Below are 115,343 nucleotides of genomic sequence, written 5' to 3' on the forward strand. Positions count from 1 at the left end.
GCCGTGCAGACTTACAACGATCAGCAGATCGTCAACACAAAAACGCTCATTACCTACCTGGCGACACGGCTGCCTGACGGAACGATCAATTATGTGCCGTCGACGACCGACGCCCAGTTCGGATTTAACCAGACAGGCCGTTATAACCGCAGGGTGACCGCCGAATTCGGCATCGACTACAAAAAGAGCTTCGGAAAACACAGCCTCACCGCGCTGGCACTTTATAATCAGCAAAAAACCTTCGATCCCACACTCGCATTCCTGGTTCCGAAAGGTTACCAGAGCTTTGTAGGCCGGGTTACCTATGATTACGGAGGCCGGTATCTGGCAGAAGTGAATATCGGTTATAACGGAACGGAAAACTTTGCACCCGGAAAGCGGTTCGGCTTTTTTCCAGCCTACTCCTTGGGATGGGTAGCCAGCCAGGAATCGTTTTTTCCAAAAAACGAAGTAGTTACCTTCTTGAAAATCAGGGGCTCGTATGGAGAGGTGGGTAATGATAATATCGGGGGCACACGCTTTTTGTACCGGCCGACCAGCTATTCCAGTGTGCAGAACATGTACTATTTCGGTAATGTCGGATCAACTTACACAGGTTTTACCGGAATACGGGAGGATGCTACCGGCAATCCGGATGTAACCTGGGAGCGTGCCGTGAAGCAGAATGTAGGAATCGAGGCTTTTTTCTGGAAGGACCGCATCAAATTCACCGCCGATCTTTTCAGCGAGGAGCGCAGCGATATCCTGGCAGCCCGCCAATCGATCTCGTCCATTTCGGGGTTGTCGCAGCCAGCCAGCAATTTGGGTAAAATGGAGAACAAGGGCTTTGAAGCGGATATTAATTATTCGGGCAATATTGGCCAGCTTGGTTACCGCATCGGCGCCAATTACAGTTTCGCCCGCAACAAAGTGCTTTTCAGGGACGAGGTGCCCAATGTTTACGCCTATCAAAACCGCACAGGGCAACGGCTCGGGCAGAATTTCGGCCTGATCGCCCAGGGACTTTACAATACCTGGGATGAGGTCAATGACCCTTCTCGTCCAATCTATTCCTATTCCAATAACAAAATCCAGCCCGGTGATATTAAATACCAGGATTACAATGGCGACGGCATCGTCAACGATTTCGACGCAGTTCCGATCGGGTATTCCAACCTGCCTGAAAAGACATTCGGCGCGTCGCTGGGCTTGAATTACAAAGGGTTTGATTTCTCAGTCCTATTTCAGGGTGTTGGCAATGTGTCGCATTACTACACCCGGTTCCAGCGCGGAACAGGTTACGGAGAAGCTCCACCGGAAGGCTCGGCAAGCTATATGAATGAAAGCTGGACGGCGGAACGATATGCTTCCGGGTTACCGATCAAATTTCCACGTTTTTCCGTTAATGGTGGTCCGAACAACGTAGGGTCGTCCTACTGGCTGGCGGACGTAAGCTACGTGCGGATCAAGAATGCCGAAGTAGGCTACCGGTTCGAAGAAGGTATTTTGAAGAGGCTCGGAATCAGCTCCTGCCGGATCTATGTAAACGCGAATAACCTTTTCACCTGGAAAAAAATGTATCCTGGTATCGACCCTGAGAACACCTCCACGGGTGACACCAACACCGAACCCTACCCTTTGGTGAGGACTGTTAATGTGGGCCTTAACCTCAACTTCTGACATCATGATGAAAAAACTATATCAGATCTTCGCGATTTTCTGCTGTTTTTGCGGCATATCATGCCAAAATGAGTTCCTCGACAAAGCGCCAGGTGTGGATCTTACCGAGGAGAATGCATTCCGCGACAAGGCCAGTCTTGAAATCTTCATGGCCACCATTTACAAATATGGCGTCCATTCCAATTTTCGCTATCGGCTGCAAGGCGAAGCGGTAGTTGCAGGGCAGCCGAATGCCTACACTCCATTCTCGCAGGTGAATGGCACGGATGTAATCCACCCAAGTTCCAGCATCAGCGATGAAGGGGATGCCTCCGAAGCCTCCTTTGTCCACTCCAACCGCTGGAATGAGGGAATGATTTTGCCCAGCAACATTGTCAACCTGGAAGACTACCGCTATTTTATCCGATGGATCGCATTGCGGCAAATCAATCTGGTTATCAAGCGCGCCAACGAGGTGCCCGACGCCGATGAGACATATAAGAAGCAAGTGATCGCGGAGGTGAAGTTTATGCGGGCTCTGAACTACATGGAAATGCTCAAACGGTACGGAGGCGTACCGATCGTTGACCAGGTTTTTTTACCGGGGGTAAAGATCGAGCTGCCCAGAGCGTCCTTCGAGGAGTGTGTTAACTTTATCCTGAAAGACATCAATGAGGCCTATCCCGACCTGCCTGCTTCGTATTCTGCCTCGCAGACGGGCCGTGTAACGTCGGTGGCAGCACTAGCACTGAAATCCGAAGTGCTGCTTTATGCGGCGAGTCCGCAGTTTAACACAGCTACTCCTGTGCTGGACATGGGCAATGCAGCCGATAATAAGCTGATCTGCTACGGTAATTACGACGCCAACCGCTGGAAACTGGCAGCGGATGCGGCCAAACAGGCATTAGACCTCGCGCTGGCAAATGGTTACGGACTAATTGACGAAACTGCAAACAGGAATCCCGCCGACCAGGACAACGGAACGCCGGGACCACTGGGTAACTACCGCGCATCCTGGGAAACGACCAACAACAAGGAACTGATCCTCATGTACCAGGGCGGTGCGGCCGGTGCCGGGGGCATTACCAACATGGGAAATGCGCCGATGACATTCTGGAATCCGGCTTGCTATGGATCGTTTTGGAGTGGTATTTCAGTTCCGCTGAATTTTATCAAAAAATATGAAAAAATCGATGGCACACCTCAAACCTGGGATGCCGCCGGGGGTACTGACCTCATTGCCAAATATGCCGAGCTGGACCCGCGCTTTAAGCAAACCATGTCTTACACCAATGGGTATTATACGGCAAGAGATCCGATCGCACAGATTTACAGCGGCGGAAAGGATTATGTGAACTGTAAAGGGGGGGTATGGCTTCGCAAATACATTCCCAGAAACGCGACCAGCGGCAACTTTGTGATGAACGATGTCCTGTTCAGGGTGAATGAATTATATCTCAATTATGCCGAGGCATTGAATGAATCATCGGGTCCGGTTCAGGAGGCCTATGCAGCGGTGAATGCGATCCGAAACCGTTCGGGGATGCCCAACCTGCCTGCGGGGCTCACCAAGGATCAATTCCGCGAACGTGTGCGAAACGAAATTGCCATTGAGCTGGTCAACGACGACCACCGGTTGTGGGACGTCAAACGATGGTTGATCGCCGAGCAGGAAGGGGTTATGACCGGAGCCTTCCAAGGTCTGCAAATCACGCGGTCCGGTGAGGCGGGCAACTACAAATACGCCTGGAAGCCTTACACGTTTGAGACGCGTACTTTTCAGAAAAAGATGTACCTGCATCCGTTCCCACAGGCAGAGGTCATGAAGGGGAGTCTAATCCAGAACCCGGGCTGGTGAGCCGGAGCGGCGAGCATGATCAGTTACCCTAACCAGCAACGAGCGCAATTATGAAAATATCATTTATACTTAAAACCTACATCGTCTTACTCCCGCAGTTATTGGCCTTGCCGCTGTGGGCACAGCGGGCTGAGCAGACCGACACGGTGCAGGTCGTGCCGATACCGGCTGTCGTCAACATTGGTTTTGGCAGCCAACCCGCACGCCAGGTGACCAGCGCCATTTCGACGGTGCATGGGGCAGAACTTGAAAAGAACTTTACATTGAACCTGGGCAATACGCTTTACGGCAGGTTGCCGGGATTAACCGTAAGTCAGGGAGGTTCGGAACCGGGCGCTTCCACGCCCAGCCTTTTCGTAAGGGGAGTGAACACGATTGGCGGGGCCGGAACAGCGCCCTTGTACGTGATCGATGGTTTCATCAGCAACGGAACAGGCCCTTCCAACGCATTCATGCAGCTGATGCCGGAAGAAATCGAATCTATTTCAGTCCTGAAAGATGCTTCGGCAACGGCCATCTACGGTGCGCGGGCTGCCAATGGTGTGATTTTAATCACGACAAAGTCGGGTCAGAATGGTCCGTTGAAAGTGTCTTTTACGACCAAGCAAGGGTTTAATCAGGCGCAATACCTTCCAAAATTCCTAAACTCTTACCAATATGCATCGCTGTATAATGAGGCCCTGCGCAATGACGGCCTTGCGGAACGGTACAGCCAGGCGGACCTGGACGCTTACCGGCAAGGCTCCGATCCCTACTTTCATCCGGATGTGAACTGGTATGACCAGGTTTTGCGAAAAACGGCTCCTGTCTCAGCCTATAACCTGAATTTCAGTGGCGGGGACAATTATGTTAGGTATTTTGTGATGCTCAATGCATTGAATAGCCAGGGCCTGTTCAAGAAGTTTGGCGATCAGAATGATGAGAGTTCTAATTCTAAATATTCCAAATACAATTTCCGCACCAACCTGGACATCAACCTGACCTCACGGCTATCCGCGGAGTTCAAAATAGCCGGATCGCTGGAACAGAGCACGAATCCTAACAATTATACGACCGGCGGTACATTCAATTTGCTGGCCTCTTTGCCTCCCAATGCATTTCCTGTGTATAATCCGGACGGAAGTTTCGGAGGAAACCAGCTTTATGCCAACCCGGTAGGTAATATGCTTGCGACGGGTTTTTACAAGAACAATTCCCGGACGATCCTCTCCTCGCTCCGGCTTACCGAGCAGCTGGATATGCTGACCAAGGGCCTTAGCGTCTCCGCAGCGGTTTCGATCAATAACTATTTCGAATCCGGCTCGCAGAAAAGCAAGCAGTATCCGCGGTTTGCCATTTCGAAGAACGAGGTCGGCGAAACGGTTTACGGACCGGCCATCGGCCAGCTCACTTCCCTCGCCGGCAGTGAATTGACGCTGGATCAATATCGTAACCTCATTTTCCAGGGATCGCTCGACTACAAAAGGGCGTTTGGGAAGAGTGATTTTTCGGGTATGCTGATGCTAAGCTCGGATAATGTCACGCTCTTTGGTTCCAGTGCCGAACCAGGCGTGCCTTCGGCCAATTCCACAGACCCTTACAAACACAATGCGGCCTTGGGAAGGCTGACCTATGTTTACAACAACAAATATATCGTCGGGTTTTCGGCTTCGTACATGGGCAGCGAAAGCTTTCCTCCCGGAAAACGCTATGGATTTTTCCCGGCGGCGACACTGGGCTGGATTGCGTCCAGTGAAGGATTCATGAAACATGTCACGGCTATCGATTTTCTGAAATTACGCGGATCTTACGGTCTAACAGGCAATGACATTATCGCAGGCCTTGGCTTGTCGGGCAGGTATGCTTACACGCCTACTTTTGGTGGCGCGGGCTATTTCTTCGGTACCGGAAACAATGGCGTAGCCGGCTTTGCCGAGACTAACATCGCTAACCCGAACCTTACCTGGGAAAAGGAAAAAATGCTCAACCTGGGTGCAGATGTTACCGTTTTCAAGCGGTTGGATATTTCATTCGATTATTTCAAAAGAGATCGTTACGACATCCTTGTCGCATCCAACAGCACCATGCCGCAGTTTACCGGCATCCCCACACCCAATCTGAACCAGGGTAAGACCCAGTCCAGTGGATTTGAACTCGCCCTGCGCCTGAATAGCAAAAAGGCGGCTGCATTCCATTACTTTCTGGAAGGCAACGTTTCTTATTTCAAAAGCAAGATCGTCTTCAATGCGGAAGCTTTGCAGTTTAACAGGGAATTGTATGCGACCGGAAGACAGATCGGTCAGCCATTGGGTTTGAAAGCGATTGGTTTTTACAGTCAGCAGGATATTGAAAAGCGGCTTGTCGACCCTAAAAGCGTTCCGGCTGTGCTGACTGAATCGATCCGCCCGGGAGATATCAAGTACCAGGACATGGGTGGGCCGGATGGCAAGCCCGATGGTATTATCGACGGCAACGACAGAGTAGCCATCGGCAATCCCGGACTTCCCAACTTTACAGCCGGGCTGCATGGTGGGGTGAGCTACAAAGGTTTTGACCTGGACCTGGTGTTTCAGGGTGTCAGCGGAAACACGGTGTATCTTGGCGGCAACTACTTCCACGCTTTCCAGGCAAACGGGCAGGTTGCCCCTATTGCGGAGGGACGCTGGACCGAGCAGACGGCCGAATCGGCTTCCTATCCGAGATTATCGTCAAAGGACAACCTGAACAATTACCAGTTTTCCTCGTTCTGGCAACGCAATGGCAGCTTCGTGAAACTGCGAAGTGCTGAAATCGGCTATACGCTCCCCACACCGGTCTCGGACAAAGTCCGGCTGCAAACTATCCGTTTCTTCGTAAATGGCACCAATCTGTTTTCCTGGGATAAAATACCCTATGGCGATCCTGAGTCCTTAGCGGGTTACCCGGTAACGAGGACCGTCACGGCAGGTTTTAGAATCCAGTTGTAAGCTTTTTAATCAGACAACGCATGAAAAGATATATTCAAATACTAACGGCGGTATTGTTGGTCTTGACGACCGCCTGCCAGGACCTGGACAGGGAATTTGTTACCTCTATCGGCAAAGCCGAGATCGAGCAGTCCTTTACCAATGTCCAGAATTTGCTCAGTTCGATTTACGCCGAGGTTCCCGACGGAACGGTGTATATCGGGGGTGCGGCAATGATGGCATCTGCGTCGGACGAATCCGAGTTTACAGTTGAAAGCAATGCGGTACAGGCTTTCAACAGCGGAAGCTGGAATGCAATCAGCAACCCCGATCCTGTATGGGGCACTTACTATCGCGGTATAAGAAAAGCAAACCAGTTTCTTTTATCAACAGGCGACATTAACCTCGATCCCTGGAAGCTAGACCCGTCCCCATCCGCTCAGGCGGTTTATAAAACCAACCTTGCAGCCATTACCAGATGGAAATACGAGGCCCGGTTTCTGCGTGCATTCTTTTATTTCGAGCTCATCAAACGCTACGGCGGTGTGCCTATCCTGGATAAAGTGTTCACGCTGGAAGATGATTACACGAAAGTCAGCCGGAATTCGCTGGATGAATGCATCCGGTTTATCACCTCGGAATGCGATTCGGCGGCCAGCCAGTTGCCACTGAATGGTTCAACAGCCCCTTATATAGCAGGGACAGATCTGGGCAGGGTTACCAAATTGGCAGCACTGGCTTTAAAAAGCAGGGTGCTGCTCTACGCAGCCAGCGAACTGTTCAACAACCCGTCATGGGCAGGTGGATTTTCAAAGCCGGAGCTGATCGCACTTCCGGCAGGCGACCGGAAGGCTCGCTGGAAGGCGGCCTCCGACGCTGCCAAAGCCGTGATCGATGCCGATGGGCTGCCGAATCTGGGCAATTATAAATCGCTTTTTAACACGTTTAATAACAGCGAGATCATCTTCACCAGACGCAACGGGGCCAGTAACCAGTTTGAAAAAAACAATTCCCCGATCGGTTTTAATCTTGGTTTGAGCGGTAACACGCCATCGCAGGATCTGGTCGACGCCTATGAAGTCAAAGTGAATGCAACCACAGCGGTTCCATTCAACTGGAATGACCCGGTAATGGCGGCCAATCCGTATGCTAACCGCGACCCGCGCCTGGCCATGTCCATTGTGACCAACAACAGTGCATTCGGCACCCCACAGCGGAAAGTCCAGCTGTGGACGGGCGGTCTGGATGCCAAGCCGATCATCAATGCTTCCAAAACGGGTTACTACCTGCGCAAATACCAGATCGAAAGCCTCAATCTGCTCAATGGCAACACGGGCGTGCATAGCTGGATCATCATCAGATATCCCGAAATCTACCTGAACTATGCCGAAGCGCTCAACGAATGGGACCCGGGCAATGCGGATATCAGAAAGTACGTGAATCTGGTCCGGGCCAGAACGGGTGTTGCCATGCCGCCACTTCCCGACAAGCTATCGCAGGCCGAGGTCCGCGAGCGCATCCGTAAAGAGCGCCGCGTCGAGTTTGCATTCGAGGACCACCGTTTCTGGGACGTCAGGCGCTGGATGATCGCGGAAAATGTGCTGGCAGCGCCGTTGCGTGGTGTGACGGTGGCCAGGGTAAATGACAGCACCTTTACCTATCGGGCCGAAAAAGTGGAAGACCGGGTCTTTACGCCTAAAATGTACCTTTATCCTATCCCACAGGGCGAAATCAGTATAGCTAATGCATTGATACAGAATCCAATGTGGTAATTTATGTCTGGATTAACAAAGATATATGCTCTTTAAAAATACGATCATACTGTGTGGCCTTGCCGCTTTCATGCAAGTAAATGCACAGCAGGCGCCATCTGTAACATTGAAAGAAGCCGCTGCTTTTCCGGTCGGATTCGCGATCGATCCCGTGCGTGTCAAAAACAGCGAGCCATTTCGCCGGACGGTTCTTGAACAAGCCGATGGCATCACTGCAACCAATTGCATGAAGCCGAGCCGCATCGCGCGGCAGAAAGGCGTTTACGATTTTGATCAGGCAGATCAGCTCATTGACTTTGCGATAGCAAACGGCAAACGCGTACATGGTCACACGTTCGTTTGGTACATCGATTCTGCACCCGGATGGATGAAGCAGATCCGCGATTCGACAGAACTTGAAAACGCATTGAAAAACTACATCCAGGCGGTCGGGACGCACTTTAAAGGTAAGGTTGCTTCCTGGGATGTCGTTAATGAGGCATTTGATAACAAGACGGGCGCTGTGAGGCAGGACAGCGTTGATCAGGACGGGAAAACGTTGCTGAACGTGGGCGGCATTTTAGGGAAAGATTATGTGGCCAGGATGTTTCAGTACGCGCATCAGGCGGATCCCGGGGCTCTTCTGTTTTACAATGAATATGATCAGGAAAAAAATGCGGGCAAGCTGAACGCGGTATTGGGCATGGTGGCTGATTTCAAAAAACGGGGAATCCCGATTCATGGCTTGGGTTTACAGATGCACATTAATGTCAATACGCCGGATGCCGGCATCGAAAATGCCTTGAAAAAATTGGCGGAGACCGGCCTGCTGATACACATTTCGGAACTGGACATTTCAATGAACACGGCTAGAACAAAACCGTTTCAACCCACAGCCGAGCAATTGGAAAAACAATACCGCAAGTACAAGTTTGTGGCGGATGCATATAAACGCCTGGTTCCTGAAAAGCAGCAATTCGGCATTACCACCTGGGGCATTGGTGACGCCGACAGCTGGATTCCCGGTTTCTGCAAATGCGAGGATTATCCCTTGCCATTTGACAAAGAATACCGTGCTAAAAAGGCATTTGCGGGTTTTGCAGAAGGCCTTCAATCCAAATAATCTTTCACACAAGAAGCTTATATCTATAATGAAATTTACAATACTCGGTCTGCTTGCCATGCTTCTTTTTGGCGAATCGCGGGCTACTAATTACTATGTGTCGCCGAACGGGAACGACAGCAACAGCGGCAAATCCGTGGCAAAAGCATTTCACAGTGTCCAAAAAGGAGCGGACGCAGCCGGGCCAGGCGATACCGTTTTTGTGCTGAATGGCACTTATAATACGACTTCGGGCACGTTACTCAACATGCAGAGATCCGGCAAACCGGGTGCCTACATTACGATCAAAGCGCTACGCGGGCACAAGCCCAGGTTTACCGCCTCCGGCAATGTGTGGAACACCGTTTCAATCAACGGCTCGTACGTTGTCCTGGACGGTATCGAGCTGGAAGGGAACAATGCCAACCTCACTTACGAGGGCGCGATGGCGTCTTATAACCATCATCTCGGCGGCGGCAAAAACTATTCGGATTATGCAGCATTTAATACCAATGCGATTACGATCGGCGGGCCAAAATTGGAATCGAAATTTCCGCATCATGTTGTCGTCCGCAACTGCCGGGTGCATGACTTTCCGGGCGGAGGAATTAGCGCCATTCAGGCGGATTATCTCACCATTGAAAACAACGTTGTCTTCAATAACGCCTGGTACATGATGTACGCAGGCAGCGGGATCAGCATTCTGACACCTTTCAACAGCGACAAAGAAACCGGTTATAAGAACTTTATCCGCAACAACGTGGTGAGCGGCAACAAAACTACAATCCCCTGGATCCAGTTAAAAAAGCTCAGCGACGGAAACGGAATCATCATCGACGTGAATCAGCACGCCTACAATAATCAGGATTCGCCTGCCACCACTAAGGATGAGGCGTATACCGGCCGGACGTTAGTTGAGAACAATGTCAGCTTCAACAACGGCGGTTCGGGCATCCATTCTTTCAAGGCCGACCATGTGGATATCATCAATAACACCGCCTACCACAATGGCACGGTGGTGAACTATCCGGATATTTTTACCAACCAGTGCCACGATGTCAACATCATCAACAACATTATGTATGCCCGCGCTGGCGGTTTGTGTAATTCCGCGCCGAAAAACGCGACGGAAATCTATGCATTCAATGTCTATTTTAATGGACAGGTTGGCCATAAAGGCGAGAGCGACGTCGAAGCTGATCCACTGTTCGTTAATGCTTCTACGGATCACGCCTCAGCCAATTTCAAGCTGAAAGCCGGCAGCCCGGCTATCAATCACGGTAGCAGCAAAGCGGGCAGTTTTAGTGCGAGCGATATTGTTGGAACGGTAAGGCCCAAAGGGTCCGCACCGGACCGGGGTGCGTATGAGTGTGTTGACTGCCGTTAGAAAAATCCATTTATGAAAATCCTCATTGTCTGTCTTTCATCGTTGTTCATGCTTTGCGCAAATGCCTGTGCACAGCATTATAACATTTTAGATTTTGGTGCTAAAACCGACACTACTTTTCTGAATACACGGGCAATCCAGGCCGCAATCGATCAGTGTTATGCCAAAGGTGGCGGGGAGGTGATCGTGCCTGCCGGTCGTTATTTCACCGGAACGGTCTTTCTCAAATCCAATGTTTACCTGAACCTGATGCCGGGCGCAGTTTTGCAGGGAAGCTATGATCCAAAAGATTACCCTGACCATGATATCCTGCAAGCCAAAAAGTTTGGCACCATCACCCACAATGGGCTGTATGTGAAAAGCATGAAAGCCATTGTGATCGCCGACCAGGCGACGCATACCGGCATTACGGGTGCAGGCGCCGTGCGTGGGGCAGGGGATGGACAGGCATTTCAGCTCGGAATCAATAAAGACGGGCGGCCCAAAAACCTGTTTTTTATTGGATGTACCGATGTACTGCTCAAAGGCATTCAGGTGCTTAACTCCGCACAGATCACGATTTCTATTTCCGGTTGCGAGCGGGTGAATGTCGACGGTATTTACCTGCGAAGTATGTCCAACTGGAATTGCGATGGCCTGGACCTGGACGCGCGCGACGCTACGGTTGCCAATTGTGTGATCGATGCGGAAGATGATGCGCTCTGTTTTAAAAGCGAGTACCAGGACAAATTGTGCGAGAATATCACCGTTACCAATTGCGTACTCTCCTCGCTGTGTAATGGAATTAAATTCGGGACAGGGTCAAGGGGCGGATTTCGTAACATCGCGGTCAGTAATTGCGTGATCAAGAAAGCTTCTTTCAACGGTTACCGCCACTGGGATATGCCCACCGACCTCGTTTTCAAGCCGGAAGTGCAAAGTGTGAACACCGGCATCGTGATCTTAGGAGTAGACGGCGGCATTGTCGAAAACATTATGATATCCGACATTGTCATGACCGATGTGCTCAGTCCGATTTTCATACGGGTAGGAGCGCGTTTTCTTAATCCGCAAGGCAAACCCTCGATCATGCGGCATATTGATATCCGCAATATCAGGGCTGAAAGCAGAAGCGTCATTCCGTCGATCATCGCCGGACTGGGAGAGAGTCCGGTCGAGGATGTGCGTCTTTCCGGCATTCACATTACCGTTCCCATCGCCGTTAATGCCGCGCTGGCCAGGACATTCCCGGTATCGCCCGAGGAAAAAACAAAAGGCTATCCTGAAAACCGGCTGACTTTCGGTACCAGACTGCCCGCGAGTGGCTTTTACATCAGGCATGCCAAAGGGATTACTTTGTCAGATGTTTCGATTCGTTTTTCTGCGGAAGAGGCAAGGCCGGCATTTGTGATCGACGATGCGGAAGGTGTCGAATTAAAGGAGGTCAAGGTCAATGGCCAGCTGCTGCGGAACGAGAAGGAAATGGTGATGACAATTGGTAGCAAACAGGTTTCGGTAAAATAAGAGTGTTCAGTATGCATTTTAAAATTTTGATTATTGTGCTGGCTACCCAGTTTCTGACAGCCGGACACCTCATTGCCCAGGATAAAATAGCTCCTAATCCAGCTGAAAAATACTACCAGCTGATCGAAGCGCCCGGCGCACCGGAAAAATGGGACAGTTGGCGAAACCAGATACGGCAATTGCGGGATTCGGTACGCCGGCATCCGGGGTATACGGACGATAATTATCAAAAAAGCGAATTCAAATGGGCATCAAACGCATATTCGACGTTCTTTTTGATGGCCAACGAAAAAACGCTTTACGACCGGAATGGCAATCCGGATATCAAAACTTGCATTGAAAAGTATGAGCGAAATTATGGTGGCATTGACGTAGTAGTGCTTTGGCCTACTTATCCTCAGCTGGGTTTTGATAACCGGACGCAGTTTGATTTTTATCGCAATCTGCCGGGCGGGATACAGGGGTTGAAAAAGCTTACCGCCGAGTTGCACGCAATGGGCAAGAAGCTGATGATCGCCTACAATCCCTGGGATAATATTGCCAGAACAAAGGGAGTCAAAGATGAAGACGAGCTATTGAAAATGGTTGCGGAAATCCAGGCGGATGGTGTCTACCTGGATACGATTTCGATTGTCGATGGGTTTTTCGATAATCTGCAAAAGGCCAGAAAGGGCGCAATATTTCAATCCGAAATTCCCATCAATGCTCAGGCGCTCAATCAGGTACACCAGTCATGGCTGGAAGTGGGGTGGAACGAGAAACACAAACACCTCGAATTTGGAGAGATGCCGCATCTGGTCCGTAACCGATGGCTGCAACAGAAGCATATGATCTACCGGCTGTCCAGGTTCAGCCACGAGCAATCGACGCTGTTGCAAAACGCCTGGGTGAACGGATGCGGACTGGTGATCTGGGAGAATGTTTTTGGAACGGTCAATCCGCTCAATGCGCGAGACAGGTTCTACTACAAGGCAATGCTGCCGGTGCTCAGGCGATACAGTACGTTTTTTACGGAAGGTGAGTGGACGCCCTTGTTCCCGGTTAAACTGAACCGTGTATACGCATCCGAATGGAGATTGGGGAACAAGACGATCTGGACGGTTATCAACAGGCAACAACAGCGCGCGGTAGGAAGGCTTTTTGAAATCAGACACGAAAAAGGAATGCGCTATTTCGACTTGATCACCGGAGCAGAGATGAAAACCGTTCTGGAAGATGGAAAGGCGGGCATTTACGCAGACTATCAACCCAAAGCTATTTCAGGGATTCTTGCTGTCCCGGAAAATGAGTGCACGCCGGAGTTCTTTGCATTTATGAAAACACAGGCGGAAGCTTTTCAAAAGGCAGACTTTGGTACCACCGCTGTTCTTCCGGAGCATTTACTTAAAATGGTGGAGCCTACTAAAAGGTACAATGCCAAGACCTTGCCCAAAAACATGGTCCGCGTTGGTGTTCCTTCGGATTCGGCCACCATGACGTTCGCTTTCCGCCAGCGCGAATGCGGTTTTTATCCGATCGGCAATTATGTAGATTACTCTTACAGCCAGACAAGAAATGAGATCACGACGGCAAAGATCGTTGTGAAGCTAGCCCCATTTGCGATGGACAGGACGCTGGTTAGCAATGCAGAATTTGCCGCATTTTTAAAGTCGTCGGGCTATCAGCCCCTTCATAAACAAAACTTTTTGAAACACTGGACCAACGGTCGGCCACCTAAGGGTTTGGAAGATCACCCCGTGGTTTACGTTGATCTCGGCGATGCGCGCGCATACGCCAAATGGGCCGGCAAAAGGCTTCCGACGGAAGCAGAGTGGCAATGGGCCGCGCAAAACGGGGCCGAAGCGACAGTCTATCCTTGGGGTGATAAGCTGGATTCGACGGTTGTCAATACCGGACAATGGTCTGGGACGACGCCCGTCGAAAAGTTGGCGAAAGGAAGGACCAGCGCCGGGCTTTACGATATGAGTGGAAATGTATGGCAGATGACGGAGAGCGAGCGTACCGACGGGTACAATAACTACTGCATTTTGCGTGGCGGCGCGTGGTACATCAACCGGGCCTCGGAATGGTATGCCGACCAGGGTGCGCAGAAGACCAGTTTCGGTGCCAAATATTTGATGACCTGGCCGGGGCTCGACCGGTGTGCCACGGTGGGTTTCAGGTGCGTGGCAGATATTGACTAATTACTTAAATAGCGAAAATGAAAAGAGCATTGTCTTTGATTTTAATGTGTTTTCTGGCTGTTGTCAGCGCAGTCGCACAGCAGGTCTGGCCACATCCGGTTCCTGAGGAATTTGCATCAGATTACTTTGAGGTGAAGGTTAATGGAAAACTGGTTCCCGTTTTTCATGCCGGGCTTAACGTATATTTTGCTGGTTTCGATTTTACAGGCAGTGCAAATGTTGAAGTCTCTTCTAAATCGGGAGAAGATAAATACGCCGGACAAACCTCCAATAAGGAAGTAGTAAGTGATGGCAAGTTGGGCTACTGGCGGGGAAGCGTGCAGGTCAGACCCTTATCGCGAAATATCGCTACCAAACTGGAAGGAAAAACTGTCCGCTTTAAATTGGACAGTGCCGGGCAGTATTCCGTGGAACGAAAAGGCACAGCACATTTTAAGGACGATGTCATTTTTATTTTCGCCAACCGGCCCGAGGTTAATCCTCCCGTGTTGACAAATACGGATGTGATCCATTTGAAACCGGGTATCCACCAGCAGCATATCGACCTCAAAAGCGGACAAACGCTTTATTTAGAGGCTGGTGCCGTCCTTTTTGGCAGTATTAATGTCTGGGACGCAGAAAACGTCAAAATAACGGGCAGTGGTACCGTGGTTTATTACGGGCCGCAATCGGAGGATCATGACGACGGGTGGAAACACCAAAAGAACTGGCATCCTATGACCACCCACAATGTAAAAGGGCTGACCGTGAGCGGAATCACTTTTGTCGGGCGCAGCAGGACCTGGTCGATCCAGACGCACACGACTTCTGACGCGGTTTTTGACAACATTAAAATCCTTGCCGTCAATCCGCAAAATATCAATGGCGACGGCATCGACTGGTATGGCGGCGGCAGGGCCCGGGTTAGCAATAGCCTGATCCGTTCCATGGATGATTGCTTTGCTTTTTTCACCGAAGACAGTTCCAAGGACATGTGGGGCGAAAGCAAAACGACGAGCGGAGAAGTGAAAGACATCAAAATTGAAAATTGCGTTCTATGGACCACGCTGGCCAATATATTCAGAATTGGTTTTAATGGTCAGGAGCTTACAACGGACAATATCGTTCTGAAAAATGTCGATATTATCCATGTCAGCAAAGGCCAGTGGTATGCCCCATGGTCGTTGTTTTGCATGGTGAGTCCTAACAGCAAGGGCAAAGCCAGACATACTAACTATCACGCAGAGAAGCTAAGGTTTGAGGAACCCATCGCGTTGTTTGGTCTTCAAAACCCGGAGGCCGTTTTCAGTAAGATCGTTTTGAAAGACATCAGTGTAAATGGAGATGCGGTGCCCTCTGTTGTGAATGGTCAGATCTCTGATTTGGAGTTTGATAACGTGACCTCTGCTGGTCGGCCGATTTTGCGTCAAACCGATGTTCCGCTTCGAGCGGGAAGTAAACCTTTGCAAAATACCACGTTCAGTATCGCCAAATAAGTGGCACAACTGCCCTCGGCCAAAAGAAAGGATGCGTCATGGTTCACATTTCTGAAAACCCCCGCTTTTTCTCATCGTATGCTGTGCATTGAATCAGTGCTGACTTGTGGAATCAAAGGGCAAAATAATCCAGGTTTATAGTAAAATCGTTCAGCTATATTTTCATGGAATAGGTGAGTTTTGCATTGTTAAAATACAAACTATTCCAATGACCAACCCGCGTATAATGCGTGCGAAAATCGCCACAGTCGTTTTGTTTTTCTCTGCCATCTTTTCGATAAATGTCCTGGCCCAGGATGATAATTATGCGAAATGGGACGACCGGGAGCTTTCATTGACCAATGGACTTGTCAGCAGGACCATCCATTTGCCGGGATCGGCCGGGTCGTTTTATACTACATCTTATAAGCCTGTCCAGGGCGATTTCAAATATTTTGAGAAGAAAAGTCAGGAATTTCAATTCGAGATTAATAACAAGGCATATTCAGGAGACGGTCTGTGGAGTTTGAAAAATATTCGGAAAGCGACCGATGAGCGGGCCGGGCAGGGTGTTTCAGTAACGCTTCTGAGCGGTGATCAACTAGTCGAAGTCACGCTTACCTATTTGCTTTACCCTTCACTGCCTGTTATCCGCAAGAATCTGACCGTCAAAAATCTTTCCGCAAAACCTGTTCAGCTCGAATCCGTAGACGTTGAAAAGCTGACGGTCACACCCTATTACGCCACCACTTTCAGCTGGATTTGTCACGATTACGGGCGCAGGCGTTCGATTGGGCCTTATGACGGCAATATGCAGGATGCGCTCGTGACGGTTCACAACAGTGACTGGCAGCAGGGCATTGTAATTGGAAATGAGGCCTCGGGTGTTGTCAAGCATACTTCTGTATTTTGGGATGAACGGGTAATCCTGAGCGGATTGACCCATAAAGATGCGCGTTATCCATTTCGAAAACACATTGCGCCGGGCGCTTCATTTACGACCCCGCAGGTTTTTACAATGGTTTATAATAACCATAAAGACCCCGACGAAATTCTGAACACAGCCGTTGCCGACTTTGTGCGGAAACATATGGGTATCAGGCTTTCTGAACTCAAACAAAAACCCACCTTCGTCTATAATACCTGGGTTCCGTTCCGTAAGGAAATCAACGAAAAGCTGGTTATGGAACTGGCCAAAGCCGCTGCCGATGCCGGAATGAAGGAATTCGTGATCGACGATGGCTGGGCGGATAATTACGGAGATTGGATTATCGACAAAAAGAAGTTTCCCAATGGCCTTAAACCCGTTTTCGATTACATTAAATCGCTGGGTATGAAACCGGGCCTTTGGGTGAGTGTGGGCAGTGCTTCACCGGAAAGCAAGGTTTATAAGGCGCATCCCGAATGGTTTGTGCTCGATGAAAAGCAGCAGCCGGCCAACCTGCATGAAGACGATAAAAATATGCGTACTGCCTGCTTTGGGACGCCCTGGCGCGGTTATATCAAAGATGTATTGCTCAAACTTGCGCTCGAATACGGACTCGAATATTTAAAACTCGATTTCACTGTCGTTACCAGCACCTACCGGTTTGGCAACAAGGTCACTGGTTGTTATGCGACCGGCCATAAAGGTCATAAGGACCATCATGAATCGCTCTATGCCAATTACGAAGAGGTTTGGGCGCTGTTTGACGAGCTCCACGCGGCAAAACCATCGCTTTTCATCGATTGTACTTTTGAGACTATGGGAGGGTTACAGCTGATCGACTATGCCATGTTGAAGCATGCCGAGGGGGATTGGCTGTCCAATTTTTACGGGCCGGGTACTCAGGTGGACCTCAGGGTGCGAAACATGGCCTGGTGGCGCTCACCAGCCATACCAGCCACGGCCCTGGTAATTGGTAATCCTGAAATGCAGGATGAGGGGTGGGCCTTGCATGTCAAGTCGTTGGTGGGTGCATTGCCGATCATGTTGGGTGATCCCAGAAAACTTTCGGGCAAAACCCTTGAAGAATACCGCGGATATGCCGATTGGCTGCAACGGATGGAAAACAGCCATCAGATCATGACTTACCGGCAGGATCTGGCTGGTTTCGGCGAGCCTAAGGAAGGGACCTGGGACGGTTTTCAGCGGATCAATACCGAAACCGGATCAGGCGGCACGGTCGGCGTCTTCCGGCAGGGTGGCACCGATAATGAGCGCCAGGTAACCATTCAGTACCTGGACCGTGAAAAAATATACACCGTCAAAGAGATTTTTGCAAGCGAGCCCATCATCTCAGCTACCGGCAGAGAACTGTCTGCCACCGGATTTAAGGTCCGGATCGAGAAAGCGTACGATGGAAAACTATTGGAAGTCAAAGCGGAATAAAACGTTTGATTTAAAGGCAAACATTCGGCCAATCCTGGGTGTAGCGAAGCTTTGTTTGCTTCTGCCGCTGGTATTAAAGTAACTGTCTGAAAGTCGCTGTTACGGCGGCCAAATCCTTTTTATGCGCTTCAACGACGTTCATCGTATGGGGCGAGCCTGGCTCTAAACATTGCTCAATCACCAGATGCGGACGGATTTTCATGGCTGAAAGCTGACTTACCAATCGTGCATAATCCACATCGCCTTCCGCCGAAAACGTTTCCGACCATATCCCGCCATTCGACTGACGAATGTGCAGTTCGACGATGCGGTTACCGTATAATTTTAAAATGTCGAAGACGGCCGCCTGTGAGTTTTCCGATCCCCGGTAGACCCAGTGAACATCAAAGCAAAAGGACACATTTTTGGGTGTAGTATTCAACAGAATGTGATGGAACTCGCGGGCGGCGGCTTTCAATTCAATATTATGGGTATGGTAGGCCAACTTCATCCCTTGCTGCCGCAGCTTATTGCCAAGCTTCTCCATCGCCAGTGCCTGCATGCTTAGTTGTGCATCGCTTTTAAGTTGGTCGGTCCCCCATTTAATCGGGTTGGGGTTCGTAACGATGATTTTTGTGCCGTAGCTTTTTGCTATACGGGCGATGGCCATAATCCGGGTAATGGAATTTTCAATGCCTTCGGGCTCATGCAGGTTGCTGCCCACGTAGATAGAAGGCATGGCGATCTCATATTTCCGAAGCGCCGTGATGTAGCTTTCAGCCATTGCGGGATCGGCGATGTTGGGCTCGAATGCCTTGATCCCTGTTTGTGCCAGTTCGGCGATGTTCTGATCCAGGGCGGTGCCTCCCCAGGTTTTACCCTCGCGCTTATAGAAGGTAATCCAGTTGTAGTCATTGCAGGCAATGGGAAACTGATTAATAGGGGAACTATCCGCAGCCGCCAAGGGAATAGCTGGTAACAGGGAAAGGAAATTGCGTCTGGTTAATTGGGGAGATTTCATAGCAGGATTGTTAAAAGTGTATGGAGAATCAATCCTTTAAATCTTCTATTTCCAGGATTTCTCCGGTTTGCTTTTGTTTTAAAATGAGCTTTTTATCCCCATTAGGAAGAATCTCCTCTTTGATCAACCAATGGTCCGCATCATAATCTTTGAATACAGACGGCTTGGTAAGCCCCGTTTGTCCACGCCATACCGGCAGCTGAACAGCTTCCCATTGTTTGCTCCTGGCCGACCGGTAGGCCGCATCGATGATGGAGTTGACCACGTAGCCGTCGTAAAATGTTTCACTGGGTTGTTTTGCTTGTTCGAATGCATTAAACATGTCGATAAACATGTTGGTATATCCCAGCTCATGTGCTTCGTCTCCCACGGGAAACTGCCATCCGCTTGAAGATTCGGCCTTTTCCACGACATATCCTCCATCGCCCGCCCCGGAAGTAAACATCTCAAAGCCCGTCCGCAGCCAGGAATTGATCCAGATCGTTCCTTCGGTACCCATTACTTCATCCCTGAGGTCCATGCCGCCGCGGAATGTCCAGCTTACTTCAAATTGGCCTATGGCCCCGTTTTCGTACTTCACCAGCCCGATCGCGTGATCCTCGGCATCAATAGGCTTGACCTGGGTATCGGCCCAACACATTACTTCCACGGGCTTGATGTCTTTCCCGATAAAGCTCCTGGAAATCTCAATGCAATGGCAGCCCATATCCAGGATTGCCCCGCCGCCGGCAAGGTTAGCATCCCAAAACCAGTCCGAGTGCGGGCCGGGGTGGGTTTCCCTTGATTTAGCCCATAAGATTCTGCCTATGGCCCCGGTTTGTATGCTGGTGAGCGATTTCAAAAACTTGGGCGTGTAGCACAGATCTTCCAGATAGCCCGCGAAAATACCCGCTTCTTCGCAGGCGGTCATCATGCGAAGTGCTTCTTCGGCATTCCGGCCCAGTGGCTTGGTACATAAAACTGCCTTTTTATGCTTTACACACAGGTTAACCGCTTCTTCATGTTGGTAATTGGGCAATGCGATGACAATCACCTCAGCTTCGGCATGTCTGACAGCCTCCTCCATATCGGTAAAATAGTAAGGGACATTGTAGTCCTTCGCAAACCGGGAAGCCGATTCCTGGCGTCGGGAGAAAACAACTTCTACGGTGTCTTTGCCGCGCCTTCCACTTAATGACTCCGCATAGAACCGGCCGATGAAGCCGCCTCCGAGAATTCCAATTTTAGCCATTATCTGATTGAATTTTGAATTACGATTTGCCTTGTGCAGGCTTTGAAAAACTAAAAATCCGTCTCGGATTTTCGATAAAAATTTTGTCGAAAAAGGGGCTTAACCCTCTCTGGGCTAGTTCTTGCCTAAATGTTGTCAGCAGGTAAGCAAGGCCGGGGCTTCCACCGTAGGAAGTCCAGTAGCTGCTCCGGGCAGCGTCCATTCCTACGGTAATCTGGTCGGGGAAATCATCGAGTAATTTCTCCAGTAGCGAATAAGTCTGGTTCTCTTCGCCCTTTTTCCAGCGGAATGCGCTGTCGTATTCCACACTCACGCCTGTTTGCAGTAATTCCCGGTGATAACCTGCGTCCCCAATCCGGTCGACGTGGGACAGGACGACGTGATCCAGGTCAGCGCCAAGCTTGTCGAAAAGCAGTGCCTGTTCAAGCGCCTGTTTGCCGTGATTGGTATGGGTCAGGATGGGCGCACCCGTCTCTTTATGCGCACGGACGACAGCCTCAAAAACTTTCAGCTGATGGTTTGTGAATGGCTCGTCGTTCGTAGCCAATTTCAGAAGCCCGGACTTATAACCGGTGCGCTGGATGACAGGCCCGCTATAATCAAATACATCCACTCCTTCTTCGATATCAGCTATAAACAGACGGGTCAGTTGGTCTTCGCTGTACTGATAGCGCCAGTGGCGTGGCGGATAATACATTTCCTGATGCAGGCCGGTGCAGCCGATGAGGTGAACACCGGTCTGCCGGGATACGAGCGCAGATTTCTCGATGTTTCTGCCTGCGTTGGCCGGCATCGTGTCCACCATCAGCGAGCAGCCCAGCTTTTTTAGCTCCGTCAGCTCTTGGCTTATTTTGTCGGTATCGTTTAACAGGAAGTCGGGGTAGCTGTCGGTCGCATAGCTTTCGTCGATCATCACATGTTCGTGTGAAAACGTAATACCGATCGATTCGGTGGGTATATCCCCCAAGATGGTCCTAATGAACGCCATGATACGGTTTGTTTAATTTCCAGTCGCTTTGCCCTGTCCTTGCAATTTGTGTAGGCTCTTCCAGGATACTTCCCTGACTATGAAGCTGCTCCCTTAATACGCGCACTTCCATTTCATTGGCGGCCGCTGAGGTGCGAATTGACTGCACGGCAGCAAGGCCGGCAGCAGTTCCCATAGCCATGGTCTGTGCCATCGACCGGCAGGAGGCATGCGCATCGTGTGTTGCGGAAAAACAGCGGCCCGCCACCCACACGGTTTGACTGGTTTTAGGCACGATCGTGCCGTAAGGAACGCCGTAAATACCGCTTTGAGGAATGTATTCCCAGTGGGTCTCGCTGGCGCCGTCCTTACCCTCCCGGTGATCTTCAATTGGCGCGCCACAGAGCAGAATGCTGTCATGCGGAATGCTGGCGGCCATGCATTCGTCTTTGGTGAGCCGGTGTTCGCCATACACCCGGCGCGTTTCGCGAACGCCGATTTGATGCGACAGGCCGATAACTTTGGCATCGGCATAGCCGGGCACTTCTTTGCGGAAAAATGTTTCAAACAGAAATGCCTGCCGTCGGCCTTCCATTTCCGCCTGGGTTAACTCATTTATATTTAGGGCATTCAGGCCGGCGACCTTCACTGCGACTGTCGATATGCATTTGGGAATGTTCATCGCATGTGCCGAGCCTTCCTTGCGCGGTAACGGAAGTGACGTGTCCGCCATGCGCTGCGCCAGCATTTTCTTTCCGCCCGATTTCTCGAACTGGTCCAATTCTACATTCGCCATTCGGAATGTGGTCGTCATACTTTGCGCGGGCTCTTTTTGTCCGGCTATTTCGTAGTCAAAACCGGCCAGGTGGCAAAAGTCCGCGTCGCCCGAGGCGTCGATAACGCGTTGGGGGATGACATTCAGAAAGCCGGATTTGTTCCAGAAAATACATTCATAGCGCCCGTCCGGAAGCACATTTACATCAATTAGTGCCGTATGCAGCAGTACTTTGACCCCCGCTTCCAACAGCATCTTGTCCCATATGGCTTTAAGGCGCTCGGGATGATAATTGACCCCGGTCCCGGCTCCGTAGGTATTGGGCCTTAGGAATACCTCGCCCACATTATCCAGCTCATTCACAACCAGGTCGGGCAGGCCGCCCACGATCTTTTTGGGTGTCTCACCAGGTGTAAAAAAGCCATAAAAGGTGTCCAGCATCTGCGTGGAGGTTCCCCCGAAAAACCCGTAGCGTTCCACCAGCAGTACATTGTTCGAAGAAGCCCGGGCCGCTGCTATGGCTGCCATACAACCGGCCGACCCGGCGCCGATAACGAGAATGTCAATGCCGTGAATCGAATGCGTTGTTGCCGACATAGTTTTTCAGTTTTGGTCGGAAACGTAGCTGGCAATGCCTACTTTTTTATACAATCGTGATACGCGGTGCGCGTGTTCATCATAGGCCGCCTGAAACAATTCGGCTGCCCTGTCAGCGCCCACCAAAGCGGAGGCCGTCAGCACTTTGGGAGGCGCACCGGCCAGTACGAGCAGATTGGCCAGCTCCGCCTTAATGCAGTTGATAAGCATGCACGAGCCGACCGTTGAGCCGGGTGCAACGGGCGTATCCAGTCCCTCAATGCTGACCATGGCATCCCCTGCGGGCGCGCCCGAATCGAGTACAATGTCACAGAAGTCTTGGAGTTTGAGCCCGTCCTGACGTTTGCTCGTACTGACCTGGGAGTGTTCCATGGAGATGATACCAACGGTCTTAATGCCTTGCTGCTGAAATAGTTCGGCCAATTCGATCGGGACGACATTGCAGCCCGATGACGAAATGATAATGGCTGAATCCTGGTCTGACAAATCGAAATTGCGCAGGATTTGTTTGGCAAACCCGCTCACGTTTTCTAAAAACATGGCCTGGCGCTGCCCGTTTGCCCCGACAACCAGGTTATGGAAGGTAAGCGAAAGTTCAACGATGGGATTGAATCCCGGAAAAGAGCCATAGCGCGGCCACATTTCTTCCACCATAATGCGGCTATGGCCGCTGCCGAAGATATGGACCATTCGCCCGGCCAGAATAGAAGAAGCGAAAAGCTTTGCAACGGCCTGAATTTTTTCCTCCTGCTGTGAAACGGCCGCTATCAGGCCCTGGCATTTGCCTAAAAAATCTTGGGTATAACTCATTTTACAAAAGTTTGATGATCCCGCCGCAGCCATAAGCTACCTGACGATTTCCTGGTTAATGGGCTCGCACTTGACCGGCAAGCCAGTGTTTTTTGTTTTTAAGAAGGCAAAAGTGGCCGCGCCGACGGCTCCCGCCCAATCGCTGTATTTGGCTTCTCTGACCTGAGTTTGCTTTTCTTTGGGTCTGAATTCATACACATTCATAAAAGCGTTGAGGGGGGTAAACAGCGCTTCGCCGGCTTTGGTAACGCCTCCTGCCAGCCCGATCACTTCCGGGGAGACGATATTGGCGATGGAGGAAAGGGCCAGGCCTAGTTTACGGACCGAGTCCAGCCAGAGCCAGGAAGCAAAGGGCTCATTTTTCAGGTAACCGGCGACCAGTTCATGCGTAGAAGCGAAACGACCGGCCGAACGGCGGTGAACGGAATAGTTGCCGATCGCATATTCCAGACTTCCCGGCATACCCAAAAGGCTTAATTCATCGTCATGCGGATTCAATGTCATATGACCGAAATGGCCGGCCATTTGCCCAAGACCCTGGTGTAATTCGCCATTAATCAGCAAACCGCCGCCAACACCGGTGCCCAGCGTGAGTAAAACCGCATTTTTACAGTCCTTAATGGTGCCGAATGTCGCTTCTGCAAGCAGCGCTGCATGCGCGTCATTCAACACATAGGTGGGCGTGTTCAGGTAAGTTTCCCAATGAAAGTTTTCCACACCGGCAAGCCTTCCGGGCATGTAGGCAATGTGACTATTTGCCTGATTGGCAAAACCCGGACATGAAAGGCCGATCAGGTCGATCGGGCCTGGAAATGCCTGTTTCAAATGGCCGACCAGGAAAAAAATCGTCTCCCTCCACTTTCCGGCAGAATCGTCATCAGTGGGCACGGTGTGCTGATGCAAAATTTCGCCGCGGGCATTCAAAACGACTCCTTTGATGTTGGTGCCTCCGACATCGATACCGATAGCTGCTTTCATATCGGGTCGGTTTGATACTGGCCCTCGGAAACTTCCCAGCCGCCGTCCACATAAAGGGTTTGCGCGGTTGTGAAAGCCGAGCCGTCGGACATAAAATAAACCGCGGCCGCGTCCAGGTCCTGCGGGCGGCCATTTCGTCCGCCGTCGAGGGGCTGCTTGGTTTTGACGAAATTTAATATTGTTTCGTCCTTGCTTGCCCGTTCCGACATCGGTGTCTCCACCAGGGCAGGCGCCAGGATATTCACACGGATATTATCAGCTGCGTAGTAGGCGGCAATGGATTTGGTAAAGCCTGTTACTGCCGATTTGGCCGCTGCGTAAGCATGGGTAACGAAGTACCGCGGGGAAGGAGAAAAACCAAGTACTGAGCTCATATTCAGAATGCTGCCGCCTCTGCCCAACCGCCTGAATGCCTGGACTGCTGCCTGATTGGAAAGCATCAGCCCCGTGAGATTCAGGGCAAGCGTATGCTCCCATCCTTCCAGGGTCAATTCGTGTAAAGGGCCGTCACCTGCTTTCCTCCCGCTGCCGCCTGCCACGTGATAAAGGCCGTCAAATCCCCCAAACTCGTCGAGGCACAACTCAATAGCGTGCTGCGCGGTTGCAGCATGGACCGCATCGCCCGGCAACACGCGTGCAGCCTCGCCCAGGAGCGTTTTTGCTGTCTGGCAGCTTTCTGTATTTCTTCCTACCAGCGTCACCTTTGCTCCCTGTCCGACAAATGCCTTCGCCGCAGACAGGCCAATGCCGGTTGTGCCACCAATGATGACTATTTTCTTGTCTTGCAGCATAGATAAGTCATTATAATACCGTACTTGATATTCGCAACTGAATTATACCACAAAACAATTGGGATTTTCCTTATCTTTCCACTGCTAATCAATTATTACCGATACTATTTTGACCAAATTAAATCAGGGAAAAACCGCGCTTTTTCAAAAGTTGCCGCTTCCGGCGGATAACTCCTTTATTATAAGCCGGTACGAGTCGCCCCACTTTGAGACGCCCTGGCATTTCCATGAAGAGTATGAATTGGTTTACTGCGAAAGGGGTTTTGGCAGCAAGTTTATCGGCAATAATTTCTCTGCCTATCAAGAGGGGGAAATCGCCTTTATTGGAAAAAATGTACCGCACCTTTTCAAAGCTGATGACTCTTTTTATCAGATGGGGGCAGACATCAAACCAAGCTCGATTGTCTTGCAGTTTTTAGAAGGTTGTTTAGGCCGGGATTTTTTTAGCATCCCCGAAATGACCGAGGTGAGGAATTTGTTTGCTTATGCGCAGAATGGATTAATGGTGCTGGGTGAGACCCGCGCAACAATCAAGTCGATTCTTTTCGAAATGCTCGAATCGGGTAAAGTCGGACGGCTGAAAGGATTGATCGAGATATTGGGCATATTATCCGAATCGAAAGAATTACAGCCACTTTCGGTCCATCAGATCAGTGGGATCAACAGCAAGGACAGTATGAAGATGAACAGGGTCCTTGAATATGCCTTACAGCACTATAAAGATGACATTTCGATTGGCATCGCTGCCGATCTGGCCAACCTTTCCGAATCTGCCTTTTGTCGTTATTTTAAGTCACGTACCCAGAAATCTTTCCTGGGCTTCATCATAGAAATGCGTCTGAACGAAGGGCGCAGGCTCTTAAAAGAAACCAACCTCTCTGTTTTAGAAATATGCTATGAATCCGGCTTCAAAAACCTGTCGAATTTCAACCGGCTTTTCCGCAAACAATTCAACGAAAGTCCTTTGGAATACAGGCGGGGTTTGCAATGATCCAAGATCGCAAACGACTCTACTCACTTCCGGTGTCCGAAACGACCTGGCCTTTTTGAAGCTGGGTATGCCGTTTTCTGTATTTGAGAGGTGACATCCGCACTTGCTTGACAAAATGAGCACTGAAGTTTGACCAGTTCTGAAACCCGCTCTCGTAACATATTTCTGTGACGGACATATCCGTTGTCGCCAGCAACTTACAGGCATGCGCGATCCGGATCTCTGTTAAAAAATTGACATAGCTTTTTTTGGTGCTCTTCTTAAAATAATGGCAGAAGGCAGACACGCTTTTGTTGGTCAGTGCCGCCACCTCTTCCACGCGCACCTTCCTTTGGAAATGCTGCATGGAATATTCAAAAACCAGGTGGATGTGGTTCTGGTCCTGCTTCGTGAGGTTAACGATAGGGAAATTAGTTAAATGCCTAACTTCTTCCGAAACACTTATTTGGTGAAGGCAGTCCAGCAGTGCCCCCATTTGCGGGAAGCCTGCCAGGGACTCAATTTTTTTTAAATAGTCTCCGATCATCTCTTTCAGACTGCCCGTCAGCAAGACGCCCTGGGAAGCATTCTGCAATAGCGTACCGATGAGCTGCATTTCAGGCAGCAGTAAAAAGTTTCCCTGAAACAGCTCTTCCCTGAACTGGACGACTATTGCGCTGCTCATCATGGCTGGATCATTTTTACGAAACCAGTGCGGTAAATTCCGGCCCAGCAGAAACACATCGCCCATCTGGTACTCGCCAATATAGTCGCCGATAAAGGCCGTTCCCGAACCGCAACTTTGAAGTACAAGCTCATATTCTACGTGCTGATGCCAGGGCGTTTCAAAATTCGGGGTGGTATAAGTCCTGGCTACAAACGACGAGCTCTCATCGACAGGGAGTTTTTGAATTAATGGTTTCATCTGGTATGTTCCGGCCTTTTAGGGATAAAATTTCAATGTAATTCAAAATACCAGATAAAATTAAGAAAATATCGATGGAAACTGCCTGTGTAGCTGCCTTTCTTTGCATTATACTATTTCATGAAATATTTGTCCTCATCCCAGTTTACGGGCGTTGTACAGCCGTGAGATTCCCTTGGCTGTTTTCTTATTAAAATTTAACCGGATTATGAATAGATCTACCCTGATCAAAAAAGCATGTTTGCTGATTGTCGGCACTTCGTTGTTTTGCTGGAAAATGATTTCTCCGGCCGTTCCGCCGGCCAAAACGGCATCTGAAAAACCGGACGAAAACCGGTTTTCAAAAGTCATACTTTCCGAGAACCTGAATGAGCCCATGGAATTGGTCGTACTTCCCGACGGCGGGGTGCTGGTAGCCGAGCGAAATGGCGGTTTGCTACTATATGATCCGGCAACGTCAAAAACGGAGAAGATTCAGCAGATCCCGGTTTTCAGCAAGCTCGAAGATGGCCTTCTGGGAATTGCCCTGGATCCGAAATTCAGCGAAAACCGCTGGGTATACCTGTTTTATTCCCCCGTGGGCGACACGCCTCAGCAATATGTGTCCCGGTTTGATTTTGATGGGAAAAAGCTTGATCTGACATCAGAAAAGGTTTTAATTAAAATACCAACCCAGCGCGAGGAATGCTGCCATTCTGGTGGCTCTATTGCTTTTGGCAAGGACGGTAATCTGTTTATTGCCACCGGGGACAACACCAGCCCGTTTGGCTCCAACTACTACGCGCCGCTCGACGAAAGGCCTGGCCGCACGTCCTGGGATGCGCAGCGTTCAGCGGGAAATACCAATGATCTGCGGGGGAAGATTCTCCGGATCCATCCCGAGGCCGATGGTACGTACAGCATCCCGAACGGCAATTTGTTTGATAAAGCCAATCCACTGGCGCGCCCGGAGATCTACGTGATGGGCTGCCGAAATCCGATACGTATTTCAGCTGACCCGAAAAACGGCTATTTGTACTGGGGCGATGTGGGGCAGAATGGCGAGAAAGATAGTGAACGTGGGCCGAGGAGCTGGGACGAATGGAACCAGGCAAAGCAGGTAGGAAACTTTGGCTGGCCCTATTTCGCGGGTGATAACAAGCCCTATGCAGAATACGATTTCGCCCGGGAGAAGGCTGGTAAATTTTTTGATCCGCTTCGCCCGGTTAACCATTCGGTTAATAATACGGGGTTGAAAGAGCTTCCTCCTGCTCAGCCCGCATTCATCTGGTATAACTATGTGGAGTCGGACCTGTTTCCGCACCTTGGGACAGGGGGTAAAAGTCCGATGGTAGGCCCGGTGTTTTATTCAGATCAATACAAAAAATCGGATCGCTCCTTTCCGGACTACTACAATGGTAAGCTGTTTATATTTGAATGGATGCGTGACTGGATCAATGTCGTCACCATGAAACCGGACGGCAGCTATGAAAGCATTGAGCCCTTCATGCCCAAAACACAGTTCGACCACCCGATCGACATGGAGTTTGGCCCGGACGGCGCGATGTACCTTCTCGAATATGGTACTTACTGGTTTGCACAAAACGCCAATTCCAGATTGGTCAGGATTGATTACTCGGAAGGAAACAGGCCCCCGCTGGCGAAAATAAACGCCAGTACCAAAGTAGGATCGGCCCCGCTGACTGTGCGCTTTTCGGCCAGGGGAACCACCGATTACGATCCTGGGGACAAGTTGACCTATGAATGGAGCTTTGGGGATGTGCGCGGTGCCCAGCCGGCAAAATCCAGCTCGGAAGAGCCCGTATTTACCTTCAAAAAACCGGGCATTTATCAGGTGAAACTGACAGTTACGGATCAGGGCCGGAAATCCTCTTCCAAAACGATGGAAATCAAAGTAGGTAACGAGCCGCCAAAGATTGCAGTCGAGTGGCCTTCCAACCGTTCCTTTTACTGGCCCGATCAAACGATCGCATACAAAACAAAGATCACGGACAAGGAGGATCAGCTCAAAGGCGGTATCGATCCAGGCCGGGCGGTCGTCACATTTGAACACATTCCATTTGGAGAAGACATTACGCTGGCAGCACAGAACTATGAGTCGGCCGTGGGTACCACCAGACTGAGTGCGGGCGAGAAACTGATTAGTGAAAGTGACTGTAAAGCATGCCACGGACTAGACAAGAAATCTATCGGACCAGCCTATACGGAGATTGCCAAACGCTATAAGGGCGATGCCAAAGCAGTCGAAAAGCTGGCGGCGAAAGTGCTCAGCGGCGGTAACGGAAACTGGGGAGAAAATGCCATGTCGGCACATCCGCAACTGACTTTGGCGCAGACTTCCGAGATGGTAAGCTACATCCTTTCCCTGGCGCAGCCGGCCGCAAAAATCAAGTCGCTGCCGCTGTCGGGAACGGTGGTTACTAAATCCACGCAAACGGAAGAAGGAGCAGGAAAATACTTATTGACTGTCTCTTATGCGGACAAAGGTGCAAATGGCATTCCCTCGCTTACGACCCGCAAGGAAATCCTGCTTCGCCCGCCTGTTCTGGAAGCAATTTCTTGCGATACTTCCTCGAAAGCGGCTTTGAACAGCGGTAGTCAGAAAGAACCAGGCAAGGTGCGTTTCACAGAAAATAACGCCTATATCGCATTTAAGGACGTTGACCTTACGACCATCAAAACGGTTTCCCTTCAAATGCTTTCCTCGGGGGTGGATGGAACCGTGACCCTGCGCGAGGGCTCCCCGGATGGCCAGGTAGTAGCGAAATTTCCGATTAAACGATCCAATACGCCTGCTGCAATCGATTCTGAAATCCAGAAAACGAACGGAATCAAAACGCTCTACTTTGTTTACAATGATGCGAAAAACGAGACAGGTATGTTCAATGGGCCGCTCGTCAAGGCGATTGTTTTCCAAAAGTAGGCGCAGGGCATTTGCCAAAAATTGACCGCTTCCCCATTTTCCATCTTAAATCAAATCCTATGAGCTGATCACCAAATAAGAAGGGTTGATGATGTTTGGAGCATCACCAACCCATTGATTAATGTACCCTGCGACTACATCCGCTGCGAACGGATGCAGGGTTCGTTTTGCCCTATTTTTCAATTTAAACAAAACTCTTGTGAAGTTATGAAGAAATTGTTTCCTAACTATAATCCATGGCAGGGCAATAGAAGGTTGGCTTTCAGTCAACTGATATCATGCTGTCTGTTTACCGTTTTTGTAGCCGCTCATAGTGCTGATGCTGGCAATATAAAGTTCGAAAGGACCGACCGGCCTGTTTCAGGTGAGAACGGATTGCCTGACCGGGTGATCTCGGGTGTTATCACAGATAAAAATGGATCCCCGATTCCGGGGGCGTCTGTGGTTATCAAGGGCACTCAGCGAGGAACCAGTGCAGATGCAGACGGTAAATACAGGATCGATGGCCCGGATGGCCCATTTACACTTACGTTTAGTTTCGTTGGATTCACTCCAAAAGAAGTCGGTTTAACACCCGACCAGACTACCCTGAATGTGCAACTTTCCCAGGATGAGAAGCTGCTCAATGAGGTGGTCGTTGTCGGTTATGGTACGGCTAAGAAAAAAGACCTGACCGGGGCGGTGTCTGTCGTCAAGGTCAGTGAATTGACCGAGCAGCCGAATTCCAATTTAAGTAACCAGCTTCAGGGACGCGCTTCCGGAGTGACCGTGCTTACATCCGGTCAGCCCGGTCAGGCTCCGCAGATCCGGATCCGTGGTATCAATTCTTTCGGAAACAACACGCCATTATTTGTGGTGGATGGTGTGCCTACCCAGGATATTAACAACCTCAATCCTAATGATGTAGCCACGATGCAGGTCCTGAAAGACGCCGGATCGGCATCTATTTATGGTTCCAGGGCATCAAATGGTGTGGTAATCATTACAACGAAGCGGGGATCGGGCAAGGTGAGGGTTAACTACGATACCTATTACGGAACGCAAACTGTGAAAAAAGGAAATGTTTACAATTTACTTGGACCACAGGAGACTGCCGATCTGAAATTCCTGGCGCTCAAAAATTCCGGGGCAACGATCAAGGACCCGCACTATGGCGATGGCCCGACGGCGGTTTTGCCGGACTACATCGTGCCAACCGGTGCGAAGGAAGGAGAAATTGATTTGTCTAAGTACTACGTGAATCCCAATTATACGGACAAGGCAGATATGGATTCATTTTACAGAATCGTGAAAGCCAACAAGCAGGGGACTGACTGGTTTCATGAGGTTTTTAAAAATGCGCCGATTCAAAGTCACAACCTGGCCGTAAGCGGTGGCGGGACACAGGGGAATTACCTGTTTTCTCTGAACTACTTCAACCAGCAGGGCAATCTGAAAAATACCTATTTGAAACGCTATACAGTCCGGGCAAACAGCCAGTATAATGTCGGCAAGCACATCCGGATTGGCGAGAACATAGCCCTTTCTCTCGTGGACAACCCAAGGAGCATTATCCTGAACGAAGATGGGGCAATCGGGATGTCCTTTCGCGCCCAGCCGATTGTGCCCGTCTACGACGTGAATGGCAATTACGCGGGCTCATATAATGGGTTTGGCAACACGAAGAATCCGGTTGCCCTGCGCGACCGCGCCAGAAACGACAAAGGTTCAAGCAACGGGATTCTGGGAAACATGTATGTTGAATTTGACTTCCTGAAAGATTTTACGGCCCGTTCAAGCTTTGGAGGTACACTGTATTCTTCGGCGGGAAATACATTTACCTATCCCGAATGGGAGAATTCGGAGAATAATCCCACAAACTCTTATTCTGAATATGCCAACAGAGGCTACAACTGGACGTGGACTAATACGCTCACTTACGAAAAGACTTTCAAGGAACTACATTCTTTCAAAGTGCTTGTCGGGACGGAGGCTTTCAGTTCATCGGGCGGCGAAGTTGGGGGCGTAACACAGGGTTATTTTTCGTTCGACCCAAATTTTGCCAGCCTTTCAACAGGCTCGGGCACTCCGACCAATTATAGCAACAGGTTTGCGGAAGCGTTGTTTTCCTACATCGGCCGGATTGATTACAGCTTCAAGGACCGCTACTTGTTAAGCGCCACGGTGCGTCGCGATGGTTCATCCAAGTTTGTCTCACAATACGGCGTATTTCCCGCTGTTAGTGCCGGGTGGCGTATTAAGGAGGAGGAATTCGCTAAAAATGTAAGCTGGTTAACGGATTTGAAAATCCGCGGCGGATATGGGATTATGGGAAACCAGTTCAATATTGCTACCGCCAACGCATTTACGACGTATGGCCAGAACCGTAGCCATTCTTTCTATGACATTAAGGGGACAGGCAATAGTACCGTGCTCGGATTTCAGAGGACCCGTGTAGGCAACCCGTCGGCAAAATGGGAGAAGAATATCAACTCCAACATTGGTATCGATGCACAGTTCCTGGGCGGTGCCATCGATCTGACGATTGACTATTATCAGAAAAACATCAAGGACCTCTTGTTCTCTCCGGAACTTGCGGGGACTGTTGGCCAGGGCACGGCTCCGGCGGTCAATATCGGGGCTATGAAAAATCATGGTATCGATATGTCCGTTTACGCGGAGAAAGCCATCAATAAAGACCTGAAAATAAACGCCACAGCCACCCTGACCACTTACAACAACGAGATTGTTAAGATTACCGATGGTGTTACTTATTTCGATCAGGAAGGTCGCCGCTTTAACGGAAGCACCATTATCCGCAATGCGGTGGATCACTCGATTGGCCAGTTTTACGGTTATAAGGTTGATGGCTTTTGGGATTCGCAGCAAGAAATTGATCAGGCAAATGCGAAGGCGAGGGAAATTTCCGGGAATGCTGCCGTTGTTTATCAAAGTGAAGTCAAAGTCGGGCGCTTCCGTTATGCGGATACAAACGGTGACGGCATTATTACAGCCGACGACCGCGCGTTCCTTGGTAACCCGAGTCCTAAGTTCAGCTATGGACTGAACGTGGGGGCGACTTACAAGGGCTTTGACTTCGGTATCTTCTTTTATGGTGTCCAGGGCAATCAGATCTGGAATAACCTGAAATGGTGGAACGACTTCTACGCCAACTTTCAGGGGGCGAAAAGTAAGACTGCCTTGTATGATTCGTGGACGCCGGATCGCATGAATGCAAAAGCACCAATTCAGGAAAATACGGGTTCGTTCAGCACGACCAACGTGCCGAACTCCTACTATGTCGAAAACGGCTCGTACCTGCGCGCCAAGAATGCACAAATCGGATACACCTTGCCAGCAAGCCTGGTTAGTAAACTGCGCATCGAAAAAGCGAGGATTTACATCCAGTCCGCTAACCTTTTTACGATCACCAAATACTCCGGGCCCGATCCGGAAGTGGGACAAAGCCAGGTTACAGGATCAACGGCTTTTGGTTTGGATGAAGGTGTTTATCCGAATACCCGCCAGTTTCTGGTTGGCTTAAATCTGACATTCTAATAATCCTAATATTGAAAGAAGATGAAAACAATTCAGTTTTGTAAAATAACATTCATTGTCGCGCTGGGTTTGATTTCTTTCGCCTGCCAGGACGACTTTTTAGATAAACCGGCGCTGGGTTCTCTCAGCGACGCTCAGCTCAATACAAAGCCTGGTCTCAAAAACTTGTTGATCGGGGCTTACGCAGCACTCGACGGACATGGAGTAGGTGCCGCCAATGCGTGGGACGCGTCAGCGGATAACTGGATTTATGGCAGTATCGCTGGCGGGGATGCTAAAAAAGGAAGCGACGGTGCCGATCAGCCTGGAATCAATTCGATTATGATTTATAGCGCAGGCCCAAGCAACGGTTTTTTCAATAGCAAGTGGAAAGCCGTCTACGAAGGCGTCAATCGTGCCAATACGGTTTTGAAATTCATCCCGCTTGTTACAACGGGGATTTCCGATTCGGAGAAAAAGGTTTTTGAGGCCGAAGCCAGGTTTCTGCGTGGACATTATTATTCAGAATTAAAGAAAATGTTCAATATGGTGCCATGGATTGATGAAAAAACGGTTGATCCAAGCACGGTCACCAATGAGGCCGACATCTGGCCAAACATCGAAGCGGATTTCAAGTTCGCCATGGATAATTTGCCTGCGGTTCAAAGCGAGGTGGGGCGTGCCAACAAGTGGGCAGCTGCCGCTTATCTTGCCAAGACTTATTTGTATGAGAAAAAGTTTGCCGAGGCAAAAACTGTCTTCGACCTGGTTATTGAGCAAGGTGTTACCGCTGGCGGCGTTAAATATGCATTGATGCCGCGGTTTCAGGATAATTTCGACGCTGCTAAAAAGAATATGTCAGAGTCGGTATTTGCCGTGCAAATGGCGGCCAATGATGGTACAAACACGATCGATAACGCAAATACCGGGGGAATGCTCAACTTTCCCTACAATTCGCCGCTTCGCTGCTGCGGTTTTTTTCAGCCAAGTTTGGACCTTGCCAATTCATTCCAGACCGATGCCAATGGTTTGCCTCTGGTAGATACTTACAATGCGACTCCTCTCAAGAACGACATGGGCATCGCATCGACTGCGGCATTTACACCGGATGCTTCCAGGCCGCTGGATCCGCGTATCGACTGGACTATCGGACGCCGCGGCATCCCGTACCTGGACTGGGGCAATCACCCGGGACAAGCCTGGATTCGTGATCAGAGTTATGCGGGTCCTTATTCGCCCAAGAAAAACGTTTACTGGCAGGCCACGCAGGACAAGTACTCTGACCAACATTCATGGGCGCCTGGCACCGCCATCAACATCCAGCTCATCCGGTTTGCTGATGTGCTGCTAATGGCCGCAGAGGCAGAAGCGCAACTGAATAACCTGGCAAAAGCTCAGGAGTACGTAAACCAGGTGCGTGCGCGTGCCGCTAAGCCTGAAAGTATGGTGTACTTGTATAAAGATGCCGGCAAACCCATGGCCGGTTTCACTACCACACCTGCCGCAAACTATAAGATAGCCGTGTATCCTGCTGGTGCTTTCGCTGCGAAGGGTAAGGAAGGTGCATTGAAGGCAATCTATTTTGAAAGAAAACTGGAATTTGCCATGGAGGGTCACCGCTTTTTTGATTTGTCACGGTGGGGTATCGCCGACCAGGTATTGAATGCTTACATAGCCAGCGAAAGTAAGGTGACCCCGGACGTAAACGGAGGAAATTTTGTGAAGGGAGTAAATGAATATTTCCCGATCCCGCAACGCCAGATTGACCTAAGCACTAAAAACGGAAAATCATCACTGAAACAGAATCCGGGCTATAATTAATCTTTTTTGACACGCCATTGATCTGAGAGGTAGCCTAAAAAACTACCTCTCTTTGCTTTAAGTTAACCTATACTTTTTGCCAAAGGCATTATATCGCACCCCTATCTTACTTTTACCTGCGTAGACCAACCCGCATCCTGTATATGAACCCATCACCATATCCTGGTCATTCTGACAGGGTGCTCTGGCAGCACCTGAAAGATGGTAGTGAATTGGCGTTGGGCACTTTGATCCGTCAGTATTTTAATCCGCTATTGAATTACGGTCTGAAGTTCGTTCGGGACGAGGCGTTTGTAAAGGATTGCGTGCAGGAAGTTTTTATCGAAATCTGGAATCGACGGGAGCGCGTCACGGTTCCCGAAAGTGTTCGGGCCTACCTCCTGAGTTCGGTCCGCAAACGGGTGCTCAGGGAAGCATACAGGCAACAAATACTGCGCGATGAGCAACCGGCCGACCTTGAAAACGACGGTAATTTCGTCGAATTTTCCCCGGAATGGACATTGATCGAAAACGAAAGCCTTGCGCAGACGAAGGAGCGGATCGAGCATGCGCTTGCCAAGATACCCAAAAGGCAGAGGGAGGTCATTTACCTGCGCTACTACCAGAACCTTGAACGCGATGAAATTGCACAGATCATGAATGTCAATCCCCAGTCCGTGTCGAACCTTTTGCAGACAGCATACACGTCCATGCGCGAATATTGGCCGATGATATTGCTGTTGAAAGGCGATTGGGGTCTGCTTACTTTTTAAATTATCGTGAACAAGCAGTATCTGGCAGGCTATTTTGCCATCTACTTTATAGAATGAACTTACGACGCTATGCAAACCGATTACAGGGCATTAACGATTGACGAACTCTCCCGTGACGGGCTTTTCAGGCAATGGGTAATCCTGCGCGATCCGACAGCTGAGCAATTTTGGGAAAACTGGGTGGCTGCCAATCCGGATAAACGGGAAAAGATACAGGTAGCGCGTGCATTCCTGGAAGCGCTTGAAGAGCAGGATTCGGCCGTTTCCGGCGAAACATTGCAGGGGATTGTGGATCATGTTGTCCGGCAGCGGCCAGCCCGGACTGTGAGCCTATGGCGCAAAACCACATTTCGGGTTGCCGCTTCGATATTGCTCCTGGTGAGTTTTGCATATTTTGGTGTCCGCTTTTTTAAGAATTCCGACCAGCAGGTGATCTCCCGGCTACGGCAGATCAATCCGGCACTCGTCGACAATGCGCAGAAGATGACCAATACTTCCGCAACGCCGCAAAGGATCACATTGGAGGATGGCAGCATCGTGGATTTATATCCGAACAGTACAATCCGGTATCCGGCACATTTTCAGGGTGATAGCAGAGAGATTTATCTTCAGGGTAAGGCTTTTTTTACTATTGCAAGAAATCCTAAAAAACCATTCTGGGTTTATACCAGCACCGTTTCGACGCAGGTGCTGGGCACCAGTTTTATGGTCAGCGCAATTGAAGGCGCCTCCCAGGCCAAAGTGGAGGTGAAATCGGGACGTGTTTCCGTTTATCGACTGACTGATGTCGAGACAGCCCGCAAGAGCAAACAAAAGGAGCGTCCGGGTGTCATTCTCACAGCTAATCAGCAGGTTTCTTACGCAACCCTGGAAGGTCATTTAGTCAAAAGCGTTGTAGCGCAGCCCACCGCGCTGACCATGGTAGAGCCGAATGCATTTAAATTTGAAAACACACCCATCGCGGAAGTGTTTACGCAGCTGGAAGCGACTTACGGTTTAAATGTAGTCTTCGATCGCCTGACAATGGATAACTGTTACATGACAGCCGACCTTTCGGGTGAATCGCTCTTTTCTCAGTTGAAACTAATCTGTACCGTTACCAGATCCTCTTATGAAATCGTCGACGGTCAGATCGTAATTCATAGCGTCGGCTGCCAATAAGCTGATAATCAAGATTATCAGACGATAGGTATATTTTTTCTTAAAATATTACTGAAAAAAACAGTATCTATCGGAAGTGCACGCCATCCATGAGAAAAACCTTATGGATTATGCGATTTTATTACAATCAACACCGGCTAGTTCGTGCGCTTATGCGATTCTCGGTTTCCCAGCTGCTGCTGACCATCCTGATGGTCGGCGTTACCTATGCGCACGACGCAATAGGGCAGGAAATACTTGACCAGCGAGTAACCTTAAATTCTCAGACCATCATTTTAAAAGACGCGCTTCACCGGCTGGAACAAACGGCCGGAGTACGGTTTGTCTTTAACCCTAATGAAATTCCGCTCAATCAGCGGGTCAAGCTGGAAGCGCGTTCCGCCAGTCTTAAAGTGGTATTAGAGGAGCTTTTTCATCCGCTACACATTCGTTTCGAGGTAACCGGCAAGCAGATTGCGCTATTGAAGGACAATAGCACAGGACAAAGCATGCGAGAGGAAGCCACTGGCACGGCGCTTGCCGACCAGATTGTTACGGGAACCGTCAAGGATGAGTCCGGAAGCGGCCTGCCGGGCGTCAGTGTGGTAGTGAAAGGCACGCAACGCGGCACAACGACAGACCCTGGCGGCGTGTACCGGCTGGAAGTGCCCGGCGACAACAATGTAGTGCTGATCTTCTCTTTTGTAGGTTACCAGTCCCAGGAAGTCGCCCTCGGTAATCGGTCTGTTGTGGATATCAATATGGTATCCGACGATAAATCATTGAATGAAGTGGTAGTGGTAGGCTACGGAACTGTCAAGAAGTCGGATGTGACCGGTGCGGTAGCCAAAGTCGGAGAAACAGACATTAAAGCTACACCGATCGTTTCGTTTGACCGCGCATTGCAGGGACGGGCCACCGGCGTGCAGGTAGTACAAAACTCCGCCAGGCCAGGGGGAGAAGCCACCATCCGGATCCGGGGTTCAGGCTCTGTCAATGCGAGCAATGATCCCTTGTATGTCATCGACGGGTTTCCGACAACGGGTTTGAATTCCATTAACCCGAATGACATCGAGTCGATCGAGATACTGAAAGATGCCAGTGCGACAGCGATTTACGGTTCCCGTGGGTCGAATGGGGTCGTGTTGGTGACTACCAAGAGAGGTAAAGCGGGTCAGACGGTCATAACTTACGACATGTATTACGGCAGCCAGTCGGTTCGGCGCAAGATACCGCTGCTTAATGCACGCCAATTCGCTGAATTTGTCAATGAAGCACAGACTAACAATGGAGGAAAACCCTATTTCGACGGAAGCAGTGCTGACCGGCCCCTTCCCGCTACATTGGGAGCTGGCACCGACTGGCAGGACGAAGTGCTTCAAAATGCCCCGATTCAAAACCATCAGCTGGGTGTTTCGGGCGGTTCGGAAAAGACGCGGTATGCGGTTTCCTTTGGTTATTACGATCAGAAGGGCATTGTGTTGAACTCTTATTTCAAACGGTACACCCTGCGGGCGAATCTGGACAATGATATTTCATCAAGAGTCCGCGTGGGAGTGAGCCTGCTTGGCGCCTATACGAAAGGGAACAATGCAAGAACCGAGGTAGACGGAAATGCAGGAGGAGGTGTGACTAGTGCCTCGCTGAGCTATGCACCTACCTTTCCAGTCTTCAACAATGACGGGACTTATTACAAAAACCTGGGCACGCTCAATGGGTATTCGGTAGACAACCCTGTGGCAATTGCCAATGAAATTACGGCGCAAAATGCTCTTTTTCGCATTCTGGCAAACTCGTATGTAGACTACAAGATTGTAGAGGGGCTCAATTTGCGTGTAAGTTTCGGAGCAGATCTACAAGCATCGAAGGGCAATAATTACAGCACGAGGTTGTCATTGGCTGGCGCTAGCACGGGGGGGACCGCCTCTGTGAGCGCTACTCAAAGCGTAGGATGGCTCAACGAAAATACGCTTAACTATTCCCGAAAATTATCGGAACGCCATTCGTTTAATGCGTTGCTCGGTTACACTACTCAGGGGCTTACAACCGAGAATGTAACGGCCAGTGCCAACACATTCCCAAATGATTTTTCATCTTTTAATAACCTGTCTGCCGGATCTTCGCTTGTTGCGCCACGATCGGGGGCCAGCGAATGGCGACTGCTGTCGTATCTGGCAAGGGTGAACTATGGTTTCGACGACCGGTTTTTATTCACGCTAACCGGGCGGCGGGACGGTTCCTCTCGTTTTGGGACCAGCAACAAATTTGGTTTCTTTCCTTCGGGGGCGATCGCCTGGAAAGTAGCGAATGAAAAGTGGATGAAGAGCCAAACACTGTTTTCCGACACCAAGCTGCGCGTCAGCTATGGTTTATCAGGAAATCAGGAAATCGGTAATTACCGGTTCCTGGCCAACATCACAAACTACCCATATGTGCTGGGCGGCGTGCTGAATTCCGGAGCCACTACGGCCGGCATCGCTAATCCCGACCTCCGCTGGGAACGCAACGCGCAATTTGATGTGGGTGTTGACGTCGGTATGCTTAATAACCGCATTCAACTTACAGCCGACTATTATATCAAGAAAACCTCCGACCTTCTTTTTGATGTGACTGTTCCTACTTCCTCGGGTTTTACCTCGACATTGAAAAACATCGGGAGTGTTCAGAATAAAGGGATTGAGCTTTCTTTGACTACCATCAATATCAGCAAGGCTGGGCAGGCGGGTTTCCGATGGACGTCGGACTTTAACCTGACTTTTAATCAAAACAAAATCCTTACCCTTGATGGTCGGCAGGAATTTACCGCGGGGACTGATGCGTTGATTTTTGCGACCGCGGTAAACCCGATTCTATTGCGTGTTGGCAGCCCGCTGGGTAACTTCTATGGCCGGGTGACCGATGGTATTTTTCAATCCCAGGCTGAGGTGGATGCGTCTGCGCAGAAAAATGCCAAGCCAGGCGATTTGCGTTACAAGGACCTTAATGGAGACGGGATCGTTAACGATGTCGACCGTGCTGTGATTGGCAACGCTAATCCGAAGCTGTTCGGCGGGCTTAACAACACATTTTCCTTCAAAGGGTTTGACCTTAATATCTTCCTGCAAGGTGTCTCGGGTAACAGCATTCTTAATTACGGCACGTTTGACCTGGTTAACCTGACGGGAGGTAACAACCAATCCGCACGCGCGCTCGACCGGTGGACACCGGATAACCCCAGCACGACCATTCCGCGTGCCAATGCGGGAGGTGGCGCACGCATTCTTTCTGACTTTCAAGTTGAGGATGGGGCATATTTGCGGGTAAAGAATATCTCGCTGGGGTACAACCTGCCTAAAAGCATGCTGGACCGCTTGTCGATTGGATCGGCAAAGATTTATGTGACAGCTCAAAACCTGTTCACTTTTACAAACTACACCGGTTATGATCCTGAGGTCAACAGATTTGGATCTTCCTCGCTGAGCCAGGGACTGGATTACGGTGCTTATCCTACGGCAAAAACCCTGCTTGTCGGTCTTAATCTTCGATTTTAATAGCAAAACTATATGAAAAAGTACCTCATTGCAGTCCTTTCTTTGCTGACTCTGTCTTGCGAAGAGCAGCTCGACCTGGGTCCGGTTGCGAACCTGACCGATGTGACCTTCTTTAAAACCGCCGAAGATGCCGAAGCGGCCTTGGGTGCGGCTTATGCAGTGATGAACGCACCGATCGATCAAAGTCTTGATATGACCTCGACCGATGACGCCATTCCATTTTTGACCGGGGCGGCTGACAGGCCCTTGTTGTGGCGCTATAACCTGGTGTCCACCAACACGATCATTAGTTCATTTGCGCCTGCTTATATCGCTATTAACCGGTCCAATATTGTGATAAACCGCTTGAAGGACATCCCTATGGACGAGGGATTGAAAAGCCGTTATATCGCTGAGGCGAAGGTTTTGCGGGCATTACACTATTTCAACCTCGTGCGACTATACGGAGATGTTCCTCTGGTCACCAGCGAAACCGTTTCTCTTGACGGACTTAATGTAGAACGGGATCCCATGGAGAAGGTTTACGAGCAAATAGAAGCTGACTTAAAAGAAGCGGAGGCTGTGCTGCCAAAGACCTATCCTGTGTCCGAATCGGGGAGGATGACGCAAGGGGCTGCCAAGGGAATGCTGGCAAAGGTGTACCTGACCCGCGCCGGATCGACCAATGGTTCTCCTTATTGGGCGCAAGCAGTTGCAAAAGCAAAAGAAGTAATCGACTCAGGTGTATATGATTTGTATGAAAATTTTAGTGATGCTTTTGCTTTAACCGCACGTGGCGGAAAGGAAAATATCATCGAAATACAATATCTCACCGATATAAGAGGGCACAACCTAGGCAGGGGATTTGGTGTGCGGTCGGCACCCATTTACCCGGGCGGTGGGGCTGGTATTGCGCGGCCCACGGCCAGCCTTTTCAACGCCTATTCTGCCGCAGACAAGCGCAAAGCCGTCACTTTCCTTACATCGTTTGTATTCAATGGAGCGACGACAAACCTCTCGATTGATAACCCAGACCCCACAAAGGCTGTTGCTTTTCAAAAATTGTGGGACAAAACAGCGAAGACCAATCCGGGAGAGGGTACCAGTGTCCCTATTCTCCGTTATGCGGACGTGTTACTGATGTATGCAGAAGCCCTCAATGAAGTCAGTAGTGCCCCGACACCCGAGGCATATGCGGCATTAAACAAAGTGAGACAGCGCGCAGGGCTGGATAAGTTGACCGGCCTGACCTACCAGGCATTCAAAGAAGCGGTGTGGCTCGAACGCAGATTAGAACTGGTTTTTGAAGGCAGCCGGCGATTTGATCTGGTGCGTACCGGACGGCTGCTGGACGCCGTTAAAGCTGAAACCAGCTTTGGCCGCAATCCTACGATCCAGCCATTCCATGTATTGTTGCCGATTCCCCAAAGTGATCGGGATTCCAATCCAAAACTGACCCAAAATCCGGGATACTGAAATCATTAATTATACGAACTGAAAGAGCTCAACGGACGATGGCTGCTGGCAGCCATCTCCTTAAAATACAAGAAATTCATATGAATCGCAGACATTTTATCAATCAGGCCGGTTTGCTTGCAGCTGGCTCAATGCTTACTCCATTGCTTGCCAAGGCCGCCCGGAAAGCCAATCCAACTATTTTGCTGGTATCAGGCTGGCAGGATGTGAACATCGGTGATATTGGTCATACGCCAGGGCTGCTGCATGTATTGGAGACTTATATGCCGCAGTCAACGATTATACTTTGGAAAAGAAGCAATGGAGCAGAAGTCAAGAAACTGCTTAACGACAATTTTCCAAAGGTGAAAATCATTTATGGTGGCGTCACAAAGGAAAAAGATGTGGAGAACCCCGAAATTACCGAGGCATTTGCGAAGGCAGACGTGATGATCCACGGCTCGGGCCCGCTGCTGGTGGGGGCCGATAACCTGGCGAGCTGGATGAAGCATACCAGCAAGCCTTTCGGTATTTATGGGGCCACGCTCGAAAATCCGAGCCCTTACCATCAGGAAATTTTAAAGAAAGCCTCCTTCATCTTTACACGGGAAACCAAGTCTATCGACCATTTGAAAAAGGTAGGAATTGAAGGCGAACACGTGAAGTTTGCCCCGGATGCGACGTTTTTTATCCATATCCGGAATGACCAGAAAGCTGCTGCTTTCTTAAAGGAAAATGGATTGGAGGACAGAAAGTTTATCTGCGCCGTGCCGCGCCTGCGTTATACGCCATATCATAAGTTCAATGCGAACAACAATGGGTGGAGCGCCGAAAAGATTAAGCAGGTAGAAGAGACCAACGAAAAGTACAAGGAAATAGATCATGCCAAGCTTCGGCAAGCCATGATTGCCTGGGTGCGTGAGACGGGCAATAAGGTGCTGGTCTGTCCTGAAATGACCTACGAGGTAGAAATTATGGATGAGCTGCTCATCGACCCGCTGCCTGCTGACGTCAAGCCGTTTGTGGTGAAACGTGGATACTGGCTACCTGATGAGGCAGCATCGGTTTATGCCAAAGCGCATACCGTGCTGAGCCTGGAATGCCATTCACCGATTATTGCCGCCGCAAATGGTACACCATGCTTTTACCTGCGTCAACCCGAAGACACGATCAAGGGCCAGATGTATTATGATCTGGGCTTTGATGACTGGGTTTTTGAAATAGACGACACCACAGCAGAGCAGGTGACCCAGCGATTGCGGGGAGTTTGGAAGGACTATGGCAAGGCAAAAGCCCAACTCAAAAAAAATATGGATAAGGTTGCAGGTATTTATCAGGACCGCACCAGGCTTGTAGCAAAAGTGACGGGATGATGCCTAAAACGAATTTACAACACCTTTTCAGCGTGCCGGTTATCGTGGCTGCGCTGGGTTATTTTGTCGATATTTATGATCTATTACTTTTTGGTATTGTAAGGATTCCGAGTCTGAACGACCTTGGGTTAAGTAAATCCGAGGTCTCAGAGGTAGGGGCAGCAATCCTGAACTGGCAGATGACGGGCCTGCTGCTCGGAGGCATTCTTTGGGGAGTCTTGGGTGATAAAAAAGGCCGCCTGACCGTGCTGTTTGGTTCTATCCTGACTTACTCGCTGGCCAATATCGCATGCGGATTTGTCCAGGGCCCTGTTGCGTATAAACTCCTGCGTTTTATTGCCGGTATTGGCCTGGCAGGAGAACTAGGCGCGGGCATTACGCTGGTTTCGGAAATTCTACCCAGCAAACTGCGCGCCATTGGCACATCACTGGTAGCAGGCATTGGCTTGCTTGGAGCTGTATTTGCCTACTTTACGGCCGAATGGTTTGATTGGCGCACGGCGTACCTGGTTGGAGGCGGGATGGGTATTGGCCTGCTACTTTTACGGGTAGGTGTATTTGAATCAGGTGTTTTTCAGAATCTGAAAGAACATCAGCATATCCGGAAAGGCAATTTTTTCTCCTTGTTTACCAATGCGGATCGGCTTGGACGCTATCTGCGATGTATTGGAATAGGACTGCCTACCTGGTTTGTGATAGGCATTCTGGCCACTTTCAGCAATGAATTTGGTGACGCTCTTGGCATTCAGCCAGCCATCCAGCCCGGACTTTCGATCATGTGGTGCTACGTTGGTCTGTCGGCCGGCGATATTGCGAGCGGGTTCATCAGCCAGTGGCTCGGTTCGCGGCGAAAGGCCGTATTGCTACTGATGCTGTTGACCCTTTTTGCGAGTGCATTTTATTTATTCGGTGGCTTGCAAACTGTTAACATGCATTACGGAACGATGTTGCTTCTGGGTTTTGGAATTGGCTATTGGGCCATGTTTGTAACCATCGGGGCCGAGCAGTTCGGTACTAACCTGAGAGCGACCGCGGCTACGACGATCCCCAACATGGTCAGGGGAATGGTTGTTCTGATGACCACTTCCTTTGGATTCTTTAAAGGCCTTTTTTCCGTAACGGGAGCAGGCGCAGCGGTGGGCGTAATCTGTTTTGTCATCGGGATATATTCTGTGCTCAGCAGTCGCGAGACGCATGGAAAAGACCTGGATTTTTTTGAATACTAGCATTGGGCGTTGAGGTGAAAGTCACGTCTCTATCCGTCAATCATGTCATCTTCTTTTACGCATGGCCGGCTTAGTGTAAGCCGGCCTGCGGTGTTTGCGTCCCCGGCTGATTTGCCGGTAATTTCCAACTGCAGCTGTTAGATCACCTGGCGGGCAGGTGCTGATCATGGACGTTTAAAAAATATCAACGCAGCAGACGGGAAAAATGCCTGAATGGCCCGTTTAAGGGGAAAAATGCAATAATACATCCGCCGTGCTCTGGCCAAGCACGAACAATTTGAAAGGGACATAAGTGTTTTGCCTTCGCCAAACGTCTCTGTTTAAAGCACTCAAAAAGTCTCTTATCAACTTCTCACTGCACAGGTATGGGTCAGGTTAAACAGTTGTATTTTCAACCGGGAGGCGAGCCGCCTGCCGGGCCGGTGGCCATGGATGATGACAGCAAGAAAGAGCTTGCTTCCAGGAACTCGGATCCGGAACTATTGATCAGGCGCGCGTTTGCCGGCGACCAGGCCCTTGGTATGTCGATTCTGTTTCAGCAATATTATCAGCCCCTTTGCAGCCACGCCGTCAGGTTTGTTTCATCAAAGCAAATCGCCGAAGATATCGTTTCAGACCTTTTCTACGAATTTCACTCCCGACAACTGTTTCAGACTATCGAAGTTTCGTATCGCGCATTTCTGTACACTGCCGTACGCAACCGGGCTTTTGATTACGTACGACAGGAAATGGGACGAAGCGCTTCGCTGGACCGCGCGGAATGGCTACCCATGCGTGCCGACCAGCAGCCCGACACGATTGCCCAGTATGAAGAATTGTACCACGATGTAGAGAAGGCGATCCATGCCATGCCGGTCAAACGCAGACAGGTTTATCTGATGCACCGGTTCGAAGGCAAAAGGTATGCGGAGATTGCCGCAGAGCTGAACTTGTCGACCAGGACTGTCGAAGTACACATGTACCGTGCGATTCACCACGTCCGCGAATGGGTGAAAAGAAGGTGGCCGTTATTGGTAATCTTCCTGGCCTGGCAGGCATTGGGTGGCTTCTGACATAAATCAACAAACCATGAAAACACAAATCACACAGGAATTGCTGTTCAGCTATTTTTCCGGACAGGTTTCACCAATTCAACGACAGATCGTCGACCAATGGGCAAAGGACCCCGAGCACCGGGAGCAGTTCTACGAATGGCTGCACGCCTGGGAAAGCTATCAGCCCCAATACCTCACCGATGTGGAACAGGCGATGGCGCGTCACGCCCAGCGTATGTCCGAAGCGATGGCGCCCGGGCGCGGCGTCTTACGCGCAAGAAGCAGCTCGCCGACAAGGATTTTCTCGCAATTACCCTGGAAAGCCGCCGCCGCAATTGTTTTAATGACGCTACTGGCATGGCAGTCGCGAAACAGGATCCTTAACAAAACTTATCACACACATTATGGCGAAACACGGCAGGTTGCCTTGCCGGATGGTAGCTCCGTTACATTAAATGCTAACTCGTCGATTGCAGTCCCGCGGTTTGGGTTTATTGCCGCCCGGCGTGAGGTCATACTGCATGGCGAAGCGGTTTTTTCTGTCAAGCACACCTGGGATCACAAACCCTTTGTGGTCAAGACGGATCAAAACTTTGAGGTGCTTGTGCTCGGGACGGAGTTCGCCGTTTACAACCGGGGCGTCGGTGGAAAAGTGGTCTTGAACCGGGGCAAGGTCCAGCTTCGCTACAAAGAGGGGCCTACCTCCAAAGCAATCATGATGAAGCCTGGTGAACTGGTGAAATTCGACAGCCGCGGTAGCGCCCTGTTACAAAAGGTTCGTAACCCGGAAAGTCTGTCGGCCTGGCGCGACAACCGGTTTGTTTTTGAGAACACCAGCCTTACGGAGATTTCACTGCTTTTTAAGGATACCTACGGACTCGACCTGGTAATCCCTGACCCAGAACTGGGCAAGTGGACCGTATCAGGATCATTTACCGCTCACAATGCGGATGAACTGCTGGAAATCCTCATGGATGCATCATCGCTGACCTATATCCGCTCGGGCAACCGCATTCAGGTTAATTCTCCCACTTACTCCTATTAAACACCAAGTATTATGAAAAGTCGACTACCAATGCTTCTCTTCGCGCTCTTGTCGTGTGTCGTGCCTGCGGCTATGGCCCAGGGCCTTGCGTTTGTCCAGACCACCGCAAAGCAGCCAGACATTTCCAAACCGGCGGAGAAACCGCTCAAAGATTTGATCCAATCCCTCAAAGAACACTATAAAACAGACATCATTTTCCTGGATCAGCTTGTTGAAGGCCGTACCGCACCTGCCCAGGCAGTGGAATGGAGCGCATCGCTGGAAAACAATCTGAACCGGATCCTAAAACCATTTGGCCTGGAACCCAAAAAAACGCGCAATGGCGGCTACATTATTACAAAGAAAAAATTCGTCAAAGAGATCAGCTACCAGGTCCAACGCCTTACTCAGCCCAATGCGTCGGTATCGATAGCCCGGCAGCAGTCGTACGTGTTGAAGCAAGATCCGCTTGCCAGCGTTCAGGTTCGACAGATGATGGTCCGGGGTAGGGTGGCCGATGCCGAAAAGAATGAGTCGCTGCCAGGCGTCAGTGTAGTGATCAAGGGCTCACAGCAGGGAACCATCACCGATACGGAAGGCAACTACGCTCTGGAAGTTCCCTTAGGCACCGAGACACTCGTGTTTAGCTTCGTTGGGTATATCGCGCAAGAAATTGAGATCAACAAACGTACACAGCTGGACGTTAGTTTAAAGGTCGACCAGAAATCGCTCGAAGAAGTGCTGGTGGTTGGTTACGGCACCCAGGAACGGGCCACCATCACGGGTTCTATCGTTTCAGTGAAAGGTTCAGAAATCGTGAAAACGCCCGCTGTCAATGTCAGTAATGCGCTGGTGGGAAGATTACCGGGCGTCACTGCTGTGCAGCGTAGCGGAGAACCAGGCAGGGACGGTTCGGAAATCAGGATACGCGGCACCAATTCGCTCGGAAACAATAACCCGCTGGTCATTGTCGACGGCATACCTGGCCGTTCTCTGGACCGGATTGACCCCAACACCATTGAAAGTCTGACGGTCTTAAAAGACGCCTCGGCAGCGATATATGGATCACAGGCAGCGAATGGCGTGATTTTGATTACTACCAAACGGGGGAAAGTCGGTAAGCCTGAAATCAGTTTCAATTACAGCGATGGATTTAACCAGCCTACAAGACTACCAAAAATGGCCAGTTCGAGTGAGTATGCTACGATGCTCAACGAAATAGACGTTTACAACAACCGTCAGCAGCGGTACAGTGCTGATGAAATCCAGAAATTCAGGGATGGTTCCGACCCGTGGGGACATCCGAATACCGATTGGTTTAAAGCAGTATTAAAACCTCGTTCAAGGCAAAACAACCTCAATGCGACCGTGACAGGAGGCACCGAAAAGATTCGTTATTTCATGAACCTCGGGTCTAAATTTCAGGACGGTTACTATTATAAAAGCTCAACCAAATACAGGCAATTCGATTTTCGAAGTAACATCGACGGCACTATTTCCGATCACATCAGCGTGCGATTTGACGTGTCGGGCCGGATCGAAAACCGAAATTTGCCCACGCAGGGGAGTGGTAATATTTTCTCCGGATTGATGCGCTCTGATCCAGGGAAACATGCTTATTGGCCAGACGGTACACCCGGCCCCGACGTGGAGCAGGGCAATAACCCGGCCGTTACCAGCACCGATGCTACCGGCTATGACAGGGACAAGCAGTATGTTTTTAACAGTAACCTGCGGGTTGACGTCAAGATCCCGTTCGTTACCGGCCTGGCATTCAGCGGGAACGCCAGTTTTGATAAGACCTTCCGCTTTCGCAAAAACTGGCAAACACCCTGGTACTTGTATTCGTGGGATGGAAGTACCTACGATGCTAATGGCAAGCCGCTGCTGGTCAGGGGAAAGAAAGGTTTTGACGACCCGCGGCTGCAACAATGGGCTGAGGATAACCAGAATGTGCTGCTCAACGGTATTTTGACCTATGGAAAAAATATTGGAAAACACGCCATTAAGGTCATGGCGGGGATCGAATCGCGGGAAGGGCAGGGTAACAGCTTCTCTGCATTCAGACGCTATTTTGTCTCTACCAGTCTGGATCAGCTCTTCGCCGGCGGAGATATCAACAAGGATAATACCGGCTCCGCCTACGAGAACGCTCGTCTGAACTATTTCGGAAGAGTTAATTACAACCTTTCCGAAAAGCTGCTGCTGGAATTTGTCTGGCGATACGATGGATCATATATTTTTCCGAAAAGTGGCAGATATGGCTTCTTTCCCGGAATATCAGCAGGTTACCGTCTATCCGAGGAGCCATTCTGGAAAAACAACGTATCGTGGGCTAACGATCTGAAAGTAAGGGCCTCCTGGGGCCAGACCGGCAATGACCGCATAGACGAGTGGCAGTACCTGTCCTCATACGGCTACAATTCCACCACCTACGTGCTTGGCGTCACGCAGGAAAATAAGTTGCTCCGTGAAACCCGGATCCCCAATGAAAACGTCACCTGGGAAGTTGCCAATCAGGCTAATATCGGATTTGAGGCCGGCATGTTCAAAAACAAGCTTTACGTCGAATTTGACTACTTCAATAACAAACGCTCGCAGATCCTGTGGCAGCGCAATGCCTCCGTTCCCTCATCCACCGGCCTGACCTTGCCACGGGAAAACATTGGAAAGGTCAGCAATTCCGGATTTGAGTTCAATGTTGGTTACCGAAGCCAGATTCAGAAATTCAAATACAATGTGTCTTTTAATGGAAGCTATTCCAGAAACAAGATCACTTTTTGGGATGAATCTCCCGGACGGCCCGAGTGGCAGCAGTCCACCGGAAAGCCGATCCCGAGCAATCCTGCTTTCCCCGACAATGACCTTTATTATCAAGCCATCGGCATATTCAAAAATCAGGCAGGAGTGGACGCTTACCCGCACTGGACGGGGGCCAGGCCTGGTGATGTGATTTTCAAAGACGTAAACGATGACGGGGTAATCAACGGCAATGACCGTGTGAGACATGATAAGACTAATATTCCAAGATTTACTGCAGGCACCAACCTGGACCTTTCCTACGGTCCTTTTGACCTGACCATTTTAATCCAGGGCGCCACTGGGGCTATCCGTTATATTGATACTTATTCTGGCGATAGTGGAAACTTTTTACAGGATTTTTACAACAACCGCTGGACTGAGGCCAACCCTGATTCAAAAGAGCCGCGTGCATTTAATCGCTCTCAGGAATACTGGCGTACCCAGGGTAACACGCAATTTATCAGAAACACCGACTATGTGCGGCTTAAAACCGTGCAGCTGGCCTACAATGTCCCGTCCAGGCTGTTGAACAAGGTGCGGATGAGTTCGCTGAGATTTTTCGTCAGCGGCTATAACCTGCTGACTTACTCACCGGATCTGAGAGATTTCGATCCCGAATCGGATAACAGCACAGGTTCCAGCTATCCGGTTCAGCGTGTATTGAATGGTGGTGTTTCCTTCACATTTTAATGGTCCCAGAACATGAAAAAGACTTTATATGCCTTGGCTCTGATAATGACATTGCTCCCTTTCAGCAGCTGTAATGATGATTTTTTGGACAAAAAACCGCTTAATGAATACAGTGGTGATGCAGTCTGGAATGATCTGGCGTTGATGCAGACATTTGTCAACAATATCTACAATAATCTGCCGCACGGCTTCACCGAGCTGATGATGGCCTCCCTTTCCGATGAATCGATCCTGACTTTTGACGGTGGCAGCAGCAACGTGACCAAGTCGCTCATTACGCCCAGTGATTACTCGGTTTTTGATCCCAATTTCGGCCTGAGCGGGGTGCATCCGCGTGCCTGGAAAATGTCATGGGATTGGGTTTACAAGAGTGTCAGGGCCTGTAACTTGTTTTTGCAGGAAGCGGAAAAGCATACGTATGACAATGAGGCGTTGAAAAAAAGGCTCACAGGCGAAGTCCTGTTTCTTCGGGCCTATCATTACCATAATCTGCTGCTGATGTATGGAGGCGTGCCCATCATTACGAAGGCATATGGCCTCAATGAAGATCCGCTTGTGCCGAGAAACTCCTTTGAGGAGAGCATCCGGTTTATAGCCGACGACTGTGATAAGGCAGCCGGACTACTGCCCGATACTCATGCAGGTGCTGATAAAGGCCGTGCGACAAAAGGCGCCGCGCTCGCACTGAAAGCAAGGGTGCTCCTGTATGCGGCCAGCGACCTTTATCACAGTCAGTCCAGCTGGGCAGGCAGCTACGCGCATCCTGAGTTTATCGGCTATGTAGGCGGAAACCGCGCCGAAAGGTGGCAAAAAGCAAAGAATGCTGCCAAAGCTGTTATAGATCTGAATGTATATGATCTTTACAAGAAGGAGCCCGGCGCTTCGGATGATGTCGCGAAGAACTATGAGCAGATTTTCCTTTCGAAAGAAACCAGCGAGGATATTTTCGTGCGGTTCTTTGTTCAAAATTCCGGCGAAGGATACAATCCGGGCCGCTACAACAATCCGAACGGCTACTTTGGCTATGGTGGCAATACGCCGACCAGTCAATTTGTCGACGAATTTCAGATGAAAGACGGCAGCGCCTTCGACTGGAATAACCCGGTCCACAAAGCCGATCCTTATGTGAACAGAGAACCGCGTTTTTATGCCAACATTCTCTTCGAGGGCGCCAAGTGGCAAACCCGCCAGACAGGCGCACAAACGCTCGACCCTGTTGGAGTAATCCAGGTGGGCTATTATCAGCAAGCGGACGGTTCATTTCTTGGCGGGCTTGACACACGCAACAGCTCCTTTGCGGCAAAAGAAGACGGTACCTATACCGGCTATTATTTACGAAAGTTCATTGACCCGACGGTCAATACACAATTTTTGAAGCAGGATCTCCCCTGGCGGTTTATCCGCTATACCGAAGTGCTGCTCAGCTATGCAGAAGCTTGTAGTGAGCTGGGTGAAACCGCGGAAGCTCAGAAATACGTCAATATCGTGCGTCGCCGGGCAGGTTTACCTCCTATCAGCTCCTCAGGTGCGGCGCTACGCGAAGACCTCAGGCACGAGCGGAAGATAGAGTTGATGTATGAAGACCAGCGCTACTTTGACATTCGCCGCTGGATGATCGCTCCGAAGGTATTTTCGACGAATGTGCAGGGCGTAGATATCCGGTACAAAAAAGGGAAAAGCAAACCGGAATATTCTTTTGTCAGCGTCCGGGACCGCGCTTGGAGTGATAGGGCCTATTTTCTTCCCATTAAGCTCGATGAGATCAACAGGAATTCGCTATTAATCCAAAATCCGCTTTATAATTAACTGGTGGGAGGTCAAAACAACAGATTCGTGAAATATTTCAGACTGCAATTTTTATTTCTTCTCGCAAGCGTTGCCGTCCAGGGACAGCCCGTAAAAAGGCTGTACCTGGCCAATGACGACCACACTGACTACATGTGGACGGCCGACGAGGCGACCTATGACAGTGCCTTCGTTCATATGCTGGATTACCATCTGGACCAGATCGATTCAACCCGCAACAACCCGCCAGACTTTCAGGCGCGGTTCAATTGCGATGGCAGTTACTGGATCAGGGCTTATCAGAAATACAGGTCGGCCGCGCAGTTTGGCAGACTCATTGCTGCGATCAGATCGGGTCATATCGGAAGCCCGCTCAACACGCTTGTAAGCACTTACGGTGCCCAACCGACGGAAGCCGTGATCCGGGGTATGTACTACGCCGGTCAACTGGAACGAGCGTTCAAATTACGGTTCACATTGGCCGAAGCCATGGAAAATAATACCATCCCGCTCGGATTGAGCTCCCTTTGGGCGGGATCGGGCGCCAAATACAGCTGGAAAGGGATAGGAGGCTACGGTAGCCAAATGACCTACGAAAGCCGTGAAAACCGCCGGCACCAGCTTTACCATTTCACTGGACCCGATTCAAGCAGCGTGCTTATGAAGTGGTATAACTTTACTGAAAACAATAAAAGGATATCATTTGGCGGCTATGCAGAATGCAGGTTGGCAATCAAGTCTGACGATAAATTGGGTGACCTTAAACGCCTGATCGGTCATTTGGATGCATTGTGTGATACTATTTCTCCTACTTCCAGGTACCCTTACAACGTAGCCGGGGCATTTGGCTACGGGCACGACGACCTGGATAATTTCACCAGCAAGCCCTTCCTGGACGCGGCACGCAGTGAAACCACCGCTAACCGTAAAGTGCGTTTGTCGAATGAAATTGATTTTTTTGAGGATATATCAAAAACGTATCCTAATATCCCGTCAGAGTCGGTCAGTTACGGAAATGAATGGGACCTGTACTGCGCATCGATGAACGAGACGACGGCAAGGGTACGCCGATCGGTTGAAAAATTGCGGGCGGCCGAGGCGCTTTCCTCACTGGTAGCTTTGAACAAACCAGCTCTTTTCGCTGATCTGGAGCCTGCTAAAAACCTCGCCTGGCAATCACTTGGCATGTACTGGGAACATAACTGGACGGCTGATGGGCCTGTCAGGCAGCCCGTGCGCGCCGACTGGCAAATCAAGGTCCAGCAACAGCTTTCGTCGTACACCGACTCCTTGTATAACCGGTCTGTTTCAAATTTGGGCCATCAGATCAAGAAAGGTCGCAATCAGCGGTTTTACGTCTTCAATCCATTGAACTGGACACGGGACGACATCGCTGATTTTGAGTACGCGGGTTCCGAAAAAGTAATAGTTAACGATCTGGCTCTCCGTAAAGAAGTCATTAGCCAGCTAGTGTGGCGGGGAAATAAAAAGTACCTGCGTATCAAGGCGGAGGGCATTCCCTCGGTAGGGTATAAGGTTTATGAAATCAGGCCAGGCACACCAAAGCCGGCGCCGGATGCGGTGAAAGTCAGTGGCGAATACATCAGCAATTCAAGGTACCGCTTGCGCCTGAGCCGGTCGGGGGCTATTACTGAGTTGTATGATAGCCTGGCTGGTGGCAGGCAGCTGGTTCGAAAGACGGACAACCGCTACCTGAACGATTTGGGCAGCTCAGATAAGCGGCAAGGAAACCCATTGATGATTGAAAACGCCGGGCCCGTTTCGGTTACAGTGAAGGCGGTGTCCAATGATCCTGTTCCGCACACCGTTCGGTTGACCCTATTCAAGGACAGTCCGCGTATTGACATACAGGATAGCATTCAGGTCAACTTCAAAGATGTGAAGACTTGGGCGTTTTCATTTGATCTGAATAATCAAACCACCCGCCATGAAGAGCTTGGTGCCGTTTTGACTGCCAAACTCGAAACCAGGCAAGGCCACTATGCATCTCAAAATGCAAGACTGGACTGGCAAACTTTCAACCACTTTGCCGATATGAGCGAAAAGGACTACGGCGTGACGCTTTCCAATGTCGATTGCAGCTTTTTTAAGTTAGGTAAAAGCACCGTCGATTCATTACACGAAACTTCCTCCCAACTCAGCGCACTGGCAGGCGGCAGGGTCGATACCAAGCGGGAAGACAAGGGTGTGCTGGGCATTGCCAACCAGCACGGTGAGCGTGGTTTTTTATACCAATTCGCGTTATCGACCCATCAGGAAGGATTTGATGCATTGCAGGCAATGCGTTTTGCCCTCGAACATCAAAACCCGCTGGTAACAGGCCTGGTGACTGGCGCGACATCACTTTATCCCGAAACGGTTTACAGTCTTCTCCGGACCGATGATCCCGGCTTGCTGCTGTGGAGTATTAAGCCCAGCGAGGAAGGTATTCAGAGCGGGCTTGTGACGCGCTTCTGGAATATAAATCCCATTGCTGCCGAATCCACGATTGCATTTGACAAGCAAATCAGGAGCGCCTGGCAAACCAGCCATATTGAGACAGACCAACAAAAGCTAGATCCTAAAAACGGCAGTTTGCCGACCCGGTTCCGACCCCACCAAATTCAGACATTCCGGGTAACCTTTTAATATCAAACACATTGAAAACAGCTGCAATAGGGATTGACATCGGAGGCACCCGTACCAAAATGGGACTTGTGAACCTTCACACGGGCGAAGTGTTACGGATGCTTGTATTTGATACCAAGAAGAAGTCTGCCAGCGCTTTCGAAACAAGCCTTCATGACAACATCAATATCCTGGCCGGTGAGCTTCCGGCAGGGCTGCAACTTGCCGGTGTCGGCATCGGTGTTTCAGGGTTTGTTTTTGAGAACGGAACAGTGGACTCGACCTACGGGTTTCTCGAATTCATGGAAGATTACCCCCTGGCTGCAATCATAGAAAAAAAGCATCAAATATTTTGCCGTATCGATAACGATGCCCGGTTGGTGGCACTGGGCGAGGCCGTTTATGGAATCGGCAAAGATTATGAGCGCGTGCTGATGCTCACGCTTGGTACAGGTGTGGGAGTGGGGGGGGTCGTCGGGCAGGCGCTCGACGGCAGGTTACCCTTCGCCCATATGGCCGGGCATATGAAAGTCGCCACCAGCGATGTGACCTGCTATTGCGGCAAAACCGGATGCCTGGAAGCGCTTGTTTCCGCCAGTGGCATCACCGCGCTTGCCGCCAGGGTGTATGATCAGCAAAACTTGTCTGAATCGCCTGGGGATTGTGAACAAATATTCAACGCTGCGCTGGCAGGACACAAGCCGGCAGTTGATATCATCAACCAGGTAACCGCCTACCTGCGATCAGGCATTGCCAACTACATCAATATATATGCTCCGGATGTCATCATTCTGGGTGGGGGCGTTGCAAAAGGATTGAAGAACAGGCTGGCCTCCCTGCATGAGCCCGGATTACTTGGCCCCTACAAAGGCTACCATACAAAAATTGTGCTGTCTGAGCTCGAAGAGCAGGCTGGTATACTGGGCGCCGCATTACTTTTCAAACCATGACAGAAAAAAACAATAACTGGATCTTTTATTCCATTGCAGCAGCGCTTTGCTGGGGCGTATGGGGTGTGGTGGCAAAGCTCATTTCCGAAAATGTGAATCCCTACACGAATCATTTTCTGTTCACAGCAGGTATGCTGGCGACCATCCCCGTGATCTTTAGAAAATTGAAAAAGCAGGAAGCAAACCGTAAAGGGATTCTCTGGGGGTTACTTTCGGGCGTGTTTGCGGTGATCGGTAACGTCGCAGTTTTTAAGTCATTCACCAGCGGAGGGCTTGCAGCGATCGTCATTCCGGTGACAAACCTTTACCCGCTGGTAACGATCATGTTTGCACTGATTTTTTTCAAGGAAAAACTCAACTGGGTCAACGCAGCCGGCATTCTGCTGGCGATTCCGGCGGTAGTACTTTTATCGGGCCAGTCGATGCTCTTTGAAAATCCGGCCCTGTTTTTCAGGCAATTCGGGCTGGATCCCTGGATGTTTTATTCAATGGTCGCCTTGTTCTTTTGGGGCATTTTCAGCGCGACACAAAAGATCACGACCAACTACATTTCAGCCGAATGGGCCTATGGTGCCTTTATTGTCAGTTCGGTAGTACTTTCAATGCTCTTTGTTATGGGCGGCCAGGTCGATTTTTCTTTTACCCAACAAACCTTCTGGCTCGGGTCGCTTGCCGGGACCTTGAATGGTCTGGGCGTACTGTGCAGTTTTGCGGCCTACCGGGCCGAAGGTAAAGCTTCGCAGGTGACTACAATCGCTGGTGCTTTGCAACCGGTTTTTACGATTCTTTTAGCCATATTATTCTTAGCCGAATCGGTTTCCTATGTGGAATTCACCGGCATCGGCGTGGCCATAGTGGCCGCCTTACTATTGTCCCATGAAACCAAAGTACAACGCGATGAATCCCATGCTTTCTGAAATTCTGGAAATTCCACAAAAGGCTCTTCAACTCTTGACAAAGCCCGTTGCTGAGATGCCTTTGCATGTCAAATACCTTGGAATGGGCTCATCCTATTTTGCCCCTCTGGCATTCAAATACATGGGCTTCCCCGTTGAACCCGAGATGGCATCGGAGTATTATCATTACCTCTCCGGTGCCCAAAAACAGCCTTTGGCAGTCATTCTCTCACAGTCTGGCAAGAGCAGCGAAGCCCTGTGGTGCAGTCGGCTTTTTGAGCGGTACATCGCCATCACCAACTATGCCGAAAATGCATTGGCGCAGGCAGAAAATGTAGAGCGTGTGGCTGAGATCGGCGCCGGTCCGGAGCAATATTCGTCTTCTAAAACCTATATCAATACCCTGCTGGTCCTTTTCAGGGGACTTGGCCTTGATCCGTCCGCGGCCGTACAGGTGCTGGCGGCTAAAATGGCGCATTATCAACAGCAGGGGAAATCAATGGCCGACGAGATTCATGACAAGCTTACCAGCGGCCATATTCATGGAATCTATATCACCGGCAGCGGCCCGAACATCGCAACGGCGTTTCAGGCTGCGTTGATTTTGAGTGAAAGTACAAAGCTCAATTTCAATGGCCTGCCGATGGCACAATACGATCACGGCCCGAAGGAAACGGCCAAAGACAGCATTGTCATCCAGATTATGGCCAAAGGCAATGCTTATGAAAGGACTGCAAAGCTCAGCGAGACGATCCGCCGGGCAGGCGCTTTCGTGCTGACCGTTGAAGAAGCGGAGACAGAAGAGAATTTTTCTGTGCTGCACAACATTGTGCCCTTCAATTTTGTGGCCTATTACCTGGCAGAGAAGCTGGGCGTTGGCGAGACATTTACAGTTGGCGGCAAGGTTACAGAAGTTCAATAGTTTACCATTTCTCTCCGGACCCGAACATGAAAATCTATTTACTTAGTACCATTATGCTGCTGTTTATTGGTCAGGGTCACGGCCAGCAAGCGCCCAAGCGGCTTTACATCGCCAACGACGATCACACCGACTACATGTGGACAGGGGACGAAGCGCAATACGATTCGGCATTTGTACACATGCTGGATTATTATCTGGACCAGATCCATTCTACTAAAAACGAGGCGCAAGACTATCAGGCGAGGTTTAACTGTGATGGTAGTTTTTGGGTAAAGGCATATCAAAAATACCGCTCGCCATCACAATTTGACCGGCTGGTAAGGGCCATCCGCTCCCGGCATATCAGTGTACCGCTCAACTCCCTGGTTAGCACTTATGGCGCACAGCCGACCGAAGCCGTCATCCGCGGGATGTTCGATGCAGGCAAGATGGAGCGAAGCTTTGGAGTCCGTTTTCCGTTGGCCGTTTGTATGGAAAACCAGACGATGCCACTCGGATTGAGTACTTTGTGGGCAGGCTCGGGGGCGAAATTTAGCTGGAAAGGGATTTGTGGATGCGCCAGCAGAATGTCCAAAAGCAGTTTTACAGGCAGAAAACACCAGCTATACAAATATAACGGCCTGGATGGGAGTGGAGTGATCATGAAATGGTATGATCTGACGGGAAGCAATACTTCGCTGGGCGGATATGCCGAAACCCGGTTAGATCAAAAGCCCAAAAGTGTGGATAATGAGCTGCGGCAGAGCATCAAGCTACTGTCTGCAATGGTTGATTCGGCAGGAAAGAAAAAATACCCGTTCGACGTGGCTGGTGCATTTGGTTATGGCTGGGACGATCTGAGTTCTTTCGTCTCACCCCAGTTTATCAATGCGGCAAAAAGCAGCACAACTGCCCGGATAAAAGTACGGGTTTCCAACGAGGAAGATTTTTTTGAGGACATAGCCAAACATTATCCTAAACTCCCTTCGGAATCGCTGAGCTACGGCAACGAATGGGACACGTATAGCGTTTCGATGAACGAAACGACGGCACGTGTCAGGCGAGCCACCGAGAAATTGCGGACCGCCGAAGCGCTGGCTTCCATTGTTTCATTACGCGACAGAAACTTTGGCCAAAATCTGGATAAGGTCAGAAATGCAGCCTGGGAGGCGTTTGGCCTTTATTGGGAGCATGACTGGACCGCCGACGGCCCGGTTTCGCAAAAGCAGCGGGCCCAGTGGCAGATCAAAATGCAGCAGCGCATTACAGCTTATTCAGACTCTCTTTTTCAACAGGCAAGCGATGCACTCGGCAAGCAGCTAAGGCAAACAGCCAACTCCCGTTTTTATGTGTTTAATCCCCTGAACTGGGCCCGAAATGACGTTGCCGATCTTCAATATGATGGAGCATTCCCCGCTAGGGTTATTGACCTTCAAACGAATGGAGAAGTGCCTAGTCAATTGGTTTTAAAAGGCGGTAGAAAGTATCTGCGCATCCGGGCCGAAAATGTGCCATCTGTTGGTTATAAGGTATTTGAGATCAGACAAGGAGCAGGAAAGCGGTTTCCGGCAGCAGCCACGCTTTCGGGGGATTATCTTGCTAATGCGCATTATCGAATCCGTTTGCGAAAGTCAGGTGTCATTACCGAGTTGATTGACAGTCTTGCGGCCAGCCGACAGTTGGTAAAAGTCATTAACGGGAAATATCTGAACGATCTGGGGACGACGGCTATCGATGAAGGTAATCCACTGGTCATTGAAAACGCAGGGCCGGTTTCAGTAACGTGGAAGGCAGTTTCCGGCAACCCAATCCCTCACACGGTGCGAGTGACTTTGTTCAAAGATAGCCCAAGAATCGAGATTGAAGACAGCATTCAGGCTAATTATAAAGACCTTAAAACCTGGGCTTTTTCCTTTGCTTTGAAGCAGCCCACCACGCGGCATGAAGAGCTGGGGTCGGTATTGACTGCCAAAACGGACAAAAATGGCGGCCACTATGCAAGCCAGAATGCCCGTTACGACTGGCTGACCTTCAATCATTTTGCCGATATGAGCGAAAGCGGCTACGGGGTGAGTTTATCCAATGTAGATTGCAGCTTTTTTAAACTGGGCAACAGTACCCCCGATTCCCTGGATGCGGCCTCTTCGCAGCTTAATGCGCTGGCCGGCGGGCGTACCGATGCGCTCAAAGACACGGCCATGTTGGGCATACCGGATCAGTTCGGACAGAAGGATTTTCTCTACCAATTTGCTTTACAGACGCATCAGCAGGATTTCGATGCACTTGCAGCCATGAAGTTTTCAATGGAGCACCAAAACCCATTAACGGCGGCAGCTGTTACAGGACCGGGTTCGCAAAGTGAGCAAGTCGCCTTTTCACTGCTCTCAAATGATCATCCCGGCTTGCTGCTGTGGAGCATTAAACCGGCAGAAGGAGGCATCACAAATGGGCTGATCACACGGTTTTGGAACATGGAAAACAGACCGGCCAATACCCATATTACGCTTCGGGCGCCGGTAAAAGAGATCTGGCAAACCACGCATATTGAAACCAATGAAAAGAAGCTGTTACCGGCAGGTGGCGGGTTGAAAACACAGTTCAACCAGCATGAATTGAGGACATTCCGGTGGTCGCTGAAATAGGTGATAATATTTCCATAAAAATTGCAGTATCTGTTGGTCTCTTTTGCCATCCATTGAAAAAGTCATGGCTGTCAAGAGCATGAAATAATCCATTTTAATCCCATGTCCATCCCAACAAATCAAACTCGCCGACAATTTATCGCGGCTGCAAGTACCATAGGCGCTGCTGCGCTTTTTCCCGCCAATTTCTTGCATGCCGCGCCGGCATCCCGTCACATTTTGCTGCGGTCTGGCTGGCAGACAGAGAATATCGGTGACATCGCACACACGCCCGGTGTCCTGGTACTTCTGGAAAAATACCTGCCTGATGCCCAGATTACATTTTGGCCGTATTACGAATATCTGCCCGAGCAGGAAGTTTCCATGCTTATGAAACGTTTTCCCAAGCTCCGTATCGTGCAGGGAAAACTTGATCCCGATGGCAAGGCTTCTTCACCCGAACTGGAAGCGGCCATTGCATCGGCTGATTTTATGCTTCACAATTCGGGGCCGTTTATGGTCGCATGGAGTGATGCCGAAGCATTTCATAAACGGACAGGTAAACCATTCGGCGTGTATGGCGTTACCTACGGACATTGGGTATTTGGTACCCGTGAAAAGGAGACGCTCAACAAAGCACGTTTTGTTTACTTCCGCGATTCAGTCTCTTTGGTTAAGGCAAAACAGGATGGCGTCCACGCGCCGATTATGGAATTCTCACCGGATGCGGTTTTCGCACTGGACGTTCAAAATCAGCAGGTGGCCGATGCTTTTTTGAAATCCCATGGCCTTGAACATGGGAAATTTTTGTGCTGCATACCCAAGCAGCGCTTCACACCGACCTGGTTGCATGTGTTAAAGAAGAGGCCTTTCGATGGCGGCAAGCATGCACGGAACGAAGAGATGAAGGAACATGATCATATTCCGCTTCGAGAGGCGATTATCGCCGTCACCAGACAAACGCAGATGAAGGTACTGATATGTCATGAAGACGAAACGGAAATGGGCATTGGCAAAGAATGGCTTTTGGATAAATTACCTGACGACGTCAAGAAAAAAGTAGTATGGCTCGATCATTTGTGGACTCTGGATGAGGCCGTGAGCGTTTACAAGCGCAGCGCGGGGCTGTTCGGCAATGAAATGCACAGCCCAATCATGTGCATTGGAAACGGTATCCCAGCCATTGTCGTGCGATGGGTAGAACAAAGCAGCAAAGGCGTGATGTGGGAAGATATCGGTCTAAAAGAATGGCTATTCAATTTCGACTGCGAGGCCGACGTGCAAAGACTCGTTCCAACGGTACTGGCTATGGCCAAGGATCCGGGGGCAGCGAAAGCCAAAGCCGGAAAAGCGCAGGCATTTACCCACCACCGGCTGCGTCAGACGATGGCCGAAGTACTTAAGGCTAGTACTCCGGTCTGAAAAAGGGCAAGAATCCGGCCCAATTGGTTCGCGTACTGGGCATTAAATAAATCCACTGTATTGCTGCAGACCTGAAAATGTCTGGGCTCCGTAAAAGGTCGTTGCGTTGGCAGGAGTAATAGAATTCCTAACCTCCGCAAAATTCCTAGAAATTATACCCAAAATGCAATCCCGGCTGCCCAAAGAAGAATCTTGACCATCTATCGTCAACCTGTTTAAACGAATCAGGCATTTTTGATTGATAGGGACGATGAGTTATGGCTATTGAAGGTTGTATAAAAAACCTATCCTTGAAAAGTTTAATGTGATAACCAATGGAATACGTGTTAAAAATTTGGAAGCCATTGTCAATCTTATTGTGGTCATTATTTACAAAAGTTTGCCAAGCAGGCATCACGTCAACTTGTGCATAAAGACCCTTCCATAAAAACCTGTAATAAGAAACTGAAACTCCGTATTCGCGAATATAACCTGGAAACCCTTCTCCTTCTGCTTCAAATGATTTTCCAAAAGGAATGCCAATGGGCCAGGCATATTTCCAAGTTTTAAATTCAAGTGAAATTACATCCTTTCCTGTAATGCGGTAACCTAAGTTCAGATAAACCATCTCAGGTGGATTATTATCAGGTATAAGATTGGCGAGCATAAATAAGGTGCTGCCTATAAAATACTTTTTATAAGTACTGTCTTGTTTGGCATATTGAGCTTTAACTTGTAGAGTGCTTGCCATCATTAAAATCAAGGCGAACCATAGAGTTTTCTTTCGCATATCAATACTATCAGTTGTTAAACGACATGCAAAGATAGACTGGCAAGACGCCATAACTCGTTGACTTAAGTTAAGAAATGAACCCTACACCTTATTTTTCTCTATAATCCTTGCTTTTAACCTGCTTAACGATTCGGGTTTGATACCTAAAAAGCTCGCTAATTGATGCTGTGGCACACGTTGAATAAGGTCTGGTCGTGATTGCAATAAGTTCAAGTACCGTTGTTCAGGGGAAGAGGTCTTAAACTTGTCAAAATCGATTTGCTGTTTAGCTAAAAGCTCCTCCGATAAAATTCTGCAAAGTGATTCAAATTTTGGAAATTTATTAAAAACCTCGACTTCCATTTCAGGATTTGAAATGATAATTATTGAGTCTTCAATACAAGATATGTAATATTCGGAAGGCGCTTTACTGATAACACAATGCGGTGTCAATACTTCCATTTCTGTATAGAATGCGGTTGTTTTTTCTACTCCGTCAATAATGTAGTAAGTCCGAATACAACCTTTCAATACAAAGTATGATTCATTAGAATTTTGTCCTTCATTTAAAAGAATTGTACCTTTTTTGATTGTTCGAAAAGTGTTCAAAGAGATGATGATATTCTTTTCATCTTCTGTCAAAGAAACATACTTTGATATAAAGTCAAATAGTAAGTCTTGCATTTTCTGCCTTTCTTTATCTGTATCAGGTGGTGAGATTAACTACAATCCTTCAATATACGAACATTTGTAGTACACTTTGTATAGTCTATCTAACTTCTTAGGGGTGATATCCATAGCAGTCCGTAAAGGCGGTTTTACATTTCATTAACCTTCTTTTACAGGTCATTAGCCGATGATGGGATAGAAACTTCTAGCTTTGCGGCCACCGCAGTGGCGGCCCACCGCTGTGGCGGCCACCGCAGTGGTTGAAATCCTTGAAAACAAAAAACGAAATAAAAGAACCTTTCCGACCAGACCATCCATGAAAAACCAACGCCTCTTTCTGATTCTTTTCCTTCTATTTGTTGTATTTCACGTCCAGGCGGATGATCTGGACGACTTTATCCGGATTCAAATGCAGAAGCGGCGTATTCCCGGTTTGTCCCTGGCTATCATTCAGGACGGAAAAATCTTGAAAGCTCAGTCATATGGATTTATTGATAAGGATGGAAAGGTGCCGGTCACGACGAACACGCTGTTTCAGGCAGGCTCGGTTAGTAAATCGGTTGCGGCTATGGGTGCTCTGTATCTTGTTGAACAGAATAAACTTTCTCTGGATGAGGATGTTAACGTAAAACTTAAAAGTTGGAAAGTTCCAGATAATGAATTTACAAAGGACAAAAAGGTCACTCTGCGCGGGATACTCAGTCATACTACCGGTCTTACCGTGCACGGATTCCCGGGATACGCTGTGGGCGGGAAGATCCCTTCGGTAGTTCAGATTCTGGATGGGACAGCCCCAGCCAATACACCACCGGTTCGCGTAGACTTTGTTCCGGGCTCCCGTTGGAGGTATTCAGGTGGCGGTTATACCGTCATGCAACAACTGATGGTGGATGTGACTGGAACTGCTTTTCCGGAATTCATGAAAAATAATGTGCTTTCGCCACTGGGTATGAAAAATAGTACCTACCAACAACCCTTACCTCCCGAACTGGCAAAAATGACGGCAACCGGTCACTACAACAATCGGAGATTAGTGGAAGGTCGCTGGCACATTTATCCTGAGATGGCAGCAGCGGGATTGTGGACTACGCCGTCCGATCTGGCCCGATTCGCGATCAGTATTCAGAATGCTTATGCTGGAAAATCAGGTAGTGTATTATCCCGGTCCATGACCCGCCAAATGTTGACAGACCAGAAAAACAGGGATGGATTGGGTGTGTTTTTGCAGGGTGACAATACTACGCTCCGCTTCGGTCACAATGGGCGCGACGGGGGTTTTGATGCGTTACTTACCGCTAGTGTGGACAAAGGACAAGGCATTGTGATCATGATCAATGCGAATGACAACTCGCACATGATGGGCAGGATTGTCGATTTTATCGCTGATTATTACCACTGGGATGGATTTCCTGTAAAGACTAAACCGGCTGCGGTAGATGTGGATTCCAAAACGTTAAAGGCTTTCGAAGGTCGATATGAATTATTTAATAATCGAATGGTCACTTTTGAGGCTGATAATCAGCGACTTTTTACCCTGGAAGATGGTTATGTGGATGAAGAATTTGTGCCTGTCGCTAATAATACGTTTACATCGACCGACCGGAATGTTTCTGTAACCTTCACTGCCGACGCTAATGGAAATGTGACCGGCTTCACGCTTAATGACAAGGACCAAGGCTATGAGCGAAAGGTTCCACGTATTGGGCCGCTTGCCGATGCCGATAAAACCAATGCCGATCCTGATCCGTCACGCACACCCAAAGTCATGGCGGCTTTGCAGGCCATGGTAAAAGGCGGTAAAATATTAGAAGAAGCATCCGGCCTCACTTTGGGCGCCAAACGCGATTTTGCAGGAGGAATGCGAGAGCCGGAAACTTTGAAATCATTAACATTTATTCATTCAGAAAACGTCGCAGGCCGGGGAATTCAACGCCATGAAAGCGACGTAAGCGAAATCGTAACTTACCAATTGAAGTCCAATCAGCCGGACACCTATATACTCGTCCATCTGACCTCCGACGGCTTGGTTACCGATTGCGATCTCGTTGAAAAATAATGGCTATTTGAAGCGAAACCTACTTGATGTATCACCCGCCAAGCCGATAAAGATTTCGTTGATTCTGCCAATCACTTATTCTCTCTCTAAATGCGGATTTACTGCACGGAGCGCTTTAAAAGCGAATATCACCAACTGATCAAAAACAATTCCTACAAGTCTCTCACCGAAGCCCTTATTCGGCCTTTCTCCGGGGCACGCCGGATCAGGTATCAAAAAGCGCCTGGCCGGTAGTGGCGGGTACCGCTATCTTAATATATTCTTTTTCGTAGCTGTTCGAAGGCTGCTAACAGAATATTATTGCGAGTCCTATTTAGGTGAGTATTCGGTCGGATCTTGTACTCACCGCGTCACTCACCAAATTGTGGTGGGATGGGGTACTGAACACTTCTAATGAATATGATCAATATGCCAGACAAATAAAGCTTAACGATGCCAATGCCGGAGCTACTACCTATAGTTACAACGCACTCGGAGAATTAACCGGACAACTAAACGGTAAAGGGCAGGCTCACACAATGCTTTATAATTCGCTAGGACAGATTACCTCCCGTGTAGGGCCGGAGGGTACAACTACCTATGAGTATTGCACTACTAATGCCGGGGGATTAACGAAAGCCGTAACCAGGCCCACTCCAACTGGTAGTATCAAGCAGATATTTGGATCGCCCCTAATAGATTTTCTAAGGCGTTTAAATTATATATGACGACCGGCCACGAACTTGTTCATGCCAAGGACTATTATGTTGGAAACATTTATAGATGGTTCAACGCTTATAACGTCAATCATTCAGTTGACGCCAATTCGTTTGCAGCATTCAGATCGGAGGTTGATGCTCATAATTGGTCCTTTTATACAGCAAAGACTATGCATTCCAATGTCGGCCACTATAGAGGAATGGTAGATTATTATAAAAAGCTTCTTCCATTTATTGCCAAATAAAATTCCATATGAAACAACTGCTTATTTGCTGCATCTTATTGTTTTTTACGAGAGCAAGTGCTCAAAATGGGATTTCCTTGTCGATTGATCCAGAGGTATGCTATAAAAAAGGTTATCTGAGTGCTACTTTGGTTTTTACCAACTCGACTTCTGTTAGCGCTTTCTTCAAAAGTGAGACCATAGTTGCGACGGAAAGCATGTTTGGTGATTCTGCTAATTTGGAAGTTTATAAAAAGGGGGCACTGCTCTTCTATTTATATGACAGAAATGAGAAAAGAATTGAATGGTTCGGCCAGCCTCCTATTATATATAAATACAAATTCTCCAAGACGGAGGATTTTGTAGTACCAGCATCAGGAGAGGTTCGTATTCCGGTAGCAATTTGTCTCAAAAAATATGAAAAATGGCTAAATCGTGGGAAGAAGTATTCCTTACGCCTGGTCTTGGTCCAGAATGAAAAGAAATTGTTACCAATTCCAAATTCGGAGCTTTTTTTGGGATCGTTAAGCACAAATAATGTGTTTTTCACGCCCTGACAATAAAACAATATGTTTTCTGCAACAAAGCCAAGTATCGGCGTCGAAAGGCTTTCATTAAACAAATAAAAAAGTTAACAGATATCAATATGAAAGGTTTTCAAAAACAAGGTATTTCTCTTCTATTTTTATTGAGCTGGGCAGCTTACGGTTGCTCCGCTCAACAAGACATAAAAACGGCTTCGACAAGCGAACGCTGCAAATCTTTATGTAGCTGTTGGTTGTTTGGATTGATGGGCGTTAAGAGAAAGTGACTTATCAAATTATGGCTAGCTAAATATTACAAAACTCTCCCGCCAGCGACTCCGGAGCGTTTGGGCGGGCCAGATTAGATTGTGACACAATCTGACATCTGGCCGATTGCGGGTAAGTGGCAATCCCGAAGTTCCCGGATTCGCACTTGGCCGCTGAATGGAGAAGGAAAAGTGATATTCATTCCGTCATGAACGTATTCAAGAAAAGCCCTATATTTAGGAGATACTACTTCACGTAACGAAAGTCTGTGAGCTTAACTACGGTAGACCTAGCCACTGGTCGCTATGAAATTTCAAAGGGCGTGACCGCTAATGAATTGTCTAAATTGGCAGAAGATCTGAAAACTTCGGTAATCCAGCTTTCCAAGCCGATTGATACTAAAACCATTGCCTTACTGGAACAAGTCGTTTTTTCCAAACGTCGAGACATCGCCCTGAGAGTCTATGGGCACTATTCTGAGAGATGTGATCTAAGCTTTATTGAAAAGATACCATCGATAAGAGAGCTCTCGGTAGATTGTCTGATGGAGGTCACTAATATGGATGTAGTTACGAGAATCCAGCACTTAGATGGATTGCATGTAGGCGTTTTTGGACTTGATAGCTTTGAGTTCCTGGATAACATCGATCCTCAATTGAAGCGGCTTTCTCTGTATCAGACTCGATCAAAAAAACCAAGGATTGAGACGATTGGTCGGTTCACTGAACTTAACGAACTGTTCCTAGAAGGACAGAGCAAGGGGATTGAGGCCATTAAGAAGTTGAAAAAACTCGAAAAAATCGTATTACGATCTATATCAACCCAGGATATCGAATATCTAAAGAATCTGGAACGTTTATGGTCCGTTGATATTAAGTTAGGAGGTATAAAGGATTTAAATGCATTAAAATCTTTACCCAATTTGAAATACCTTGAAGTTTGGCAAGTTAGAGGACTTTCAGACCTGTCAGTTCTATCGGACTTAAAATCGTTGCAAAACTTATTTATTCAATCACTACCGCAGCTCGCCGTGTTTCCTGCAATATCTAGCTTGGGAAAACTGAGGCGTATTTACCTTGAAAATCTAAAAGGTCTGATGGACTTGAGTGAATTGAAATCTGCGCCTGCCTTAATTGAATTCATTTACTTAATGGCACAAAACCAAAATCCTGAAAACCTCATCCCTGTACTCGAAAATAAGAGTCTGGAAAGGATCTCTTGTTATTTTGGTAGCGATAGGAAGAATAATGATTTTAAGAAGCTAGCCCAGTCTTTCGGAAAAGATGAGTATGAGTATCAAAAGTTCGTGTATTACTGAGGTTCAAATGAATTTCCGCAATTTCATTAACACAGTTATTTCACCTTCTCTCTCGCGATCCCCTCTCACAAACAGGAGGGTTCGTGAGAGAGAAGGTGCAGCGCTAACCTTCAGTGCCTGATCTTTTGGAAAGCCGCCCTTTCAAAGCGTGCATATCCTCACTAACCTTTGTATCAAGAATCTTCGCATAAATCTGGGTCGTACGAATATTCGTATGCCCAAGCATTTTAGAAACACTTTTAATCGGCACACCATTTTGCAGCGTCACGGTTGTCGCAAACGTATGCCTGGCAACGTGTGGGCCAGATTAGATTGTAACACAATCTGACATCAGGCCGATTGCGACTAAGAGGCAATCCGTTATATGTTTGAATGAGATACTGTAAAATTAGAAAGTGGGAATACTACTATTTCAATCTAGAAAATCTGGTTTGTGAAAACCAGAAAACGGTTTAGACCAGGCATGAAGTAATTCAGTTACCTATGTAGCAAGGTCCTTTCAAATTGCTTGAAAAGTGTATTTCGTAAATGCCTTTTTCTGGTTCTAGACAAATATTGGTTTCCGAATCAAATTGATAACACCCAGAATATCCTGCCGGATCAAGTCTGATACCATTGATTAGTGGCGCGTTATCTCGAATACCTACTTCTCACCTTCTCTCTCGTGATCCCCTCTCACAAATAGGACGGGTCGTGAGAGGGATGGTGCTGCGCTAACCTTCCGTACCAGATCTTTTGGAAAGCCGCCCTTTCAAAGCCTGCATATCTTCACTGACCTTCGTATCCAAGATCTTAGCATAGATCTGCGTAGTACGAATGTTCTTATGCCCGAGCATTTTTGAAACACTTTCAATCGGCACACCATTTTGCAGTGTCACGGTTGTCGCGAACGTATGCCTGGCAACGTGTGAAGTAAGAATCTTGTCGATTCCGCAGATCATGGCAATTTCTTTCAGATAGTCATTCATCTTTTGGTTGCTCGGCACAGGCAACACGAGGCCGCGAGATTCGCAAAGCGGATGGTCTTTATATCTGCCAATAATTTGAAGCGCTTCGGGGAGTAAAGGAATATGCGACTTCACATTCGTTTTAGTCCGCCGGCTGAAAATCCATTGCTCGCCGTCAATTCCTCTGGCTATCTGACCTTTTTCGAGCTTCTAGACATCGGAGTAGGCTAGGCCGGTGAAACAACAAAAAAGAAAAGTATCCCGCACCTGTGTGAGTCGATCACTAGCAAATTCTTTACTGGCCATTAAGTCCAACTCAGCTCTGGTAAGAATGGCTTTGTCAGCCTTTTAAAACTTACCCTTGAAGTTCAAATACGGGTCAAGATTCATCCAGCCGTTACCCAGGCAGATATTGACAATCTTGCGGAACATTTTCATGTGCTTCACTACCGCATTGTTACCCATCTTACGAACCGAGCGTAGGTAGAACTCGTAGTCGGCAATGAAAGCGAAATCAATGCGGCTGATGTCGATATCAGTGGTGTTATAGTTATGCTTCAAAAATACCACTGTATGGCGTTCAAGTACCTTGTAGCGTTTGAATGTGCCGATAGCATATTCTTGCCCGACCAATGCATTCATACGCTCGTTATGATCAGCGATCACTGCCATTAGAAAACGCTGCTTCGGGCCAATGCCTAGAAATTTATTTTTGATCGTTTCCGCTGTTATCAAAGCATTGTCGCGAACCAATGCAGCTTGTGCATCTAACAATTGCTGTTCGAGGTTGCCGAGATAGGCATTAACAGATTTTACGGCCTCTTTCGCGCCAGTTACTCTGCCTGCAACCGCATTCCACCGGCTGGGCTCGCATTCTCTTCCGGTTGTAAATTCAGCTCTCCTACTTTCAACAGTAATCCGCAAGTAAATCGGCACCGGCCCTTTTTGATAGTTTTTCGGCTTCTTCAAATAGAAAAGCAGACTGATCTTTGTTTTCATACCTTTTTCAGGTTAAAAAGTTGAACAAAAGTAGTCTTGCAAGCCGTTACAGCACAAGATGTTTACGTGGTAAACAGGTTGCTATACAATGAGTTGTAGCGATTTTGGTGAGTAAAATTTGCAGATTGTCTAACTCACCGAATTACTCACCAAAAATTTGTAGAAAACTGAACCTTTTGGCATACTCCGGAAAAGAAAAAGCCTGCTAATCTGTTGATTTGCAGGCTTTTGATGCTCTTTGTTATTTCTTCAAGTGATCCCGCTGGAATCGCAAAATATCGACGAAAGTAGTTGATTGTCAGGTATTTTATTCGAACGAATCGAATAGGTGACTGAATTGGGGACCGAATGGAATGGGTCAATTTCGTTCTTACTTCGAATGTCCTCCGATGCAAAGTTACAGCACTTTCCACAGATTATCAATTAGGTGTCTTCCTTTAATCGACGATATACGATTGACGTTGACTTACAAAACTTCGCATTTGCAGGGCAAAGAGCGGTCATACATTGCAGCTGGAGACGTTCTGTGGTCCTCGCAAAACAGACTATAGTTGTTTTCGATATATGACCGCATAATCTAACATAATGAATATCTGAACTCCAGAACAAGGCAGTCGTCCGCCGCAATTACTCAACAAATTCCCTATAGTAAATTCAGCATTCCCTGCTTCCATAGGTGGAGAGTGGTTTTAGCAGTCAGCCCCGTAATTGTCGAAAGGTTAGTTAAATTTTGTAAAACAGGTTCGGCGATTTCTGGTGCGTAAGCCAACGAGAATGTAGCCGCCCAAAGTCTTACATTCTCCTCACTATGGTCCAGCATCTCTGCAAACACGCCGAGTTCATTTGCACCTTTAGCCTGCGCATACAATCCGGTTAGCTTCTTATGGAGCTTATTTGCCTTCTTGTGATCTCCAGTAGAAATTGCCTTCCCATGTTCCAAAGCCTCAACTTCAAACTTTTGTCTAATTTCGTCTCTTTTTATCATGGTTTCCAACCAAAACGTTTTAATAGTTCAATCCCATATTGATACTGCTGCTCAAAGCTAAGTGTTTTCAGATAATCTCTAACCCTCATGCTAGTTCCTGGCAAGATCGAATTGTGGTACCCCGTTACCTTTGCGTGAATTGAGCCAGCTCCATGCTCCAAACGAATTAGGTTCTTGGTATTATGAATTGCCTCTGCTCCGAATTTAGAGATATTGCCTGCGTGTTTCTCGACTATGTGATGCCAGGCATTTCCAGCTCCAGCAGATCCAAAAACACGCTTAAGTGAGGAAAAGGTCTGAGGTTAGAAAGCTACTTAACGTCTCGCCCGGTAAGTTGCTAGCCCTCAGCTAACCGTCAACTCGCATTTGTAAGATTGGGAGGAGTAATCTATTACGACAGGGAAGACATTGAAGCTATGATTCAAAAAGCTAGAACGCCAACATTGATTGGAGAGGCATGAATACCGCATATCAAACTTCCGGTCGAGGATGTGACGTCCCTCCCAGGCCGGTATACGTGGAGATTTACTTTCTTCAATGTAAGAAGAGCAAAGAGGCGGCCTGTGAATTCTATCAGCATTACTCACGCCGGTTTTGGCGCTCTCCGAACGGAGAAGTTATTCAAGACTGGAAGCGCTTGGCATGGCAATGGATTTGGAATAAAGGAAGAGTAGGCACATATTGGTTATCCGCAGATTTTGCTTAATGATGATCGCTGTTGATTTTCAATCAATTCTGGTCATTATCGCAATTTGCTAGACCATTTTGCTGGATCATCAATGGATATTACTTTGTGTCCGTACATAGATTTTATAATTTCGGCATCGGCTCGTGACTAGAGGAGCTGGCCATGTTGTTCCCGAGCACTTTTCACCAGATACTGCAAAGAAATGGCTTAAATCGTATGAGGTGAGAAAATTACTGAACATTTCACCGGGCAAGTTGCTTGCCCTCAGAGCCAGTCGTCAGCTCGCATTTGTGAGATTGGGCGGAATAATTTACTACGACATGAACGACATCGAGACAATGATCCAAAAGGCCAAAATGCCAACCTTGGCCGGAAATATATGAGAAGGTATCAAACTTCCGGACTTGGACGTGATATCCCTCCCGAGCGAGAATACGTGGAAATTTACTTTCTTCAATGCAAGAAGAGTATCGAAGCGGCAAGTGAATTTTTTGCCCATTATTCACGGAGGTATTGGCGCTCTCCGAGTGGAGAAGTTATTCACGATTGGAAGCGCCTGGCCTGGCAATGGATTTGGAATAGAAGAGCAGGTGCGTGTTAGGTAATCCGCAGACTTTGTATACTAGTGATCGCTGTTGATTTTCAATCAATTCCGATCATCATCGCAATTTTGCTAGACCATTTTTGCCGGATTATCAATGAATATTGCTTTGTGTCCGTACGTAGATTTTGTAATTTCGACATCAGCTCGCGACTAGAGACGCTGGCAATGTTGCGCTCGAGCACTTTTACATCTTATGTGCTTCAAAAATTAGCTTCCACGAGAGTTCTTAGGTTGGGGACGTAATTAGTTTGAGTATCGTACAATTTCACCACATATTTTCAATGACAATACCACTTAGAGTATTACAAATCGGCCTTTCCTTAGGTATACTTGCCGCGTGTTCTGGTGAGAAACAGCAGGATGCTGCTACCAGCAATATCAAGGCTGTGTATAAATTGTCTGAACTATCTGGCAAGAAAGAAAAGGAGGTTTCAAAGATCTATGGCACGGGAACAAAAATGGGTATCTGGAAAGATGCGCGAGCAGGGTGTGTAGACTGTCCAAAAATGAGCTATAAGTCAGACAGTGTGGAAGTTATATTCATCAATGGAAAGTCTGATCGCATAACACTAAATCATCTTGAGAACTATGATTTTGATGATGAGGTGATTTTGGGACTTCTAGATTTACCAGTTGCAACTCCGACATTTGACAACAAGAGCGGCACCAAACGCTGGGACCAATATCACGGATACCGTTCGATTTCTGCCTTTGGTAACGAGGGGAAAATCAACTTCATCCTTATTTTGTCGCAGGCGGAGTAATTCTTGTCAAAGGCCTTCCAAGATTACCAAAAGCTCAAACTATCTCTAAATAAGCTACTAGCGGCGACCGCTCGGTAAAAACCTTAATTTTCGTGCGGTTTTACGAGAACGTCTTCATCGATATCAGTAGATTTCCAACTTTTCGCAGTAGATTTTCAAACATTAAACAGTGATGTGCTCAAAATGAAGCTTTCCGTTTTTCTGCTTGCATTGGCCTTTCCAATATCTTGCATAGCGCAGCGTGATATCCAGGAAAAAGTATACTCAACATTTTTGAAGGATACAGTCCGCTATCATGTAACAGTCCCCGAAAACTGGGACAAAAGTCAGACTTGCCCCGTATTGTATACCTTCAAATATGGTATGGTCGATGGCCCTTACATTGCATCACAATTGCGTTATTTTAAAACAGCTAACTATTTTATACCCAATACGATCGTTGTGACCATTCTGGCCGACATGGACAGGATCGGGCTAATTTATGAAACTGGACTTTTGACCAATACAGGAAAAAACTTAACGTCTTGTTTAAGAAACGAGATCATTCCGAACGTTAAGGAAAAATACCATACCTCCTTTTTCAAAACCTATCTTGGGCATTCCTATAGTGCCAGTTACGCCAACTACCTCTTTCAAAATGAACCAGATATTTTTAACGGATATATTCTGCTTGCCGCGGAGAAAACAGGGGCAAATTATAGTGAACCGTCGCCTTTCGTAATTGATAAAAAACTGGTTGGATTTTACTACCATCGGAACACTTTTTATTACGCAGCCGTCGGCGAACATGATTTGCAAAGACGCCACACATATGTAAGGGAAGTAGAAAAGAAGGTAAGCGCACTTGACAGTAATCACTTCTTTTTCAAATACGACAGTATTCCTGGAGGCGATCACGCCAACATTCTGACGCTTGCCATTCAACCAGCTTTGGAACATATTTATCTCCGGTACAATCCCAGCATGACGGCGGGGGGGGCCAAAGATGCTTGGACGAATTTCACAGAAAATCAGAAGTACATTGAAAAAACGTATGGTATACTAGCAGAAAAAGGAAACCGCTGGTATGGTCCGTATGCGCAGATGGCACTTCGGGACAAAGACACAACCGCACTTCTAGAAATTGCGGAATACTTCGGTTCCGAAAAAGCAAGGGCTTCGGATATCCGCAATCTCGGAGACCATCTGGCTTCTGCGGGTCTAAAAGGGAAAGCGATGGAATATTACCAGCGAACAATCAAATCAATCGAAACGTCTACCGGCAAGGCAGACTGGCAGATTTTTGCATTGGGGGATTGTTACCTGAATATAGCTACAAAAATATTTGAGAAGGAGCCTGAGGAAGGCTGGGCTTATCTACTGAAGGGTCTCCAACTAGCCGAAATCAAAGGAGAGTCGGGAGCGCAAAATATCGATGCTTATTTTCATGCTGGGAAATACGCCATCGACAACAATTACAAAATTAAGGATGGTATCGATTTCTTGCTTCATTACGCCAGTCTACGCACTGAAACTATTGACGAGATTCATTGGAGTTACGAGCGGACCTATCTGATCCTCGCCAAGGGGTATTACGCCTTGAAAGATTTTGAAAATGCAAAACTATATCTAAAAAAAGTACTAGTAATCAACGCTGACAATAAAGAAGCGAAGGAAATGTTGGGAAAATATGATTTTAAGGCGGCCGCTCGATGAGATCAGTATACAAGACAATGGGCTATGCGCTTTAAGGAAGCCGAAAAACTGGAAATAAAACCAATAATGTAGGTGAAAGCTGTAAACTTTCGCGCGTTTGTGATGATAACCTGTTTAGGCCTTAGGACGATCCAATGATGCAGCAAATTGACCAACATTAATATTCGCCCGGCTTTTCAGTGAACTCGTATCAATACCCGAACCTACTGTTGATAAAGAGCGCAGTAATCTTAACAGAGAACATGCACTTTCAAAAAATAAAGCCACTGGCGTCTTTACCAGCGGCTTTATCGTTAGGCTACTATGGGCCTAAGCTTCCCCGAATTTGTAAATAGCTTCTGCTTTACCAACGCCATATGGTCACTGATCCGCTGTTTCCTAACTCTGGCGTAGCGTTGAGTCGTGCGGATATTGCGATGCCCAAGCATTTTGCCGACGTCTTCCAGCGGCACGCCATTGTTGAGCATCATGTCCGCAAACGTATGCCGCGCAAGGTGCGTGTTAAGCGGCCTTTTGATTCCGCAGATCACTGCAAGCTCTTTCAGGTAGACATTGTACCGGAAATTGCTGTTGACAGGGATCAATCGGTTGTTGACCTTGCAATAAGGATGGCTTTTGTATTTGTCGATCAGTTCTTGGACAACCGGAAGGATCGGCACCATTTCTGTCACCTCGGTCTTGCCTCTGTCCTTAATAAGCCACTTTTCACCAGTTCGGCCGACTTTCACGATATTATCGGGAGAGAGGTTGTACATATCCTGATAGGCAAAACCCGTAAAGCACTGGAAAATGAACGCGTCGCGCACTTCGCAGATCCGGGCGATATCGATCTGCTTTTTATGGATCGCTTCCACTTCAAATAGCTCTAACGGCATCACTTCCTTATTGCCACCCGAGCAAACAAAACCTTCTAGTGGATTGGAAGCAATGACTTTCTTCTTGACGCTTGTTTTGACGATTTGCCGTGTCCATTTCACCAGCTTTTTGGCAGTGACCTCAGAAAGCGGTTCATCCAGGTGAAGCGTCAGATAGTCGTAAAACTCTTCGGCAAAGCACTGGTCGATCTCAGTCATTTCAATGTCCTTCCGCTGATATCGAAACCGGATGAACGCCTCTACCTTCCGTTTGGTGGACCGCCAGTGCCGGAGAGTTCCTTCTGAGCGGATTCCTTTCTTGGCTTTCTTTTCGAAAATCGCGATGAATTCATCGAAGGCATCCAATAGCGTTTGGCTTGGCCTTACAGCCTTTTCTGGCTCTGCTTTGGAATGAGACAACGGCAAGCCCAGGTAGGCATTTTTCAGCATCACAGGAGTGACGTGATTAAACTGCGATTGCAGCACCAAAAAGTGCTTTTCGATCTCGGCTTGTACCTGAACGATTTTCAGGTTGATCATTTTGGCTTCTGCCGTGGTTACCGTCACCAGCTTGGCATCGCTATTCCAGAAGTCGGGATGGATCTTTTTGCCAAGGGAAATGTCGGTGTCAGTGCCGTCGATGGTAATCCTGACATAGATGGGTGCTTTTCCGTCTTTGGAGGCTTTGCCCCGGTAGAGCCAGAATAGCAATGACAGATTTTGTTTGAACTTCATGCTCGCACATTTTAAGGTTGGTAATTGTGTCCGTGGAGAACCTTAAATCAAAACCGCCTCAATCAAACATCTGATTCGGTCACCTAATTTACCCAATCCAACAGGTGACCGAATGGATTGGTTCATTATGATTCAGACTGACCTGCCTTTTTGTAAAATGTGCTGATTATCAATGCATTTTAAACAAAAAAGGCACACTTTCGTGTGCCTTCTGTGATCCCGCTGGGAACAATTTGAATCTTGAAAACGCTTGTATATCAATTATTTGTAATTCCCTTCAAAATAGGTAACCGAAACGGTAACCGATTCTTTTAGCTTGTTTTGATAGATTTTGATTATCTAACGTCATTATCAAAGTTAAAACTTTATTCCGGGATTTCACTTTAGATTTGATCGCCTGGAGGCGAGGCGTTCATTACACGCAACTGGTTTGGTGATGTTTGTCTCACATAATGGACACGGGTGTTTGACGACAAGATGAAGCTCGAATCCCACAACTGTGCGTTAGCAGTGGACTTCGAACAAATTTTAGTAATTTCGAGTAGCATCAAACCCTTTTTAGGCCCCTTGAAACACGTACTATCTGCCGTATTAGTTCCGCTTCTGGTTGTGAGTATTTCATGTCGAAAACAAGACAACCCAAGCCCTCAGACAATAGCTTACCTAACAAGGCTCGCAGCAGTAGTATGCTCCCAAGCCGATCCTATGCGCAAAAACTTTGTGTTCCTACCGAATGAAAGTGACGACCCGTCTTTCATTACCGAACAGGAAGTCGATAGCGTTGAAAGTAACCTTAAAGATGCAGGGATTGGTGCCTGGGTATTGGTACTTGGGGACCAGGAGTCAGGTACATATACCGTATATACTTGGGCTCTCGGGGATGATAAATTGAGACTCAATGTGACACATTACGATCCAAAAAATCAAATAAGGCGGATATATTATTGGCACTGTGAAAAGTAACGGTAGTTGAGTTTGTCCGATTTGTATTTACCGTCAGTCTCAGATCGATTCGTTAAGGTAGCGCTATCTGCGGATCGTAACCAGCTGCAATGGTACTTACCAAAGAAGGTGGGGTCAATACTTCTACATAGCCAACCAAAAAAAGACTTGTAGTTTCGTAACCAAAGGGTGTCCACAAATGAAGCTTGTCGGCCATTTTCAGATAGGGTTGGCTGCCGTGACTGATGAACACACCGTCCGGCAACTTATCGAACTCTATCTGAAACGTTACTTTGGTTTTACCGTTGATCCTCTCTTGATGCAAGACTTGGTCTATTTGGGCAATAGGTGTTTTGAGGTCAAAACCATGCTGCGGATTTCCTTCCGTCCAATACCGTTTAAACCGGTTGAAATCGTCTCTTCGACACTCGGCGCATGGCCGGTGCCCTGCGGAAAATGCGGTAGCTTCATCCAAGAAGAACAGTTCTGTCCAGCGGTTTGGAGTCATAACGACACGGTGACGCCCCTTAAACTGAAGTAGACAGGTGATCCACGGCCTTACACTAAATGCTCGTATTATTTCTTTGTGGTCATTGTGAATTACGCCGCGATTCCCCGTCCAACGTCCCCGCGCAGCGGTACAGATCAGTTGTCCGTAAGGGTCTACACGGTTTTGAAGCATATTGCAGTCAGTTTTTATGTTTATATAGGGAACTTCGCTGAATCATCATGACGTAGATACCACAAATGTACAAAGCCTCTATCACTCCAATCCTTGTCGGCTTTCATTCGCAGGAGTAGACCGTATGTCTACCTCCTTTTTCTCTGCTTTATAAACTTTAAGGGGAGGTTAACCAATTTGAAACAAGCAGGTTACTAGATGAAATGCATCGCTTTAGCTCATTTGCCAACCCTTCTATCTTCAAATTAAAGAAAATTGGTACCGGTCGCGGTAGCTCCGTTGTCGGCACCGAAACGACTCGAAAGACTCTGCAAATTGTTAGTTCGGTTACAACGATCGAATCTAAATTCGCATCTTAGTCTAAGAAAATCAGGAAACTATGAATAAGGTATTGCTCTTCTTTTTGACTTTGATTGCTTTTGTCCAGTGCAAAAAGGATAGCCCCCTGGCATTGGCCGATATTCAGCCTATTGTCGGCGAGTGGCGATTGACTTCTTACAAGGGGACGGATGGAAGCACGACGGTACCCGATACAACCGGACAAGGTAGATCCCTGTTAATGGTAATACGAGCCGACGGTGTGATCGTCGATGGGTATGGAAGACTTCCATGCTGCCCTCCTTTAAAATATTTCTTTAAAGAAAGAGAATTCGTTCCCCAGCCAACCGCTCCCATCGAGCCTTCAATTTGTCCTTTCGTTCTTTGCGGATCATGCCCGGAAATGAGGATAAATATGTCTGCGCCCGACATTCTGCTCGTGCAAAGTTGTGGGGGAGGAACATCGACGTATGTTCGGGAAAAGTAGATATTGTAAATTTCCCAAACTAAATCAAAGCTCGTGCTGCCAGATCGGAAATTTCTCCGAACAGTTTGTCAAATTTGCCCTGGGTGTTGGTTGAATCCGCTGCTCCTTCGAGGTAGTGCACCGCTCCTTTGACCCCGATCACGGCCTGCTTCACTTTCCCAATCTCGGAAACCGTGCAGATGAGGATTTCGTCGTTGATCGTTTTGTTCTCGACGCTTAGGCGCACAGGTAGCGCGCGTATGGGCATTACTCTTAGGGACTTTTATCACTCTTGTTACCATCGCGTCGGTACTTGCCATACCTCGTTCTTCCTATCTGCTAATTGATTAGCTGCAAAAATATGCCTACAGGCAGAATTGGCGTGGCGGATTTCATATCGGGGATCCTTAGTGCTGTGGTTATAAAGCTCTTAACCGTAGGCTTTCAGGCTATTAAAGTGGCATTGCTTGATCCGTTAAAGAGTTTACGCGGCGGGTAGGTCTATTATTTTGAAAGTGCTTTCCTGATAAGATCCTTCTTCATCCGCGACACAGGAACTTTGGTGCCATCCTGCATCAGCAAATAGCCGCTGTCCTCCTTGATCAGGCTTTTAACATAGGTCTTGTTGACCAGATGCGAGTTATGCGGACGGATAAAACCATAGTCGGCCAGTATTTCGTCGTACTCAAACATGGGCTTGGAAACCAGTATCTGCTCGCCGCTTTGCAGGAAAAAGATGGTGTAATTGTTCTCTGCCTGGCATCGTACAATTTCGCTGGTTTTAACAAACCTCGTTTCTTTGGCAGAGGATAACCCAATCCTGTGCTCGGACTTTTGCTGGGAGTTTAAGAGGAGTTGTACAAGGTTCTGTATTTGCGTATTCTGCTGTCTTTCATTGATTTTATCGGCAGCCCGCGCGACGGCGGTTTGCAGGTCCTGCGGATCGATGGGTTTGAGCAAATAGTCGATCGCCGAAAAACGGATTGCCTGGATGCCGTATTGGTCGAATCCGGTGACAAAAATGATTTCGAAAGCCAGTTTTGGAATTGATTTAAGTAGGTCGAAACCAGTTTTTCCCGGCATTTGAATATCCAGAAAAACCAAATCCGGTTGTACCGAGTTAATCACTTCCCTGCCAGCGTCTGCATCGAATGCATGACCTTCTATTTTTACCTGTGGGCAATGCCTGAGCAGCAATGCTTTGAGGTTGTCTATGTTATTTGCTTCGTCATCAATGATTACGGCACGTATCATATCCATTTTTTGAGATTGAAGACAACCGTCGTGCCTGTTTTGTCAGAAAAGGCTTTCATGTCAATGGTATAACCTCCTTTATTCAGCAGTTTGATCCGTTCCCGGGTCAGTGTAAGGCCTTTTCCGCCGGTGCCGACAGATTGGTCGTACCCGCTGCCGTTGTCCTGAACTGTAATGATAATGTCTGACTTGGTGGTTGCAAAATCAAGCGTTAGTATGCCGTTCGTTCCAAGCCTGGATATCCCGTGTTTGACCGCGTTCTCCACAACAGGCTGAATGAGCAATGTGGGTACTTCAACTTGCAGATTTGCTATTTGAGGATCTATCCTGATCTGGTATTTAAAGTCAAATCTTAATTGTTCAAGTTTAATGTAGTTTTCCATATTTGCTATTTCGGTAGTCAGCGGCACCATTTCTGTTCCCGAATGATGAAGCGTATTTCTCATCAATTTGCTGAAACCTGAAAGGTAAGTATTCGCCCGGTCGATGTCGTGTTTGTTAATAAGCCCTTGCAAAGAGCCGAGCGCGTTGAAGACGAAATGCGGGTTCAATTGTGATTGAATTGCTTGAAGTTCCAGATTGGCCTTTCTGGCCATGTTCCGGCTCTTGCGCAGCCTCGCCCTGAACCAAAAGTAGACAATCAAGCACAAGACCAGTGCCGTCAGCCACGGGCGTACCAGTATCGCCATTGGGATAAACATCAACAACTGGCTATTATAGGCCAGGCTATTGAGCCAGTGATGATCGACGGTGAAAGGGTACGTTCCATAATCAGGGCTAGACCTTGTGTAAGCAAATTGTAAATCATAGCGGCCATCAGGCAGCCACGTCCAGTTTTCGGTTTTCTGTTCCAGTTCGACAAAAGGCTCCATTTCTTTGACGGTCCCGATCCAGGGTTTGTCTGTGCCGACACGGTAGAGAATGCGGGTGTCTTGGATCTTTCCATCGTAATAGGCTTTCTTGAAACCGAAGAACATGGTGTGTTCGGCGATGGAAAGACTGTCAGGTACCGCGTTCGGAGCCGAGTAGGTTGGTTTGTTGCGAACAAAAAAATGGAATAGCCGGCGTAGTTTTGTCGTATCGGACAAGCGTACGTCCGTATTAACATAGATATAAAACAGTTCCGGTTTGGGATAGACCAGTGTAATCCGCAGCTCGCCTAAAGTTTGTCCGCTGGACGTGTGAAGAGAGACGGTTACAGTGTTTTTGCCAAAAGGTAATGTCGGGCCGGCAGCGCAGCGCAACTTTCCAAGCTGGTACGATGCGATCTGGCTATTTGCCTCATAACGACTTACTCGTTTACCATCCACCTTGAAAAAGAATCCATCAGCAAGCTGCTCGGCATCGCGGACAATGAGCATTGTTTGTTCCGCCATGCGGCCCAGTCTCACATGATGATAGCCCTCTCTTACCTGGCTGGATACCGGCCTGGTTACGGTATCCATTACAGCGACTGTCGCTATTTCTTTCTTTTCAGCCTCGGAGAGGCTTCGGACAATGATGTCCAGCCTGGGTTTCCGGCTTGGCTCATTGATGAGAAAACGGTTGTTTGTTGGATCTACTATAAGTGTTTGGGCGGTAGTTGCCGTTCCCATCAGATCTAGAAATGCTATCAACAATATTAATATACTTCGATTCATGTCATCCTGATTTTTTGTTCAAGGACAAAAATCCAAAGTATAGCCCAATGGTAATTATGAAAATGTGGCTTTGGCACCTGTGAATGTGTATCTGAATTGTCGGATTGTTGTTACCCGGCCTTGATTAGCGATCAGGTCGTCCATAACTGCAATCTAACACTGATTTTAAAATATGGATACAGTAAACAAATTATTAACGGTTACTTATTAAATTTAGCTGATCATTAAAATAAGATATCAATCGGAAAAGCCCTGATAGCCAAACTATAAACGCCATGAAAACGAAACTTTTGATATTGATTTTCACCATTGCCCTTGCTTGTCAAAAGAGAACACCAGATCCCGAAAAACCTAATATCTCCGGCCGCTACAACGGCACGATCTCCGGGAATTTTTACCCAAGTGATTTCCCGGCTTCCAAGCAGGAGCCATTCACAGAACCCGCCAGCTTCGAAATCTCCCATGAAAATGTGGATGGGACAATTACCGGTTTCGATAGCGTGGCAGCTAAATTGACGGTAGACAAAAGTCGCCCCTCCGATTTTAGCGTTTTGGACATCCGGGACGGCAGTGATTTGAGGGTTAATGCGACCGGACGCTGCAAAGATGATACATTGGAAATGACGGGCAGCTATCATTTTTTAGACCGATCACGACGCACATTCCGGTTCATTGGTGTGAGAATGCAATGATTTTTATAAAACAGCTAATGGGTAGTCATTTACAATATGTTTACAGACTGGCTAAATTCAGAGCCTTGATTTGGTATGTAGTTCTTATTGTGCTATTGCTAGGTATGTGCACATGCAGGAATCGATCGGATGTGACAACCGTTGAGATCGAATGCGGTGACTGTAAGGGCAAAGTAGTCGAAATATTATCTTTCGATCTGCTGGAACCTAAAAATTTGGAGGTTGCCAACGGACGGTTTGATTCGGATGGGGAGGCAACCCTCTTCTTTGATATACCCGGTGACCGTTTTCTGACGATTGGGGTCGATAGCGCTGATTATAGGCTTATTTACATTTTTGCGGGCAAAAAAACGAACATACAATATGTTGGTAAAACGATGCAGGTCAAAGGGAGTAGTGGACGTTTTTATACTTACCTGGCGGAATTTCGAATCATTAGCGACAGTCTGCTGGCTTTGGCTGATCAGAAGCGCACCGGAAGCCATCAACTTCGGGAAGGCGAAAGACCCGCTTTTTTCCAAGGAATTCGTTTGGCCGTCGGACATTTCGAAGATCTCGTTAAAGCAGACAAGGAGCTAGTTAATGCTCATAAAGAGATTCTTTTATTTTATATGCAAAGTTTCAGCCAATGGTTGATCAGATCGTTCCGAGTGGTGGAAACGGAAGAGACGTATACTCATTGGCGAAAAACGGGGAACAAGGCCAATGGATTTGCTCCCGATTTTTTTAATGCCCTTGCAGTTTCTCCGGAACGTGTGAATTCACGATTCTACTTTTACATTGATTTGATCAACTCCGAATTATTGCATCACCTCTGGAAGCCGGTTGAATTCCATCTGGATGAGACCGGTAGCGACTATGACGATGGAACTGTCGGGCTGCAATGTGCGCAGGTTATTACTAACGCGGATTTTCCCGAACCTCTGTCTGAGTTGATGCTTGCTAAAAATCTCTATCATTGCTTGCGGTTAAGTGCTGTCACACCGTCTGCCACCAAATTATTCGATCAATTTATGAGGCGTTTTCCGCGATCGGTTTTTGCACCAGCGCTACGGAAGCAATTTGCCGAATCGAAAGCACTAAGCGAAGGTGAGCCGGCAAAGGATTTCAAGGGCTTTACGGAAGATGGGAAGCCGTTTCAATTTTCAGCGTTGAAGGGGAAGGTGGTTTATGTTGATTTCTGGGCAACCTGGTGCGGGCCTTGCATTGAAGAATTTCCTCATTCAAAAAAACTGATTGAGCGCTTCAAGGACAATGATGGCATTGTGTTTCTGTTTGTATCCTTTGATAAGGATGTTGAAAAATGGAAAGGATTTCTGGCTAGGAAGGACAGACTGAATGGCATGCATGTGATTATAGACAGAAATGAGCCTTCAGTTGCCGACTTTTACCGCATCACTGGGATTCCGCATTACCTTTTGATTGACGATCAGGGTAAAATAAAATCGGCAAATGCTATGCGACCTTCGATTCCGGAGACCGCGGATCTTTTAGACGAATTGCTGGCTCTGCGCGTGCGACGGTCAAATTGATTTCCAAGTTATTTTTGGCGTTTGCAATTGTCCGACCAAAGATCAACTTAGGAGAATCACATTAATAAACTGAAAACAATCAAAAAGTGAGGTACATGTTGGGAAAGAATACATTCCAGTCGGAGAAATTTTCAAACAAGGTTTTTTAGATATGAGGTTGCTATGCCAATTTATATTAGAATTATGCATTGTAAATTAAATTATTTTTTGCCTGACGTTCGGATGTTTATCGTGGCTCTATTAGCAATTATGTCGTGCAGTCGTGACAAGACTACAATTCAGGAACAGGACCTTGCGGCCTTAAAGCAAAAATATGATGCACGCACGGTCAATTACTTTTATGAGACCGTTTTTCATGAAGATTTTGGTAAAGGCAATAACGAAAACCTTTGGAAATGGACGAATGATCCCACTATCGTTATCAAGGGGCGTGCATCGGCTGCGGATACGACGTTCGTCCGAGAGGCGATTGCCGAAATCAATACGCTTGGCTTGCCGCTGAAATGCCGGCTTGCCCAAACCCCTGATAGCGGAGCGATACAGATTTTTTTCGGAAACGTGAAGGAAGTAGCGTCATTTCTCGGCGTTGGAAATTTGGATGTGATGGGGGTAGACATCAGTAGCAGTTTCGGATTTGCTAAGCCCGAAAGCTATGAAGGCAGACTTATTAATGCCCGGATCGGAATTTACTTTAGTCCTAATGACACAACTGCGGCATTACGCAAAAAAGTGGTGCTGGAAGAGATTGTTCAAGCGCTTGGTATATTCGGTGATAGTTACAGTTACCCATCCAGCCTGTTCTTTCAGAATTCCAATCCACAAAAGCGCTTTACCGATTTGGATAAGAATGTCCTAAGGCTTTTATACGAACCGGCGATTTTACCTGACTATTCGCGGTTGTCTTTTGAAATGGACTTTGCCGATAGCCTCTATCCGGTCAATTCCAATGAAAAGCTTCAAAAATACCTTCGGAATTTTCCGGTGAATCCGCAGATAGCGAAGGATCTTGACGAGATATTTTCCGGCGATCTCTTGCTAAAACATCCCAAGGAAGTTAATGTCTTCCTGTTTGGGGCATTTAGCCGCCAGGATTCAGCTTCTATCGCCGAAGCTTCGTCTGAACTTAGCAAGTTGTCTCCAAATCTGAAGATAGCGATCGGTCAACACCACGGATCCGAACCCGACCATGGCGTCGTCATATCGCTGACAGAAAACAAGAAGCAGGAGCCAGCGGTTTTGCAAGAGGGCAAAACAATCGCCGGAAAGAGCTGCATGTACCCAAAAATTATTAAGAACAAGATTTCACTCTCGTTTAATCTCAGCGACCGCAGCAAGGAGCTCCGGCAGCAAAGCCTGGTGAGTTCATTATATTTTAGCCTGGTGCCGATTAAAATGACGAAATCCAGAATTGAACAGCTATACACTTTGACAAATGACAGAATTTTATTTACCAGGTATTATGCAGACCTGCTTAGGATAGTTTATGCCAACGAGTTTGTGGATGGGTACGATCGCAGGGAATTCGTAAAGCTTAAATCCAGTTTGGACCTATGAGCGTTTGTCAATTCCTAGTCCGGTCGGCGGGCACCGAGCATCTGTTTTGCGAAACACTAGCCAGCGAATTCCGGAGGGAATTTCGAGCCTGCACCTTGCAAAAAATGCCGGGGAATTACCCATACTTTTGGCTCACACCAACCGCGAAAATTATTTTTTGTTCGCTGTAGAACATTCATTTATAGACTCTAAAATCATATCTGGTCTTCGCTCCAGCCTTCGCGCTGCAACAGTCATTAAGCTGTTTCACTTCTTTAAAGGCCTCGTATCCGCGATACGTCAAGTGATATGCGGGATTGTCCACGCTAGCAACCGAAATTTCAACCTCAGTATATCCTTTTGGTGACCGACATTCTTCTTTCCCAAAGTCATCTTATTAGACAAGGAAAACAACCCTGTAAGCAATGACAAGCTTTTAAAGTCAGCGCACACCTACGGCGAGAATAAGTTATCAATCTCCTTCTTGGTTGACAATGACTTGGCTCCCAGAGTTAAACGCGTTGTTGTATTTACAGACCCAAATTTGGCAGGTAGGCTCATGTCAGACTATTTTGCACATAATGGGTCTTTTGGTACTGAACCTCCTATTGTCAGATCTCATTTAGACGGGGAAGCAATGCTAAACGTTGAGGGCCTGATCTCAATAAAAATCAAGGCAGGCAAATAGCAGTCGGGTAGTATTCTCCGAAAAACTCTTTCTGACCGCCAATTGGCCTGATCAGATTCTGGGAAGCTTACATTTTGGGCAATGCTACAGTATCACCTCGCTATCTAACTTGAACAAGACCCGATTCGCCGAGATGCTCAGGTCAACCTAATTCGGGAGACGCGGTAGGTTACCGAATAGGTTACTGAATGTTTAGACCCGGATTGATTCAGAATGAGAACCTTGTCTCAACAAACTTTCAGGGAAACGAAGACTTTGAACAAGAAAAGCACCATTTGAAGCGCTAGAAGTTATCCCGCTGGGATCATTTTTATCGCCTAACTGTCTCAAAGACAATCACATTCAGAACTTCAATTTTCAGGTTACCCAATAGGTTACTGAATGTTTAGACCCGGATTGATTCAGAATGAGAACCTTGTCTCAACAAACTTTCAGGGAAACGAAGACTTTGAACAAGAAAAGCACCATTTGAAGCGCTAGAAGTTATCCCGCTGGGATCATTTTTATCGCCTAACTGTCTCAAAGACAATCACATTCAGAACTTCAATTTTCAGGTTACCCAATAGGTTACTAGATGAAACGATCGACTTTGTCGCATTTTGATCGATTTCTATTCCGAAATTATAGTATTTGATCCGTGTTTCCAAGGCGGTTATAGCCCATATTTCTAATATTGCCGGACGGCAAGAAACATCTCAGTTTTTTTGAGCTATGCTAAACCGAATTTTGTACGAATATGCAGCCACGATAACTCCAAAGATATTTTGCAAGACGAGCGGTATGGAGCGTTGTCATAAGCAATCGTGGCCTGCCAGTGCTTGATTGTCAATGAAATATCCAGCTAAACCCAAAGCTCCTTTCGCCCACTTAAAATACTGTTTGTTATGCCACTACCGATAAGTAAGTTTTTTTCATTTCAGTGCCAAGAAGGATTAACTTAACACTTTCCAAATGATATTGTGATTAGACAAAATAGGGACCGATATTTCACTGTCTGTTTTACGCGGTTGTTCCTAGTCGTTCTCCATTCTCATCTCTCTTACGGAGCACTCGGGATTCAAACCAGCATCGTATTGAAATGTGGACTCGAATGTCAGAGTTTAGCTTGTTTCTAGGAGAAAACACGATCCCGGTCGAGACTGCTAATTTGAGTGAAAGACTAATATCATACTACGATCTTTGTTGGTCTGGAGAATGGTTTTCTGTACTTGTCGAAACCAACCCGATGTGGACATGTGTCCCTTTTTTGTGGCAATGTCAGTTTCGAAGGAACAGGTTGTTTTATGTTTTTTCGCTCAAGACTGAGTAAGTATTGCAGAATTCGGCATCCAAGCTTTGACCCATATGTGAAAAATATAAATAAAGAAGGTTACATCGAGTTGCGCAATTGCATTATCGGCAAAATTTAATTCTATTAGAAAACGCATATCATTTTATAAATGGATGCGCCATTTTTTTTGATCTTGAAAGCCGTACACTTATAATTGAATTGAGATCCGATTTCCAAGTGAAACGATTAATTACAATTTATATGTTGTGCTCTGCAAATTTATGGATGAGACTAAAAAGCTATTTATCACTTTAACGGCTACCGCTGTAATTGCCGTCGTCGGTTTTTTTATTAAATACTTTTATGACTTGGAGCTTGTGAAACGAAAAGATCGTCTTGACAGGGTAAACAAACAGTTGGGAGATTGCTATGGTCCACTCTATGCGCTGTTAAAGTCAAATGATCAAGCTTGGATCTCGCTTAAACACAGATTAGCAATTACTGACAATAAATTCGATATAGCCACTTCAACTGAGGCAGAGCGTAAAGTATGGAAGCACTATATGCAGACCATATATATTCCTACCAACGATAAAATCTACGATATACTCGTATCAAAGAGTGATCTATTAAAGGAAGAGGACATCCCAGATTGCCTCTTGCAACTGATTACCCATATCGTGGCCTACAAAGTCGTCGCAAAAGGATGGGAGGTTGGCGAGGGCGATGAGAATGTAGAAATTGTCCCGTTCCCTTTGAATGCTCGGGAGCACGTTTATCAAGAATTTGGAAATTTAAAAAAAGAACAGTCCGGACTTTTAAGCAGAAACTACTACTTCTTCACTCGTATGTTTGGCAAGTAATTTATTGACTGGGGACCGCTTCTCGAAAAGCTGATTTGATTAAGAATTCATTCGAAACAGCAGCTTTGTTTACCCGGATGTGCTGAGGAATATGATGCAATAAGAATTTTTTCCTTAGAACAAATCAAGAGTTTAGTAATAAGAGGAAACATCAGTGTAAACTAGGTTCAAAACGATGAGACAGCTAAAAGAGATTTTTGATGCACTGCGCAACTTGAATTTGAATGAACAGGATGTAAACAATCGATTCCGTCGTTGGCATGTAGATGCTCTGTTAAATCAAGGTGCAGACCTAACGGATCGGTGTGTAGATGAACTAAGGGAGCTGCGTTCATTGTACCTAGCTAAGGCTCAGTTTGAAATCGAGATCGAGAAGGAAGAGAAGCAATTTTTGCTAGAATCCCAGCTCCTAAACATAGGATTTTTTGACAGGAAGGTAGACATTCTTACCAAACGAAGTTCTTTCCTTAAATTGATGATTGAAACACGATTCAGTAACGTTAGAGTTGCCGCAGATCGCGTGAATTCGGATCAGAACGGGCAACATAATACAATCTCATCAGCTACAGTTGTCGCCCATGAAAAAAACCTTGAGCTTGACGAACGGGTATTCGAAACCAAAATACTTGACGAAGAAGAATTGACATCGGCAAGGCAGCAGGCGGCGCACGATAGAGCATCCATCAATGCACGCGAGGCAATGCTAACAAAATTGAAAGAGTTTCAGTCAGAGGGCAACATTTTCTCCTTTCAGGAGAAAATCGAGGAGGTAGAACAAAGACTTATTCGTGACTATGAGGATGCTTTTGTGCGACTCACAATGGCGCAAAAAGGTCTCAAAGAAATTTATGGCCACGAAGCAAGTTTGCCAATTAAGCCTAAAAATCCCGTTTCCGAATTGTCAATTTGGAATCGCGAGGCAATTGAGTTCATTATATCGTATCAGCAACTGGACCAATCATTTACACGCGCTATTTCATTGCGAAGTATTTTAAGTGACTCGCAATGGAAATTGCTTGAAACACAGCCTATACTTTTTAGACTCGATCAACGTCTATTTAGCCAACATGAAAATGTTAGATTAAGCGGACTGGGTGCTAGTATCATTGGCAAGGCGGGTATTGTTCCTTGGTCTATAATCGTTACTTTACCAGGAAAGGCGATTTATAAAAGAGGTGGCAACGACTTTAGAACTGGGCAGGATGATTTACCATCTTGCTTGATTGGAAAAGTTGAAAACCGTAATTCGTTTAGAGTGATGGAATATTGTGGGACAGTTTCTCTGATCAATGCAAGCCCAATTGGCCAGCCTGACAATCAAGATGGTCTTTGGAAGATCGCCATTGAGACGCCGACGAAGAATAATGAGATTTTTGCTGATATTGACGACATCGTTTTGGAAATAGTCGTAGTTGGTCATCCAATATAAACTTTTGAATTATGAGTAGAGCAATTCGAATTAATACATACGGGATTATGGACGCGAGAGAGCTTAATTTTCGAAGGGAGCAAATGTCAAATAGGCTCAGAGGAATAGGTTTGGTTGAGGGATCAAGGAAAATGCAAACTGAAACAGAAAGAGCTGTCAAGGAGCTGGGACAAAAGGTTGAAGATCATAATATTAAACAAAGGCTCGAAGCGCAACTTGGCCAAGAGGAAAAGGCCGTTGCTGTCGTCAGTGAAAATGGATTAATAGATGTGTATCCCTCTTCGAAAAATATAACAACTCTTGGCGGTCAAAGAAGTGTGCCTCTTACCGGCAAAGCGAAAATTGGCCTCGGCGTTCCTGATTTAGTTTCCGCGCCGCCAAAAGTAAAGAACCATGGTGTTTGGTTTACGGAAATAGCGCCCGAGATTAATGCCCCATCGCCGAGGATAACCCCAGTAAGCAACGATCAATCATCACGAGCCAGTGCTAGCAGCAAAGATGGTGGAGGGCTTAGAGTCAAGGAACGAGTACGTTCAGAGAAGATGAACAAACATGAGAGAGACTTCTACGACGGGCACCTCTACGCCTGATGTGTTGTATTAAATTTGGGGTACGACTATCATTTGCTCCTGGCCAGAAAATGCATACTGTTTGCGGTAAGTCTCCTATTCGAGAGTTGTTCAGATGTTCCGATTGCATTTTTTGTATCAATTGTGCAGGCATTGTGCTTGAGTCAGTCTCCTCCGATTCAGCCCTCAATTTCTCCAAATTTAACCGCTAAGTCGAAACTTTGCCTTTTAACTCTCTTTTTTGTAACTCTCTAGTTCAATGGCGTTCAAGAGTAAAACTATTTGTGTAAGTTAGTAGCATACCACGTAATTCAGGCGATAGAGCTTTGATCATGCGGCAGCATAGTGAAAAATTTCTTTGAAGAGAATTTTGAATAAATGTACGCTGCTGATTCGAAGAAATACCGCCGGAGTAAAATCGGTGATCATATAATAAGTTCTAACCCTCTTGAATAAAAGGTATGTCAACGAGTAAACCTTTTCACGGCGGCGGAATAAACATCAGCCAAATTTCGGGTAGTGTATTTATTCTAGGAGATGACAACACTGTGACCGCCACTATCAATTTTAAACAATTTGAGGACAGTCGCGAAAAAAGTGATCATCAACTTTGGAAGGATATCACATCGCGAATGGAGGAACTACTTAAAACTGTTAAGGGCTTAGGTGATGAGCATGAAGAATTACGTGATATCGAACTAACACCAGTAGTAGGCAGCGCAAAAAAAGAAGCCGCAGAGATTGCCGCGAATCCGCAGAAATCGAAGGTGTCTTTCATTGAGAAATTAAATAAAATTTGCGACTTGTCCAGTAAAGCCGTAGATGTTGGCGCGAAGGTAGCGCCATTTGTCACTATTGTTGCTAAATTGTTAGGAATTGCCATTTAATATCTGAGCCTATGATGCCATTTCCAGGGCTAACCGAGGTTAAGATTCAATGGTTAGCCATCCAACAAGGAAACTATAAACTTTACGGCTTCTTAATCTACACAGGATCTGATTTGCTGATCGTCGAATTCCTAAAGGAGGGCATTTTCGATCTTGATGTACTTTCAGGGGAGGAATGTGCCATTTTCTTAATCGAACCACCTTCTAAGAAATGGATTAACTATGTCAAAAAGACGGGCCATCCGTGGTCAAAATTCTTTAATAACCTGGTCAATCCGATTCCTGCGGTAGCGGACGCGAGCCCGTCAAAAAGAGCCGGTATTCCCTCGACCAGTGTCACAATACAAGATATATACAATTCGGTAGTAATCCTTGGCGACGGCAATCGTGTAGTAATGAATCAATTGCTGGAGCCGGATTATGATGCTTTATTCGACCGCAGCGAGGCTTATAAGGTAGCCGACCATTTTAACATTGCTAAGCGGGAAATCCCGTGCTTGGTTTTCTTTAAGGATATTGATGATCATTTGATCTGGATGCAGCAACTTGATGATTACGAAACCCCGAAAGCCTTGACGGGTTTCTTCAGGAGCTTTTTTGATTCACCAACCTTTCAATCCTTGCTTGCATAAGCCATGACCGTCGATTTAAGACAAATCAGAATTGAGCATACGGTCAGCAAGTCGCTGATTACCTCTGCTTTTGAATTACTGCCAGACGAACTTAGCAAGGACCATGCTGTTACTTGGTTGCGTGAACTCAGTGAGTCAAAAGACAGAGAGTATTATGATCGGGATGAATACGTCAGAGGCGATTACCCTGGATTTTACCTTATTATTGATATACTGCAAAGGACGGTAGCTGAAAATATTAAATTTTACTCCGCTGCGCTTTTCCATATTGGTCGTCGGTTAAAAGTTGCTGAACTAGCGGATAGCAAGATTAAAGAGGCTTTGGAGCCCGAAAATCTACTGCAAACTTTCCAAGCTAATGAAGTTTTATCTAATCAAATTGATCAATCGGAGGTGATTGGTATTTTGCAGACCACATTAAATGAAGCGAGTCGTGCACATGGCATTGTGGCCACCGAGAATCGTTCGCTTTGGCAGATCTGGAAAAAAGAAATCGGGCAGTTTCGGACGGCTATACAAGATGCAAGTGAGAACCTGTATCGTGCGGTAGGCAATCGTTATGAACAAGAATATCTAGGTCAAGCACCCGCCCGGTTGATGGGTGATTCTTTCCGTTACAAAGAACTAAAAAAGCGGATGGAGGCAACAGGCTTCCAGGTGAATGTTGAGGATGTTTCAGTTGATCCCGAGAACTTGATACTGCTCCAATTGTTGAGCATGGACCGACATGAACTCACGGAAAGATTGGAATTGATTCGACAAGAAAATATTAGTAGGGGGCTTGACGCCGAAGCCTTGAAAAGGCAACGAGAACAAGAAATTTGCGTCCATGTTCAAAATCAATTAAAAAGTGAATTTGGAGATGAAGATCCATTTGTAGATTATCGTCCACTTGGAAAGCTGCCTGACAGCGCGCTGTTTGTACTATACAACAAATGTAAGTTACCAGATTACAGTAAATTTTATTATGCGGAACGATGGTTAAAGACATTGAAAGAACCTTTTGATCGTTACGGAGAGGACGATCGACCACTGTACAGGTCGGAGTTGACAAACGAAGATGTCAGCCATTATGCCGCGAGCGCGGATTCTGCGATCAAACGCAGTTGGGTTGAATATGCTGGCAATTCTTCTGGGGTGCCTGAACAACACCTGCAAAATAGCTTCGAAAAAAAATGGATCGAAAACCTCATCATAGCAATTCGCTATGGCGATAAAAAGAAGAGTAAGGATTGGACGTTTGAGGCAGTAACCTTGCTCGTCTCAGAAGTAGTCATCTATCTTAATGGATTGGGTTATAAACTATCTCCGCCTAGCCAGAGGCGACTCGAAAAATTGTGGGAAGCTGCAAAAAAAACGTATTACGGAATCGAGTGGTAGCAAAGACTTTTTCCAGATCAGCCATACGCTCGCGAAGTTATCCAGACGGCATCATCTCCTTGCTAATCAAGACGGGAGCCATGTTTGTGACTTTGCTTTGGAATATTACGTGTGAGCGAGGAATGTAGGAATTTTGTGGTAGCTGATGGTCATAAGCTATCGATATGTCAATGCCATCATCAGGCGCATCCTGAGGGCTGAACACAGAACTGGATAAGGCCATGCTTCACTCAACAAATCAGAGATTAACGGCACTGCATAAAAGAAGGTTTAGCAGCTGTTGTACTTGAAAGGAAAATGACGTCCCCCCAGGTATTCAGACGGATGAAAGTAGAGTTTCCGGTGTTCCTTGATGTAAATTAACAAATTCTTTCGGAGTTAAATCATCCAAATCGGTTGCCCGGATTCTTATGACCGCCTCCAAATGCGAATTGAAAAACTCAACAAAGATGGTTCGTTTTCAAGTCTGATTCAGGACTATTCTGATATATCGAGAGATAATGGAGGTCAGGGAATATTCCGTGAAGATGTCAGTTTGCAAAAAGGGTGGTATCATATACTTGTAAAAGCAGTAAATAGCACAGGTGCTACGGTCGCTATTAATGACCTCAAAGCTGGTGTAGGAAACGTCTTTATTATTGCCGGACAATCAAATGCCCAGGGTATTAAGGATGGGGTGTTGCTTCCGACCGACAACGCCTATGACTGCGTGGTATCAAATAACTGGCTGGGGGAATGCTCGTGGGTTACAAGCCCTGCACCTGCATATGTGCCGTACCCGCTATTTCCTGTTTTTTCCCGGTTAGGTAATGGAAACAACATAGCCCCAAACGGTTACAATAACTGGGCCTATTCCCGACTTGGGAATCTACAAGTTGATGCCACCAGCGCACCTATTGCTTTTTTCAACGCAGCACATGGATCAACCGATATCAACGCATGGAAGACAAGTTCCGACGGCGGAGCAGTTACCGGCATGCCATTTATTGGGCATCCGTGCAGTATATTAAGTGTGCCGAATAACAGTGGACTTCCTTATATCAGATTGAAGCAATCTCTGAATTATTACGCTAGCATGTTTGGCAGCCGTGGGGTTTTATGGCATCAGGGAGAAGCGGAAACTGAGCATAAATTTGGAAATCCAAGTTATAACTCTGATTATGTAAACAAATTGAACTATGTTATCGCTAAGTCGCGTGCCCAATATGGCTATAACATACCCTGGTTTGTATCACGTGACGCGACGTTAATATCCAAGAAGAATGACGCCACAGGGGTCTGGACTTATGGTATCACGGAGCCGACAATAAAGTCAAACCAAAATACAGTCGCTACCACATCACCAAATTTAACCGGAGCAATTACTGACGGTTTGAATAAGGATTATCGAAAACCTAATGATTTTGTGCATTTAAATGACAATGCCACATATAAAGGCTTAACTTCACTAGCGAATTCGTGGCATAGTAGTTTGGGATCAACCGGCAGCGGATATGCGGCGCAAAGCTTACCAGCTATCACAATGAGCTACAATTCCAGCAACGACTCATATACAGCATATGCCCCATCAGGATATGTGGATTATAAATGGGTTACGGCCAACGGTGACCTAGACAGGGGTGTGGGCTCGGGCTCGTCAGGATCAAGTTTATTGATGGGAGGCGCTGGTGTTCGTTGTTGGGTAAAAAACAGTACAGGAAATTGGATGGTAACCCCGATGGTATATCCACAGACATGCCGAAGCGGGGCCAGAAAGGCCGCTTTGGAATCGTCGGAAACTGTGCCATTAGAAATAGTTTACGGTTTGCGGGTCTTCCCAAACCCAAGTGTCGGCAGTATTCGAGTTCAATTTGATTTACCCAAAGCTGGACAAGTTCAGTTGAATATCATTACTCAAAATGGAGAAAGACTAAAGAAAGTGGCCGATGGATATCATGATAAAGGACCATTTACATATCCAATCGATGTCTCGTCTTTACAAGATGGTATTTACTTTTGCCAGTTGAAGATTGGTGATATCTCTCTCGTTAAAAAAATAGTGGTAGCTAAATAGGATTCTGGGGCTATGGTTACACAAGCCTTAGCCCCAAATTTTCAAATGTGAGTAAATGAGATGAATAAATTGAATTTAATACTAGCTTTTTTTTGTATAGCCTTTTCGTGCAAAGAAAAGGTGCCAGCCCAATCCCAGGTTGACATCATTACCGGTTCATTAAACTTACCTGTCAAGGAGGATATAAAATTACCTGTTGTTGCTTTTTCTCCCGATCTAGACGCGTTGCGTTTGCCTGGGGATTCTCAGCCCGTACGGATGGTTGCCTTTGGAGGTTCCCTTGCGGCGGGACTTCAAAACGGTGGTTTGTATCGTGAAGGGCAGCTTACGGCCATTCCTAATCTTATCGCCCACCAAATGCAACTGCAGTCGTTCGTTCAACCGCTCTTTGATAAGCATGAGGGAAATGGCACCGGCTATTTGATCTACGATACCTCCGAGCAGCTGCCATCCTGGAAGAAAGTGACCAATTACCTTGGTATTACGTCCGAGAAACCGTTGATTTTAAGTAGGTACAATGGACCCGTTCCCGTGGATAATATTAGTTGGCCACACGGACCTGGGGCAAGCTCCGATTCATCCCAAGCTTTCAGCTATTATCCGAATCAAAAAGAATATTTTAGTTACCTATACCGGTTTTACGACAAGCGAGGTGTATACGACAGTCCGTTTGAAAATATGGTCGATTCCGTTAAAAACTTTACGAACTTGGTGCTAGTTTTTGGGGATCTGGATCTTTGGGTTGGAGTTGCCTGCTGCTCAGAGAATTTGAACGCTAATGCCATGCTGAATGAAGGGTATTTCTATCCTCAAAGGCAGTTTATTCTAGAAAATCTTTCTAAAAAAAGAAAACTTGTCCTGTTCAATCAGCCGGACTATCTTGACTTTCCTTTTTTTCACCTTTATGATGTCAAAAGGATCATAGCGAAAGGCGGGGTCTCCGGTGCAGCATTGCAGGATAGCTCACTTCTTATCCCAACAGGCAATATAAAAAAGGCCTTTTTTAGCGATCAAATAGCAGTTTTGACCGATTGCGAGGTACTATCTCCCGAGGAATCACGTCAGCTTAGAAACGTAAATTTGATTATAAACCGCAATGTTTCAAAAGCCTTTTCCGAACAATACAACCTACCCATGGTCGATTTGTACACGCTCTGTAAGAAAATTTTAAGTGGAAAATATTATTCGGATGACGGGTTGTTCATTAATCCTTCCTTCCCAAACGGCAATTTCTTTTCCAACGATGGCTTGCACCCAACGGCAATTGGCAATGCAGTTATCGCCAACGAAACTATTAAGGAGATCAACAGGGTGTATAAAACGAAAATACCGCTTATTAATATTGGCTTGCTGGCAAAGGCTATTTGAATTTGCACAAGGAAAAGAAGCACCTTTTATCAACCTACATGAAACTAGGTCTTTGCTCCGGGACGTAGCATATGAGTTTTTAGGATTCAATTCTCAGGCATTGCCGCACGTATCATTTTGCTTATATTTTTTACGTAACAGAGGGCAAATCGGTGCTAAGATGGTGGTCGTGTTGCAGAGGGGAGAGATTATTGTCAGGATCCAATCGACAATGCGATTGATTAATGATCATGCATCAGGAGTGGATATACGACGTCATGTTACTTTTAAGCTTCTGCCAAATTGTGGTTTCCCTTGAAAGCCATTTCACCTCCCTATTATCCTATTTTTACCTGAAACAGCCTATCCGACCAAATCATCTTCCTTAAACTGGACGAAGCGATCGCTATCCCGCGGCGCCATATATCCGGATGTGGACGATCTGCAAGTCGATTTTCCGCCCCCGGCAAAATCAAGAAGGTTACCGAAAAGGTTACCAGACGCTTTGACCGGAAATGAGTCTCGATGGTATACCTATCTTTTAGCAGCTCACAATAACGACTTTTTTGCATGAAAAAAGCGCCCTTTGAGGCGCGCTCGGTTGTCCCGCTGGGACTACATCATCTTTATGAAAAGCGCCACCATGGCGTTATTTCGAAGGTTAAAAAAATCTGGGTCCCAAATGGGGTTCCGTTTTCTTTGACTTAATTTGAATCGTTTTAATGAACTTCTTTGTATTACGACAAAGATACAAAAAAAGCTATGGCAAATCTTACATTTCACATTAGTCGTTACTTCGATTGATTGACGAATATTGGACATGAAAATTTGCGATTGGAAGCTTTGAATAACATCTGGGCCAGGTTTAAGAAAATATGATTTATATTTCGAGAATGATCCATCTAGTGGCTCTTTTTTTATAGTATATTGATTTTTAACGAAATATATTTTCAAAGCATGGACAGAAATTTCCTGAATCTAACAGAAAAACAGAAGGATCAGCCAATCTATCGCATAATTTCAGTGGGTAGACTCTTTGAGTTATTTAGCAATAGGCAGAATGTACTTGTGAAACCAAAACTTTGGGAAGACCCTTTCGAAAACTTTATGATGAACTCAACTGGTGAGCTGAAAGACGGACGACTCTTCTCAATCGGTTTTCGGGAGCATTTCTTTGGACAATGCTGGACCAGAACGAAAGAAAGCGATGCAATGTGGCGCATCTATTCTTACAAAAAAGAAGGCGCAAGAATCTCAACAACTCCTAGAAAGCTTTTAAAAGCACTTTACGATTCTGGAGGGCAATTCAGGGACATAAGTTGTTTTATCGGGAAAGTAAACTATTATACAACCACTAGGCTTCAAACTCTACTTCAGTCAAATGGGCCTTCTTGGATGACCGATTCTACGGGTGTCGGACAAGCGCAAACGCTATTGTTTAAGCGATATCCATTTAAGCATGAAAACGAGGTAAGGATTATTTATAATTCTCAGGGCAAAGTCAATGGTGATAAGTTTTCATTTCCAATTGATCCATTCAAACTTATTGATGATATCGTTTTTGATCCTAGAATGGAATATAAGGAATTTAGTAACTATAAGTCACAAATAAAGGCACTAGGATTTTCTCGTAGAATTGTAAAGTCGAATCTATATAAGGCACCAAACCTGAAATTCAGCTTTACCTAAATATTAAGCTATTGAAGACTCTCCCTCACCGCCCCGAAGAGCTCTTCGGGGCATTTTGTCCAATTTCTATGGGATTTGAAAATTTATAGAAATAATTATATTTTTGGAATAACCCTTCAGAATATGGATTTTCAAAATGAACTACAACGCACCAGGCCAACTGCTCGGCTACATCTTACAATTCCCGCGAGCTCTATATCACCTTCTACGATGTGGTCCTGGCGATCGTGTTTATCTAGAAGTTTTAGGGGACGTCACTACAATCGAGGATAGTGGGTTAGTAATAACGGAGGAAGATAAATCATCACAAGCCAGGAATCCGCTGACTGATAGATCTGTCGATCTTTGGAAGACTTTGTATAACTGGATTCAAGCAATCAATAATGGTGAATACGCCTTAGACAATACTACGTTCGTTCTGTTCGCCAATCGTGCAGGGAGGGCAGGAATAGCCAATTTGCTCGGTAGAGCGTCAGTAAATGAGGCTGAAAAAGCCGTAGATACAATAAAGAGCAAGTTTTCTAATCTCAGTCACAAGCATGAAATATGGCCCTATTTTGACTACGTAGTGAGGAAATCAGAACCGGTTTTTACGAAGTTTATCCCTCGTTTCGATTTACAAATCGGATCTGGGACAGGTGCCGAAGAAATAAGGACGGAACTATTGAAGAAGTTTGTGGCTGAAAGTCAGATCGATTTTGTGACTAAGTATTTGGCTGGATGGCACCAAGGCTTAGTTATTCAACGGTTATCCAACAAGCAGCAAGCTATGATTGAGTGGGAGGAGTTTGCCCATGAGTTTCATCGCCTTTTTGAAAAAGCGCAAAGGAGAGAATTGATAGATTTTGCGCTAATAAATCCACCTAACACCAATGATGTTAAAAAACATCTTTTGGAGCGCCCACTCTTCGTAAAGCAACTTGAGGGTATCGACGCCGATGACGACGTAATCCAGGACGCCGTACTGGATTTTATTCGAGCAAAAGCGAATAGAGATAGCTGGATCGAGAAAGAACTAATTGATGAGCCAGAGGCTGCCGATTTTGAGGCTAAGCTTTATGAGTTTTGGAAAAATCAGCGAATGAAACTCGGAATTACGCATAAAAGCGCTTCACACGAAGAGATTGGTATGCTGCTGTTCCTTGAATGCAGGTCGCGGCAGGAAACCATCAAAGATCAAAACCCACCTTCTGCGACGGTATCAGGAACGTATCATTCATTAGCAAATGGTCCTGTGATCGGTTGGCACCCTGATTGGGAAAACTCATTTAGAAACATAAGAGAGACGGGAAATGGGACAAGTAATTGAAGAGGTAAGACTTTGGAACACGCCAGTAGTCGGAGCTTTCTTGTTGTACAAGTTCACGGATGGTTACCAAAGGGCACATCAATATGGTGATGCACCGGTTGCCATTCTGCATTTTTTAGCCTCTGCAATACTTACAAGCGATGAATTGAAAATGGCTGTAAGTAATCGACGCAGTAGTCTGCAGTCATACGTCATGAGCTTTGAAGACGGCCGCCGTTCAGATTTGTTATTGTCGATTCATCAACGTCTCAGCGACAAGCTCGAATATACTTGGAAGTCGATAGATATTGCAGTGGCTAACGGTTTACTTTTTTGGGATGTTGATAACGGAAAGCTATATCCAGCTGGCGGTTCTTCGGCCAACATTGTTCGTGGAACTGCCCCACGTGCTGAGATGAGACGTGACGGCGAGAGAGCGGAGATTCTTGGCAAATGGTTTGCTGCTCACGACCTATCAACAATAATGGCGTACTTTAAAATAGTTTTATAATGCAACTACAAATAATCCGTCTTGTTGTCTGGCCCAAAAAAGAAAGCATTACCCCCCGAATTGTGAAATTTGAACCGGGAGTTGTCAATGTTATTACTGGTGCATCGAGAACAGGAAAATCGGCTATTATTCCAATTATCGATTATTGTTTGGGCTCTGGTGAGTGTTCTATACCTATCGATACCATTAGAGATAACGCATCTTGGTATGGGATTCAGGTGAGGACAGCAATTGAAGATCTTCTTATTTGTAGAAGGGTTCCCCAAGGAAATACTGTTTCAAGTGATTTTTTTTTGGTAAGGGGAAGTGTAGATGAGATTCCGACAAAGATTGAAGCAAATGAGAGGCTTGACAGCATAAAACATATCTTGAACGGCATTTCTGGTGTTCCCTATTTGGGTTTGGGTTCGGATGATGAGAATAATGGTTTTCAGGGCAGGTTGAGCTTCCGCGATTTGATGGCTTTTTGCTTTCAAAGTCAGGACATTGTGGCGAATCAAAATGTCTTGTTTTACAAAATGCATTCTTACGAGCATAGAGAAAAGCTGAAGAACTGGTTTCCATACATCCTTGGTGCCGAAAATTTTGAGATTCTTGTTGCCAGAAACAAATTAGCGGAGACAGAGAGACACCTTAACCGACTAAGGAGGGAATATGAAAAGGCAAAAGTGATCTCTGAAAATTGGCTCTCGAATCTGCAGTCAAATTTGAAATTAGCAGAAGAATATGGATTGCTGGAACAGGAAATTCGTGAGAATGCCAGCACAGACGAGTTGGTAGATGTAGCAAAGGACCTTCTTGACCGAAACCCGTCGAAAATTCAGACTACCGTTAAGAACATTGATAGCTCAAACAAGGAGTTTGAGCGACTAGAGGCTATTGAACGTACACTTAGTATCGAAATAGCAACGGCCAAAAAGAAGTTATCCGACATTGGACGCCTAAAGTCCGGTTTAATGGACTATGGGAATTCTGTGCGCCGTAGAAGGGATCGACTTCATATTTCAGAATGGGTAAAGTCAATGGCATCTACCGATGGGCAGCCATGTCCGACGTGCGGAAGCTTAGATCACAAAAACAGTGGTGAAGAGGTAGGGAAGATTGCCTCCGCCTTTTTGCAGCTAGAAAACGATGCAAGGAGAGTTTCTGAGGTTCCTACATCTTTTGCGCGAGAGGAGGAGAAATGGCGGACCGAACTTGCTAGACTTTTAGAGCACAGGCGTATCTTGCAAGATCGCGTTGATTTGCTTGTGGCCAGAGACAAGGAGGCCCAAGCGCAATTTCAGCGTCGCCAAAGTATGTTCATCTTTATAGGACAGTTTAGGACGCATTTTGAGTATTTTACAAAGTTGAATAATACTGGGGATCTCTTGGCCGAAATAAAGAAACTAGAGGCCGAACTTAAAGAGCTATCGAGAATCGCAGACATAAGGGGTGTTCAACAGCGCTTAGAAAATGCTACGCATGTTGTCTCGGGGTTAATTTTAGCATACCTGCAAACTTTGGATCTTGAAGAAAAGTATCAAAAAGTAGCACCGCGATTTGATGTCAAAGATCTTTCTATTAAAGTTTTAAGTAATGAGAATAATTGGCATTACCTGGGAGAAGTTGGGAGTGCTTCCAATTGGGTGTCGTTTCACATCGCACTCATGTGCGCACTACAAGAATTCCTCCTCGGACTTAAGAACTCACCGGTTCCCAGTTTTGTAATTTTCGACCAACCAAGCCAGGTATACTTCCCAAGACGATCGAAGGGGGGGGCACTATCTGGCGACGAGATGGACCCAAAGTTTCAGTCAGATGAGGATTCGGCTGCGGTGAGGAAAATGTTTAGTACTCTTTCTGCGTGCATTAAGAAACAGAAAGGTATGTGGCAGGCTATTGTTTTGGATCACGCGGATTCAGAAGTTTATGGAGATGTCGATGGCGTTCATGAGGCCGAAGAGTGGCGGAACGGTCTTAAATTAATCCCTGTTGAGTGGTTGTAGTCACATAATTTCAGCGTGCGATGATCGAAACAACTTACAGATATTTAAATGTAGAGAATTACACTTACCTGTGTAGCGATCTAACATTTAGTGAGGAGAGTCTTCGCTTACTAGATAATGCGCTTGAACAATTCAACGAGACAACCGGAATTCCTGACTATGTTGTTGAGTGCAATTCGAGGCATGGTTATGAATTTTCCATGACTTTTGAAGGACCACAGTATTTGATCGATGTCGAAAAATTGTCAGACGGGGATAAAGTACTCAGCCTTTGTGGAGTGAAGCAAAAGAGAGACCAGCTTAATATGCCTCCAATGGTACATTTTAATTTACAGTCGCCAACTTTTGATATACCCCAGCGGGTTGAGATTCCATTAAGATATTTGGTAAAAGGGGGGCCAAAGTTGAATGGAACCTATATGGTTTACCTTCACGCGCTTGAAATTGACGGAGAAGAGGCTTTTTCATATTATGGGCTTACTCGAAGGAGATGGATGACCCGTTTCATAGAACACGTAAGACTTGCTCTTAGGGGTCGTTCGGATCGACGTTTTCCAAAGATGTTGCGCGAGGCACTTCATTCGAGACGAATACAAATTTCCATTGGTGAAGAGGGGGTGACTGGAAAGAAGCAACTAACTGGTTCATATCATGTGGTATGTGCAGCAGGACGCTCGAAGGAGAATGCACATGCTATTGAAGCATATTTAATTGAAAAACGCAGTCATTCTCTGCCGTTTGGTCTTAACATGATTCATGGTTATCACCGTGGTGCAAACATGCATTGAAAGAGTAAGTAAATTCTTAGTTCGCTCTGACAATGCCAACTAGTGACAAATCATTGATGGACATCGCAGAGTTGCCCTAATGTCTGACTGGAACAGTAACTGATCCCAATCTTAAATAAAACGAAATTGCTGATAAAATATTTTTGTTGCTTATGATGGATGATCTGGTATATGTCAGTCTGAAAGGAGAAGGATATTTCTGCAAGGTAAAGATGTATCGTCACAAAAAGAACGGTCGTGAATTTGCATTCAAGGAACTCAAGAAGGAGCATTATTCAAAGCCAGAGTATCATTATAGATTAACACGTGAAATCAAGATATTGAAGGATCTGGAAGATTGCGAAAATGTTGTGTCACTGGTTGATTTTGGAGAAAATAAGGATAAAATGAGTTTGTGGTATGTGATGCCTTTCGCGCAATATAATCTTTTCGAATATATTCGAAAGAACAACGCGACGCTTTTACCAGAGAATCGATTTTCGATCATTGACCAAGTCCTCGCTGCCATCAAGTTTGCTCATCAGCGTGATATTTTGCACCGGGATATTTCTCCAAACAACGTACTAGTTTACCTCGAAAATGAGATGTTCAGCGTGAAAGTTGCTGATTTCGGGCTTGGCAAGGATGCAGAGTCGATTTCATTTTATACCGCATCAAGTGCCTCAGGTTATGGACAGATTCTTTATGTGGCACCTGAACAGAGGCAAAAATTAAAGGATGCTACAATCCAAAGTGATATTTATTCATTGGGCAAACTGGTATATTTTATTTATACGGGGCGTGATCCTGACAATATGAAGTCATTTGAATTGTATCCGCTTGTGAGCAAGGCAACGGACGAGAACCCCGAGCGACGATATGAGAATATTGTTGAATTCGAAAAGCATTATGTAATCCTTAAGCAACTACAATTAAATAGCAGCATCCCGCTGGAGTACATAACATTATTAGAAGTAGCAGAGACCACTGAACCAATTGACTTCAACTATTTGCATAAAGTGTTGGTACAGGGAAATGTCTTTAATCACGTGTACACAGACTACTTGGCACCAGTCGTGAAAATATTTAAGAAGGTCGACTACTTCGCATCATATTATGCGACGCTAGGAGTTGCCACAATAGAATTTGTAAGGACTCTTTGTGACCGTCTGGAGGAATGCCTCGATACGCTTGGGTGGCCATTCAATGCTGCGACCGATTTTGGCATTTTGCTTAAGAAGATTCTCGTCACTGTTCAGGACGACGAAGTTCGGTTTTTGTGTTTTAAGCAATTATGGAAGATAGCCTTCGAGATGGATCAATGGTCAGTGCAGCGCCTATTGGTGGAGGTATTGGGTGGGAAATACTTATCAACCGCTATTCTCCCTTCAATTGCTGAGTACATTTTGAATTTTGAGATGGAAATTAGTTTAGATCGCTTTCAAGGAACTTTGATTCCAACAATTATTAAAAGGGCGATCATTGACGGGAATGCCATAGCAAAGGCTAAAGCAGATGCTCGGAAGGCGGCAACAGGATTTGACGATGTCGATGGGATTTAAGAAATCATAAAACTGTACTAAATCGGATGCCAGGGGCACAAATAGAACTACAATATTTAACTCGACACCTTGTTGCCTGGCTAACAGAGATCGCCGTTAACAACGCGCTGACTTTTTTTGATATCAACAAGGTATCGGAGGGAACGTCCGCCCGACTACTGAACTTACTTTACGGATGGGAACAAATCGACCTAAATGACACACAAGCGAATTATCCTGGCATAGACCTTGGAGATGCTCAAAAATCAATGATAGCTATTCAGGTAACTTCAAGGACCGACGCACGAAAGATTAGCAGCACATTGAATACCTTTCTGAATCGTGACTATTTAAGAGATTTTCCGAACGGTCTTCGGTTTCTAATCCTGTCTTCTCAACGTAGGCCCTCGTTGTCCGAAGAAGCTCTCATTCCGTATAAACATTTTTTTGATCCAGCGAGAGACATATTTACTGTTCGAAATCTTTTGCTTCAGGCAAAGAAATTGTATTATGAAGACCAGGAGGCATTTCAATTGGTCAGTCAATTTCTCGAACAGGAATTTGGTCAAGGTAGAAATCGAAGCAAAGGCAACCTTATCAATTTCAAAAATATTGAGGAGAAAGCTCAATTCTTCAAAAAAATATTTGGCGCCAATCAAAGATCTCGTGTTGGAAATTTTGTTCCCATTGAATATTTGTTAAATGGACAGACGAAAAATTCGGATACACTACTGGACGGGACTTGGCTTGAAAAAGGCCTTGTTATTTTGGGGCCATCGGGATGCGGAAAATCTGCGCTAGCCAGGCTATTGTCACTAAAAGTACTTGAGCGCGCATTCCCTTTGCTCTTGGAATCCAAATACTATGAAAGTAGTCTCCGTGAAATGTTTCAGAAAGAGGTGCGTGCCTATGGATTTGAGTCCGAGTCTGAATTTTTGAATTGCGCGAAGTATTGTCACCAACCCGTACTACTGATACTAGATGGTCTAAACGAGTGTACTCCGGATCTTCGTTCAAAGTTACTTCTTGAGGCTCAAAAGACCGTTGTTGATATGCAAATAAAATTGCTTATAACCAGTCAGATACCTGAAGGAGAATTTTCGGATTTAGGTTTACTAGAAATTGTCGTACAACGCCCTTCCCCTTATATTCGAGAACAAATTGCATTGAGCTATGACGCCCATGATTCCCTAAGGAAACTCACACCAATTTTAGCTGTGGTATCGACGGGATTGGAGGCGAGGATGGTTGGCGAAATGGATGCTGGAGACTTTATTAATAGTGGGCGCCATTCGCTTTTTGCGACATTCATTAGAACCAAGCTAGCTCAAGCGCATATTGGTGGCATTCATCTGATGTCGTCAATTGCGAGATTAATGTCCGAAAAGATTACATTTAGTTTATCTCTTCGTGCCGTAGAGCGACTGATGGTAAACGACATGCTTTCTCCACAAATTCTTAACGGGTGTTTCAGAAGTGGCATTTTGGACCGACGCGGCGAAATGGTCAGTTTTAGTCATGAAATGTTCTTTGATTTTTTTGTAGCAGAGAGCGTTGCACGTTTTTCTGCGAGTAGTGGCGAAATTGTATCAGCATTGAATGCCCCTAAAAATGCAGACAAGAAGATATTGATTTTGGGAGCAATTGACGACACGCAGATAGTTGACGAGGTACTTGCTGAGATGACGGATAGCGACGTTTTTGATGCCTTACTTGACGGGGACGGTGGTGAGTATAGCCGCCTATGGGTGGAAAGAAAAATGTCTGAGTTGCTTCCTCGGGTAGCTGGGGAAATCGCCAATTGCGAGTTTGAGATGTCCGATGTTTTATTCCATTTTGATTTTGTTGAAGGCCGACTCAATAAATGGTCTGATCAAGAAATGGGGCTACTTTTAGCATTACCGGGACAGTTAGTTAAAGGAAAATTTCTGAATAAGATATTTACGTTGATTGGCACGATGGACGAAGTCTGTGCTGTTGCGGCAAAGAAGTTTCGAGATGCTGCCAGGACACAAAATATAAGTGCAAGATCAAATATTTTCTCTGTAACGTATGGTGCAATATCTCCGAGAAGACTTGCGATTAGCAGCCTATTTTCTGCTCTCCATTCAGGATTCCTCAGTTTACGCAGCAAACATGAAGTACGAGTTGAATCTCTTCATAGGGAAGTTCGTGAGAAAATTCTGTCGCCCGGTCAGGTGTACTTGCTTTTGGTTCTATTCCGCTATGATGAATGTGTAAAGCAACTTTACCCTAATGTAATACGCATACTTAGGAATTGGCGGCAGTTTCCAACTCCCTTATTGACGGAAATTCTTCAACAGATCGCACACATTTATTCAGACGATGCCGAAAGAATCGCATTAATATCGCAAATATCGAGAATTCATTCCGAGACCCAGAATATTTGGTTGTCAACACAGATATTTGACGCTTTGGGTGTTCTTGGCGCGCTGGACGATGATTCAAATGAACATATCGTGGTTGTAAGTCAGGAGATCGACAACCTACTGAATAAGCCACCCGGTGAAAGTGCCTGCAACGATGCAGCATCTATATTTTATCGACAATATGACCACCCTTATAGTACTGCTTACTATTCAGCAATAGAACAACTTGGGGATGCCGAAAAGAAGAGCTTCATAGAAATGGCGCTTCAGGGATGGTCTAGTGAAATGTTTACATTTTCGCTGATATTAAGGGGGTATAGCCTCCTTGGGATTTCTGCAATGAAATACATACAGAGATGGACAGAGACCCCGTTGTTGGAGTCGTCATTTCCGAGCGATTCCTTAGCCATTTTCTTGGTTTCGCACCTGTTATTAGGGAAGTGCAATTACGAACTACTTCACCGAGAGCTCGACAGTTTGGGTCAATCAGAAAGGTCGGTTAGAGCACTCGCCGAAATATACTACTGGATTTATAGAAGCGACATTGAGCGCCAAGAGCGTCAAGTCAAGACTAACATCCTTGCAGACCTACTTTTTGATCAAAACAATTGTAAAGTCATAGAGACAATCTGGCAATGTAGACACGCGCTTTATGGTCAAAGCTATCATTCCGAGCTGGACATTACCCGACTTGGATTAGTTCAGGTTGAGTACCGGGAACGGATTGTTGAAGTGTGCCGTCACGCATTGTTGAATCTCGAATCGCAGGAAAGTATTTGGTACTTTGCCGTGCCGAGGGAAGAAATTAATAAGCATGCGATATGGCTCTTGGCGGAGTCCGGATCTGTACTGGATCTGGACGTGTTAAAGCCTCTCGCGGACGATTCTTGCTATGGCACTCATGCTGTTAAGGCGATCAAGAATCTTGGGGGCTAAAATTGACATTTGCGGCATTGAAGCACTAGGTTGCTATATAAGGACTTGCTGCGGCAATTCATCGGTGCATTTTGTAAAAAATGGAAATTTAGCGTTAACATCCTCTGTTCCACAATGTTCATATTAATCATACAATCAAAGTAGTGCCATCAATACAAAGCGCGTTTTGCAATAGCTTTGGAACACTTCGAAAGCTTTCTCTATATTTGGAAAAAGCCTAAAGCAAAATGGATAAGGTTAGATAAACATTCAGTCGGAGGCAGAGATTTCTTTGCATATAATATTCGAACGGCTGGACTGCAGATTTGATCGAATTGACGAGCAAGGCTAATGGAAAAGAACTTACTATAAGATAGGTTGATTGCCCTGGTACATTAGCTGTTCCTTAGGGGAAAATTCTATCAACAGCAAATCATTGCCGTCACGAATTAGTTTCAAGTCTTTTGCGCCGTCTTCGTCGGTGACGACAAGAGTACGGATATCTTTTGATATGACTTTGTCGAAGTCTGTGCCTTGGTCAAACTTTAGCGCCAGAAGCTCATTAATGTTTTCTAGCCCAGGAGTCTTCCATTGGAATCTTATGCCATTGTCAACCGCCATCAGATTCGTAACCTGCCCCATTGGTAGCAGCCAGGACAACAGATCCCGCACGAACACTTTGTATTCATCCAAGCCTAATGATGAGCTTACATCGACATAAATACGTTTGACAGACCTGAGCAGCTCTTCGTGAGACTTTGCAACTTCCATTGATCCCAGCTTAGGCTTTATCGCCGGTGTTTTGGGCAGACAGGAGAGCAGAGCGACGGAAAAATCCTTAGCTGCGTCTGAGGCAGGCCTAACTTGTCCAAAAAAATGGGACCTTTTCGGGTAGTCAAGTTTCATTGAAGTCGGCACGACCCCGTAGTTCGTAAGAAAGACCGTCGCATTGGGTAAAGCCTTGGCATAATCATCGAGTGCATTCTGGAAATTACTGACCCTCGGAGTCCTATATTGTTTAACCTCAATTACTGCTATGGCATCAAGTTCTCCGCTTTGTTCCCCGTTGTAAAAGGTGTAGTCTGGTTGAATATGGTTGGTACGGCTTTTCCCCTTAGGTTTCACAATTACATTTTTCGATTCGGAATAGAGAGCTATTTCCCCTAAGTCCGTTGAAAACGTAATAAGCTTTGTTTTCTTGAAAGGCAGCCTTAGGATACCATTATCGTGATGTAGAGTATATTCAGGATGCTCTTTCAGAGTCTGGTCACAAAGTGCAAGAATCCAGGCTCCGTATAGCTCATGTCGCTTTCTCCAGGTTGGCAATTTCAGCAGGTCTATCAGATCTTTGACGAGGTCTTGTGCGTCTTCGGTAGAAACAGTACGTTCATCCAGAAATGATTTGATTTGCAAAGCTAGTGTCTGGTACTTAGTGTCGCGATCCTGAATAGGAAGTTCTTCCATGTCCTCAAGTAGCTTGAGTAGAGCATTTACAAATGTTGGCGGCCAGTAATCGTCGACTAATTGGGCGACTCTTGATAACGGTTCTCCTTGAGAATCCGATGTTGTGTTGGACGCCTGATCATATTGACCGTAGAGATACCTTTTGTGACGTCCTTCAAACATATCGAACTCGACAACTTTTCGCATCACCGTCTTCCAGATTAACTCCAGTCTGCGCAACTCAAAATTCAATTTTTCACTCGAGGTGACGGTCCAGGAAAACTCATCTATGCCGACAATTTCTCGATTGCTGAATCGTTTGGTCCAGGCTAGGACGTCATTTTGTTTAGACGAGCCAAGGTAACCGCCGCAAAATTTGCTAATAAACCCGAAATGTTCTCCCTTTTGGAACCTGGTCCATTCCGAGATTTGCTTAATTCTCTCAATAGCTGCTACGGTTGAATTGAAATGTTCCAGGTCGAAGGTCAGTTCTTCTTGATCTACTTGTGAGAAATCGAAGACAATCTTTATACTTCGATCTGTTTGCTTGACTGAATTTCGTTCGAAAAAGGTGCAAATATCTCCCATCATCTGGGCGTAGGGCTGCCAGGTTTTGAAAAATGCCTGTATCAGCGCCTCAACCGAGATGTTATTGGCTCTTAGTTCTGCTGCAAAATTTCCCGGTTCCTCCGATACTCCTAAATGCCCGGGTAAACCTTGGTAAATGCCATTGCCTGATAATATTTCCGGATCATAATGTTTAAGGTCGAGGCCGGCGCTTGACATTAAATATTTCCAAAGACTAGATGCGTCCCTTAATAGTTCGGTGAGCGGTTGTGGAGAGATTGCTTGGCTTTTCATAGTCAATCAGGTAGATCGTTGCGGAAGGATTTATACTAAGGTACGCAATCAATAAAATCCGATTTTGTTTTTTCGAATGATTTGATTGTATGATTACCGAACTGCATGTTAAGCGAATGAAGCCCCAATCTGGTTTTCGGATGATCAAGATTGTCTTTATTGATTAAGATAATATTATCATTTTACAGAGGAGAGCGATAGACAACCGGTAAATAAATTCCAATCCCCCTTTTGGTAGGGGGACAAAAATGGGGTTGTCAGTAAAAGAATATTTGCCAATCTTTATTGATAAATATATTCTCGTTATCTGTTAACTAAGCCAAACCCTCATGACTGATATCTACCTCACACAGCATAAACAACTGCAAGGTTCCCATCCGGATCGTTATCTCTGATCTTTTGAATTCAAACCTATTACTGGTTTTGTGTTACGTTCATTCCAAGGAATGTAGTAACGCCAAGCGGAGAATTCCGTTTTTTGGTGATTAATAAATATTGAAAATGGTCGCTAACCTTACTTCTAAAAGCTATGGACTATCAAACACTCGAGCCCCGCTTTCCGCAGCACATTGCACTATCATTTTCCGGTGGCGGCTTTCGCGCAGCATCTTTCGCACTAGGGTGCTTGTCCTATATGAACAAGCTTACCATGAGTGGCGATCAGCCGTTTATTGACTTAGTGCATTTTATCAGCTCTGCATCCGGCGGGAGTTTCACTAATCTGTTTTATGCGTACAGTCGTTCGCAACAATCCTGGAATTTTGAAACGTTTTACCGGAAAATGAAGGAAGGAATATTAGAGGGAGACCGTGTGACGGAGCGTGCTCTCGAAATCCTGAAATCCAGCGAGGCGTGGGAGAATACTCCAGAAAAGAGCCGAAATCTGATTAACGCATTCTCAAAGGCGTATGACGAATTATTGTTTGAAGGGGCTACCTTTGGCTTGCTTAATTCATCGAGCAAGCCCATACCGTTTGAAATTTGCGTCAACACAACGGAGTTTGATAATGGAATGCTATTCCGTTTTCAAAACGGAGGAAAGGTAGGAAATAAATTTTTGAAGTTTAAATCAGATGCGATATCGAAGGAGGTTCTCAATCGGGTAAAGCTATCGGATATACTGGCTTGCTCTTCATGCTTCCCGGTCGGCTTTGAGCCGTTTATTTTTCCAAAAGACTTTTCCTACTCCCGAATTGCATCTGGTCAATCCTTATCACTGAAAAGTGGCGAGCTGGTGACGGCCCTGGTTTCCGACACGACGTTTTCGCCTGAAAAGAGCCAGCAGCCATCAGGCACCGGGGCGAGAAAGGCGTTGGAATTTGGTATTATGGACGGGGGGATCGATGACAACCAGGGCATTGGCTCCTTTCTTTTAGCGGAGGATCGATTAATGAACAGAAACGGCTTCGGGTTCGATCTGTATATCAGCTGTGATGTAAGTAGTAATTATACCAGCGGCTACGATTTCCCGAAAGAAAATATGGCGAGCTGGTGGCAACGGCCGTCGATGATGCAGTATAGCATAACAGCAGTGGTATTGGCCTTGCTTGGGGTGCTCGGAATAGCAACAGGGACACTGGTTTCACTTTCTCATGTAGTCTTTGGTGTATGTTTGCCTTTCCTTTGTTTAATTATCCTTGGATTTTGGCAGTCGTATCAACTGCTCGCAGGGATTCGCAAATCCAATAACACTTATGGATTAGTGTTCTTTCGCCACTTCTGGTTTTTCCTCAATCTGCCTATCAAGAGTTTGCTACAAGCGGTGGATAGCCGCGCGACCTCGGCGGCCTACTTGGCCGCGGTAGTATTTTTGAAAAAAATCAGGCGGATATCGTACGATCTGCTGTTCAGCAGAATTACAGAACGAAAACTGGACGCAACCAGAGCACCATTACGACCAGGAAGTGATCCTGCGCTGGCCGCGATTATTGAAGTGAAACAAATGAGAAAGTTCTGCTTGCAAAATGCTGTATACCTCCTGAGTCCTAAGAATGATGCGCAACGAATGAAGGACCTACAGTCTGAGCCCTGGTTCGATGCGGGCTGGCAAGTATCTGTTGACGGCAGCAACCAGTTGTTGAGCACGCTAATGCAACCCTCGGATAGTATTCAAAACGTTGCAAGGATTGCAACTGAGATGGATACAACGTTGTGGTACGATACGAACCAGCGTAGCACGGGCAGCCCTGATGCTCTAATACAAGCTGGCCAGTTTACGACGTGCTATAATTTATTGCGCTACGCACTTCGCTTCAGTCGTAATGATCCGTTTTGGGCACCATTGCAGGAGCAATTAGCAGAGGACTGGAGCAAGTTCCGGGACAATCCCGGCTGGCTACATGCTGACCTTATCCCAAAAAAGATTCTCTAACCCTAACTACAAGATTTCCACCATGACTCCTGAAGAGACCCTCAACAAGATTAAAGATAAATTGGATCATTGGCAGATAAAGTTGATCGACCGCCAAGGCGATGATGATTACTATAAGCTCAGTGAAAACTTATTGATCAAATTGCTGAACCCGATTCTGGATTGCAATCTGATCAATCCGAATCGCGAGAATTCGCGTTTTCCCGCAGTGGATCTGATCGACAAGGAAAAGCGTATAGCAATACAGGTTACTGCAGAGGATACCATCGGAAAAATTAAAGAGACTATTGAATCGTTCAGGATACATCATAAAGATGACTATGATGTTTTGTACATTTTTCAGTTAAAGGGGATTGGCAAAAGAAAGTACTCGCAAGAAGCGATTGATAAAGCCACTCAGGGTGAACTGAATTTCAGGGCAGCGGAGCACATCATAGACATCCGCTACCTATGCAGCAAAATGAACTTTCTGTCAAAGGATATTACTGTCCTTAACCTCATTCTGGAGCATTTATCCAGTTTGTTGCCATACAAGGATAAAGGACATGACTATACCATTTTAGAGCAGTTTATTAATACGACTTACCGGAGCGAGGAGTTTCTGAACAGAAAGATTGATTTCAATTCATTAGAGAACTATTCAGATTTTTTCTCACATATCATCTCCGTTACATCTTTTCACAAGCATGAGGCGGCCGTCAATATTGATGAAAACATTTTCCTGTACCTGGTCAGGAGCATCCTTAGTTCGGAGTCGGATAACCCGTTGACCGTATGTGGTATCCAGGGCAGCGGTAAAAGTTCTTTCTTGAATGTGCTTTATGAAGCACTTTGTTTACTCGCCGAAGATCAAATCCCCGTTTACATAGACATTCAAAAATACTTCACTGATGCAGATCACGCCGATAAAATTTTTGAGAAGCTTGATCATGACCTGGATAAAATTGTTGGATTTGTCGAACGGACAAAGCATTCGGAGTCGATTCTGATCATAGATGGTGCAGATGACTCCTTTAGTGCAAACCGGGAATTGAATCAAATGATGCTTGAGCGCATTAAAAAGCGTTTTGATGGAAGAAAGAAGGTTATTGGCTTAAACATTAAGGACAATGTCTTTGCACCGCCGGACAGTGAAAAGGAGAAAGGATTATTTATAAGGGAAGGAGAGATAGAGATTATTCTAAACAGCATTTCCACATACAGCACAAGTTTTGAGTTGTTCATAGACCTGTATACGGAAACGAAAGGATTGCGCTCACGCAAAACGAATCCGCAGCACCTGAAACAATATCTGATCAAACAAGTCAAGAAATTCGGTATCCATCGTGTGGATCTTTTTACGCTGGACATCTTGTCAGAAAAGGTACATGTGAACGAGTTCACGAGGTGTGGATCACTAAGCGAATTTTTTATGAAATATTGCGTAAGCAAGCTAAAGCGAACTTCATTGAGCGCAACAGCAAAGCAGGCGTTTGATTTTTACATAAATAAAAGCATGCAGCTCGATGATGATGTGGATAGCAAGGAGCTTTTGTTCATGCATCCTTCCATCCGGGATTTCTTGCTTGCGTATATCATTATTGAGCGATTAAAAAATGGAAACATAAAAAAGGAGGAGCTTGAATTTGTTTACACAGATAATATAAATAATTTCTGTAAGGAAATTATGAATTCGAGTGCAAGCACACAACAGGATATCTACAAGGCCATTTCAGAGCTTTTTAATGATGTAGGCTATAAAGCAAAAGCACATTTTTGCTACCTGCTTGGCCGGTTTGGTGCTCCACTGATCAAGGATGAAGGTAAAAATTTTTTAACGGAGCAGTTGACACGGGAGAAGCTGGCGATCGACGAAGCCATTGCTACGGGCAAGCTGGCGAAGAACCGTAGCGAATTCAAAGAAAAACTACTTTATTTCAGGAGCCTTTATATTAGTATCATCTATTGCTGCGAGTATGGGTCGAGCGAACTGGACATGGCCAATGAGCAGTATTTATCTATCCTCATGAAGAATGGCCTTTGGGATAGTATCAACAGAGGCTTTCACATGGAGTATTACGGAGATTTACCTTTTGATCCTGCAACGGGGCCGCTGCAGAAAGAGGACGATTTGAAAAAGGATTTTTCGTACACCTACACCAAGCTCTATAACAAGATAGAAGATGCAATCAGGAATAATATCGGATACAGTTTAATTGAAATCGATGTTTATACTTTGTGTTCACTTGCTCAGCACCGACAAATTAGCAAGCTCGGTAATCTGGACTCTGAAAAGCGCGTCAGTATCGTAATGCTCGGAAATGCAATTTTGCGATCCAAATTGATTAGCAGAAACCTTCAAAAATATGTCAGTTTTATTGCCGAGATACTTGCAATGGGGGATAAAATTTCCTTTGGTACCTTTTTGGCAGAAATCGCTAATCTGAAAAAATACCCACGCACAGGATGGATAGAAAGAGACATAAGAAATCCGGAGGTCATCGCAGCCCATATGTACAATATGTGGGCGATGGGTTATTTCTGTTTACCAAAAGAATCTATTGAGCCTGATTATGATAAGGATAAAATACTCAAGATGGTATTGCTACACGACATAGGCGAAGCGAGTACAATGGATAAATCCAAAAAGAAGAAAACTAAGTTTGATGAAGAGAAGGAAGAAAAGGTTATCCGAAAGTATGGCTTTTTAAATACCTATCGGCACAATGGTATAGATGAAATTCCGGGATATTTTCATGATTTTGAAGATCAGAATAACGACGACATCAACTCAAAAATCGCACGAGATCTGGACAAACTCGATAACCTGCAACAACTCTATTATTACCATTACGTAGAGAAAGTCAGCATTCCAGACTTCGCCACATGGGAGGAAGAGTTGATAGACAATATTGATACAATCGAAGGGCGGATTATATTGGAGTACATCCAACGAGATATT

Annotated in this window: 77 protein-coding genes and 1 pseudogene (2 of these 78 running past the window's edge); 58 read left to right on the forward strand and 20 right to left on the reverse strand. The window is 46.7% G+C overall.

From position 1 onward, the window contains the following. The 10 genes from LZD49_RS04425 to LZD49_RS04470 all read left to right on the forward strand — a co-directional run. Window positions 1-1,659 carry the 3' end of a TonB-dependent receptor gene (locus LZD49_RS04425; RefSeq protein WP_234666110.1) on the forward strand. 1,833 nt of this gene lie to the left of the window's left edge, so only the last 1,659 of its 3,492 coding nucleotides appear in the window; the start codon falls outside the window, past its left edge; the stop codon is at window positions 1,657-1,659. 4 nt (window positions 1,660-1,663) lie between these two features. Then, window positions 1,664-3,496, forward strand: coding sequence for a RagB/SusD family nutrient uptake outer membrane protein (locus tag LZD49_RS04430; RefSeq protein ID WP_234666111.1), 1,833 nt, complete (start codon window positions 1,664-1,666; stop codon window positions 3,494-3,496). Between the two features lie 50 nt (window positions 3,497-3,546). After that, window positions 3,547-6,441, forward strand: coding sequence for a TonB-dependent receptor (locus LZD49_RS04435; RefSeq protein ID WP_234666112.1), 2,895 nt, complete (start codon window positions 3,547-3,549; stop codon window positions 6,439-6,441). Window positions 6,442-6,461: 20 nt separating this feature from the next. After that, the gene (locus LZD49_RS04440) at window positions 6,462-8,192 is read left to right on the forward strand and encodes a RagB/SusD family nutrient uptake outer membrane protein (RefSeq protein WP_234666113.1); all 1,731 of its coding nucleotides are present in this window, start codon (window positions 6,462-6,464) and stop codon (window positions 8,190-8,192) included. A gap of 25 nt (window positions 8,193-8,217) precedes the next feature. Beyond that, window positions 8,218-9,294, forward strand: a complete 1,077-nt coding sequence (locus LZD49_RS04445; protein WP_234666114.1) for an endo-1,4-beta-xylanase — start codon at window positions 8,218-8,220, stop codon at window positions 9,292-9,294. Window positions 9,295-9,322: 28 nt separating this feature from the next. Then, window positions 9,323-10,660: a choice-of-anchor Q domain-containing protein gene (locus LZD49_RS04450; protein WP_234666115.1), complete on the forward strand. Its 1,338-nt coding sequence runs from the start codon at window positions 9,323-9,325 to the stop codon at window positions 10,658-10,660. Window positions 10,661-10,672: 12 nt separating this feature from the next. Further along, window positions 10,673-12,163: a glycoside hydrolase family 28 protein gene (locus LZD49_RS04455; protein WP_234666116.1), complete on the forward strand. Its 1,491-nt coding sequence runs from the start codon at window positions 10,673-10,675 to the stop codon at window positions 12,161-12,163. 11 nt (window positions 12,164-12,174) lie between these two features. Next, complete coding sequence (locus tag LZD49_RS04460; RefSeq protein ID WP_234666117.1) at window positions 12,175-14,346, forward strand: SUMF1/EgtB/PvdO family nonheme iron enzyme; 2,172 nt, start codon at window positions 12,175-12,177, stop codon at window positions 14,344-14,346. Window positions 14,347-14,363: 17 nt separating this feature from the next. Next, window positions 14,364-15,821, forward strand: a complete 1,458-nt coding sequence (locus tag LZD49_RS04465; protein WP_234666118.1) for a hypothetical protein — start codon at window positions 14,364-14,366, stop codon at window positions 15,819-15,821. A 226-nt stretch (window positions 15,822-16,047) separates the two neighbouring features. Beyond that, window positions 16,048-18,171 carry a glycoside hydrolase family 36 protein gene (locus LZD49_RS04470; RefSeq protein ID WP_234666119.1) on the forward strand — a complete coding sequence of 708 codons (2,124 nt, stop codon included), beginning with the start codon at window positions 16,048-16,050 and terminating at the stop codon, window positions 18,169-18,171. Between the two features lie 73 nt (window positions 18,172-18,244). On the opposite strand, the gene LZD49_RS04475 is transcribed toward LZD49_RS04470, so the two are convergent. Genes LZD49_RS04475 through LZD49_RS04505 form a run of 7 tightly spaced genes read right to left on the reverse strand, consistent with a single transcriptional unit; the run spans window position 18,245 to window position 25,320 of the window. Beyond that, window positions 18,245-19,171, reverse strand: coding sequence for a sugar phosphate isomerase/epimerase (locus LZD49_RS04475; RefSeq protein ID WP_234666120.1), 927 nt, complete (start codon window positions 19,169-19,171; stop codon window positions 18,245-18,247). 28 nt (window positions 19,172-19,199) lie between these two features. Further along, window positions 19,200-20,402: a Gfo/Idh/MocA family protein gene (locus tag LZD49_RS04480; protein WP_234666121.1), complete on the reverse strand. Its 1,203-nt coding sequence runs from the start codon at window positions 20,400-20,402 to the stop codon at window positions 19,200-19,202. Between the two features lie 19 nt (window positions 20,403-20,421). Continuing rightward, window positions 20,422-21,390, reverse strand: a complete 969-nt coding sequence (locus tag LZD49_RS04485) for a phosphotriesterase (protein ID WP_234666122.1) — start codon at window positions 21,388-21,390, stop codon at window positions 20,422-20,424. Next, the gene (locus LZD49_RS04490; protein ID WP_234666123.1) at window positions 21,377-22,741 is read right to left on the reverse strand and encodes an FAD-dependent oxidoreductase; all 1,365 of its coding nucleotides are present in this window, start codon (window positions 22,739-22,741) and stop codon (window positions 21,377-21,379) included. Before LZD49_RS04490 ends, LZD49_RS04485 begins: the two co-directional genes overlap by 14 nt. Window positions 22,742-22,747: 6 nt before the next feature. Continuing rightward, a complete protein-coding gene (locus LZD49_RS04495; protein ID WP_234666124.1) occupies window positions 22,748-23,551 on the reverse strand; it encodes a sugar isomerase domain-containing protein in 804 nt (267 codons plus the stop codon). A gap of 36 nt (window positions 23,552-23,587) precedes the next feature. Beyond that, window positions 23,588-24,529: an ROK family protein gene (locus LZD49_RS04500; protein WP_234666125.1), complete on the reverse strand. Its 942-nt coding sequence runs from the start codon at window positions 24,527-24,529 to the stop codon at window positions 23,588-23,590. Next, on the reverse strand, window positions 24,526-25,320 hold the full coding sequence (locus LZD49_RS04505; protein WP_234666126.1) for an SDR family NAD(P)-dependent oxidoreductase: 795 nt from the start codon (window positions 25,318-25,320) through the stop codon (window positions 24,526-24,528). The genes LZD49_RS04500 and LZD49_RS04505 overlap by 4 nt, the downstream gene beginning before the upstream one ends. A gap of 109 nt (window positions 25,321-25,429) precedes the next feature. Between LZD49_RS04505 and LZD49_RS04510 the strand changes: the two genes are divergently transcribed. After that, a complete protein-coding gene (locus LZD49_RS04510; RefSeq protein ID WP_234666127.1) occupies window positions 25,430-26,311 on the forward strand; it encodes an AraC family transcriptional regulator in 882 nt (293 codons plus the stop codon). A 19-nt stretch (window positions 26,312-26,330) separates the two neighbouring features. Here the strand turns inward: LZD49_RS04510 and LZD49_RS04515 are convergent, their stop codons facing one another. After that, window positions 26,331-27,215, reverse strand: coding sequence for an AraC family transcriptional regulator (locus tag LZD49_RS04515; protein WP_234666128.1), 885 nt, complete (start codon window positions 27,213-27,215; stop codon window positions 26,331-26,333). Between the two features lie 208 nt (window positions 27,216-27,423). On the opposite strand from LZD49_RS04515, the gene LZD49_RS04520 reads away from it, so the two are divergent. The 19 genes from LZD49_RS04520 to LZD49_RS04610 all read left to right on the forward strand — a co-directional run bounded on the left by LZD49_RS04520 (window position 27,424) and on the right by LZD49_RS04610 (window position 61,683). Next, a complete protein-coding gene (locus tag LZD49_RS04520) occupies window positions 27,424-30,138 on the forward strand; it encodes a PQQ-dependent sugar dehydrogenase (RefSeq protein ID WP_234666129.1) in 2,715 nt (904 codons plus the stop codon). 207 nt (window positions 30,139-30,345) lie between these two features. Continuing rightward, on the forward strand, window positions 30,346-33,675 hold the full coding sequence (locus tag LZD49_RS04525; RefSeq protein WP_234666130.1) for a TonB-dependent receptor: 3,330 nt from the start codon (window positions 30,346-30,348) through the stop codon (window positions 33,673-33,675). A gap of 21 nt (window positions 33,676-33,696) precedes the next feature. Beyond that, a complete protein-coding gene (locus LZD49_RS04530) occupies window positions 33,697-35,475 on the forward strand; it encodes a RagB/SusD family nutrient uptake outer membrane protein (RefSeq protein WP_234666131.1) in 1,779 nt (592 codons plus the stop codon). Window positions 35,476-35,618: 143 nt separating this feature from the next. After that, window positions 35,619-36,227, forward strand: coding sequence for an RNA polymerase sigma factor (locus LZD49_RS04535; RefSeq protein WP_234666132.1), 609 nt, complete (start codon window positions 35,619-35,621; stop codon window positions 36,225-36,227). Window positions 36,228-36,296: 69 nt separating this feature from the next. Next, a complete protein-coding gene (locus tag LZD49_RS04540) occupies window positions 36,297-37,388 on the forward strand; it encodes a FecR family protein (RefSeq protein ID WP_234666133.1) in 1,092 nt (363 codons plus the stop codon). Between the two features lie 110 nt (window positions 37,389-37,498). Continuing rightward, window positions 37,499-40,897 carry a TonB-dependent receptor gene (locus LZD49_RS04545; RefSeq protein WP_234666134.1) on the forward strand — a complete coding sequence of 1,133 codons (3,399 nt, stop codon included), beginning with the start codon at window positions 37,499-37,501 and terminating at the stop codon, window positions 40,895-40,897. A 12-nt stretch (window positions 40,898-40,909) separates the two neighbouring features. Beyond that, on the forward strand, window positions 40,910-42,352 hold the full coding sequence (locus LZD49_RS04550; RefSeq protein WP_234666135.1) for a RagB/SusD family nutrient uptake outer membrane protein: 1,443 nt from the start codon (window positions 40,910-40,912) through the stop codon (window positions 42,350-42,352). Window positions 42,353-42,432: 80 nt separating this feature from the next. Next, a complete protein-coding gene (locus LZD49_RS04555) occupies window positions 42,433-43,704 on the forward strand; it encodes a polysaccharide pyruvyl transferase family protein (protein WP_234666136.1) in 1,272 nt (423 codons plus the stop codon). Continuing rightward, entirely contained in the window at window positions 43,701-44,930 is a 1,230-nt protein-coding gene (locus LZD49_RS04560; protein WP_409021294.1) for an MFS transporter, read from the forward strand. The genes LZD49_RS04555 and LZD49_RS04560 overlap by 4 nt, the downstream gene beginning before the upstream one ends. Window positions 44,931-45,295: 365 nt before the next feature. Then, window positions 45,296-45,982, forward strand: coding sequence for an RNA polymerase sigma-70 factor (locus LZD49_RS04565; RefSeq protein ID WP_234666137.1), 687 nt, complete (start codon window positions 45,296-45,298; stop codon window positions 45,980-45,982). A gap of 16 nt (window positions 45,983-45,998) precedes the next feature. Continuing rightward, entirely contained in the window at window positions 45,999-47,009 is a 1,011-nt protein-coding gene (locus LZD49_RS04570) for a FecR domain-containing protein (protein WP_234666138.1), read from the forward strand. A 12-nt stretch (window positions 47,010-47,021) separates the two neighbouring features. After that, window positions 47,022-50,480, forward strand: coding sequence for a SusC/RagA family TonB-linked outer membrane protein (locus LZD49_RS04575; protein WP_234666139.1), 3,459 nt, complete (start codon window positions 47,022-47,024; stop codon window positions 50,478-50,480). Between the two features lie 12 nt (window positions 50,481-50,492). Beyond that, entirely contained in the window at window positions 50,493-52,286 is a 1,794-nt protein-coding gene (locus LZD49_RS04580) for a RagB/SusD family nutrient uptake outer membrane protein (protein WP_234666140.1), read from the forward strand. Window positions 52,287-52,313: 27 nt separating this feature from the next. Next, complete coding sequence (locus LZD49_RS04585; RefSeq protein WP_234666141.1) at window positions 52,314-54,914, forward strand: glycosyl hydrolase-related protein; 2,601 nt, start codon at window positions 52,314-52,316, stop codon at window positions 54,912-54,914. Between the two features lie 11 nt (window positions 54,915-54,925). Beyond that, a complete protein-coding gene (locus tag LZD49_RS04590; protein WP_234666142.1) occupies window positions 54,926-55,843 on the forward strand; it encodes an ROK family protein in 918 nt (305 codons plus the stop codon). Then, window positions 55,840-56,760 (forward strand): DMT family transporter, encoded by a 921-nt coding sequence (locus LZD49_RS04595; protein WP_234666143.1) that lies wholly within the window; start codon window positions 55,840-55,842, stop codon window positions 56,758-56,760. Before LZD49_RS04590 ends, LZD49_RS04595 begins: the two co-directional genes overlap by 4 nt. Continuing rightward, a complete protein-coding gene (locus tag LZD49_RS04600; RefSeq protein ID WP_234666144.1) occupies window positions 56,720-57,661 on the forward strand; it encodes an SIS domain-containing protein in 942 nt (313 codons plus the stop codon). The genes LZD49_RS04595 and LZD49_RS04600 overlap by 41 nt, the downstream gene beginning before the upstream one ends. Before the next feature lie 26 nt (window positions 57,662-57,687). Further along, entirely contained in the window at window positions 57,688-60,282 is a 2,595-nt protein-coding gene (locus LZD49_RS04605) for a glycosyl hydrolase-related protein (RefSeq protein ID WP_234666145.1), read from the forward strand. 102 nt (window positions 60,283-60,384) lie between these two features. After that, window positions 60,385-61,683: a polysaccharide pyruvyl transferase family protein gene (locus tag LZD49_RS04610; protein ID WP_234666146.1), complete on the forward strand. Its 1,299-nt coding sequence runs from the start codon at window positions 60,385-60,387 to the stop codon at window positions 61,681-61,683. A gap of 145 nt (window positions 61,684-61,828) precedes the next feature. On the opposite strand, the gene LZD49_RS04615 is transcribed toward LZD49_RS04610, so the two are convergent. Both LZD49_RS04615 and LZD49_RS04620 read right to left on the reverse strand, forming a co-directional pair. After that, a complete protein-coding gene (locus tag LZD49_RS04615) occupies window positions 61,829-62,452 on the reverse strand; it encodes a hypothetical protein (RefSeq protein ID WP_234666147.1) in 624 nt (207 codons plus the stop codon). Window positions 62,453-62,536: 84 nt separating this feature from the next. Further along, a complete protein-coding gene (locus LZD49_RS04620; protein WP_234666148.1) occupies window positions 62,537-63,118 on the reverse strand; it encodes a Crp/Fnr family transcriptional regulator in 582 nt (193 codons plus the stop codon). A gap of 301 nt (window positions 63,119-63,419) precedes the next feature. Here LZD49_RS04620 and LZD49_RS04625 point away from each other — a divergent pair, with 301 nt between their 5' ends. The 3 genes from LZD49_RS04625 (at window position 63,420) to LZD49_RS04635 (ending at window position 68,190) form a co-directional block, all read left to right on the forward strand. Beyond that, window positions 63,420-65,159 (forward strand): serine hydrolase, encoded by a 1,740-nt coding sequence (locus LZD49_RS04625; protein WP_234666149.1) that lies wholly within the window; start codon window positions 63,420-63,422, stop codon window positions 65,157-65,159. 951 nt (window positions 65,160-66,110) lie between these two features. After that, window positions 66,111-66,638, forward strand: coding sequence for a hypothetical protein (locus LZD49_RS04630; protein WP_234666150.1), 528 nt, complete (start codon window positions 66,111-66,113; stop codon window positions 66,636-66,638). 502 nt (window positions 66,639-67,140) lie between these two features. After that, entirely contained in the window at window positions 67,141-68,190 is a 1,050-nt protein-coding gene (locus LZD49_RS04635; RefSeq protein ID WP_234666151.1) for a hypothetical protein, read from the forward strand. Window positions 68,191-68,293: 103 nt separating this feature from the next. Here the strand turns inward: LZD49_RS04635 and LZD49_RS04640 are convergent. From LZD49_RS04640 to LZD49_RS04655, 4 genes and pseudogenes are all read right to left on the reverse strand, one after another. Then, window positions 68,294-68,488 (reverse strand): annotated as a pseudogene (locus LZD49_RS04640) (tyrosine-type recombinase/integrase); the annotation flags it as partial. A 415-nt stretch (window positions 68,489-68,903) separates the two neighbouring features. After that, complete coding sequence (locus LZD49_RS04645; RefSeq protein WP_310590473.1) at window positions 68,904-69,329, reverse strand: site-specific integrase; 426 nt, start codon at window positions 69,327-69,329, stop codon at window positions 68,904-68,906. Window positions 69,330-69,485: 156 nt separating this feature from the next. After that, window positions 69,486-70,136, reverse strand: a complete 651-nt coding sequence (locus LZD49_RS04650) for a phage integrase SAM-like domain and Arm DNA-binding domain-containing protein (RefSeq protein ID WP_234666153.1) — start codon at window positions 70,134-70,136, stop codon at window positions 69,486-69,488. A 643-nt stretch (window positions 70,137-70,779) separates the two neighbouring features. Further along, window positions 70,780-71,121: a DUF2019 domain-containing protein gene (locus LZD49_RS04655; RefSeq protein WP_234666154.1), complete on the reverse strand. Its 342-nt coding sequence runs from the start codon at window positions 71,119-71,121 to the stop codon at window positions 70,780-70,782. Between the two features lie 909 nt (window positions 71,122-72,030). Between LZD49_RS04655 and LZD49_RS04660 the strand changes: the two genes are divergently transcribed. The 4 genes from LZD49_RS04660 to LZD49_RS04675 all read left to right on the forward strand — a co-directional run bounded on the left by LZD49_RS04660 (window position 72,031) and on the right by LZD49_RS04675 (window position 74,872). Further along, complete coding sequence (locus LZD49_RS04660) at window positions 72,031-72,192, forward strand: helix-turn-helix domain-containing protein (RefSeq protein ID WP_234666155.1); 162 nt, start codon at window positions 72,031-72,033, stop codon at window positions 72,190-72,192. Next, entirely contained in the window at window positions 72,189-72,410 is a 222-nt protein-coding gene (locus LZD49_RS04665; protein ID WP_234666156.1) for a hypothetical protein, read from the forward strand. The genes LZD49_RS04660 and LZD49_RS04665 overlap by 4 nt, the downstream gene beginning before the upstream one ends. 284 nt (window positions 72,411-72,694) lie before the next feature. Continuing rightward, on the forward strand, window positions 72,695-73,177 hold the full coding sequence (locus LZD49_RS04670) for a hypothetical protein (protein ID WP_234666157.1): 483 nt from the start codon (window positions 72,695-72,697) through the stop codon (window positions 73,175-73,177). Window positions 73,178-73,540: 363 nt separating this feature from the next. Continuing rightward, on the forward strand, window positions 73,541-74,872 hold the full coding sequence (locus LZD49_RS04675) for a hypothetical protein (protein ID WP_234666158.1): 1,332 nt from the start codon (window positions 73,541-73,543) through the stop codon (window positions 74,870-74,872). A 293-nt stretch (window positions 74,873-75,165) separates the two neighbouring features. Here LZD49_RS04675 and LZD49_RS04680 read toward each other — a convergent pair whose 3' ends face one another. Further along, entirely contained in the window at window positions 75,166-76,461 is a 1,296-nt protein-coding gene (locus LZD49_RS04680; protein ID WP_234666159.1) for a site-specific integrase, read from the reverse strand. Window positions 76,462-77,476: 1,015 nt separating this feature from the next. Further along, window positions 77,477-77,911: a hypothetical protein gene (locus LZD49_RS04685; protein ID WP_234666160.1), complete on the reverse strand. Its 435-nt coding sequence runs from the start codon at window positions 77,909-77,911 to the stop codon at window positions 77,477-77,479. A 553-nt stretch (window positions 77,912-78,464) separates the two neighbouring features. On the opposite strand from LZD49_RS04685, the gene LZD49_RS04690 reads away from it, so the two are divergent. Further along, on the forward strand, window positions 78,465-78,890 hold the full coding sequence (locus tag LZD49_RS04690) for a hypothetical protein (protein WP_234666161.1): 426 nt from the start codon (window positions 78,465-78,467) through the stop codon (window positions 78,888-78,890). Window positions 78,891-78,909: 19 nt separating this feature from the next. Here the strand turns inward: LZD49_RS04690 and LZD49_RS04695 are convergent, their stop codons facing one another. The 3 genes from LZD49_RS04695 to LZD49_RS04705 form a co-directional block, all read right to left on the reverse strand. Beyond that, window positions 78,910-79,137 carry a hypothetical protein gene (locus LZD49_RS04695; RefSeq protein ID WP_234666162.1) on the reverse strand — a complete coding sequence of 76 codons (228 nt, stop codon included), beginning with the start codon at window positions 79,135-79,137 and terminating at the stop codon, window positions 78,910-78,912. A 236-nt stretch (window positions 79,138-79,373) separates the two neighbouring features. Beyond that, window positions 79,374-80,123, reverse strand: coding sequence for a LytTR family DNA-binding domain-containing protein (locus LZD49_RS04700; RefSeq protein ID WP_234666163.1), 750 nt, complete (start codon window positions 80,121-80,123; stop codon window positions 79,374-79,376). Next, the gene (locus LZD49_RS04705; protein WP_234666164.1) at window positions 80,120-81,763 is read right to left on the reverse strand and encodes a sensor histidine kinase; all 1,644 of its coding nucleotides are present in this window, start codon (window positions 81,761-81,763) and stop codon (window positions 80,120-80,122) included. The genes LZD49_RS04700 and LZD49_RS04705 overlap by 4 nt, the downstream gene beginning before the upstream one ends. 275 nt (window positions 81,764-82,038) lie before the next feature. Between LZD49_RS04705 and LZD49_RS04710 the strand changes: the two genes are divergently transcribed. The 18 genes from LZD49_RS04710 to LZD49_RS04795 all read left to right on the forward strand — a co-directional run bounded on the left by LZD49_RS04710 (window position 82,039) and on the right by LZD49_RS04795 (window position 107,748). Then, window positions 82,039-82,455: a hypothetical protein gene (locus LZD49_RS04710; RefSeq protein ID WP_234666165.1), complete on the forward strand. Its 417-nt coding sequence runs from the start codon at window positions 82,039-82,041 to the stop codon at window positions 82,453-82,455. A 131-nt stretch (window positions 82,456-82,586) separates the two neighbouring features. Beyond that, window positions 82,587-83,987 carry a TlpA disulfide reductase family protein gene (locus LZD49_RS35775; protein WP_234666166.1) on the forward strand — a complete coding sequence of 467 codons (1,401 nt, stop codon included), beginning with the start codon at window positions 82,587-82,589 and terminating at the stop codon, window positions 83,985-83,987. A gap of 249 nt (window positions 83,988-84,236) precedes the next feature. Next, window positions 84,237-85,541: a DUF2927 domain-containing protein gene (locus LZD49_RS04720; RefSeq protein WP_234666167.1), complete on the forward strand. Its 1,305-nt coding sequence runs from the start codon at window positions 84,237-84,239 to the stop codon at window positions 85,539-85,541. Window positions 85,542-87,759: 2,218 nt separating this feature from the next. Continuing rightward, entirely contained in the window at window positions 87,760-88,341 is a 582-nt protein-coding gene (locus LZD49_RS04725; protein WP_234666168.1) for a hypothetical protein, read from the forward strand. A gap of 175 nt (window positions 88,342-88,516) precedes the next feature. Further along, entirely contained in the window at window positions 88,517-89,770 is a 1,254-nt protein-coding gene (locus LZD49_RS04730) for a hypothetical protein (RefSeq protein ID WP_234666169.1), read from the forward strand. Window positions 89,771-89,781: 11 nt separating this feature from the next. Next, the gene (locus tag LZD49_RS04735) at window positions 89,782-90,360 is read left to right on the forward strand and encodes a hypothetical protein (protein ID WP_234666170.1); all 579 of its coding nucleotides are present in this window, start codon (window positions 89,782-89,784) and stop codon (window positions 90,358-90,360) included. A 440-nt stretch (window positions 90,361-90,800) separates the two neighbouring features. Continuing rightward, on the forward strand, window positions 90,801-91,226 hold the full coding sequence (locus LZD49_RS04740; RefSeq protein WP_234666171.1) for a hypothetical protein: 426 nt from the start codon (window positions 90,801-90,803) through the stop codon (window positions 91,224-91,226). 11 nt (window positions 91,227-91,237) lie between these two features. Then, window positions 91,238-91,858 carry a hypothetical protein gene (locus LZD49_RS04745; protein WP_234666172.1) on the forward strand — a complete coding sequence of 207 codons (621 nt, stop codon included), beginning with the start codon at window positions 91,238-91,240 and terminating at the stop codon, window positions 91,856-91,858. A gap of 3 nt (window positions 91,859-91,861) precedes the next feature. Then, entirely contained in the window at window positions 91,862-93,238 is a 1,377-nt protein-coding gene (locus tag LZD49_RS04750; protein WP_234666173.1) for a hypothetical protein, read from the forward strand. A gap of 424 nt (window positions 93,239-93,662) precedes the next feature. Then, entirely contained in the window at window positions 93,663-95,291 is a 1,629-nt protein-coding gene (locus LZD49_RS04755) for a T9SS type A sorting domain-containing protein (protein WP_234666174.1), read from the forward strand. 60 nt (window positions 95,292-95,351) lie between these two features. Further along, on the forward strand, window positions 95,352-96,659 hold the full coding sequence (locus LZD49_RS04760) for a hypothetical protein (RefSeq protein WP_234666175.1): 1,308 nt from the start codon (window positions 95,352-95,354) through the stop codon (window positions 96,657-96,659). A gap of 936 nt (window positions 96,660-97,595) precedes the next feature. Next, the gene (locus LZD49_RS04765; protein WP_234666176.1) at window positions 97,596-98,327 is read left to right on the forward strand and encodes a hypothetical protein; all 732 of its coding nucleotides are present in this window, start codon (window positions 97,596-97,598) and stop codon (window positions 98,325-98,327) included. Between the two features lie 136 nt (window positions 98,328-98,463). Then, window positions 98,464-99,636, forward strand: coding sequence for an ABC-three component system protein (locus tag LZD49_RS04770; RefSeq protein ID WP_234666177.1), 1,173 nt, complete (start codon window positions 98,464-98,466; stop codon window positions 99,634-99,636). Continuing rightward, window positions 99,620-100,126, forward strand: a complete 507-nt coding sequence (locus LZD49_RS04775) for a three component ABC system middle component (RefSeq protein ID WP_234666178.1) — start codon at window positions 99,620-99,622, stop codon at window positions 100,124-100,126. The genes LZD49_RS04770 and LZD49_RS04775 overlap by 17 nt, the downstream gene beginning before the upstream one ends. Beyond that, the gene (locus tag LZD49_RS04780; protein ID WP_234666179.1) at window positions 100,126-102,114 is read left to right on the forward strand and encodes a DUF3732 domain-containing protein; all 1,989 of its coding nucleotides are present in this window, start codon (window positions 100,126-100,128) and stop codon (window positions 102,112-102,114) included. The genes LZD49_RS04775 and LZD49_RS04780 overlap by 1 nt, the downstream gene beginning before the upstream one ends. A gap of 20 nt (window positions 102,115-102,134) precedes the next feature. Further along, entirely contained in the window at window positions 102,135-102,902 is a 768-nt protein-coding gene (locus LZD49_RS04785) for a hypothetical protein (RefSeq protein WP_234666180.1), read from the forward strand. Between the two features lie 152 nt (window positions 102,903-103,054). Next, window positions 103,055-104,443, forward strand: coding sequence for a serine/threonine-protein kinase (locus LZD49_RS04790; protein ID WP_234666181.1), 1,389 nt, complete (start codon window positions 103,055-103,057; stop codon window positions 104,441-104,443). A gap of 26 nt (window positions 104,444-104,469) precedes the next feature. Continuing rightward, the gene (locus LZD49_RS04795; protein WP_234666182.1) at window positions 104,470-107,748 is read left to right on the forward strand and encodes an SMEK domain-containing protein; all 3,279 of its coding nucleotides are present in this window, start codon (window positions 104,470-104,472) and stop codon (window positions 107,746-107,748) included. Window positions 107,749-108,093: 345 nt separating this feature from the next. On the opposite strand, the gene LZD49_RS04800 is transcribed toward LZD49_RS04795, so the two are convergent. Continuing rightward, a complete protein-coding gene (locus tag LZD49_RS04800) occupies window positions 108,094-110,031 on the reverse strand; it encodes a hypothetical protein (protein ID WP_234666183.1) in 1,938 nt (645 codons plus the stop codon). A gap of 529 nt (window positions 110,032-110,560) precedes the next feature. Between LZD49_RS04800 and LZD49_RS04805 the strand changes: the two genes are divergently transcribed. Next, on the forward strand, window positions 110,561-112,402 hold the full coding sequence (locus tag LZD49_RS04805) for a patatin-like phospholipase family protein (RefSeq protein ID WP_234666184.1): 1,842 nt from the start codon (window positions 110,561-110,563) through the stop codon (window positions 112,400-112,402). Then, window positions 112,371-115,343: the 5' portion of an HD domain-containing protein gene (locus tag LZD49_RS04810; RefSeq protein ID WP_234666185.1), read on the forward strand. Its footprint extends 39 nt past the window's final position; only the first 2,973 of its 3,012 coding nucleotides appear in the window; it begins with the start codon at window positions 112,371-112,373; its stop codon lies off the right edge, out of view. Before LZD49_RS04805 ends, LZD49_RS04810 begins: the two co-directional genes overlap by 32 nt.

It is taken from the genome of Dyadobacter sp. CY261 (genome assembly GCF_021440085.1).
In the GTDB taxonomy this organism is placed as follows: domain Bacteria; phylum Bacteroidota; class Bacteroidia; order Cytophagales; family Spirosomataceae; genus Dyadobacter.

Bases quoted from the DNA above. Each gene is read 5' to 3' on its own strand.
- LZD49_RS04430 (WP_234666111.1), top strand. From the start codon at position 1,664: ATGATGAAAAAACTATATCAGATCTTCGCGATTTTCTGCTGTTTTTGC.
- LZD49_RS04435 (WP_234666112.1), top strand. From the start codon at position 3,547: ATGAAAATATCATTTATACTTAAAACCTACATCGTCTTACTCCCGCAG.
- LZD49_RS04440 (WP_234666113.1), top strand. From the start codon at position 6,462: ATGAAAAGATATATTCAAATACTAACGGCGGTATTGTTGGTCTTGACG.
- LZD49_RS04445 (WP_234666114.1), top strand. From the start codon at position 8,218: ATGCTCTTTAAAAATACGATCATACTGTGTGGCCTTGCCGCTTTCATG.
- LZD49_RS04450 (WP_234666115.1), top strand. From the start codon at position 9,323: ATGAAATTTACAATACTCGGTCTGCTTGCCATGCTTCTTTTTGGCGAA.
- LZD49_RS04455 (WP_234666116.1), top strand. From the start codon at position 10,673: ATGAAAATCCTCATTGTCTGTCTTTCATCGTTGTTCATGCTTTGCGCA.
- LZD49_RS04460 (WP_234666117.1), top strand. From the start codon at position 12,175: ATGCATTTTAAAATTTTGATTATTGTGCTGGCTACCCAGTTTCTGACA.
- LZD49_RS04465 (WP_234666118.1), top strand. From the start codon at position 14,364: ATGAAAAGAGCATTGTCTTTGATTTTAATGTGTTTTCTGGCTGTTGTC.
- LZD49_RS04470 (WP_234666119.1), top strand. From the start codon at position 16,048: ATGCGTGCGAAAATCGCCACAGTCGTTTTGTTTTTCTCTGCCATCTTT.
- LZD49_RS04475 (WP_234666120.1), bottom strand. From the start codon at position 19,171: ATGAAATCTCCCCAATTAACCAGACGCAATTTCCTTTCCCTGTTACCA.
- LZD49_RS04480 (WP_234666121.1), bottom strand. From the start codon at position 20,402: ATGGCTAAAATTGGAATTCTCGGAGGCGGCTTCATCGGCCGGTTCTAT.
- LZD49_RS04485 (WP_234666122.1), bottom strand. From the start codon at position 21,390: ATGGCGTTCATTAGGACCATCTTGGGGGATATACCCACCGAATCGATC.
- LZD49_RS04490 (WP_234666123.1), bottom strand. From the start codon at position 22,741: ATGTCGGCAACAACGCATTCGATTCACGGCATTGACATTCTCGTTATC.
- LZD49_RS04495 (WP_234666124.1), bottom strand. From the start codon at position 23,551: ATGAGTTATACCCAAGATTTTTTAGGCAAATGCCAGGGCCTGATAGCG.
- LZD49_RS04500 (WP_234666125.1), bottom strand. From the start codon at position 24,529: ATGAAAGCAGCTATCGGTATCGATGTCGGAGGCACCAACATCAAAGGA.
- LZD49_RS04505 (WP_234666126.1), bottom strand. From the start codon at position 25,320: ATGCTGCAAGACAAGAAAATAGTCATCATTGGTGGCACAACCGGCATT.
- LZD49_RS04515 (WP_234666128.1), bottom strand. From the start codon at position 27,215: ATGAAACCATTAATTCAAAAACTCCCTGTCGATGAGAGCTCGTCGTTT.
- LZD49_RS04520 (WP_234666129.1), top strand. From the start codon at position 27,424: ATGAATAGATCTACCCTGATCAAAAAAGCATGTTTGCTGATTGTCGGC.
- LZD49_RS04525 (WP_234666130.1), top strand. From the start codon at position 30,346: ATGAAGAAATTGTTTCCTAACTATAATCCATGGCAGGGCAATAGAAGG.
- LZD49_RS04530 (WP_234666131.1), top strand. From the start codon at position 33,697: ATGAAAACAATTCAGTTTTGTAAAATAACATTCATTGTCGCGCTGGGT.
- LZD49_RS04535 (WP_234666132.1), top strand. From the start codon at position 35,619: ATGAACCCATCACCATATCCTGGTCATTCTGACAGGGTGCTCTGGCAG.
- LZD49_RS04540 (WP_234666133.1), top strand. From the start codon at position 36,297: ATGCAAACCGATTACAGGGCATTAACGATTGACGAACTCTCCCGTGAC.
- LZD49_RS04545 (WP_234666134.1), top strand. From the start codon at position 37,499: ATGCGATTTTATTACAATCAACACCGGCTAGTTCGTGCGCTTATGCGA.
- LZD49_RS04550 (WP_234666135.1), top strand. From the start codon at position 40,910: ATGAAAAAGTACCTCATTGCAGTCCTTTCTTTGCTGACTCTGTCTTGC.
- LZD49_RS04555 (WP_234666136.1), top strand. From the start codon at position 42,433: ATGAATCGCAGACATTTTATCAATCAGGCCGGTTTGCTTGCAGCTGGC.
- LZD49_RS04560 (WP_409021294.1), top strand. From the start codon at position 43,701: ATGATGCCTAAAACGAATTTACAACACCTTTTCAGCGTGCCGGTTATC.
- LZD49_RS04565 (WP_234666137.1), top strand. From the start codon at position 45,296: ATGGGTCAGGTTAAACAGTTGTATTTTCAACCGGGAGGCGAGCCGCCT.
- LZD49_RS04570 (WP_234666138.1), top strand. From the start codon at position 45,999: ATGAAAACACAAATCACACAGGAATTGCTGTTCAGCTATTTTTCCGGA.
- LZD49_RS04575 (WP_234666139.1), top strand. From the start codon at position 47,022: ATGAAAAGTCGACTACCAATGCTTCTCTTCGCGCTCTTGTCGTGTGTC.
- LZD49_RS04580 (WP_234666140.1), top strand. From the start codon at position 50,493: ATGAAAAAGACTTTATATGCCTTGGCTCTGATAATGACATTGCTCCCT.
- LZD49_RS04595 (WP_234666143.1), top strand. From the start codon at position 55,840: ATGACAGAAAAAAACAATAACTGGATCTTTTATTCCATTGCAGCAGCG.
- LZD49_RS04600 (WP_234666144.1), top strand. From the start codon at position 56,720: ATGAAACCAAAGTACAACGCGATGAATCCCATGCTTTCTGAAATTCTG.
- LZD49_RS04605 (WP_234666145.1), top strand. From the start codon at position 57,688: ATGAAAATCTATTTACTTAGTACCATTATGCTGCTGTTTATTGGTCAG.
- LZD49_RS04610 (WP_234666146.1), top strand. From the start codon at position 60,385: ATGTCCATCCCAACAAATCAAACTCGCCGACAATTTATCGCGGCTGCA.
- LZD49_RS04615 (WP_234666147.1), bottom strand. From the start codon at position 62,452: ATGCGAAAGAAAACTCTATGGTTCGCCTTGATTTTAATGATGGCAAGC.
- LZD49_RS04620 (WP_234666148.1), bottom strand. From the start codon at position 63,118: ATGCAAGACTTACTATTTGACTTTATATCAAAGTATGTTTCTTTGACA.
- LZD49_RS04625 (WP_234666149.1), top strand. From the start codon at position 63,420: ATGAAAAACCAACGCCTCTTTCTGATTCTTTTCCTTCTATTTGTTGTA.
- LZD49_RS04630 (WP_234666150.1), top strand. From the start codon at position 66,111: ATGAAACAACTGCTTATTTGCTGCATCTTATTGTTTTTTACGAGAGCA.
- LZD49_RS04650 (WP_234666153.1), bottom strand. From the start codon at position 70,136: ATGAAAACAAAGATCAGTCTGCTTTTCTATTTGAAGAAGCCGAAAAAC.
- LZD49_RS04655 (WP_234666154.1), bottom strand. From the start codon at position 71,121: ATGATAAAAAGAGACGAAATTAGACAAAAGTTTGAAGTTGAGGCTTTG.
- LZD49_RS04665 (WP_234666156.1), top strand. From the start codon at position 72,189: ATGAGAAGGTATCAAACTTCCGGACTTGGACGTGATATCCCTCCCGAG.
- LZD49_RS04670 (WP_234666157.1), top strand. From the start codon at position 72,695: ATGACAATACCACTTAGAGTATTACAAATCGGCCTTTCCTTAGGTATA.
- LZD49_RS04675 (WP_234666158.1), top strand. From the start codon at position 73,541: ATGGTCGATGGCCCTTACATTGCATCACAATTGCGTTATTTTAAAACA.
- LZD49_RS04680 (WP_234666159.1), bottom strand. From the start codon at position 76,461: ATGAAGTTCAAACAAAATCTGTCATTGCTATTCTGGCTCTACCGGGGC.
- LZD49_RS04685 (WP_234666160.1), bottom strand. From the start codon at position 77,911: ATGACTCCAAACCGCTGGACAGAACTGTTCTTCTTGGATGAAGCTACC.
- LZD49_RS04690 (WP_234666161.1), top strand. From the start codon at position 78,465: ATGAATAAGGTATTGCTCTTCTTTTTGACTTTGATTGCTTTTGTCCAG.
- LZD49_RS04695 (WP_234666162.1), bottom strand. From the start codon at position 79,137: ATGCCCATACGCGCGCTACCTGTGCGCCTAAGCGTCGAGAACAAAACG.
- LZD49_RS04700 (WP_234666163.1), bottom strand. From the start codon at position 80,123: ATGATACGTGCCGTAATCATTGATGACGAAGCAAATAACATAGACAAC.
- LZD49_RS04705 (WP_234666164.1), bottom strand. From the start codon at position 81,763: ATGAATCGAAGTATATTAATATTGTTGATAGCATTTCTAGATCTGATG.
- LZD49_RS04710 (WP_234666165.1), top strand. From the start codon at position 82,039: ATGAAAACGAAACTTTTGATATTGATTTTCACCATTGCCCTTGCTTGT.
- LZD49_RS04720 (WP_234666167.1), top strand. From the start codon at position 84,237: ATGTCGTGCAGTCGTGACAAGACTACAATTCAGGAACAGGACCTTGCG.
- LZD49_RS04725 (WP_234666168.1), top strand. From the start codon at position 87,760: ATGGATGAGACTAAAAAGCTATTTATCACTTTAACGGCTACCGCTGTA.
- LZD49_RS04730 (WP_234666169.1), top strand. From the start codon at position 88,517: ATGAGACAGCTAAAAGAGATTTTTGATGCACTGCGCAACTTGAATTTG.
- LZD49_RS04735 (WP_234666170.1), top strand. From the start codon at position 89,782: ATGAGTAGAGCAATTCGAATTAATACATACGGGATTATGGACGCGAGA.
- LZD49_RS04740 (WP_234666171.1), top strand. From the start codon at position 90,801: ATGTCAACGAGTAAACCTTTTCACGGCGGCGGAATAAACATCAGCCAA.
- LZD49_RS04745 (WP_234666172.1), top strand. From the start codon at position 91,238: ATGATGCCATTTCCAGGGCTAACCGAGGTTAAGATTCAATGGTTAGCC.
- LZD49_RS04750 (WP_234666173.1), top strand. From the start codon at position 91,862: ATGACCGTCGATTTAAGACAAATCAGAATTGAGCATACGGTCAGCAAG.
- LZD49_RS04755 (WP_234666174.1), top strand. From the start codon at position 93,663: ATGCGAATTGAAAAACTCAACAAAGATGGTTCGTTTTCAAGTCTGATT.
- LZD49_RS04760 (WP_234666175.1), top strand. From the start codon at position 95,352: ATGAATAAATTGAATTTAATACTAGCTTTTTTTTGTATAGCCTTTTCG.
- LZD49_RS04765 (WP_234666176.1), top strand. From the start codon at position 97,596: ATGGACAGAAATTTCCTGAATCTAACAGAAAAACAGAAGGATCAGCCA.
- LZD49_RS04770 (WP_234666177.1), top strand. From the start codon at position 98,464: ATGAACTACAACGCACCAGGCCAACTGCTCGGCTACATCTTACAATTC.
- LZD49_RS04775 (WP_234666178.1), top strand. From the start codon at position 99,620: ATGGGACAAGTAATTGAAGAGGTAAGACTTTGGAACACGCCAGTAGTC.
- LZD49_RS04780 (WP_234666179.1), top strand. From the start codon at position 100,126: ATGCAACTACAAATAATCCGTCTTGTTGTCTGGCCCAAAAAAGAAAGC.
- LZD49_RS04785 (WP_234666180.1), top strand. From the start codon at position 102,135: ATGATCGAAACAACTTACAGATATTTAAATGTAGAGAATTACACTTAC.
- LZD49_RS04790 (WP_234666181.1), top strand. From the start codon at position 103,055: ATGATGGATGATCTGGTATATGTCAGTCTGAAAGGAGAAGGATATTTC.
- LZD49_RS04795 (WP_234666182.1), top strand. From the start codon at position 104,470: ATGCCAGGGGCACAAATAGAACTACAATATTTAACTCGACACCTTGTT.
- LZD49_RS04800 (WP_234666183.1), bottom strand. From the start codon at position 110,031: ATGAAAAGCCAAGCAATCTCTCCACAACCGCTCACCGAACTATTAAGG.
- LZD49_RS04805 (WP_234666184.1), top strand. From the start codon at position 110,561: ATGGACTATCAAACACTCGAGCCCCGCTTTCCGCAGCACATTGCACTA.